This is a genomic window from Undibacterium sp. FW305-107 (genome assembly GCF_058788535.1).
In genome coordinates, this window is the sequence record NZ_JBYTAV010000002.1 from 562750 (window position 1) to 678092 (window position 115343).

Annotated in this window: 100 protein-coding genes (1 of these 100 running past the window's edge); 54 read left to right on the top strand and 46 right to left on the bottom strand. The window is 49.7% G+C overall.

Annotated features, from left to right (window positions below; translation table 11 throughout):
* Together AC3WQT_RS06630 and AC3WQT_RS06635 are read right to left on the bottom strand one after the other, a co-directional pair.
* A protein-coding gene (locus AC3WQT_RS06630) for an HpcH/HpaI aldolase/citrate lyase family protein (protein WP_492702989.1) crosses the window boundary here: on the bottom strand, positions 1-90 show its 5' end (the start). The gene continues 882 nt to the left of window position 1, outside the view; only the first 90 of its 972 coding nucleotides appear in the window; its start codon is at positions 88-90; its stop codon lies beyond the left edge, outside the window.
* A gap of 66 nt (positions 91-156) precedes the next feature.
* Positions 157-1146: a malate dehydrogenase gene (locus AC3WQT_RS06635; RefSeq protein WP_186951580.1), complete on the bottom strand. Its 990-nt coding sequence runs from the start codon at positions 1144-1146 to the stop codon at positions 157-159.
* 344 nt (positions 1147-1490) lie between these two features.
* On the opposite strand from AC3WQT_RS06635, the gene AC3WQT_RS06640 reads away from it, so the two are divergent.
* From AC3WQT_RS06640 to AC3WQT_RS06710, 15 genes are all read left to right on the top strand, one after another.
* Positions 1491-2303: a GntR family transcriptional regulator gene (locus AC3WQT_RS06640; protein ID WP_492702990.1), complete on the top strand. Its 813-nt coding sequence runs from the start codon at positions 1491-1493 to the stop codon at positions 2301-2303.
* 202 nt (positions 2304-2505) lie between these two features.
* Entirely contained in the window at positions 2506-2913 is a 408-nt protein-coding gene (gene sdhC, locus AC3WQT_RS06645) for a succinate dehydrogenase, cytochrome b556 subunit (protein WP_492702991.1), read from the top strand.
* Entirely contained in the window at positions 2914-3282 is a 369-nt protein-coding gene (gene sdhD / locus AC3WQT_RS06650; protein WP_492702992.1) for a succinate dehydrogenase, hydrophobic membrane anchor protein, read from the top strand.
* Between the two features lie 2 nt (positions 3283-3284).
* Positions 3285-5060 carry a succinate dehydrogenase flavoprotein subunit gene (gene sdhA / locus AC3WQT_RS06655; protein ID WP_492702993.1) on the top strand — a complete coding sequence of 592 codons (1776 nt, stop codon included), beginning with the start codon at positions 3285-3287 and terminating at the stop codon, positions 5058-5060.
* 12 nt (positions 5061-5072) lie between these two features.
* On the top strand, positions 5073-5783 hold the full coding sequence (locus tag AC3WQT_RS06660) for a succinate dehydrogenase iron-sulfur subunit (protein WP_162059130.1): 711 nt from the start codon (positions 5073-5075) through the stop codon (positions 5781-5783).
* A gap of 113 nt (positions 5784-5896) precedes the next feature.
* Positions 5897-6178, top strand: a complete 282-nt coding sequence (locus tag AC3WQT_RS06665) for an FAD assembly factor SdhE (RefSeq protein WP_186951575.1) — start codon at positions 5897-5899, stop codon at positions 6176-6178.
* A gap of 73 nt (positions 6179-6251) precedes the next feature.
* Positions 6252-7556 (top strand): citrate synthase, encoded by a 1305-nt coding sequence (gltA, locus tag AC3WQT_RS06670; RefSeq protein ID WP_423010347.1) that lies wholly within the window; start codon positions 6252-6254, stop codon positions 7554-7556.
* Between the two features lie 309 nt (positions 7557-7865).
* Positions 7866-10721 carry a 2-oxoglutarate dehydrogenase E1 component gene (locus AC3WQT_RS06675; RefSeq protein WP_492702994.1) on the top strand — a complete coding sequence of 952 codons (2856 nt, stop codon included), beginning with the start codon at positions 7866-7868 and terminating at the stop codon, positions 10719-10721.
* A 61-nt stretch (positions 10722-10782) separates the two neighbouring features.
* Positions 10783-12039 carry a 2-oxoglutarate dehydrogenase complex dihydrolipoyllysine-residue succinyltransferase gene (gene odhB / locus AC3WQT_RS06680; protein WP_492702995.1) on the top strand — a complete coding sequence of 419 codons (1257 nt, stop codon included), beginning with the start codon at positions 10783-10785 and terminating at the stop codon, positions 12037-12039.
* Between the two features lie 33 nt (positions 12040-12072).
* Positions 12073-12405: a PspC domain-containing protein gene (locus AC3WQT_RS06685; protein ID WP_492702996.1), complete on the top strand. Its 333-nt coding sequence runs from the start codon at positions 12073-12075 to the stop codon at positions 12403-12405.
* An 87-nt stretch (positions 12406-12492) separates the two neighbouring features.
* Positions 12493-13917: a dihydrolipoyl dehydrogenase gene (lpdA, locus tag AC3WQT_RS06690; protein WP_492702997.1), complete on the top strand. Its 1425-nt coding sequence runs from the start codon at positions 12493-12495 to the stop codon at positions 13915-13917.
* Between the two features lie 148 nt (positions 13918-14065).
* A complete protein-coding gene (gene zapE, locus AC3WQT_RS06695) occupies positions 14066-15163 on the top strand; it encodes a cell division protein ZapE (protein ID WP_492702998.1) in 1098 nt (365 codons plus the stop codon).
* A 41-nt stretch (positions 15164-15204) separates the two neighbouring features.
* Positions 15205-15567 carry a hypothetical protein gene (locus AC3WQT_RS06700; RefSeq protein ID WP_492702999.1) on the top strand — a complete coding sequence of 121 codons (363 nt, stop codon included), beginning with the start codon at positions 15205-15207 and terminating at the stop codon, positions 15565-15567.
* Positions 15568-15839: 272 nt separating this feature from the next.
* Positions 15840-19769 carry a DUF2339 domain-containing protein gene (locus AC3WQT_RS06705; protein ID WP_492703000.1) on the top strand — a complete coding sequence of 1310 codons (3930 nt, stop codon included), beginning with the start codon at positions 15840-15842 and terminating at the stop codon, positions 19767-19769.
* Positions 19766-21238: a DUF3999 family protein gene (locus AC3WQT_RS06710; protein WP_492703001.1), complete on the top strand. Its 1473-nt coding sequence runs from the start codon at positions 19766-19768 to the stop codon at positions 21236-21238. Before AC3WQT_RS06705 ends, AC3WQT_RS06710 begins: the two co-directional genes overlap by 4 nt.
* A 27-nt stretch (positions 21239-21265) precedes the next feature.
* Here AC3WQT_RS06710 and AC3WQT_RS06715 read toward each other — a convergent pair whose 3' ends face one another.
* Both AC3WQT_RS06715 and upp read right to left on the bottom strand, forming a co-directional pair.
* Complete coding sequence (locus AC3WQT_RS06715) at positions 21266-22432, bottom strand: pyridoxal phosphate-dependent aminotransferase (protein ID WP_492703002.1); 1167 nt, start codon at positions 22430-22432, stop codon at positions 21266-21268.
* Between the two features lie 43 nt (positions 22433-22475).
* The gene (gene upp / locus AC3WQT_RS06720) at positions 22476-23108 is read right to left on the bottom strand and encodes a uracil phosphoribosyltransferase (RefSeq protein ID WP_186951564.1); all 633 of its coding nucleotides are present in this window, start codon (positions 23106-23108) and stop codon (positions 22476-22478) included.
* 154 nt (positions 23109-23262) lie between these two features.
* Here upp and AC3WQT_RS06725 point away from each other — a divergent pair, with 154 nt between their 5' ends.
* Positions 23263-29034 carry a hypothetical protein gene (locus tag AC3WQT_RS06725; RefSeq protein ID WP_492703003.1) on the top strand — a complete coding sequence of 1924 codons (5772 nt, stop codon included), beginning with the start codon at positions 23263-23265 and terminating at the stop codon, positions 29032-29034.
* 93 nt (positions 29035-29127) lie between these two features.
* Here AC3WQT_RS06725 and AC3WQT_RS06730 read toward each other — a convergent pair whose 3' ends face one another.
* From AC3WQT_RS06730 to ompR, 3 genes are all read right to left on the bottom strand, one after another.
* Positions 29128-30069, bottom strand: coding sequence for a retroviral-like aspartic protease family protein (locus AC3WQT_RS06730; protein WP_492703004.1), 942 nt, complete (start codon positions 30067-30069; stop codon positions 29128-29130).
* A 158-nt stretch (positions 30070-30227) separates the two neighbouring features.
* Complete coding sequence (locus AC3WQT_RS06735) at positions 30228-31589, bottom strand: ATP-binding protein (RefSeq protein WP_492703005.1); 1362 nt, start codon at positions 31587-31589, stop codon at positions 30228-30230.
* 50 nt (positions 31590-31639) lie between these two features.
* The gene (ompR, locus tag AC3WQT_RS06740) at positions 31640-32407 is read right to left on the bottom strand and encodes an osmolarity response regulator transcription factor OmpR (RefSeq protein WP_492703006.1); all 768 of its coding nucleotides are present in this window, start codon (positions 32405-32407) and stop codon (positions 31640-31642) included.
* Between the two features lie 231 nt (positions 32408-32638).
* On the opposite strand from ompR, the gene AC3WQT_RS06745 reads away from it, so the two are divergent.
* Complete coding sequence (locus AC3WQT_RS06745) at positions 32639-32992, top strand: hypothetical protein (protein WP_492703007.1); 354 nt, start codon at positions 32639-32641, stop codon at positions 32990-32992.
* 20 nt (positions 32993-33012) lie between these two features.
* Here AC3WQT_RS06745 and smpB read toward each other — a convergent pair whose 3' ends face one another.
* Positions 33013-33462: an SsrA-binding protein SmpB gene (gene smpB, locus AC3WQT_RS06750; protein WP_110253677.1), complete on the bottom strand. Its 450-nt coding sequence runs from the start codon at positions 33460-33462 to the stop codon at positions 33013-33015.
* Between the two features lie 111 nt (positions 33463-33573).
* On the opposite strand from smpB, the gene AC3WQT_RS06755 reads away from it, so the two are divergent.
* Positions 33574-34005, top strand: a complete 432-nt coding sequence (locus AC3WQT_RS06755; protein WP_492703131.1) for a type II toxin-antitoxin system RatA family toxin — start codon at positions 33574-33576, stop codon at positions 34003-34005.
* 10 nt (positions 34006-34015) lie between these two features.
* Positions 34016-34294: an RnfH family protein gene (locus tag AC3WQT_RS06760; protein ID WP_492703008.1), complete on the top strand. Its 279-nt coding sequence runs from the start codon at positions 34016-34018 to the stop codon at positions 34292-34294.
* Positions 34295-34303: 9 nt separating this feature from the next.
* Here AC3WQT_RS06760 and AC3WQT_RS06765 read toward each other — a convergent pair whose 3' ends face one another.
* Positions 34304-34819, bottom strand: a complete 516-nt coding sequence (locus AC3WQT_RS06765) for a DUF4124 domain-containing protein (RefSeq protein WP_492703009.1) — start codon at positions 34817-34819, stop codon at positions 34304-34306.
* Positions 34820-34924: 105 nt separating this feature from the next.
* Here AC3WQT_RS06765 and guaB point away from each other — a divergent pair, with 105 nt between their 5' ends.
* The 8 genes from guaB (at position 34925) to AC3WQT_RS06805 (ending at position 43617) form a co-directional block, all read left to right on the top strand.
* Entirely contained in the window at positions 34925-36385 is a 1461-nt protein-coding gene (gene guaB / locus AC3WQT_RS06770) for an IMP dehydrogenase (RefSeq protein ID WP_492703010.1), read from the top strand.
* A 55-nt stretch (positions 36386-36440) separates the two neighbouring features.
* Positions 36441-37490, top strand: coding sequence for a GGDEF domain-containing protein (locus tag AC3WQT_RS06775; protein WP_492703011.1), 1050 nt, complete (start codon positions 36441-36443; stop codon positions 37488-37490).
* A gap of 3 nt (positions 37491-37493) precedes the next feature.
* Positions 37494-39086, top strand: coding sequence for a glutamine-hydrolyzing GMP synthase (gene guaA / locus AC3WQT_RS06780; protein WP_492703012.1), 1593 nt, complete (start codon positions 37494-37496; stop codon positions 39084-39086).
* A gap of 471 nt (positions 39087-39557) precedes the next feature.
* On the top strand, positions 39558-40520 hold the full coding sequence (locus AC3WQT_RS06785; protein ID WP_492703013.1) for a heme-binding protein: 963 nt from the start codon (positions 39558-39560) through the stop codon (positions 40518-40520).
* 544 nt (positions 40521-41064) lie between these two features.
* Positions 41065-41700, top strand: coding sequence for a 7-carboxy-7-deazaguanine synthase (gene queE, locus AC3WQT_RS06790; RefSeq protein ID WP_492703015.1), 636 nt, complete (start codon positions 41065-41067; stop codon positions 41698-41700).
* Positions 41701-41706: 6 nt separating this feature from the next.
* Positions 41707-42150, top strand: coding sequence for a 6-carboxytetrahydropterin synthase QueD (gene queD / locus AC3WQT_RS06795; protein ID WP_422941532.1), 444 nt, complete (start codon positions 41707-41709; stop codon positions 42148-42150).
* Positions 42150-42707, top strand: coding sequence for a tRNA adenosine(34) deaminase TadA (gene tadA / locus AC3WQT_RS06800; protein WP_492703017.1), 558 nt, complete (start codon positions 42150-42152; stop codon positions 42705-42707). Before queD ends, tadA begins: the two co-directional genes overlap by 1 nt.
* A 7-nt stretch (positions 42708-42714) precedes the next feature.
* Positions 42715-43617, top strand: a complete 903-nt coding sequence (locus tag AC3WQT_RS06805; protein WP_492703018.1) for an LD-carboxypeptidase — start codon at positions 42715-42717, stop codon at positions 43615-43617.
* Positions 43618-43689: 72 nt separating this feature from the next.
* Here the strand turns inward: AC3WQT_RS06805 and AC3WQT_RS06810 are convergent, their stop codons facing one another.
* Positions 43690-45354, bottom strand: coding sequence for an MFS transporter (locus AC3WQT_RS06810; RefSeq protein ID WP_492703019.1), 1665 nt, complete (start codon positions 45352-45354; stop codon positions 43690-43692).
* A gap of 405 nt (positions 45355-45759) precedes the next feature.
* Here AC3WQT_RS06810 and AC3WQT_RS06815 point away from each other — a divergent pair, with 405 nt between their 5' ends.
* From AC3WQT_RS06815 to AC3WQT_RS06865, 11 genes are all read left to right on the top strand, one after another.
* Positions 45760-46938 carry an acetyl-CoA C-acyltransferase gene (locus tag AC3WQT_RS06815; RefSeq protein ID WP_492703020.1) on the top strand — a complete coding sequence of 393 codons (1179 nt, stop codon included), beginning with the start codon at positions 45760-45762 and terminating at the stop codon, positions 46936-46938.
* Between the two features lie 90 nt (positions 46939-47028).
* A complete protein-coding gene (locus AC3WQT_RS06820) occupies positions 47029-48846 on the top strand; it encodes an acyl-CoA dehydrogenase (RefSeq protein ID WP_492703022.1) in 1818 nt (605 codons plus the stop codon).
* Positions 48847-48951: 105 nt separating this feature from the next.
* Positions 48952-49734, top strand: a complete 783-nt coding sequence (locus AC3WQT_RS06825; RefSeq protein ID WP_492703132.1) for an SDR family oxidoreductase — start codon at positions 48952-48954, stop codon at positions 49732-49734.
* The gene (locus tag AC3WQT_RS06830) at positions 49731-50198 is read left to right on the top strand and encodes a PaaI family thioesterase (protein ID WP_492703023.1); all 468 of its coding nucleotides are present in this window, start codon (positions 49731-49733) and stop codon (positions 50196-50198) included. Before AC3WQT_RS06825 ends, AC3WQT_RS06830 begins: the two co-directional genes overlap by 4 nt.
* 121 nt (positions 50199-50319) lie before the next feature.
* Positions 50320-51570 (top strand): serine hydrolase domain-containing protein, encoded by a 1251-nt coding sequence (locus AC3WQT_RS06835; RefSeq protein ID WP_492703024.1) that lies wholly within the window; start codon positions 50320-50322, stop codon positions 51568-51570.
* A 7-nt stretch (positions 51571-51577) separates the two neighbouring features.
* Positions 51578-52588, top strand: coding sequence for an NADP-dependent oxidoreductase (locus AC3WQT_RS06840; RefSeq protein WP_492703025.1), 1011 nt, complete (start codon positions 51578-51580; stop codon positions 52586-52588).
* Between the two features lie 33 nt (positions 52589-52621).
* The gene (locus AC3WQT_RS06845) at positions 52622-53554 is read left to right on the top strand and encodes a glutathione S-transferase family protein (RefSeq protein ID WP_492703027.1); all 933 of its coding nucleotides are present in this window, start codon (positions 52622-52624) and stop codon (positions 53552-53554) included.
* Positions 53555-53600: 46 nt separating this feature from the next.
* Positions 53601-54500, top strand: a complete 900-nt coding sequence (locus AC3WQT_RS06850) for an SDR family oxidoreductase (RefSeq protein WP_492703028.1) — start codon at positions 53601-53603, stop codon at positions 54498-54500.
* 32 nt (positions 54501-54532) lie between these two features.
* The gene (locus tag AC3WQT_RS06855) at positions 54533-55429 is read left to right on the top strand and encodes an alpha/beta fold hydrolase (RefSeq protein WP_492703029.1); all 897 of its coding nucleotides are present in this window, start codon (positions 54533-54535) and stop codon (positions 55427-55429) included.
* A 5-nt stretch (positions 55430-55434) separates the two neighbouring features.
* Positions 55435-55878, top strand: coding sequence for an acyl-CoA thioesterase (locus AC3WQT_RS06860; protein WP_492703030.1), 444 nt, complete (start codon positions 55435-55437; stop codon positions 55876-55878).
* The gene (locus tag AC3WQT_RS06865; protein ID WP_492703031.1) at positions 55875-56309 is read left to right on the top strand and encodes a GNAT family N-acetyltransferase; all 435 of its coding nucleotides are present in this window, start codon (positions 55875-55877) and stop codon (positions 56307-56309) included. Before AC3WQT_RS06860 ends, AC3WQT_RS06865 begins: the two co-directional genes overlap by 4 nt.
* A 110-nt stretch (positions 56310-56419) precedes the next feature.
* Here the strand turns inward: AC3WQT_RS06865 and AC3WQT_RS06870 are convergent, their stop codons facing one another.
* The gene (locus AC3WQT_RS06870) at positions 56420-56752 is read right to left on the bottom strand and encodes an Mpo1-like protein (protein ID WP_492703032.1); all 333 of its coding nucleotides are present in this window, start codon (positions 56750-56752) and stop codon (positions 56420-56422) included.
* Between the two features lie 426 nt (positions 56753-57178).
* Between AC3WQT_RS06870 and AC3WQT_RS06875 the strand changes: the two genes are divergently transcribed.
* From AC3WQT_RS06875 to AC3WQT_RS06890, 4 genes are all read left to right on the top strand, one after another.
* Positions 57179-58924 (top strand): methyl-accepting chemotaxis protein, encoded by a 1746-nt coding sequence (locus tag AC3WQT_RS06875; RefSeq protein ID WP_492703034.1) that lies wholly within the window; start codon positions 57179-57181, stop codon positions 58922-58924.
* Positions 58925-58987: 63 nt separating this feature from the next.
* On the top strand, positions 58988-59692 hold the full coding sequence (gene cysC, locus AC3WQT_RS06880; protein WP_492703035.1) for an adenylyl-sulfate kinase: 705 nt from the start codon (positions 58988-58990) through the stop codon (positions 59690-59692).
* A 20-nt stretch (positions 59693-59712) separates the two neighbouring features.
* On the top strand, positions 59713-60723 hold the full coding sequence (locus AC3WQT_RS06885) for a hypothetical protein (RefSeq protein WP_492703037.1): 1011 nt from the start codon (positions 59713-59715) through the stop codon (positions 60721-60723).
* Between the two features lie 60 nt (positions 60724-60783).
* Positions 60784-61854: a sulfotransferase family protein gene (locus tag AC3WQT_RS06890; RefSeq protein ID WP_492703038.1), complete on the top strand. Its 1071-nt coding sequence runs from the start codon at positions 60784-60786 to the stop codon at positions 61852-61854.
* Positions 61855-61979: 125 nt separating this feature from the next.
* Here AC3WQT_RS06890 and AC3WQT_RS06895 read toward each other — a convergent pair whose 3' ends face one another.
* The 3 genes from AC3WQT_RS06895 to AC3WQT_RS06905 are packed head-to-tail and all read right to left on the bottom strand — an operon-like array spanning position 61980 to position 64728.
* Positions 61980-62597, bottom strand: a complete 618-nt coding sequence (locus AC3WQT_RS06895) for a LysE family translocator (RefSeq protein WP_492703040.1) — start codon at positions 62595-62597, stop codon at positions 61980-61982.
* Between the two features lie 12 nt (positions 62598-62609).
* On the bottom strand, positions 62610-63416 hold the full coding sequence (locus AC3WQT_RS06900; RefSeq protein WP_492703041.1) for an alpha/beta fold hydrolase: 807 nt from the start codon (positions 63414-63416) through the stop codon (positions 62610-62612).
* Between the two features lies 1 nt (position 63417).
* Positions 63418-64728, bottom strand: coding sequence for an O-acetylhomoserine aminocarboxypropyltransferase (locus tag AC3WQT_RS06905; protein WP_492703043.1), 1311 nt, complete (start codon positions 64726-64728; stop codon positions 63418-63420).
* A 176-nt stretch (positions 64729-64904) separates the two neighbouring features.
* Between AC3WQT_RS06905 and AC3WQT_RS06910 the strand changes: the two genes are divergently transcribed.
* From AC3WQT_RS06910 to AC3WQT_RS06920, 3 genes are all read left to right on the top strand, one after another.
* Entirely contained in the window at positions 64905-65354 is a 450-nt protein-coding gene (locus AC3WQT_RS06910) for a CBS domain-containing protein (protein ID WP_110253649.1), read from the top strand.
* 82 nt (positions 65355-65436) lie between these two features.
* Positions 65437-65634 carry a hypothetical protein gene (locus tag AC3WQT_RS06915; RefSeq protein WP_492703045.1) on the top strand — a complete coding sequence of 66 codons (198 nt, stop codon included), beginning with the start codon at positions 65437-65439 and terminating at the stop codon, positions 65632-65634.
* A gap of 74 nt (positions 65635-65708) precedes the next feature.
* Entirely contained in the window at positions 65709-66701 is a 993-nt protein-coding gene (locus AC3WQT_RS06920) for an NAD(P)/FAD-dependent oxidoreductase (protein WP_492703046.1), read from the top strand.
* Between the two features lie 24 nt (positions 66702-66725).
* Here AC3WQT_RS06920 and AC3WQT_RS06925 read toward each other — a convergent pair whose 3' ends face one another.
* The 6 genes from AC3WQT_RS06925 to AC3WQT_RS06950 form a co-directional block, all read right to left on the bottom strand.
* Positions 66726-67199, bottom strand: coding sequence for a cupin domain-containing protein (locus tag AC3WQT_RS06925; RefSeq protein ID WP_492703047.1), 474 nt, complete (start codon positions 67197-67199; stop codon positions 66726-66728).
* Between the two features lie 113 nt (positions 67200-67312).
* Positions 67313-69100 carry an ABC transporter ATP-binding protein gene (locus tag AC3WQT_RS06930; protein ID WP_492703049.1) on the bottom strand — a complete coding sequence of 596 codons (1788 nt, stop codon included), beginning with the start codon at positions 69098-69100 and terminating at the stop codon, positions 67313-67315.
* 95 nt (positions 69101-69195) lie between these two features.
* On the bottom strand, positions 69196-70731 hold the full coding sequence (lysS, locus tag AC3WQT_RS06935; RefSeq protein WP_492703050.1) for a lysine--tRNA ligase: 1536 nt from the start codon (positions 70729-70731) through the stop codon (positions 69196-69198).
* 90 nt (positions 70732-70821) lie between these two features.
* Positions 70822-71926, bottom strand: a protein-coding gene (gene prfB / locus AC3WQT_RS06940) for a peptide chain release factor 2 (RefSeq protein ID WP_186951525.1) whose coding sequence is annotated in 2 segments (ribosomal slippage) — positions 70822-71844 and positions 71846-71926 — 1104 coding nt in all. Because the reading frame shifts where the segments join, the coding sequence is not laid out codon by codon here.
* Between the two features lie 193 nt (positions 71927-72119).
* Complete coding sequence (locus AC3WQT_RS06945) at positions 72120-72401, bottom strand: hypothetical protein (RefSeq protein WP_492703051.1); 282 nt, start codon at positions 72399-72401, stop codon at positions 72120-72122.
* A gap of 169 nt (positions 72402-72570) precedes the next feature.
* A complete protein-coding gene (locus AC3WQT_RS06950; RefSeq protein ID WP_492703052.1) occupies positions 72571-74826 on the bottom strand; it encodes a YgiQ family radical SAM protein in 2256 nt (751 codons plus the stop codon).
* Positions 74827-75222: 396 nt separating this feature from the next.
* On the opposite strand from AC3WQT_RS06950, the gene dcd reads away from it, so the two are divergent.
* Positions 75223-75789 carry a dCTP deaminase gene (gene dcd, locus AC3WQT_RS06955; RefSeq protein ID WP_186945400.1) on the top strand — a complete coding sequence of 189 codons (567 nt, stop codon included), beginning with the start codon at positions 75223-75225 and terminating at the stop codon, positions 75787-75789.
* 49 nt (positions 75790-75838) lie between these two features.
* Entirely contained in the window at positions 75839-76759 is a 921-nt protein-coding gene (locus AC3WQT_RS06960; RefSeq protein ID WP_492703053.1) for a glutaminase, read from the top strand.
* Between the two features lie 83 nt (positions 76760-76842).
* Here AC3WQT_RS06960 and AC3WQT_RS06965 read toward each other — a convergent pair whose 3' ends face one another.
* From AC3WQT_RS06965 to AC3WQT_RS07060, 20 genes are all read right to left on the bottom strand, one after another.
* Positions 76843-78294, bottom strand: a complete 1452-nt coding sequence (locus tag AC3WQT_RS06965) for a DUF1501 domain-containing protein (protein WP_492703054.1) — start codon at positions 78292-78294, stop codon at positions 76843-76845.
* A 12-nt stretch (positions 78295-78306) separates the two neighbouring features.
* Positions 78307-80793: a DUF1800 family protein gene (locus tag AC3WQT_RS06970; protein ID WP_492703055.1), complete on the bottom strand. Its 2487-nt coding sequence runs from the start codon at positions 80791-80793 to the stop codon at positions 78307-78309.
* A gap of 209 nt (positions 80794-81002) precedes the next feature.
* On the bottom strand, positions 81003-81923 hold the full coding sequence (locus tag AC3WQT_RS06975) for a flagellar brake protein (RefSeq protein WP_492703057.1): 921 nt from the start codon (positions 81921-81923) through the stop codon (positions 81003-81005).
* A gap of 193 nt (positions 81924-82116) precedes the next feature.
* Entirely contained in the window at positions 82117-84387 is a 2271-nt protein-coding gene (locus AC3WQT_RS06980; RefSeq protein WP_492703058.1) for an Orn/Lys/Arg family decarboxylase, read from the bottom strand.
* 323 nt (positions 84388-84710) lie between these two features.
* The gene (locus AC3WQT_RS06985; RefSeq protein WP_492703059.1) at positions 84711-85499 is read right to left on the bottom strand and encodes a MipA/OmpV family protein; all 789 of its coding nucleotides are present in this window, start codon (positions 85497-85499) and stop codon (positions 84711-84713) included.
* 16 nt (positions 85500-85515) lie between these two features.
* Positions 85516-86085 carry a DUF4337 domain-containing protein gene (locus AC3WQT_RS06990; RefSeq protein ID WP_492703061.1) on the bottom strand — a complete coding sequence of 190 codons (570 nt, stop codon included), beginning with the start codon at positions 86083-86085 and terminating at the stop codon, positions 85516-85518.
* A 7-nt stretch (positions 86086-86092) separates the two neighbouring features.
* Positions 86093-86575, bottom strand: coding sequence for a dihydrofolate reductase (locus AC3WQT_RS06995; RefSeq protein WP_492703063.1), 483 nt, complete (start codon positions 86573-86575; stop codon positions 86093-86095).
* A 17-nt stretch (positions 86576-86592) separates the two neighbouring features.
* Positions 86593-87387 carry a thymidylate synthase gene (locus AC3WQT_RS07000; RefSeq protein WP_492703064.1) on the bottom strand — a complete coding sequence of 265 codons (795 nt, stop codon included), beginning with the start codon at positions 87385-87387 and terminating at the stop codon, positions 86593-86595.
* Between the two features lie 166 nt (positions 87388-87553).
* Positions 87554-89167, bottom strand: a complete 1614-nt coding sequence (locus AC3WQT_RS07005) for a sensor histidine kinase (RefSeq protein WP_492703065.1) — start codon at positions 89165-89167, stop codon at positions 87554-87556.
* Between the two features lie 265 nt (positions 89168-89432).
* Positions 89433-89627, bottom strand: coding sequence for a Fe-S cluster assembly protein IscX (gene iscX, locus AC3WQT_RS07010; protein ID WP_492703067.1), 195 nt, complete (start codon positions 89625-89627; stop codon positions 89433-89435).
* A gap of 55 nt (positions 89628-89682) precedes the next feature.
* Positions 89683-90021, bottom strand: coding sequence for an ISC system 2Fe-2S type ferredoxin (fdx, locus tag AC3WQT_RS07015; RefSeq protein ID WP_422952628.1), 339 nt, complete (start codon positions 90019-90021; stop codon positions 89683-89685).
* Positions 90022-90088: 67 nt separating this feature from the next.
* Entirely contained in the window at positions 90089-91954 is a 1866-nt protein-coding gene (hscA, locus tag AC3WQT_RS07020; RefSeq protein ID WP_492703069.1) for a Fe-S protein assembly chaperone HscA, read from the bottom strand.
* A 74-nt stretch (positions 91955-92028) separates the two neighbouring features.
* Entirely contained in the window at positions 92029-92532 is a 504-nt protein-coding gene (gene hscB, locus AC3WQT_RS07025; RefSeq protein ID WP_492703070.1) for a Fe-S protein assembly co-chaperone HscB, read from the bottom strand.
* Between the two features lie 11 nt (positions 92533-92543).
* Positions 92544-92867 carry an iron-sulfur cluster assembly protein IscA gene (gene iscA / locus AC3WQT_RS07030; protein WP_110253627.1) on the bottom strand — a complete coding sequence of 108 codons (324 nt, stop codon included), beginning with the start codon at positions 92865-92867 and terminating at the stop codon, positions 92544-92546.
* Positions 92868-92935: 68 nt separating this feature from the next.
* Positions 92936-93331: a Fe-S cluster assembly scaffold IscU gene (iscU, locus tag AC3WQT_RS07035; RefSeq protein WP_186951509.1), complete on the bottom strand. Its 396-nt coding sequence runs from the start codon at positions 93329-93331 to the stop codon at positions 92936-92938.
* 56 nt (positions 93332-93387) lie between these two features.
* A complete protein-coding gene (locus AC3WQT_RS07040) occupies positions 93388-94641 on the bottom strand; it encodes an IscS subfamily cysteine desulfurase (RefSeq protein WP_492703071.1) in 1254 nt (417 codons plus the stop codon).
* Positions 94642-94657: 16 nt separating this feature from the next.
* Positions 94658-95140, bottom strand: coding sequence for a Fe-S cluster assembly transcriptional regulator IscR (iscR, locus tag AC3WQT_RS07045; protein ID WP_492703072.1), 483 nt, complete (start codon positions 95138-95140; stop codon positions 94658-94660).
* Between the two features lie 103 nt (positions 95141-95243).
* A complete protein-coding gene (locus AC3WQT_RS07050) occupies positions 95244-95540 on the bottom strand; it encodes a helix-hairpin-helix domain-containing protein (RefSeq protein WP_492703074.1) in 297 nt (98 codons plus the stop codon).
* Between the two features lie 123 nt (positions 95541-95663).
* The gene (gene amaB / locus AC3WQT_RS07055) at positions 95664-97175 is read right to left on the bottom strand and encodes an L-piperidine-6-carboxylate dehydrogenase (protein WP_492703075.1); all 1512 of its coding nucleotides are present in this window, start codon (positions 97173-97175) and stop codon (positions 95664-95666) included.
* A gap of 153 nt (positions 97176-97328) precedes the next feature.
* On the bottom strand, positions 97329-98420 hold the full coding sequence (locus tag AC3WQT_RS07060; protein WP_492703077.1) for a saccharopine dehydrogenase family protein: 1092 nt from the start codon (positions 98418-98420) through the stop codon (positions 97329-97331).
* Between the two features lie 174 nt (positions 98421-98594).
* Between AC3WQT_RS07060 and AC3WQT_RS07065 the strand changes: the two genes are divergently transcribed.
* Positions 98595-99041: an Lrp/AsnC family transcriptional regulator gene (locus AC3WQT_RS07065; RefSeq protein WP_492703079.1), complete on the top strand. Its 447-nt coding sequence runs from the start codon at positions 98595-98597 to the stop codon at positions 99039-99041.
* A 50-nt stretch (positions 99042-99091) separates the two neighbouring features.
* On the opposite strand, the gene AC3WQT_RS07070 is transcribed toward AC3WQT_RS07065, so the two are convergent.
* Positions 99092-99430: a hypothetical protein gene (locus AC3WQT_RS07070; protein WP_492703080.1), complete on the bottom strand. Its 339-nt coding sequence runs from the start codon at positions 99428-99430 to the stop codon at positions 99092-99094.
* Positions 99431-99554: 124 nt separating this feature from the next.
* The gene (locus AC3WQT_RS07075) at positions 99555-99869 is read right to left on the bottom strand and encodes a hypothetical protein (protein WP_492703082.1); all 315 of its coding nucleotides are present in this window, start codon (positions 99867-99869) and stop codon (positions 99555-99557) included.
* A gap of 225 nt (positions 99870-100094) precedes the next feature.
* Here AC3WQT_RS07075 and AC3WQT_RS07080 point away from each other — a divergent pair, with 225 nt between their 5' ends.
* The gene (locus AC3WQT_RS07080; protein ID WP_492703083.1) at positions 100095-102164 is read left to right on the top strand and encodes a prolyl oligopeptidase family protein; all 2070 of its coding nucleotides are present in this window, start codon (positions 100095-100097) and stop codon (positions 102162-102164) included.
* Between the two features lie 271 nt (positions 102165-102435).
* Complete coding sequence (locus tag AC3WQT_RS07085) at positions 102436-104817, top strand: TonB-dependent receptor (protein ID WP_492703085.1); 2382 nt, start codon at positions 102436-102438, stop codon at positions 104815-104817.
* 35 nt (positions 104818-104852) lie between these two features.
* Here AC3WQT_RS07085 and AC3WQT_RS07090 read toward each other — a convergent pair whose 3' ends face one another.
* Genes AC3WQT_RS07090 through kbl form a run of 3 tightly spaced genes read right to left on the bottom strand, consistent with a single transcriptional unit; the run spans position 104853 to position 108467 of the window.
* Positions 104853-106235: an L-serine ammonia-lyase gene (locus AC3WQT_RS07090; RefSeq protein ID WP_492703086.1), complete on the bottom strand. Its 1383-nt coding sequence runs from the start codon at positions 106233-106235 to the stop codon at positions 104853-104855.
* 36 nt (positions 106236-106271) lie between these two features.
* Entirely contained in the window at positions 106272-107252 is a 981-nt protein-coding gene (locus AC3WQT_RS07095) for an NAD-dependent epimerase/dehydratase family protein (protein WP_492703088.1), read from the bottom strand.
* Positions 107253-107261: 9 nt separating this feature from the next.
* Entirely contained in the window at positions 107262-108467 is a 1206-nt protein-coding gene (gene kbl / locus AC3WQT_RS07100; protein WP_492703090.1) for a glycine C-acetyltransferase, read from the bottom strand.
* A gap of 209 nt (positions 108468-108676) precedes the next feature.
* On the opposite strand from kbl, the gene AC3WQT_RS07105 reads away from it, so the two are divergent.
* The 4 genes from AC3WQT_RS07105 (at position 108677) to thrC (ending at position 114398) form a co-directional block, all read left to right on the top strand.
* Positions 108677-109249 (top strand): helix-turn-helix domain-containing protein, encoded by a 573-nt coding sequence (locus AC3WQT_RS07105; protein ID WP_423022116.1) that lies wholly within the window; start codon positions 108677-108679, stop codon positions 109247-109249.
* Positions 109250-109382: 133 nt separating this feature from the next.
* Positions 109383-111689 carry an FdhF/YdeP family oxidoreductase gene (locus tag AC3WQT_RS07110; RefSeq protein ID WP_492703092.1) on the top strand — a complete coding sequence of 769 codons (2307 nt, stop codon included), beginning with the start codon at positions 109383-109385 and terminating at the stop codon, positions 111687-111689.
* 11 nt (positions 111690-111700) lie between these two features.
* Positions 111701-112816, top strand: coding sequence for a formate dehydrogenase accessory sulfurtransferase FdhD (gene fdhD, locus AC3WQT_RS07115; protein ID WP_492703094.1), 1116 nt, complete (start codon positions 111701-111703; stop codon positions 112814-112816).
* A 121-nt stretch (positions 112817-112937) separates the two neighbouring features.
* Positions 112938-114398 (top strand): threonine synthase, encoded by a 1461-nt coding sequence (gene thrC, locus AC3WQT_RS07120; protein ID WP_492703096.1) that lies wholly within the window; start codon positions 112938-112940, stop codon positions 114396-114398.
* Between the two features lie 99 nt (positions 114399-114497).
* On the opposite strand, the gene AC3WQT_RS07125 is transcribed toward thrC, so the two are convergent.
* Complete coding sequence (locus AC3WQT_RS07125; protein WP_492703097.1) at positions 114498-114971, bottom strand: DUF6265 family protein; 474 nt, start codon at positions 114969-114971, stop codon at positions 114498-114500.
* Between the last annotated feature and the right edge of the window lie 372 nt (positions 114972-115343).

Sequence of the window (115343 nt, forward strand, 5' to 3'; positions counted from 1 at the left end):
CATCAATTTTTCAGATCCTGCGTAATGGTCGCAGACCGGCAATATAACCGGTTCAATTTGATCCTGAAAAAGTACTGTAGATGGGTGCATTACTTAAAATATCATCGTAAACCAAGACAGATTCCAGCGAGTGCCAGAATCTGCCCCTTGACCTGATTAGCCTACCAGATGTTTGACGCCATCACGCTCTTCTTGCAATTCTTTGAGAGTGATGTTGATGCGCTCGCGGGAGAATTCGTCGATTTCCAGGCCTTCAACGATTTTGTATTCGCCGTTTTCTGTTGTTACAGGGAAGCCGAACATGGTGCCTTCAGGGATGCCATAAGAGCCATCGGAAGGAATACCCATGGTAGTCCATTTGCCGTTTGTGCCCAGCAGCCAGTCACGTACGTGGTCAATTGCTGCATTTGCTGCGGAGGCAGCAGAAGACAGACCGCGTGCTTCGATAATCGCTGCGCCGCGTTTGCCAACCGTAGGCAGGAACACGTCCTTGTTCCAGACCTGGTCATTGATCAGGTCTTTGACGGATGCGCCGTCAACTGTCGCGAAGCGATAGTCAGCGTACATGGTTGGGGAATGATTGCCCCAGACGCACAGTTTTTCAACTGCAGCAACTGGCTTGCCAACTTTGGCAGCTACTTGAGACAGGGCGCGGTTGTGATCCAGACGCAGCATTGCCGTGAAGTTTTTCGCTGGCAAGGAAGGTGCCGATTTCATGGCGATGTAAGCATTGGTATTGGCTGGATTGCCAACTACCAGAACTTTAACATTGCGGGATGCTACTGCATCCAGTGCCTTGCCTTGGACGGTAAAGATTTGTGCATTGGCTTCCAGCAGATCTTTGCGTTCCATGCCTGGGCCGCGTGGACGGGCGCCAACCAGCAGGGCTACGTCGATATCTTTAAACGCTGTCATTGGATCGCTGTGAGCTGACATGCCAGCCAACAGTGGGAATGCGCAGTCGTCAATTTCCATCATTACGCCTTTCAGCGCTTTCTGGGCTTTTTCGTCAGGAATTTCCAATAATTGCAGAATCACTGGCTGGTCTTTGCCCAGCATGTCGCCATTGGCGATACGGAACAGAAGGGAATAGCCAATTTGGCCTGCGGCGCCGGTTACAGCTACGCGCATAGGGGATTTCGCCATGATGCATCTCCGAAGTGGTGTGAAAACGATGTTCAAACAATTGCAGCGACTGATATGCCGACGCTATGTAAAACACTTAATGATACCGTTGAAAGCCCTGTCAGTCAGCCAAAATCCGCTGCAAACATGTTTTCGTCCTTTACATTGAAAGCGTTCGAACTATATTGCTTGGTGTGGCAGCTGTGCGTGACAGATTGATAGCTGGTGCTGACGCCAACTATTTGTACGGAAGTTTAGGTCGTGCGGGGCTAAGTGTCAATCAATATCTTATGTCTTATATAAGACATATCACTTAGTAGTTTGTTCTGGACGTGGCGGGTAGTTTTGTGGTGAAATTGCAGCCTATGAACTCTATCATACCAACCGCAAATAATCCGACTGTTGCCCCGACTACTCCAGGTGCCGGGGTTGGTGCTTCGCCTGCTTCATCCTTGAACGCGTCGCCCACCTTCAGTCCATTATATCAACAGATCAAAGCCCTGATTACCCAGAGTCTGCAGTCTGGAGAGTGGAAGCCGGGGGAATTGATTCCCAGTGAGATGGAGTTGGCCAGCCGTTTCAAGGTTAGCCAGGGTACGGTGCGCAAGGCGATTGATGAGTTGTCGGCAGAAAACCTGGTCGTGCGCAGACAGGGGAAGGGGACTTTCGTTGCAACGCACCATGAGGCGCGTTCGCAATTTCGCTTTTTGCGATTGGCACCTGATGAAGGCGTGCCACATTATCCCGAGAATCGCATCATTGAAGTCAAGCGCATGCGGGCACCGGCTGAAGTAGCGCGTTTGCTGGATATCAAATCTGGTGATTCGGTTGTTTTTATTCGTCGTGTCCAGTCTTTTTCTGGCGTACCCACCATTCTTGATGATCTGTGGTTGCCAGGTTCCATCTTCAAAGGTCTGACGGCTGAGCGCCTGAATGAATACAAAGGGCCTATGTACGGTCTGTTTGAAACTGAATTTGGTACGCACATGATCAGGGCGTCTGAGCAAATCCGCGCCGTTTGCGCTGACGAGGCCGTGGCGGGCTTGCTTAATGTTGATGTTGGTATGCCTCTGCTCAACGTCGAACGTGTTTCGTTTACGTATGGTGATAAGCCGGTTGAGTTGCGTCGCGGTCTGTATCTGACGATGAATCATCATTACAGAAATGAATTGAGTTAAATCAATCAGATAATTGATTTGCTGTGGTTTTTTAGGTGTACCTCGTGCCTCTGCTTGTGTATTTGCAGGCTCTGCGTCTGTTGGGCTTTAGGTTTAAGATAGCGATATTTTGTTAATCGTGATGATTTTTGTTGGTGCAACGCACCAAAATGAGCGAAAATTGCAAGGTTTATGTACAGACTAGTTAATGGGGAGATTATTTATGTCTGAAGTAGTAAAAACCAAGCCACGCTTTGGTGTAATGCGCTTGATAGATGCGACCGGGTACCGGCTGCCGCTAGCAGGCTTCGTTTCCATCTTGCACCGGGCAAGTGGAATGCTGATGTTCCTGTTGTTGCCATTCATCTTGTATTTGCTTGATAAGAGTTTGACATCGGAAGCGACATTTGCCGAACTGCAGGCTTTGACATCTGGTGTTTTCGTTAAGTTGATCATCCTGGCTTTGTCTTGGGCTTATCTGCACCATTTTTGCGCTGGTGTGCGTCACTTGCTCATGGATTTGCACTATGGCCTCGACAAGGATAGCGCACGTCAATCAGCAGTGAGTGTGTTAGCGATCAGTCTTGTGCTGGCAGCATTGATAGCCTTGAAACTGTTCGGAGTATTCTAAATGGCAAATAATAATATTGGCGCCAAGCGCCTGGTCGTGGGAGCTAGTTATGGTTTGCGTGACTGGCTGGCACAACGTGTAACTGCCATCGTGATGGCACTGTACACCGTCATTCTGCTTGGTCTGTTTTTGACGGGTAAAAATTTCAATCAGGCGGGCTGGATAGGCATCTTCGCCATGCAATGGTTCAAGCTGGCGACATTCTCTGTTGTCGTTTGCCTGTTGTATCACGCCTGGGTTGGTATGCGTGATATCTGGATGGATTATGTGACCCACAATGTATTTGTGCGTCTGGTATTTCAAGTTGCCACTATCTTGTGGCTGATTGCTTGTGCTGGCTATGCTGCACAGATTTTGTGGAGAGTATAAAAGTGGCCGCAATTAAATCCACAATCCCTAGCCGCCGTTTTGACGCGGTCATCATTGGTGCCGGTGGTTCTGGCATGCGTGCTTCGCTGCAACTGGCAGAAGCTGGCCTGAATGTCGCCGTATTGTCTAAAGTATTTCCTACCCGTTCCCATACTGTCGCTGCGCAGGGCGGTATTGGTGCTTCCCTCGGTAATATGTCAGAAGACAATTGGTACTGGCATATGTTTGACACGGTCAAGGGTTCTGATTACCTGGGCGACCAGGATGCGATCGAATTCATGTGTCGCGAAGCACCAAAAGTTGTTTATGAACTCGAGCACTTCGGCATGCCATTTGACCGCAATGCGGATGGCACGATTTACCAGCGTCCATTTGGTGGTCATACTGCCAACTTTGGTGAGAAAGCTGTACAGCGCGCTTGTGCTGCGGCTGACCGTACCGGTCATGCCTTGTTGCATACGCTGTATCAACGCAATGTGCGCGCCCGCACCCATTTCTTTGTTGAGTGGATGGCGATTGACCTGATCCGCGATGCGGATGGTGATGTACTGGGTGTCGTTGCGCTGGAAATGGAAACTGGTGAAGTCATGATGCTGGAAGCTAAAACCACGATATTTGCCACTGGCGGTGCCGGTCGTATCTGGGCAGCTTCTACCAACGCATTTATTAATACCGGTGATGGCATGGGTATGGCAGCGCGTGCCGGCCTGCCGCTGGAAGATATGGAATTCTGGCAATTTCATCCAACCGGTGTGGCTGGCGCGGGTGTTTTGATTACTGAAGGCGTACGCGGTGAGGGGGGTATTCTGATCAATAGTCAGGGTGAGCGCTTCATGGAGCGCTATGCTCCTACCTACAAAGATTTGGCCCCGCGTGACTTTGTTTCCCGCTCCATGGATCAGGAAATCAAGGAAGGCCGTGGCTGTGGTCCGAATAAAGATCACGTCATGCTGGATTTGCGCCATATCGGTGCTGACACGATTCAAAAACGTTTGCCGTCCATTCTCGAAATTGCTCACAAGTTTGCCAACGTGGATGCGACCAAGGAACCGATTCCTGTCGTTCCTACGATCCATTATCAAATGGGTGGTATCCCGACCAATATTCATGGTCAGGTTGTTGCGCCGAAAAATGGTGGTAGTGAAATCGTCAACGGTCTGTATGCAATCGGTGAGTGTGCCTGTGTATCCGTGCATGGTGCCAATCGTCTGGGCACTAACTCTCTGCTCGATTTGCTGGTGTTTGGCCGCGCAGCCGGCAACCACGTTGTTGCCAGCAAGCTTAAAGAGCGCAGCAACAAAGATTTGCCTGCTGATGCAGCTGATCTGGCGCTGTCACGCTTGTCCAAGCTGGAAAGCAGCACTGGTTCCGAGCGTGTGCAGGATGTTGCGAATGATATCCGTGCCAGCATGCAGCAATACTGTGGCGTGTTCCGTACTGATGAATTGCTGCAAACCGGCTACAAGAAAATTATGGAGCTTGATGAGCGTCGCAAGCATGTTTCTTTCAAGGATAAATCCAAGGTCTTCAATACAGCACGCGTAGAAGCGCTGGAACTGGATAACTTGATCGAGACTGCCAAAGCAACGATTACATCTGCCGCCGCACGCAAAGAGTCCCGTGGTGCTCACGCACACCGTGATTATGAAGAGCGCGACGACGTTAACTGGATGAAGCATACCTTGTGGTATTCCGAAGGCAATCGCCTCGACTACAAGCCGGTCGTGACTAAGCCACTGACCGTAGAACCCTTCAAACCAAAACCACGTACATTCTAAAGAGATACCGATATGGCACGTACATTAAAATTTAAAATCTATCGCTACGATCCGGACAAGGATGCCAAGCCTTACATGCAAGACTTGACCGTTGAGTTGCAAGACACTGACAAGATGTTGCTGGATGCTCTTCAGCGTATCAAGTCTGACGTTGATGATTCTCTGGCACTGCGCCGCTCATGCCGTGAAGGTGTGTGTGGTTCTGATGCGATGAACATCAATGGCAAAAACGGTTTGGCTTGTACCACCAACCTGAACGAACTGACTGAGCCTATCGTCTTGCGTCCTTTGCCTGGTTTGCCAGTGATCCGTGATCTGATCGTGGATATGACGCAATTCTTCAAGCAATACAATTCTATTAAGCCTTACCTGATGAATGATTCCATTCCTCCGGAAAAAGAACGTCTGCAGTCTCCTGCAGAGCGTGAAGAGCTTGACGGTTTGTATGAGTGCATCCTGTGCGCATGCTGCTCTACTTCATGTCCATCGTTCTGGTGGAATCCGGATAAATTCGTTGGTCCGGCAGGTTTGTTGCAGGCCTATCGCTTCATTGCTGATTCCCGTGATCAGGCAACTGGCGAGCGCCTTGATAACCTCGAAGATCCGTACCGTTTGTTCCGTTGCCACACTATCATGAATTGTGTGGACGTCTGTCCTAAGGGTCTGAATCCTACCCGTGCTATCGGTAAGATTAAAGAACTGATGGTCCGTCGTGCAGTCTAAGTTCGTAGTTTAAGTTGATATCAGCGATGTCTCCGGACATCGCTGCTATTTCATGCGGTTTTCCAGGCAAGCTGAGAACCGCATGAAATAGTCAGTATGGAAGAGAATTAATTATGTCTGAGTCACAAGCTATATCCCATCAAAACGACCCGGTAAAGCGGGCGCGTTTGCGGTGGCGGGCAAGGCGCGGTTTGCTGGAGAACGATCTGATCTTGACGCGTTTTCTGGATGCCAATGAAGAATCCCTGACAGATGAGGAAGTGGATGCCTTCAGCCGCCTGATGGAATTGCCGGACAATACTTTAATGGATCTGATCATGGCCAAGAAACAAGCCGAAGCCGAAGTCGATCTGCCTCATGTCCACGCTTTATTGCTGCGCCTGCAAACGGCGTAAAGAAAGCTGATTTTAAGCTGATTTTTTTGTGTTTTTTTGATTAACGACTCACCTCTTATCTGAAGGAAGAGCCATGACAAATTCTGAAACAAAAGCCACCCTATCATTCTCCGATGGCTCACCAGCCTTGGAAATGCCGATTTACAAGGGCTCAATTGGTCCCGATGTCATCGACATCCGTAAATTGTATGGTTCTACCGGCATGTTCACCTATGATCCAGGTTTCATGTCCACGGCAGCCTGTAATTCTTCCATTACTTATATTGATGGCGACAAGGGTGAATTGCTGTACCGCGGTTATCCTATCGAGCAATTGGCAGTTAATGGTGGCGATTTCCTGGAAACCTGCTATCTGTTGCTGAACGGAGAATTGCCAAATGCAGCGCAAAAAACTGAATTTGTTGCGACCGTCACCAATCACACCATGGTGCACGAGCAGATGCAATTCTTCTTCCGCGGCTTCCGTCGTGATGCGCATCCTATGTCGGTATTGGTAGGTACAGTCGGTGCGCTGGCATCCTTCTACCATGACTCCCTGGACATCAATGACCCACATCATCGTGAAGTGTCAGCTATCCGTCTGATCGCCAAGATGCCTACATTGGTTGCGATGGCATACAAATATTCTATCGGCCAGCCATTTGTGTATCCACGCAATGATCTGTCATATAGCGCGAACTTCATGCACATGATGTTCTCTACACCATGTGCGCCCTACAAAACCAATGAAGTGCTGGTGCGCGCTCTTGACCGTATCCTGATCTTGCACGCAGATCACGAGCAAAATGCTTCTACATCGACGGTACGTCTGGCTGGTTCTTCTGGCGCAAATCCATTCGCCTGTATTGCTGCTGGTATTGCTTGCCTGTGGGGCCCTGCTCACGGTGGTGCAAATGAGGCCGCATTGAGCATGCTGGAAGAAATCGGCAGTGTCGATAATATTCCTACTTTTATCGCTCAGGTCAAAGACAAAAACTCTGGCGTCAAGTTGATGGGCTTTGGTCACCGTGTTTACAAAAATTATGATCCACGCGCCAAACTGATGCGTGAAACCTGCTATGAAGTGCTGCAAGAACTGGGTCTGCAAGATGATCCATTGTTCAAACTGGCCATGGCCCTGGAAAAAATCGCGCTGGAAGACGAATACTTCGTCAGCCGCAAGCTGTATCCTAACGTCGATTTCTACTCTGGTATCGTGCAGCGCGCACTGGGTATCCCAACTGCATTGTTTACTGGTATCTTCGCCCTGGCACGTACAGTAGGCTGGATCGCTCAATGGAAGGAAATGATTTCTGATCCGGAGCAAAAAATTGGTCGCCCACGTCAGTTGTTTGTTGGTGCACCTAAGCGTGATGTGCCAGCGATCGATAAGCGTTAATAAAGTGTTGATTTAGGTATTGATGTTTTAGCTATATATGTTGTTGTAAAAAGCGAGTCTTTGCGACTCGCTTTTTTTTTTCTTCAGTAATTATGCTATGCTTCGCCACGAAAGTGATTTTTAGGAATAACTTTCGCGATTCAATCAAAAAACATATTTAAATGACATGCTTTTTGATTTGATCACGAGGATAGTTTGAATTAAGCCCTTCCCCACAACTTGATGTGCAATCCGCTAACCGGTCAGGCCGTGTCGCGGAAGGTTAGATTAACCCGCTAATCTCGCGAAACGCGAAGAAAGGTGAGCAAGATGATGCAACAATATAACGCTAACTCGTACTTGTTCGGCGGCAATGCGCCGTATGTAGAAGAACTGTATGAAGCGTACCTGAATAATCCCGGTTCTGTTCCTGATAATTGGCGCGCGTATTTTGACGCCATGCAAAACGTGCCTGCCGTCGATGGCTCTGCCAAACCCGACGTCGCCCACGCACCTGTTATTGCTTCCTTTGCTGAACGTGCCAAACAAGGCCCGATACGCACAGTCAATGCGACTGCGGATGCTGAAATGGGACGCAAACGCGTCGCTGCCCAGCAACTGATTGCCGCTTATCGTTTCCTTGGTAGTCACTGGGCCAATCTGGACCCGCTGCAACGCCAGGAACGCCCAAGTATCCCTGAACTGGAACCAAGTTTCTATGGCTTTACCGATGCCGATATGGACATACAGTTCAATATCAGCAATACCTATTTCGGGCCAGAAACTGCATCATTGCGCGACCTTTTGAATGCCTTGCGTGACACTTATTGCCGTTCCATCGGTGCTGAGTTCATGTACATCAGTGACCCGACAGAAAAACGCTGGTTGCAACAAAAGCTGGAAGCGATACGCTCCACGCCATCTTTCTCTCCTGAAAAGAAAAAACATATCCTTGACCGCCTGACTGCGGCTGAAGGCCTGGAACGCTATCTGCACACCAAATATGTTGGTCAGAAACGTTTCTCCCTGGAAGGTGGCGAAAGCTTTATCGCCTCCATGGATGAGACTATCCAGCGCGCGGGTGAGCGCGGTGTGGAAGAAATCGTTATCGGTATGGCCCACCGCGGCCGTCTGAACGTACTGGTCAATACCCTTGGCAAAATGCCTCAGGATCTGTTTGCTGAATTTGAAGGCAAACATGGTGATGACTTGCCGGCCGGTGACGTTAAATACCACCAAGGCTTCTCGTCTGATATTTCTACCCCGGGCGGCCCGGTTCACTTGTCTCTGGCGTTCAATCCTTCCCATCTGGAAATCGTTAATCCAGTGGTTGAAGGTTCTGTCAAAGCGCGTATGGAGCGTCGCGGCGATAAGGATGGCTCACAAGTATTGCCTATCCTGGTACACGGTGACGCTGCGTTTGCAGGGCAGGGCGTAGTCATGGAAACCCTGAACCTGGCGCAAACACGCGGCTATGGTACAGGTGGTACTGTACATATCGTCATCAATAACCAGATCGGTTTCACGACTTCTGATCCACGCGATTCACGTTCCACCCTGTATTGCTCCGACGTCGTCAAAATGATCGAAGCACCGGTATTGCACGTCAATGCAGATGATCCAGAAGCCGTTGTCCTGGCTACCCAGATCGCTCTGGATTACCGTATGGAATTCAAGAAAGACGTCGTCGTCGACATCATCTGCTACCGTAAACTTGGCCATAACGAGCAAGATACACCTGCACTGACCCAGCCTTTGATGTACAAGAAGATTGCTCAGCATCCAGGCACACGCAAGATGTATGCAGACAAGCTGGCAGCGCAAGGCACTATCCCTGCGGATGGTGGCGATCAAATGATCAAGGCTTACCGTGATGCCATGGATGCTGGCAAGCATACCCATGATCCGGTGATCTCCAACTTCAAGAATAAATACGCTGTTGACTGGATTCCTTTCCTCAACCGTAAATGGACAGATGCCGCTGACACAGCAGTGCCGGCAACTGAATTGAAGCGTCTGGCTGAGCGTATTACTACCGTACCAGAAGGCTTCAAGCCACATAGCCTGGTAGAAAAAGTATTGGGTGACCGCGCCGCCATGGGGCGTGGCGACATGAACCTGGACTGGGGCATGGGCGAGCATCTGGCATACGCATCCTTGGTTTCTTCTGGTTATGCAATTCGTCTGACAGGTCAGGATGCAGGTCGCGGTACTTTCGTTCACCGTCATGCAGTTTTGCATGATCAAAACCGCGAACGTTGGGATGCAGGTACGTATATTCCTCTGCAAAACATTTCTGACAAACAGGCACCATTCACTGTTATCGATTCCGTCTTGTCTGAAGAAGCGGTACTGGGCTTTGAATATGGTTACTCCACAGCAGAACCAAATACGCTGACTATCTGGGAAGCGCAATTCGGCGATTTCGCCAACGGTGCCCAGGTCGTTATCGATCAGTTCATCAGTTCTGGTGAAGTGAAATGGGGTCGCGCATCCGGTCTGGTCATGATGCTGCCGCACGGTTATGAAGGTCAGGGGCCTGAGCATTCATCTGCACGTCCTGAGCGTTTCCTGCAACTGTGTGCTGACAATAATATGCAAGTGGTTCAGCCTACTTCTGCGTCCCAGATTTTCCATCTGTTACGTCGTCAGATGATACGCATGTTCCGCAAGCCTCTGGTCATCATGACACCGAAGTCCTTGTTGCGTAACAAGGATGCAGGTTCGCCATTGTCTGATCTGGCCAAAGGCAGCTTCCATACCGTTATCGGTGAAGTGGATGAGAAGATAGACGCGAAGAAAGTCAAACGCGTTATCGCATGTTCAGGCAAGGTGTATTACGATTTGGTAAATGCCCGTAAAGAGCGTGGTCAGGCTGATACAGCGATTATCCGCGTTGAACAGTTGTATCCGTTCCCGCATAAGAGCTTTGTCGCTGAGTTGAAAAAATTCCCGAATATGGCGGAATTGGTTTGGGCACAAGATGAGCCGCAAAATCAGGGGCCATGGTTCCAGATTCAGCACAATATTTTTGAAAGTCTGGAAGACGGTCAAAAACTTGCTTATGCAGGTCGTCCAGCCAGTGCATCGCCAGCTGTCGGTTATTACGACAAGCACTATGCACAGCAAAAAGCATTGCTGGAAACGGCATTTTCCAAACTCAAAGGCTTTGTCCTGACCAAATAATGACGCGATGCGACATCAGAAGCTGATGTCGCATTTGGCTACCCGAATCGGAGAGTAAAAAATGGCAATTATCGAAGTAAAAGTTCCTCAGTTATCTGAGTCCGTCGCAGAAGCAACCCTGTTGTCCTGGCATAAAAAAGTTGGCCAGTCAGTCGCTCGCGACGAAAACCTGATCGACGTTGAAACAGACAAAGTCGTACTGGAACTGCCCGCACCTGATGCTGGCGTGATCACACAAATCATCAAGGGCGATGGCAGCACTGTCGTTGCTGGCGAAATCATCGCGATCCTGGATACTGATGCATCCGCAAAAGTAAGCCCGATGGAAGTGTCTGCTGCTCCAGTAGCAGTGGCCGCTGCCACATCTGCACCTGCTGATGCAAAATCTTCTGCTGGTGTAGCGATGCCTGCAGCAGCAAAAATCCTGTCAGAAAATAATCTGACTGCAGCACAAGTTGATGGTTCCGGCAAAGATGGCCGTGTTACCAAAGGTGATGCACTGGCAGCGGTTGCCGCCAAGCCTGCCGCTGCACCAGTAGTTGCACCTCTGGCCGCACCTGCAACTGGCAAACCAGCCCTGCAACAAGTTGCTGCTCCAACGATCGCCAGCCTGGGTGACCGTCCTGAAGAGCGCGTACCGATGAGCCGTTTGCGTGCCCGTATCGCTGAACGCCTGGTGCAATCGCAATCGACCAACGCGATTCTGACGACTTTTAATGAAGTCAACATGGCACCTGTCATGGACTTGCGTAACAAGTACAAAGACAAATTTGAAAAAGAACACGGTGTGAAACTGGGTTTCATGTCCTTCTTCGTCAAAGCTGCCGTTGCTGCATTAAAAAAATACCCTATCATCAACGCCTCTGTTGATGGCAATGACATCGTCTATCACGGTTACTTCGATATCGGTATCGCAGTTGGTTCTCCACGCGGCCTGGTAGTACCTATCCTGCGCAATGCGGATCAAATGACGATTGCTGAAATCGAGAAGAAAATCGGCGAATTCGGTGCCAAGGCAAAAGACGGCAAATTGACACTGGACGATTTGTCTGGCGGTACATTCTCCATCTCGAATGGTGGCACTTTCGGTTCCATGTTGTCTACACCTATTATCAACCCACCACAATCCGCAATTTTGGGCGTGCATGCGACCAAGGACCGTGCTGTAGTTGAAAATGGTCAGATCGTTATCCGTCCTATGAATTACCTGGCAATGTCTTATGACCATCGCATCATTGACGGTCGTGAAGCTGTTCTGGGTCTGGTGGCAATGAAGGACGCGCTGGAAGATCCAGCCCGCCTGTTGCTTGATCTGTAATTCGGGTTCAACACGCAAAGCGAGAATCATTCCGTGAATATCGCTGACGAAATCAAACGTCTGCATGAACTGCATCAGGCAGGAGCCCTGTCTGATGCAGAATTTGCACAAGCCAAAGCCAGATTGCTGGCAACTGGCGACACATCCGCATCCGGCAATCAACAGAGCCAGGGTTTCAACCATTTGAACCAGTTCCGGCGGTCAAAAAATGATCAGTGGCTGGGTGGTATCTGTGGTGGTTTGGGCCAATTTACTGGTCTGGATTCCTGGATATGGCGTTTGATGTTTGTCTTCTTCAGTCTTTACTTTGGTGCCGGCGTCGTGGCTTATCTGCTGGCCTGGATATTCATCCCCGAAGAGAGCTGAAAAGCACAAAGCGAAGCGTGAACTTTACGTCTAAAGTCATGGCCAGATTCAACGCTAAATTCATATACATAAAATCAGGATATTTTCATGAGCAAACAATTTGACGTCGTCGTTATCGGTGGTGGACCTGGCGGCTACATCGCCGCAATCCGGGCTGCCCAACTGGGATTCTCTACTGCCTGTATCGACGCATGGACCAATGAAAAAGGTGGCCCCGCTCCAGGTGGTACTTGTACTAACGTAGGTTGCATTCCATCCAAGGCGCTGTTGCAGTCTTCCGAGCATTATGAACATGCTGGTCATGCTTTCGCTGATCACGGTATCAATGTACAGGGTCTGGGCCTGGATGTAGCCAAGATGCTGGGTCGCAAGAACACCATCGTCAAGCAAAACAACGACGGTATCCTATTTCTGTTCAAAAAGAATAAAGTCACTTTCTTCCACGGCCACGGTTCTTTTGTAAAAGCTGCTGCTGGGTATGAAATCAAGGTAGCTGGCAAGACAGAAGAAACAATCACTGGCAAACACATCATCGTGGCTACTGGCTCGAATGCACGCGCATTGCCTGGTGCTGCATTTGATGAAACTACCATCCTGTCGAACGATGGCGCCTTGAAGATAGCAGAAGTGCCGAAAAAACTCGGTGTTATCGGCGCTGGCGTGATTGGTCTGGAAATGGGTAGTGTCTGGCGTCGTCTGGGTGCTGAAGTGACAGTGCTGGAAGCATTGCCAACTTTCCTCGGCGCTGTGGATGAGCAAATCGCTAAAGAAGCACACAAACTGTTTGTCAAACAAGGACTGTCCATCAATCTGGGCGTCAAGATCGGCGAAATCGTCAATGGCGGCAAAGACGTGACTGTCAACTACACCGACGATAAAGGCGCTGAACATAAAGCTGTGTTCGACAAGCTGATCATCTCTATCGGCCGTACACCTAACACCAATGGTCTCAATGCAGAAGCAGTTGGCCTGCAACTTGATGAGCGTGGTTTTATCGCCGTGGATGGCGATTGCAAAACCAATCTGGCGAATGTCTGGGCAGTGGGCGACGTCGTACGCGGCCCTATGCTGGCACACAAGGCAGAAGAAGAGGGCGTTGCTGTTGCAGAACGCATCGCTGGTCAGCATGGTCATGTGAACTTCAATACCATTCCTTGGGTGATCTACACTTCGCCTGAGATCGCTTGGGTAGGCCGTACTGAGCAGCAATTGAAGGCAGACGGCGTGGCTTACAAATCAGGTACTTTCCCGTTCATGGCGAATGGCCGTGCCCGTGCCCTGGGTGATACCTCCGGTATGGTCAAGTTCCTGGCGGATGCAACGACAGATGAAATTCTGGGCGTGCACATCGTTGGCCCTATGGCATCTGAATTGATTTCCGAAGCCGTAGTGGCGATGGAATTCAAGGCGTCGGCAGAAGACATCGCCCGTATTTGCCATGCACATCCATCCTTGTCTGAAGCGACGAAAGAAGCAGCGTTGGCAGTTGACAAGCGTTCCCTGAATTTCTGATTCAGGTTGAGCGTTTTTTGAAAGAGCGGCGCAATATCGCGTCCACACCGGCAGCGCACTTTGTCCTCAGTTTGATTGAGGCAAAGTGCGTCGCTTTTTACCCGCTTGCCATACACAGGCAAGCCAGCAAAGATAGTATCCCTCGCCCATGAATGTCATAGAGTATTATCAGGACGCTTTAAGTCAACGTGGTTTTCAGGCCGATGAAGCACAAAAGCGTGCGGTTGACCGCTTGCAGACGGCCTATGAAGAATGGGTGGAGTACAAGGGTAAGCGGGCAAATAAATTTACTCGTCTGATAACCCGCCCTGAAGTGCCACGTGGTGTTTACATGTGGGGTGGTGTAGGGCGCGGCAAGTCATTTTTGATGGACAGTTTTTTTTCCGTCGTGCCGGTTGTCAGGAAAGCCCGCCTGCATTTCCATGAATTCATGCGCGCTGTGCACAGGCAGTTGGATGAACTCAAAGGGATGGCAGATCCACTGGATGAAGTGGCACGCAGGATAGCCAAGAAATATCGCCTGATTTGTTTCGATGAATTTCACGTTTCAGACGTGGCAGATGCAATGTTGCTGTATAACTTGCTCAATGCCCTGTTTGAGAACGGCGTGTCCTTCGTCATGACATCCAATTACCAGCCTGATACCTTGTATCCTGATGGTTTGCACCGTGACCGCATGTTGCCAACCATCGCCTTGCTGAAAGAAAAGCTTGATATCCTGAATGTTGATTCCGGCAACGACTACCGCAAACGCGCCATGGAGCAGGTTCAGGCTTATCTGACACCACTGAATGCAACGACTGACAAGAACTTGCGCGATATTTTTGCACGAGTGGCGGAAACCAGCGATGAGGACCCGCATGTTGATATCGAAGGCCGTAAGCTCAAGTCTTTGCGCCGTGCCGGTAGCGTTATCTGGTTTGACTTTGTCACGCTTTGTGGCGGCCCGCGTTCACAAAATGATTACCTGGAGATCGCCAGTCGTTTTCATACCGTTGTCTTGTCGTCGATACCGCGCATGTCTGCCGCCATGTCATCTGAGGCAAGGCGTTTTACCTGGCTGATAGACGTGTTTTACGACAACAAAGTCAAATTGATTATGTCGGCAGAAGTCCCGCCTGAGGAACTTTATACCAACGGTACCTTGTCTAATGAATTTCACCGTACAGTATCCCGCATTATAGAAATGCAATCAAAAGAATACATGGATGCTGATCAACGCCAAATTGCGGAGAATATTGCTTAATGAACCGTTTATTTTTCATATGCATAGCTGTGGTCGTGCAAATGACTGTTGCTGCATATGCACTGGCTTTACCTGGTAGTAGTGAGCTTGCTCAAATTGCAAATTTGACTACCGGCCTGGATCAAAAATATGCCGCTGGCAGCATTAATAGCGCAGAGCAGGCTGAAACTGCTTTGAAAGAAAGTAATGCAGCACAACTGCGTTTGCAAAGCTGGTATGAGCAGTCAGAACGCGCTTGTCACCAGACTTTTTTTGTCAACGACTGTCTAAATGATGTCAAACAGCATCGTCGCCAGTACATTGTTTCCCTGCAGAGAATTGCATTGGAAGCCAAGGCCTTGCAGCGCAAACTGCGCATAGATCAGCTCGACAAAGAGTTGGAGCAACGCCAGGCCAAGCCATAACCTCCATTGATTTGTAACTGGCTGTAAGCCATTTTAGTATCCGGTACTGGTATTTGAAGGGGCGTTTCCAACTGCAGACAGTTGCTCATGATATGGCAGCTGCTACATTTTCGTGCTGACGCTTTAAAAAGCAACATTGATCTGTCACTACTGGCAAGGTATGAGTGGTGATTCTCCCCTGGCGCTGCGATATAAGTATTGCAAGTCTCTAAAAATTTCCTTACAGTCTGGCGTTAGCCGCATTGGCATACTGTAATCCAAGGAAATGATATATGTGGTTTGTGGGCGCAATCATAGGCTTTATTCTGGGCGTGGCGACCGATTCGGGTGCTGCCATGTTCTTTTTTGCTTTGACAGGTGGTTTTGTTGGTCATCTGATAGGTAGTTCACGCAATAAGGCCAATACCAAGCCGTCCGCGAATAAGCCAGTGACCCAGGCGGCACCGGGCAAGCCAGTTGATGCAATGGCTGAAATGCGTCAGAAAATCTTCACGCTTGAACATCGCCTGCAAACGCTGGAACGCGAAATGGCTGAGCTGAAAGCTGGTGGCGTGTTCGTTAAGAGTGCAGACGCACCAGTGCAATCGGCAAGCCAGCCTGTTGCAGAAGAAAAATCACCGGTAGAGCCACAAGTATCCCTTGCTGTTGCAAAAGCCAATGATGCCAGCCTGAGTGTGGCGGTTCCGCTGACAACAGAGTCTGGTGCACAAACAGAAGCAGTGCCAGTAGTTACGCAGCAGAAAGCGGAACTGGAAGAACTGGATCTGAACATCAATCCTCTGCGAGATGCTGCACCTCTCCAAAAGACTCCGGAAGTCTTCGCCGAACAAGTCGCGCCATTACCAGCAGCCATCGTTGTAGAGCCCGTTGTGGAACCTGCTGTGCCTGCAGTAATAAATCCGCCAGTAGCAGATACTGCTGCAGTAAAACCACCAGTAACAAAACGTCCGCCACCGCCGCCACCAAAAACCTTGAGAGAAAGTTTGCCAGCACCTCTGGCAAAACTGATTTTTGGTGGTAATGCCCTGGTCAAGGTTGGGGTTTTGATTTTATTCCTTGGACTGGCTTTCTTGCTGCGCTATACCGCAGAACGAGTCACTGTACCAGTAGAGTTGCGTTATGCAGGCGTGGCCTTGTCAGGCGTGGTATTGCTGGCACTGGGATGGTTCTTGCGCAGCAAGCGCCGGGACTATGCATTGATACTGCAGGGCATGGCGATAGGTGTGTTTTATCTGACCACGCTATCGGCGATGAAATTGCATGCCTTGATCACTCCTGAGGTCGGTTTTGCTTTCTTGTTCATGGTGTCGGTCCTGAGCGCCATCCTGGCTGTTTTGCAAAATGCGCCGGTCCTGGCCATCGTCGCAGCCATCGAAGGTTTTGCTACCCCGGTTTTGATTTCTACAGGTGAGAACCGGCCTTTGGGCTTGTTTACCTATATGGCCGTACTCGACATAGGTATCTTCGTGGTCGCCTGGTTCAATGCCTGGCGTGTGCTGAACCTGATAGGTTTCGTTGGTACCTTCACCCTGGCACTAGGCTGGGCAGAGCGAAGCTATACCGATAGTCAGTACGGTATTGTGCAGCCTTTCCTGATTTTCTTCTTTGTCCTGTTTGCCCTGATAGGCCTGTTGTTTGCGCGCCGCACCCTGAAAGAAGCAGAAGTTGAAGAAGGCCCACTGGCTACCCTGAAACGGGTAGGGCGGGTTGATAGTGCCCTGGTATTTGGTAATCCCATCACCGCCTTTGGCATGCAGTACATGCTGGTCAGGCATACAGAGTTTGGCGCAGCCTTTTCTGCACTGGCGGTAGGTTTCTTTTATTTGCTGCTGGCCAGGTTTGTGTTTTCGAAAGCCAGACAAGGTTTGGCATTACTGGCAGAGGCGTATGTCATCGTGGCTGCCATCTTTGCGACGCTGGCGATACCGCTGGGACTCGAGGGAGCCTGGACAGGTGCTGCCTGGGCAATCGAGGGTGCAGGCATGTACTGGCTGGGCATACGCCAGCAACGGCCTTATGCACGAGGTTTTGCTTATGTTGTCATGGTCGGTGCGGCTTACAAGCTCTTGCACGGTATCTACATCAATCCTGAGGCCAGCGGTCCACTGTTGCAGGGTGGTTTGCTGGGGCCAATCTTGCTGGCGATAAGCTGCTTTGTCGTCTGGAATTTGCACAGAAAAGCAAAACCAGAGAATATTTCAAGCTGGGAAGCCACACCAAATGCTGCTTTGCCGTGGCTGGGTGTTGCTTCACTGGCCTTGTTGCCATGGATGTTGCTGATCCCACAATTTGCAGCAGCGGCAATGGCTGTCATGGCTTTGCTGGTATCGGCCATTGCCCGTCGCTATGCACTCAAGGCTTTTGAATATATCTCTGCCACTTTGCAGGCAGCCGCGCTGGCATCCTTCATGCTGACCCTGCACGTCGCTGCCAATGGCAATGCTGCGCTAGAAGATGGCTGGAAAGGTGGTCTGGCTGCCCTTATTATCGCTGGTAGTATATTGTTCAGTGCCGGGCGTTCCATGGTGGCGACCAAGCGGGCGGCGCAAGCGCAATCTTTACCACCTGCCTGGTCAATCTGGAATCAACTGGCCATCATCAGCGGTAGTGCATTGTTGCATCTGGCCATGCTGTTTGCCATCAACCTGACACAGGCATCATTGATCTGGCCGTTAACTTCCTGCCTTTTGCTGTGGGTGGGCTTGCGCATGTCGCATGGCGCTTTGGCGGGCTTTGCTGCCGTCTTGCAAATCATTGCTGCCGGTTTGTGCCTGGTGGAGCCGGGCAAATATCAGGGCACGGCCTTCACACATCTGGGCTTTTTCGTACCTTTGTCGCTGGCTGTGTCAGCCTGGTTCAGCGCAGACTTTATCCGTGCCGAAGCAGCCAGGATGCGGGCCGTGTTGCTGGACTTGAGTGGCTTTGGCAATGCTGCAAATACAGGTACGCCTGAACAAAAGCTATCATCGGTCTGGCTTAACCCCTGGTGCAATAGTAAGCTTGCTTTGGGCTTGCCTATTGTATGGGGACTGGCATGGTGGTTAGATGCCTGGTTCCCTGAGAGCCTGGAAACTCTGATACGCACAGATCACCGCAATTATTCTTCAATTGTCGCCATTGTGATAGGTCTGGGCAGCTCAGTCCTGATGGCGGCACTGGCAGCATGGCGCAAGTGGCCGCAAATGGGTTTTGCCACTATCGTCACTTTGCCGTTATTGGTTTTTGCTGGTTTGATTGGTGCTGTGAGTGCGGATGGCCTTTACTTGCCATCGGCAAATCTAGGTTGGCTGGCCTGGCCGCTGGCACTGGCCTGGCATTTGCAGATACTGAAAAAGCAGCAAAACTGGATGGCAGCATGGTCACGACTCTTGAGCCTGACACATATCGCCGGTTTCTGGTTCTTCTTGTTATTGGCTGCGCGCGAAGGGCAGGCACGCCTTGCACCATTGGCTGATACCTGGTCGAGCTGGCCATTACTGGGCTGGGTGCTGGTTCCTGCACTTGTTTTCTGGTTCATTGGTGCCAAACCACTCGCAGGCAGGTGGCCGCTTAATTCTTATCGCAAAGCCTACATAGAACAGGCCTGTGCACCCGTTGCCCTGTATTTGCTGGTGTGGTGCTGGTTGACCAATGCCTTCAGTGCAGGCGATGCCAGCCCCTTGCCTTATCTGCCTTTGCTGAACCCTCTGGAATTAGGGCAGTGTCTGGTGTTGGCATCCTTACTGCACTGGTGGCGTGCTTTGCCTGCGCCAGCACTCAAAACAGACACAACATATGCAGCGACAGCAATGGCAGCTGCTACCGCCCTGGCTTTATTGACTGGCATGGTCTTGCGTAGTTGTCATCATTTCGCTGACGTGCCTTGGGATGCAGATGCCTTGTTTGCTTCACGCCTGAGTCAGGCTGCGGTTTCCATTACCTGGGCAATTTGTGGCGTGGCTGTCATGCTGTTTGGTAATCGCCGTATGTCGCGTGGTATCTGGACTGCAGGCGCAGCCTTGCTGGGCGTCGTGGTTTTGAAACTGTTCTTGATAGAACTGGCTGACCGTGGCGGTCTATACCGTATTGTTTCTTTCATCGGTGTTGGTATCTTGTTGCTGGTGGTTGGCTACTTTGCACCTGTACCTGTCAAGCCCAAAGAGCCACAAGCTACATTGGCAGAGGATAGTAAGGCACCAGAAGATCAAGGGAAGGCATCATGAGTATCAACAAGCTGAGAACGAAATTGCAATTGAAGCTGTTATTGCTGGCTGCTTGTGCGATTACCTCCACTGTGGTCATGGCCCAGGCTATTACACCGCAGCTAAAGCACGCGGTCATCACCAGCACAGGAACGGGCCCGTATTTTCAACTGGATATACCAATCAATATATATCCAGGTAGCTTGCATTCTGATCTGCATGATGTGCGCGTGCGTAATGCGGAGGGTGACCTCTTGTCTTTTGCCTGGGCTGATATGGAAACGCCCAGTGCCAAACTGGAGAGTAAAACCGTCAGTGCGTTTCCTGTAAAAGACATACAAAGCAGCAGTTTTAGCAGCTTCCGGCAAAATGCAGATGGCTCACTGACTGCTTTGTCGCAAGTAAAAATCACCAGGCAAAATCCTGTGCCTGCCTGGATTATTGATGTCAGCAAGATCAAGGGTAAATTATTGCAAGCCAGGTTCAGCATAGCCGAGCAGGTAGACGGCATGTTTGGCTTCACGCTGGAAAGCAGTAATGACCTGAAAAACTGGCAATCATTAGGTAGCGAACAACTGGTGCAATTACGTCATCAGGGCTCTGTGCTACAGAATCTCGGCATCAGGCTTCATCATGTGAGTGCGCAGTATTTGCGTCTGCGATGGAATAATCCTGCAGATGCGCCCTGGCTGGATAATGTCAGCATAGACAGCCAGCAAGAAGTCTATACACCACCGGTTTTGCAATGGAGTAAGCCTATTCCTGTGAAGACTTGCGCTGCAAATTACTGTGAGTACAGCATTCCCGATAACACGCCTATAGACAGCCTGCGTTTACTGGTGAGCGAACCCAATACCCTGTTGCATATTACGGTACTGGCGCAGGTGACACCAACAACTACGCCAGTATCCTCCTACCACCACAGACATAGCCCGCTTTACCCTTTGCATGTGCTAAGGCATCAAAAGCGCAATGCTGAAGTGCCGGTGGATCAGCAGGTCTGGCTGAATGAAAGCCTGGTTTATAAAATCAATCTACCCAACGGTGAAGTCAAATCACGTGATTTGCTCATGGACGGTGCCAGTTATAAAACCTTGCGCTTGCAAACAGATAATCCATATAGCAAACTGGGTAAAACTTTACCGGAGATACAGATCGCCAGTCTGCCACGCAGACTGGTATTTCTGGCGCGTGGAAAACCGCCTTACCAGCTAGAATGGGGAGCGGAGAGCAAAGAGGGAGCTGCAATACCTTTGACAAGGCTGATCCCAAAAATGGATTTGACCAAGCCAGTGCAGGCTGATATCGCCAGTGTAGAAATTGCCGACTATGTAGCGCCTCAGGCTGCTATCAAGCCTGCCGCTGAGAAAACACCCGCCAAAGAGCACAAACCTTGGCTATGGGCTGCATTAGGTGTCGGTTTATTATTATTGGGCGGGATGGTGTGGTCCCTGTTGAAAAATATATCGGAAGATAAGGCAAAGACCTGAGTATTTTCTCAGGTCTTTTGATGGGAATTAAATACTTTGCAGGCGCTGCAAAGCGTCTTGCAGGGTAGCATCCTGTTTGGCAAAGCAAAAACGCACGATGCCAGATTCCTTGCCTTGCTGGTAAAACGCGGATACGGGAATAGCTGCCACACCAATCTCAGTCGTCAGCCAGCGGGCAAAGTCCAGCTCGGTCATGTCGGAAATCGCTGAATAATCTACCGATTGGAAATAAGTGCCAGCGCAGGGTAACAGGCGCAAGCGAGAATTGGTCAGGCCAGCCCTGAATAGATCGCGTTTCTTTTGATAAAAGTCCGGCAATTCCAGATAAGGTGCCGGGTTGCCCATATACTGCGCCAGCCCCACTTGCATAGGTGTATTGACGGTAAAGACGTTGTATTGATGAACCTTGCGAAACTCTACCATCAGTGCTGACGGTGCCGCAACATAGCCGACCTTCCAGCCAGTCACATGATAAGTTTTGCCAAAACTGGAAATGATGAAGCTGCGCTCTGCCAGTTCGGGGTAACGCGACAGCGATTCATGGCGCTGGCCATCAAACACCATGTGCTCATATACTTCATCAGAGGCGATCAAGACCTTGGTGTCACGCACGATATCGGTCAATGCGGCAATGTCATCCACGCTCAGTACTGATCCGGTAGGGTTGTGCGGTGAGTTCAGCATCAGCAAACGGGTCTTGTCCGTAATGCTGGTTTTTACTTTATCCCAAGGGATGGTATAGCCATTTTCACCCAGTTCCATGCTGACAAATATCGGCACGCCACCTGCCAGCTTGATACTGGACACATAGCTGTCATACGCTGGCTCTATGACAATGACTTCATCGCCAGCATGTACGCAGGCCAGCAAGATGGTCAAAATGCCCTGGGTTGCACCAGCTGTGACGGTGATTTCAGTATTCACGTCATAAGCATGACCATAGATATTTTTGATTTTGGCGGCTATCTGCTCGCGCAACTGCGGCATGCCTGGCATGGGCGGATATTGATTGTAATTATCCGTCATGGCTTGCGCCACCAGGGCAGGCAGGGCAGGGTCGCAGCTAAAGTCAGGGAAGCCCTGACCAAGATTGACCGCTTTTTTCTCTGCCGCCAGGGCAGACATCACTGAGAAGATGGTGGTGCCCACTTCGGGTAATTTGGAAACAGGAACGAAGCGGGCAGTGGTCGTCATCAGTGAAACTCTTCAAAAACTATAAATCTATTATATAAAGTGATTATTTAGTGCCAAACAAACGGTCACCGGCATCGCCCAGGCCAGGCACGATATAACCGTGTTCATTCAGATGGTCATCGATAGATGCAGTGACGATAGGTACATCAGGATGGGCAGCGTTCATGACCTTGATGCCTTCAGGGGCAGCCAGCAGGCACACGAATTTGATCGTTGTAGCGCCGCGCAGCTTCAGGCGAGTGATGGCCGCAGCGGCTGAATTGCCAGTTGCCAGCATAGGGTCAACCACGATCACCAGTCGGTCAGCGATATCTTCCGGCACCTTGAAGTAATACTCAACTGGCTCCAGTGTTTCCGGGTCACGGTACAGGCCGATATGGCCTACGCGGGCATTTGGCAGCAAATCCAGCATGCCATCCAAAATACCATTGCCAGCGCGCAGGACCGAGATCACGCACAGCTTCTTGCCGCTGATGGTTGGTGCATCAATGGTGGTGATCGGTGTTTCGATCTTGACCAGTTCAATCGGCAGGTCACGGGTGACTTCATAGGCCAGCATCTGGCTGATTTCACGCAACAGACGGCGGAAATTATCCGTCGGCGTGTCTTTGCTACGCATCAGTGTCAGCTTGTGTTGCACCAGCGGGTGTCTGATTTCGGTAACGAGTTCGTTCAAGATAATTCTCCGGCAATGTTGAGTTGACCGCTATTTTACGTCCCAGCCAGCATTAAGGGAAACGGATAAATCAGGAATTGAGGTGTTTTTCCACTTCTGCTCCAGCCATCGTCAAATTTTTCTTGATTGATAATTCAATATAAGAAGTTCCGGCATGGCAGGGCCCGCAATGACGGTGAACGACTATCAGATCAGGAGTGCAGAAATGGACAGCAATCAGGCGTTGTTAAATAAATTATCTCTGGGAGACTACTCCCTCGATCGCCATGGCGATCGCAAGGACAATTATTTGCCACCAGAAGAGGCAATTGAGTCCAATACCCGCATCGACGTGAAAGGTATTCGTGAAGCCATCGCCAGGGTAGAGGCAGAGGCCAGAGCCACCGTAGCTGCCGAAACCAGGCTGAAGGCTGAATCCCAAGCCAGGGCACTGGCAGAAACCAGGGCACAGGCTGAGGCCGAAGCCGCCGAACTGGCTCAGCGCAAACTGGCACTGGAACAAGAAGCCATTGCCGGCGCACAGGCAAAACTGATGGCAGAACGCCAGTCGCACGCTGCCAGTGAAGCCAGAATCGCCGCTACCGCCGAAGAAACGCGGAATCTGCAAGAACGCACGCTGATAGAGTCACGGGCCCGTGAACAATCAGAGCAACGTGCCAAACTCGAACAACAAGCCATAGAAAAAGCCGAGCACCAGTTCAAGGCAGAGTCAGAGCTGGCTTCTCAAGCCCATGCCGAAGCAGAAAAACTGGCAACGCAAACTGCCAATGCCCGTAACTGGGCAGCAGAACGCTTTGCCGCATCACAATCTGCACGCCAACAGGCAGAAGAGCGCGCCCGTGCTGATGCACGTATCACTGAACTGGCACGCGAACGTGAAAAACGCGACCGCGAAGCCCGTGAAACTGCAGAAATGCTGGCCAAAGTCCGCTGCGAATCCCTGCAAATTAGTAAAGAGCGCGACCAGGCAGAAGCCATGGCGCTGGAATATGCGATCAATCGCGCACCGGTAGAGTTGCGTGCCCGTGAAGATGCATTGGCACGCGTTGCCTTGGAGCAAGGTCAAGAGGCAATTGCCCAGGCCAGAATGGAGTCTGAAAGAAAGGCAGCAGAAGCCATACAGTTGCGTATGCAGTCAGAAGAAGACTTGCGTATTGCTGCCAATAAACGCGAACAGGCAGAAAAAATAGCTGCTGCCACAGCTCAGGCCCGTCGTGAAGCAGAAGACAAAATCCGCATGGTGACTGAGTCACGCATACGCGCAGAGCGCGAACTGCAATCAACTGCCATGACGCGCATAGAAAACGAACAGCAAGCCGACCTGCAGGCACGCGCAAGACAAGCTGCTGAAGCCGCATTGGCAGAAGAAGCCCGCCAACGCCGTCTGGCTGAGCAGCAAGCTGCCGATAATGCCCGTCAGCGTGTCGCTGAAGAACAACGCGCTGCCAAGCTGGCTAAAGAGCGCCTGGAAATCGAAAAACAGGCTGTACAAGACGCCCGTGAAAAAGCTGATTCTGAACAACAAGCCCTGAGTGCTAGTGCCTTCCAGGCTGAATTGCTGAAACGCGCCAACCTTGCAGCCGCAGATAAAGCCAAAAAAGCCCAGGAACTGATGATGGCTGAAAAAATGCGCGCTGCAGCAGAACAAAAAGCCGCTGCCGCCTTGCAGGAAAAATTGACTGCTGAACGCAAGATGACAGAAGAAGCAGAAGCCCTGGCCAAGGCAGAGCAATCTCACGCCGAACTCTTGCGCATGCAAGAGCAGGCAGAACATGCACGCCGCATAGCCCAGGAGTCTGAATGTGTAGCAGAAAAACTGAGCCTGGAAAAAACCATGGAGCAAGTGGAATTGCAGCAAAAAATGGCCGCAGCCGCTGCCAGGAAAAATCAAGATGCCAGCGAACTTCTGCGCGTCCAACAGCAACGCACTAATGATGAGGTGAAAGCGATGGAACTTCAGGAAGAAAAACTACAGGCAGAACGTCGCCGTGCCAATGCAGTGCAACAAGTGCTGAAGGCAACCCAGGAAAAACTGCAACTCGAACAAGCGGCACAGCAAGAAGCTGAAGCCAGGCTGCGCGCAGAAGAGGAGTCCAAGGCAATTGCCGCTGCCAGGGAACAAGCTGAACGCGAAGAAAGACTGGCGCTGGAAGCTACACTTGATGCAGAAAAAACTACTCTTGAGCAAACCGAACTGCAAAAAGATGCCCAATGTAAGGCAGCCAAGGTTGCTTTGCTGATTAGCCATCAAGCCACAGAAATGGCACGCGCAGAGCAAATGCATCTGGAAGCAGAAAAGCAGGCGGCAAGAGCAGCCCAGGAAAAACTGGAAGCTGAAAAAACAGCCGCCGAGCAAGTCATCGCCCGTGCCCATGCTGACCGTGAGCATACCAGTGTATTGAATGCACGCCAGCAACAAGAAGCAGAAGCTCGTGCAGCCCGTCAAGCCATGATCGCCGCTGAACAAGTACGCCTGCAAAAAATGCAGGAACATGCAGATCTGCAAAAACAATCTGCGGTCTTGGCACAAACCAAGGCTGTTGAAGCTGAAGAACTCGGCAAGACTTTGCGTTTGCGTGCAGAGTCCGAGCAAAAAGCCCTGAACCTGGTCCAGCAAAAACTGGAAGCAGAAAAGCGTCTGACGGCAGAATTACAAGCCAAGGCAGCGGTAGAGCAAGAACAACGTGATCAGCACCTGGCTCGTCTGCAATCTGAGCAAGCTTTACGCGTTGCAATGGAAAGCAAAGTAGCGGAAGAGAAAAAACTGCTGGAACAAAACAACCAGCAAGCCAAGGCTGAACAGCAAGCAGCAACTGCCGCAGCAGCTCGGGTAAAAGCTGCAACCCAGTTGGCACAGCTTGAACAAGGCAAAGCAAAGTCTCAACAGCAGGCTGCCCTGGCGCTGGAAGAACAAGCCAGACTGGAAAAACAAAAGGCGGATGCTGCTGAACTGGAAGCAAAAGCAGCGACAGAGAAACTGGCAGCAGAAAAAATTGCCACAGAAGCCGCCACTGCCAGAGCAAGAGCAGAACAGCAACATGCGCAAGCCGCGGCAGTCAGGGCCAGGGCAGAACAAGAAGCCAATGAATTGACAGCTGCCAAATTGCAAGCTGAGCAGGCATTGCAAATCCAGGCGCAAGCCTATGCTGCCAGCCAGCATAAGGCGCATGAACTGGTGGTTGAAAAGAACAAAAAAGTTGCTGAACTTGACGCTGTCTTGCAACAACGTCTGGCGGATGATCAGGCCTTGCTGGACACCACAGCTGCCAGATTGCAGGCAGAACAAGAAGCACATGAAGACGTACAGAGCCGCCTGTCCAGTGAAACCGAGGCGCAGCAGTTTGCCGAAGCCCGTGCCCGTGCAGAAAAAATCATACGTGCCGCAACTGAAGCAACGCTGGCATCAGAAAAAGCCCTGTTCCAGGAACTGGCCGCTCATGCTGATGCACAAAGTCTCATGGCTGAGTTGCTGGCACAACGACTGCAACAAGAGCAAGAATTACTGGTTGCGCAACAACAGCGTATCGCTGCCGAGCAAGCGGTACTTGACAGCCTGACAGCCAAGCAGCAGGCAGAACTGGCAGCCACAGCTGAGGCTGAAGCTCGCCTGGTGGCAGAACAAGCGCAACACAAATTGATCGCAGAGCGCCAGGCTGCCGAGGCACAGGCACGTGAGCTGGCAGAAAAATTCAATGAAACCGAAAAACAATGGCTGGCACAAGCTGCACAGGAAGCACTGATCAAGCGCCAGGCAGCTGTCGCACTCGAAGAAAAAACAGCCTTGCTGCTGGAGCTGAGCCGTGCCAGCCAGGAAAAAATCGCAGTTGAACAGCAAATCAGCGCTGAACTGAAAACCAAGCTGGAACAGGAAGAATCAGCAGAAATTACTCTGCAAGCCAAACTGGCCATAGAACGTGAATTTGCAGAAGCAGCAAGTGAGCGCGCCTATAAAGAACAAGAAGCACTGGAAGCCACATTACGCCTGGCAAATGCTGAACAGGCATTGCTGGCCCGTTCGGCGGAGCATGCAGAGGCACAGCGTCTGGCAGCAGAAGCGACAGAAACCAGATTGCGCGAAGCAGAAGCGCTGACCATGACTGAAAACCAGCGCGCTTCCAGTGAGCTTGAAGCATTGAGCCTGGTACAGCAAAAACTGGCTGCAGAACAAAAAGCAGCGCAAGAAGCAGAGCAACGCAAACTGGCTGAGCAAGAATATCTGAGTCTGTGCGAAATTCGCGCCAATGCTGAGCAAGATGCTAATGTTGCCATCCAGGCCAGACTGCAAAGTGAAAAAGAAGCAACTGAATTGGCCTATGCATTGGCTGTATCCGAGCAGCAAGCCACTGAGGCAGCGCAAGCTCGTGCTGAAGAACTGTTCATTCTGCAACAAGCAGAACAACAACGTGCAGAACTGGCTCAGCGCGAAATCATCACCATCCAGCAACAAAAACAGATGGAGATGGATAGCCTGCAAATGACTCAGGATGCCTTGCGCCTCATTGAAGAGAAAATGGAAGCCGAGCGTCTGGTCATTACTGCGACAGAAGAACGCGTACGTCTTGAATCAGAATTGGCAGAACAAAGCAAGCAACGCGCAGAACAACTGCTGATCGCCAATGTACTGGAACAAGAAAAACTGGCACTGGAGCGCGAAATTGCAGAAGCAACAGCCTTGCAAATCGCTGCCGATGAACAAGCACTGCCAGAATTGCGGGCCAAATTATTGGAAGAAAGCCAGCTTGAAACCCTGGAAGCGCAAAGACTTGAAAAAGAGCAAGCCCTGGCCGCCGCGATAGTTGCACGTGTTGAAGAAGAAAATACATTGCTGGCCCACGCCGAGCAAGCCTTGGCAGCAGAGGCAGAATTGAAAGCCGAATTTGCATCAAAACTTCAAGTCGCTGAAATACAGCGACTGGAAAAAGAGCAAGCTTTGGCCGCAAGCTTTGCAGCACGTGCAGAAAAAGAGAGTAACTTGCTTGCACAAGCTGAACAAGCCTTGGCAGTAGAGACAGTATTACAAGCTGAGCTGACATCCAAACTGGAAGCTGCTGAAGCACAAAGGTTGGAGAAAGAGCAGGCGCTCAATGCAGCTATCGCCAAACGCATGGAAGAGCAAAGTGCTCTGCAAGCAAAACTTGAAGAACAATTGTCTCTCGAAGCTGCATTGAAAGAAGAATTGCAACAACAACTGACCGCGGTTGAAACGCAAACTCAGCAAAAACAACAAGCACTGGCAAATGCAGCAGCAAAACGTATTTCTGACGAAAAAGCCTTGCAAGCACAACTGGAAAAACAAGCTGCTGACGAAGCAGAACTGCAAGCCATGTTGCAACAACGTGCTGAGCAACAAGCTGCTGCCCAAGCCTTCATTGAGCAAGCGCTGGCATCAGCCAGGGAATGGCAAGAACAAAACAGACTGCAAATACAGCAACAGCAAGAAGAATTGCAAGCTGAGGCAGAAATGGCAAAACAGACTCTGGAAGCTGAGCACCAGGAAGCCGAACAACTGGCCCAGGCACTGATCAGCAAACTGCTTAGCAATAGACAAACATCAGAAGAATGGCGTCAACAGGTTGAGCAAATGCTGGCAGCAGCACCAATCACCGTGGCTTACGATGCAACAGTTCAGCAAGATGAAGTACAAAAACGCTTCCGCCTGCGCCCATCTGTCATTGCTGGTTTGTTGTTGTGTGCTGGTATAGCAGGTTTTGCTGGCTTCAATAGCTTTGCCTTGAATGGAACTGCGGCTTCCCGCGCAGTTCCGCAAAAGACAGCTACGCTGGAACAAGTAGCACCAGCGCAAAAAGTGGATACGGGCTTGCATATGACTTATGAATTGGCAACTCCCGCTGACGCTGTTCCGGTTCAGGCTGAAGAGGGTAGCAAGGTTGCAGCGACACAACTGGCTTTTGCAGGTAATCGCTAAGCTAAAGAGCTGTCCAGACATAAAACAAAACGCCGCGCAATTTTGCGCGGCGTTTTGTTTTATGTCGAAAAATCAGTGAATTTGCGTTAATAATTATCGTAATTCCAAAGTCAAAAATTCTACCCCCTGTGCCTTGGATGACACCATATTGAATTGCGATAGCGATCCCTGGCCCAATAGTGGCTTGCAGGATTTGCAGACTACGGCCGTCACCTTACGTAATTCAAACGGGCCTACCTTCATATTATCGATAGTGACGATGCGGGCTTGTACATTTCTGCCGTCAGCGGTCTGCATGTTGACGAGCGGCTTCACCACCTTGTAGGTCGCTTTGGAATTGCTGAGCATGTCGTCATTGAGGGTGGTTTTGGTGGCCCCTGTGTCGACCATGAATGCTTCTATCTTGTTGTCGCCGAGTTTTACGGGAGCATAAAAATGCTCTTTTGTTTTGGGCAGACGCATGCTCTTTGCTGCTGCAGTACTGGCTTGCCCCGGGCGTTCCAGTGATGATTCTATGGCGATGCGTTGACCGTCAAAATAGTGATTGTGTCCCTGTGCTTCCAGTGATGAATCAAAAGAGGCGAGCAGGGTCAATGCTTCAAATTCACGTTTGCGCATGACCAGGTATTTGGCGACGTCGCCGCGCACATTGACCAAGTTGGGCAGTATGGCCAGGGTTTTATAACCCCAGTCTATGGCTTCATCGACGCGTCCGGTTTTTGCCAGGCTTTCTGAGTAAGCGGCGAACAGATCATAGGTGCCTTCACCCATGCTGATGGCTTTTTCGGCCTGAACTATGCTGGCTTCTGGCTTGTCTGCCCAATGATAAGTGATCGCCAGACTGGCGATGGCTTTTGCATCAGTGGGACGCATTTTGATGTACTGGTTCCAGTTTTTTTCTGCGCAATCATAGCTGCGTACTTGCATGCACTTTACGGCACCATCTTTATAGGCTGAGGGTGGATAGGTTTCGGCAAAAGCGGGCAGGCTGATTACAGCGCAGGCCGCGAGCAGGGCTGGGAAATTGTTACGCATGAGTTTATTTGTCTTTAAGAGCCCTGAAAATGGCGGCAATTGTAACATTTAAACTTTTTTGTAACAGCTTACGTTTGTGAATGAAAGCGAAACATGTCGACTACATTGAGTCTGTTGTTGCTGCATGAGTCTGACACAGGATGCGTGGGATCAGGGATTTAAGTTTCTTTCGCTTCCTGTAGCGCAATCACAATAACAAACCCACCTTCAGCGTGATTGTAGATGCGTAATTTGCCACCATGGCTTTTGATGATGCGGTCAACGATGGCAAGGCCCAGGCCAGAACCATTGGCCTGACTGCGCGAGGCGTCGCCACGGGTGAACGGGCGCAGCAGGCGTACCAGATCCTGCTCTGCCACGCCTAGTCCGTGATCGCGGAAGCTGATTTGTATGGACAGCTTTCTATCCTTGTTCTTGCGGGAGCATTGCACATCAAGCGTGATGACGGGTGAGCCTGGGGTCTTACCATAACGGCAGGCATTTTCTACTATATTGTTGAACAGGCGCCTTAGTTCAGTCAGGTTGCCATTGACATAGATGTCAGGCGTGATAGCGGTGCGCAGACGCAGATTTTGAAAGCGGAAGGCTTCATCCATGACTTGTTGCATGACTTCGCTGATGTTGATACGCTCGAATTCTACTTTATCCAGCGGTTTGGCATAGTCAAGGAATTGGCTGATGATGTCATCCATTTGCTGCAGATCGGATTGCATGCCGGTCCTGGCATCATCATTAAGGCTGGCCATTTCGACTTCCAGTTGCATGCGTGCCAGCGGGGTGCGCAAGTCATGTGAAATACCTGCCAGAATGATGGAGCGGTCAGTTTCTATCCTGACCAGATCTTCCATCATGGTATTGAAACTGACGTTGGTTTCGCGGATTTCTTTCGGGCCCTTCTGTGGCAAGGGCGGCGGTTGCTTACCCTTGGCGACGGCACGGGCAGCATTGCTGAGGCGTGACAGCGGATCATTAATGAGCTTGGAAATGATGGCTGCACCCAGCAGCGTTAAAAACAGGGTAAGGATAGCCCAACTGAATAACTGCTGACCTATGGGCGGATCCAGCCTGTCCTGTTCCAGTCTTAGCCAGTAATGATCGTCTTCAATATCAAAGCTGATCCAGAAGCCGCTTATATCATTCAGTTTGCTGGCAAAGCGGGTGTTATTACCCAGGCCTCGCAACATCAAAGGCCGGGATTCGAGAAAGAAGGGGGTGGCTTCTGGTTCTTCTATGCGGTCAGTATCTTCCAGCAGGTAGATCTGCACCCCTTCTTTATTGGCCAGGTCGCGCAATAGTTCCTGCCGTTTTTCAGGGGCGGAGTGGGTGAGGGCAGCACGGGTGATGGTGACGATGGAGACGATTTGCGCCGCCATCTGCTGGGCTCTTGGTGCTGTCTCAAGCGTACGGAAATTGGACATCCATGCAAGCATGCTGGCGGTGACGAGTACAGCCAGCATGAGGAAGGTGCGCCAGAACAGTCCGCTTTTTAGCCATTCCAGACTGTTGAGGTAGTCACGCATTCAAATTTTGCAAAGAATTCAATGAGGAAAGTGCAAAAGTATTTCAACTCTTAATGCGACTGACCATCAGGGATGAACACATAGCCTAGTCCCCATACTGTTTGTATATAGAGAGGGTTGCTGGGGTCGGGTTCTATCAGCTTGCGCAGGCGGGAAATTTGCACGTCCAGGCTACGGTCAAATACTTCATATTCGCGACCACGTGCGAGTTCCATGAGTTTTTCTCTGGAGAGTGGCTGGCGGGCATGGCGTGCGAAGACTTTTAATACTGAAAACTCACCTGTTGTTAATGAAATATTGTCATTGTGCTTTTTCAGGGTACGGGTGCCCAGATCAAGGACAAAATCACCAAAAGCAAAGGTTTGCGGGCCGTCAGACGGTGCGCCTGGCAGCTCGTCCGGGGCTTTCCGCCTGAGCACGGCATTGATACGTGCCACCAGTTCGCGTGGGCTGAATGGTTTGGGCAGGTAATCATCCGCACCCATTTCGAGGCCGATGATGCGATCAACTTCTTCGCCTTTGGCGGTCAGCATGATGATGGGAGTTTTGTCACCGGCGCCACGCAGGCGGCGGCAGATGGCCAGACCATCTTCGCCAGGAAGCATCAGGTCAAGTACCAGCATGTCATAGCGTTCACGTATCCAGAGTTTATTCATGGCCTGAGCGTTTTCTGCACTGACGACTTGAAAGCCTTGTTCAGTCAGATAGCGGCGCAGTAGATCGCGCAAACGCAGGTCATCATCAACCACCAGGATTTTGGCCTTGGGGTTGCTGGTATTAGTGTTGGTAGAGTCTGGGGTAGGGGGCGTAGTGTTCATGGGCTTAATAGTACTGTCATAGAGTGAGCTTGCAAACAAAATTAATATTCTGGATTACAAACTGTTACACACTTTACGGAATTGGACTGCGCATTTGAGGAGGCTATCGTAAACTAAATTCATACAATTTGATGCTAGCTTGCCACGGGTATTTACGCATAGAATTGCAATCCATTTATATGTTTTTACTTGCCTCATCGTTTTTGCTCGTAAGCCATCCGTTTTAAGTCGATGAATATACCGTACAAAAAAATTTCTGTCCTGATGTTGTCGCTGGTCGTGGCTGGCAGCGCTATGGCAGATAATAAAGGTAGTGGTGGTTCGGCTATGTGGGGTCGACTTAATGGACAACAAAAGAATGATGCAGTGCGCAAAGAAGAAAAGCAGCGCGAACGACAACTCAACAAGCAGGTTCAAAAAAATAGTTTGCTTGAGCGCTGCAATGACGCGCGCCACATAGGTGAACGCGCTTGCGGCACTGCTGAAGACAGCAAAAAACCTGGCCGTCTCACGCCAGAAGAAAAGCGTGCTTTGCGTCGTCAAATTCAAGATGTCGGACATGAACTGTATCGTCCGGCCCGCTAGTTCTTACCGGCTTCAAAAGATCAGCGTCTGTTCTGTTTCATGATCTTTTGCTGCTCGCGCTGCCAGTCTTTTTCTTTCTCGGTATCGCGCTTGTCATGCTGCTTTTTACCTTTGGCCAGGCCGATCTGACATTTGATGCGCCCCTTGGTGAAATGCAGGTTCAACGGCACCATGGTGTAGCCAGAACGCTCCACTTTGCCTATCAGTTTGCTGATTTCCGCCGCATTTAACAATAATTTACGTGTTCGGACAGAGTCAGGATGAATGTGTGTGGACGCCGTCGGCAAAGCGCCAATATGGGCACCAAACAAGAAGATCTCGCCATTCTTGACAATGACATAGGCTTCTTTCAGCTGCGCTCGACCTGCGCGTATGGCTTTGACTTCCCAGCCTTGCAGGACGATGCCGGCTTCGTATTGCTCCTCGATGAAATAATCGTGGAATGCTTTTTTATTATCAGCGATGCTCATGTAGGATGAAAATTGGTCAAATTAGAGTGTGGAAATGCATGAATGCATTTTGGTACTGCTTATGACTCGGTTAAAATGCGAACCTGTGATTCTACCAAATGGTTCTTCTTGATGGCAGTTGTACATAAAACAGTTTTTGTAGCTTACAGCACAGAGCAAATGTTTGCTCTGGTTGATCAGGTAGAAAATTACCCTCAATTTCTGCCATGGTGCGGCGAGGTAAGAGTGGCTGAGCGTACTGATCATGAATTGGTTGCTACGCTTTCTATTAACTATCATGGCTTAAAGCAACACTTTACGACCAGGAATAGTAATCAGCGCCCGCATTCTATTGAAATGAGTCTGGTCGAAGGGCCTTTCAAGCAATTGTCAGGTTGCTGGAAATTTACCGAACTGCGTGCAGACGCATGCAAAATTGAATTCGAGCTGAACTATGAATTTTCCAACAAATTGCTTGAACATCTGATTGGGCCGGTTTTTTCCAAAATCGCCAATAGTTTTGTTGATTCTTTCTGTGCCCGTGCCGAGGCATTGTATGGTTGAGCAGACTAACATGCATGTCCAGGTTTGTTATGCCGGGCTGGATAAAACAAGCTTGCTGGATTTGCGTGTGGCCGTTGATGCCACAATACTGCAAGTGATACAGCAAAGCGGCATTATACAAATTCATCCCGAGATTGATGTCAGCGTTCTCAAGGTTGGTGTTTTTGGCAAGCTGAAGACACTAGATAGTAATCTGCATGCAGGGGACAGGATAGAAATTTACCGCCCTTTGATTGCCGACCCTATGGAGGCACGCAGACGCAGGGCCAAAAAACAGGCGCAAACCTGACCTTTTCTGCTATTTGCAATCAGCCAGGGCTTTTTTCACTTCACTTGCTTCCTGCTGGCGTTCGGCATCGGTGAGTATGGATCGCTCGCCGTTTTTGTCAGTGCGGCTGAGGCGTGCGCCAGAATTCAGTGATTGCTGATAACTGCGGGCTCTTTCGCAATTCTTTGCCTTATCTGCTGCAGCCGTTTTTTCTTCTTCAGCCTTCTTATCTTTTTCAGCTTGTTCGGCGCGGCGCTTATTGAAGTCTTCGTTCTTGGTAGCTGTCGTTACCGGTTTTTCCAGTTTGGGTGCAGGCTGACTGGCAGAAGCGGCCTTATCATCTGCTGTTGGTGCTGGCACAGCCTTGGGGACGCCGCCGGGCGCTTTGAGGATTTTATCCTTGGGTACGGATTTAGGTGGCGGCATGTCTGAAAACTGCTTGTTGCCTTTTTCATCGAGCCAGACATATTGTGCATGGGCCATAGCACAGAACGCAAAAGACAGCAGAAGTGCAGAGCTTAGACGTGATATTCGTAAGATGGACATAATTTGCTTTCAAGAAAAACATGGGATTATGCAAGAGTTTTACACGGAGCAAGACGACTTCGCAAGTTTTCTGTATAATTCGGTTTTGCGCCTATAGGAAATACTATGCGTTTACTCCAAAAAGCACTCACGTTCGATGACGTGCTACTCGTCCCTGCATACTCGAACATACTCCCTAAAGATACCTCTCTTGCGACTAAACTGACTCGCAACATCAATCTGAATATCCCTTTGGTATCAGCTGCGATGGATACGGTCACTGAAGCGCGTCTGGCAATTGCCATGGCTCAAGAAGGTGGTATCGGTATTATCCACAAAAACTTGACGGCAAAAGAGCAAGCCCGCGAAGTTGCCAAGGTCAAGCGTTTTGAATCCGGTGTATTGCGTGATCCTATCACCATCCCGCCTAACATGAAAATCCGCGAGGTCATTGCGCTGTCGCAGCAACACGGCATCAGCGGTTTCCCAGTAGTTGAAGGCAAAACAGTGGTTGGCATTATCACTAACCGCGATTTGCGTTTTGAAGAAGAGCTGGACGCAGAGGCACGCGCCAAAATGACGCCACGTGAAAAACTCGTCTACGTCAATGAAACAGCAGATCTGGCAGAAGCCAAGCGACTGATGAACAAGCACCGCCTGGAGCGTGTGCTGGTTGTCAACGAGGCATTTGAGCTGCGTGGCCTGATTACTGTAAAAGATATCCAAAAATCAACAGAACATCCTTTTGCATCCAAAGATGATCAGGGTAAATTGCGCGTAGGCGCAGCTGTTGGCGTGGGTGTTGATAATGAAGAGCGTATCGACTTGCTGGCAAAGGCCGGTGTTGATGTCATCGTTGTTGATACTGCCCATGGGCATTCCAAAGGCGTGCTGGATCGTGTACGCTGGGTGAAGACCAATTATCCGCATATTGAAGTCATCGGCGGCAATATTGCTACTGCTGCTGCTGCGCTGGCGCTGGTTGAGCATGGTGCAGATGCAGTCAAGGTTGGTATCGGCCCTGGTTCTATTTGTACTACGCGTATTGTTGCCGGTGTGGGTGTGCCGCAAATTACCGCGATTGCGAATGTGGCCAATGCGCTCAAAGGCACTGGCGTACCTTGTATCGCTGATGGTGGCGTACGCTTCTCTGGTGATGTCTCCAAAGCGCTGGCTGCTGGCGCATCCACGGTCATGATGGGCAGTATGTTTGCCGGTACTGAAGAAGCGCCTGGTGAAGTAATCCTGTTTCAGGGCCGTAGCTATAAATCTTATCGTGGCATGGGTAGTCTGGGTGCGATGGCAGATGGTTCCGCTGACCGCTATTTCCAGGATGCTGCCAATAATGCCGACAAATTGGTTCCTGAAGGCATAGAAGGTCGCGTGCCCTACAAAGGTAGCGTTCTCGCTATCCTGTATCAATTAGTTGGTGGCGTTCGTTCTTCCATGGGGTATTGTGGTTGTGCTTCAATAGACGACTTGCATACCAAGTCTGAATTCGTAGAAATTACTTCTGCTGGTATGCGTGAATCACATGTTCATGACGTGCAAATCACAAAAGAAGCACCAAATTACCGTGCTGACTAATGTCTGAGAAGCGCTTGAGAAGCATGACCCGAATTGAGGATGCCTGGAGAGTGGAATGTCAACGAACTTAGATCGTTCCGGCCCAACGACAACGACACCTATCAGTTCGGGTTTTGAGCGCATGGTTTCGGAAAGGATGGAATTGCGCATAGGCCGCTTTGAACGACTTGGTATCAAGTTGTTCAAAGTTGCCAATTGCCTGGTCAGTTTTGGCAAGCTGGTGCCAAGGTTTGATCATCTGGTGCATTCCATTACCAACATGGAAGCCGAATTCTGTGATGCAATTCCACCAGTAGACGAAATCCTGGTCATACCTGACTTGCGCCTGCATGAGCATCTGGGTAAGCACCCCATGGTCGCAGGCCCGGCATCCATACGTTTCTTTGCTTCTCACCCCATCTTTGATCATGGCAGCCAATTGATTGGCAGCGTCATCCTGATCGATTATCAGCCACGTGATCTCGATGATGAAGAAAGGCAATCTCTCGCTGATCTTGCCTCCATGGTTGAACGCGAAATGGCTTTCAGTGCCTTGTACCAATCGCAACTCGAAGTCATCAAACAAAACCGTAATCTGAAGCGTGACTCGCTGATCGACCCTTTGCTGGGGACGTGGAACAAGTCTGCCATCATCCGTTCTTTGAAGCTGGAAATGGAGCGCTGTTCCAAGGCGATGAAGCCACTTGCTTTGCTGATTGCCAGTGTGGATCAGATGGAGCATTTGCGTGATTTGCATGGCATCGCCATTACCGACATGATACTGGTGAAGACCGTCAGCCGGATTCGTTCTTGTGTGCGCCCATTTGATGCACTGGGACGCTTTGGTACTGACTTATTGCTGGTAGTCTTGCCAGGTGCCTCACACCTGGTAGTGACAGCAGTAGGGGAGCGCATACGTGCTTCCGTACTTATGCACCCCGAAAAAATGAATGACGTGGATACGCCATTAACGATCAGCGCCGGTACCGCTTCAACTGATCTTTTCCCGGATGCCGAACCAGAAACTTTAATTAGCCTCGCAGAAAAAGCCCTGCTTTCCGCCAGAAATGCAGGAAACAATTGTGTTGTCCAGGCCACGCCTGCACAACCTGACATGATAATTTGATTTATGCACTCAAAAATTCTTATCCTTGATTTTGGTTCCCAAGTCACGCAATTGATCGCTCGCCGCGTTCGTGATGCAGGTGTTTTTTCTGAAGTTCATCCGTATGACGTCAGCGATGAGTTCATCAAAAATTATGGTGCTGCCGGTATTATTTTGTCCGGTGGCCCCAGCAGCGTAACCGAAGGCGATACTCCCCGCGCACCTATGGCCGTATTTGAGGCTGGTGTGCCAGTGCTGGGTATTTGCTACGGCATGCAAACCATGGCAGAACAACTCGGCGGCAAAGTCGAAAACGGTCATGTACGCGAATTTGGCTATGCCGAAGTGCGCGCACGCGGCCATACAGCCCTGTTCAAAGAAATCAATGACTTTGTTACTTCAGAAGGTCATGGCATGCTCAAGGTATGGATGAGCCATGGCGACAAGGTCAATGAAATGCCGCCAGGCTTTAAACTGATGGCCTCCACAGATAACTGCCCGATTGCTGCGATGGCAGATGAAGAGCGCCGTTTTTACGCCGTGCAATTCCATCCGGAAGTCACGCATACACTGCAGGGCGAGGCTATCCTCAGCCGCTTCGTGCATGAGATCTGTGGCTGTAAATCTGACTGGAACATGCCTGACTACATCTCCGAGGCCGTTGCTTCCATTCGCGCCCAGGTCGGTGATGATGAAGTCATTCTTGGTTTGTCTGGCGGTGTGGACAGCAGTGTTGCTGCCGCCCTGATACACCGTGCCATAGGCGATAAATTGACCTGCGTATTCGTTGATCATGGCCTGTTGCGTCTGGATGAGGGCAAGATGGTCATGGAAATGTTTGCCAATAATCTGGGTGTCAAAGTCATCCACGTTGATGCAACAGCACAGTTCATGGGTCACCTTGCCGGTGTTACTGATCCGGAAGCCAAACGCAAGATCATAGGCCGCGAATTTGTCGAAGTCTTCCAGGTTGAATCTGGCAAACTCAGCAATGCCAAATGGCTGGCGCAAGGCACGATTTACCCTGACGTTATCGAGAGTGCTGGCAAAGGCAAAAAAGGCTCGCACACCATCAAGAGCCATCACAACGTCGGCGGCTTGCCCGACACCCTGAATCTGAAATTGCTGGAACCCCTGCGTGAACTGTTCAAGGATGAAGTGCGCAAGCTTGGTGTAGCCCTGGGGCTGCCGCACAGCATGGTCTACCGCCATCCTTTCCCTGGCCCTGGCCTGGGTGTGCGTATCCTTGGTGAAGTGAAGAAGGAGTTTGCCGACCTGTTGCGTCGTGCTGACGCTATCTTCATCGAAGAACTGCGTAACACCATGGTTGATCCAAATGCAGAAAAACTGCAAAGCTGGTACGACGCCACCAGCCAGGCATTCGCGGTGTTCTTGCCAGTCAAATCCGTAGGCGTCATGGGTGACGGTCGCACTTATGAATACGTAGTTGCTTTACGCGCAGTACAGACCCAGGACTTCATGACAGCCCACTGGGCACATTTGCCACATGAGCTGTTGGGCAAGGTATCCAACCGCATCATCAACGAAGTACGCGGCATCAACCGCGTGGTGTATGACATCTCAGGCAAGCCGCCTGCGACGATAGAATGGGAATGATTTCAGGTCTGGCAGCATCAGGTAGCTAAAAGCACAAAACACAAAAAGCCCGCATTATTGCGGGCTTTTTGTGTTTTTAACTGGGTGCGTCCCAGTGCTGACTAGATAGTCAATTGAGACATGTATGTGTAACTCTGAAGATATTTAGCGACATATGTCACTTCTATGCTTATTTGTTATTCATGGGTAACATTTATTTGAGCTTCATTTTGAAATTAATAGATTTCAAAAAATCTATTAATTTTGATAATTTAATTATTAAATTTATTATTAAAAAAGATAATACTCTGTGCGTGGATTGATAAAATGATTTGCTCGTAAAAGTTGAGGTGCCAAATTCGAATTTGACGTTGATTTGTACGACATTTGCTGTACAACAAAGCGTCCCATTTGTTGGTTTTTCTATTGAAATGAGGCGCATCAGTTACAGAAGCGGGCAATTCTATAACCAAATCCGGAAAGGGTTTCACCATGCTCAGCAGCCAGCAACTTACGGCCATGAAAGTACAGGGCCGTACAATCAGTAAAGCCAGCATTACAGATGATGAACTTGGTCCACTTAAGTTATTGGCAGGCAAGTGGCGCAATGTGAATGGTCTGGAAGGACATGGCTGGAACATGATCGCCTTGCCATTTATAGCACCTGCGCCAGCTAAAACGGACTTCCGGCTTTTATTGAATCAGTATAACGAAGAGCTTGACTTTACTTTGGTGGATAAGGGTGTGCCCAACCGCGGTATCAGCCAGACTGCGAATGGTCCTGTGAATTCAGATCAGTTTCTGGCTGCTTTGCGCTATCAGCAATCCATCACACAGATCGCTGCTGAGGATTTTCCTGTCAGTGGTCTGGCTGGCAAGCCTGGAGCTGCTATCCATTTTGAACCTGGCTTATGGCTGCATATGGCCAATCATGTCTCGACTGGACATGATATCGCTCGTATATCCAGTATCCCTCACGGGGATTCGGTACTGGCACTGGGGCAACATACCGAAATTGCCGGAGCACCCGTGATTCGTGAAGTGAATAGCTTGCCTATAGGCGTCCCGCATAGTCTGACATCTCCTTATCTGGCGCCTTACAATCATTTTCATACACATTTGTTTCAGGGCCTGTTTGATCCCACCTTGCCAAATGCCTTGCTCAATGCAGCAAATCAAGGAGTGAATATCAAAAAAACCACAATTTTGACTGTGGATGCCGCCATTGAGACTGGCGGCATTCACAATACGCCTTTCGTGGTGAAGCAGGCTAATGCGGCCACCATGAAGTCCATGTTCTGGATACAGGAAATTCTGGATAGTAATAATCAACCTAAGATGCGGCTGCAGTATTCGCAGATTGTGATGCTGGAATTCTTCCCTCGCGCTGATGGCAAGCCAGGCAAGATTGAGTGGCCGCATATTAGTATCAATACCTTGGAAAAAATCAGCTAGTACTGCACCAGTCTATTTGGAAGATTGCGCAAAGCAAGTGACTTGCTTTGCGTTTTCGGAAGAGTGGGGCCGCTCGGCATCTACGCAGCAATAAGCTTGCCGGAGAACTTCATCGTGAACAGCGCTAAAGATTTTGGAAGAAATCAAACTGCTTCTCCAGGCTTCAACATTCAATGATGTATGGTCAATTCGACCATTCTAAAGCATGTCAAGATAGATGATGCAATGCAAGTGCATACTCTAATTGCTCCGATCATCCCAACGCACGCCTAACAGTTTGCAGAGGCAATGAAGCGCATTGTTTGATAAATGCAATGTCTTTTTTGTAAAAATACAAAAAAGCTTAACTGATTGTGCCGGGACTTCATTGAAGTCAGAAGGCCAACAAGCTGCTCCGTGGTATCATGTGCCCCTTTTGCGTTCCAAAAACGCGTTAAAATTTCATGCAGTGTATTTTTCATGCGCTGTAAAAGAGAATGGCTTTGTCAAAAGCCTTGCCTATGCAGCCTTTAAGTCGCTGCTGACAATCATGCGGGAATAAGACGTGACTTATAGCGTCAAAGAAATTTTTTATACTCTACAAGGTGAGGGCAATCATGCCGGACGCCCGGCGGTGTTTTGTCGTTTTTCTGGCTGCAATTTGTGGTCGGGACGGGAGGAGGACAGGTCAACTGCGGTTTGCCAGTTTTGTGATACCGATTTTGTCGGTACGGACGGCGAGGGTGGTGGCAAGTTCAAGCAGGCTGAAGCGCTGGCTGCGACGATCAACGCTTTGTGGCCAGTGTCCTATACTGCAAGTAAGTATGTGGTATTTACAGGGGGGGAACCTCTGTTGCAACTTGATGCCGTCCTGATTGATGCCATGCACGCAGTTGGCTTTGAGATTGCCATAGAAACCAATGGCACTTTGCCTGTTCCTGCAGGCGTGGACTGGATTTGTGTCAGCCCTAAAATGGGCTCAGAACTGGTTGTACGCAAGGGCAGTGAGTTGAAAGTGGTGATCCCGCAGTTTGGTCAGGATATGGCGGCATATGCAAATCTTGATTTTGAACATTACTTTGTACAAGCCATGGACGGCCCTTTAAGAGACGATAATTTGCGTCTCGCAGTTGAATTCTGCAAACAGCATCCGCAATGGAAGCTCAGTTTGCAAACCCATAAACTATTACAGATTCCTTGAGTTTTCATGTTAACGATTACCAGAAAGTTGGAATTCGATGCAGGTCATCGTATTCCCGATCACGGCAGCCAGTGTCGAAATTTGCACGGTCACCGCTATACCTTGCAAATTACCTTGACTGGCGATGTCGTCCAGAAGGATGGCGAGTCGGATAACGGCATGATCATGGATTTTGGTGATATCAAGGCGCTGGCCAATGAGCATCTGGTGAACTTGTGGGACCATTCCTTCATCGTCTACGAGAAGGACTACATCATCAAGAATTTCCTGGAAAAGCTGCCAGGCCACAAGACTGTGGTGATAGATCGCGTACCGACAGTAGAAAATCTGGCCAAGATCGCCTTCGATATTTTGAAAGTGGTTTATCACGGCAGATTTGGGCGTACCCTGGAACTGACCAAGGTTACCCTCTACGAAACACCTAATTGCTGGGCAGAGATAGACGGATAATGGCCGACGAGCAAAATCTGCCACCGTACGGTGAGCAGAACCAGCAGAGCCTGCGTGACGTCCAGTTCATGCAGGCGGCCTACCAGCAAGCCCTGTTGGCCTGGAAAGAGGGTGAGGTGCCAGTCGGTGCCGTAGTCGTCAAGGATGGCGTGATCATCGCCAGTGGTTATAACCGCCCCATCGGCAAACATGACCCAACTGCCCACGCCGAAATCATGGCCCTGCGCGCAGCGGCTGAGTTAATCGGTAATTACCGTCTGCCTGGATGTGAACTCTACGTTACTCTTGAGCCTTGCATGATGTGTGCAGGAGCGATGATGCACGCCAGACTGGCGCGCGTCATTTATGCAGCCAGTGACCCCAAGACAGGTGTGGCAGGTTCATTGTTGAATGTGTTTGAACATGGGCAATTGAATCATCACACGCAAGTGACTGGCGGTGTATTTGCAGACGAATGCGGCAGCTTGTTGAGGGATTTTTTTGCTCACAGGCGTGCAACAGCGGCACAAAAGAAACTGCTTGCCAACAATAGCAACACCTTCCCCACACAAGATTGAACACACCATGCCTGAACAAAGCGTGCAAACCATCGCCATTATTGCCCCCAGTGGAGCGCCTCTGGATGACAGCCTGATTGAACGTGGCTTGCAGCGTCTGGCCGGGCAGGGGTTTAGGGTGCATAGTTATTATCAGGCTGATGCCAAGTTCCAGCGCTTTGGTGCGACTGACGCAGAGCGTGCCAGGCAGATTCATGAAGCTGCGCAGAATCCTGATGTGCAGATAGTGATGGCCTTGCGTGGTAGTTATGGCATGTCAAGGCTGATGCCCTTGCTTGATTTCGATTTACTGGCAAACAGCGGCAAGTGTTTTGTCGGTTACAGTGACTTCACTCTGGTTCATCTGGCAATGCTGGCACGTGGCCGTACCAGTATTGCCGGCCCTATGTTATGCGATGATTACATACGCGAACAGCCAGTTGAATATACGCTGCAGCAATTCAAGGCATGTGTCGGCAATACTACGCACACAGTTGAATTTGAAACTGAAGCGGGCCAAGTATTGCATGTGCAGGGCAAACTATGGGGGGGAAACCTGGCCATGCTGACGCATGCGGTTGGCACACCCTATTGGACAGAGCTTGAAGATGGCATTTTGTTCCTGGAAGATATCGGTGAACACCCATACCGCATAGAGCGCATGTTGCTGCAACTGCATTTTGCCGGTGTGCTGAGCAAGCAAAAAGCCATTGTACTCGGCGACTTTTCTGCTTACAAACTGGCTGCGCATGATAACGGCTACGACTTCAATGCCATGCTTGCTTACATCCGTAGTTTGATCGATGTGCCGGTCATCACTGGTTTGCCATTTGGTCATACTTCGACCCGTGCCAGCCTGGTGGTTGGTAGTGATGCGCAACTGAATGTGAACCAGGGGCAGGCAAGTTTGAATATGCACTACTCTTTGTGAATTTCCATATTTAAAAAGCCCGCTCGTCAAACTGACGAGCGGGCTTTCTTATTCGTACTTCTTGGTTACTAATTAATCAGCTGCATAGATATCGTTGTCTTTGGTTTCTTTGATGAACAAGAGACCAATGACAAATGTCGCTGAGGCGATGATGATTGGGTACCACAGGCCGTAGTAAATATCACCTTTGAAGGCAACCAGCGCAAATGCCGTGGTTGGCAGCAAGCCACCGAACCAGCCATTGCCAATGTGGTATGGCAGGGACATCGATGTATAGCGTATGCGGGTCGGGAACATTTCTACCAGCATGGCTGCGATAGGGCCGTAAACCATAGTGACATACAGAACCAGGATGACCAGCAAGAGCAAAACCATAGGCTTGTTAATTTGAGCAGGGTCAGCTTTGGCAGGGTAGCCTGCAGCTTTAATTGCTTCAGCCAGATCTTTGGAGAAAGCCTTGTCTTTTGCAGCGGCTTCGTCTTTTGGCAAACCTTTGGCGTTGTAGGAGGTAATGACTTTTTCACCGACTTTAACGGAGGCAATTGTTCCTGATGCAGCAATTTCGTTCGAGTAGTTGACTGAAGCAGCTGCCAGTTTGGCCTTCACGATATCGCAGGAAGAAGTAAATTTCTTCGTGCCGGTAGGATTGAACTGGAACTGGCAATCATCCGGATCTGCAGTTACCACGACTGGCGCATTTTTCAATGCAGTTTCCAGTGCAGGGTTGGCATAGTGAGTCAATGCATTGAAGATAGGGAAGTAAGTCACTGCTGCAATCAGACAACCTGCCAGAATGATAGGTTTGCGGCCGATCTTATCGGACAAAGAACCAAATACGATAAAGAACGGTGTGCCAATGACCAGCGATGCTGCAATCAGAATGTTGGCAGTCGGACCGTCCACTTTCAGGGTTTGCTGCAGGAAGAACAAGGCATAGAACTGACCCGTATACCAGACTACTGCCTGGCCAGCTGTCAGACCCAGCAATGCAAGTATAACGATCTTCAGGTTTTTCCATTGGCCGAAGGATTCTGTCAAAGGCGCCTTGGAAGTTTTGCCTTCAGCTTTCATTTTTGCAAAAGCCGGAGATTCATTCATGGACAAGCGGATCCAGACTGAAATTGCCAGCAGGAAAACCGAGACCAGGAAAGGAACGCGCCAACCCCAGCTGGCAAATTCTTCTTCACCAATTGCAGTACGTGTACCCAGAATCACCATCAGGGACAAGAACAGGCCCAGCGTAGCTGTAGTCTGTATCCATGCAGTGAAGGCACCACGCTTGCCGTGTGGCGCATGTTCCGCCACATAAGTTGCAGCACCACCATATTCACCACCGAGCGCCAGACCTTGCAAAATACGCAAAGTGATCAGGATAACCGGTGCGGCGATACCTATCGTTGCGTAGTTGGGTAGCAGGCCCACGCAGAAGGTGGAGGCACCCATGATCAGGATGGTGACCAGGAAGGTGTACTTGCGGCCTATCATATCGCCAAGGCGGCCGAATACCAGTGCGCCGAAGGGACGTACGATAAAGCCTGCCGCAAATGCCAGCAAAGCAAAGATGAAGGCAGTATTGGGGTCAGTGCCGGCGAAGAACTGTTTGGCAATGATGGATGCGAGTGAGCCGTATAGATAAAAGTCGTACCATTCAAAGACGGTGCCCAGAGAAGACGCAAAAATAACCTTGCGTTCTTCGGATGTCATGCCGCCTGACGTTGCGATAGGTGCTGTCGCCATGCTTGTCTCCTGTATTTTAAGTATATTAAGTTTGCTAAAAAAATGGTCAAAAACACACAATCACATTTCCGACATAATTTTTATTGCAAGCAAAGTGTGCAAGCTGAAACTTACGGCATGCTTGCTCCAAACTTACAGAAACTTACGAAAGAGATACGTTCAATATGTAAAGGAGAGCAATATTGAAGAGTAGAATTGGATGAAATAAATTTACGAACGGTCGTACTAAAATGTGATATTCTAGTTTTTGAGCTTGATCCATGTGTTCTTAAAGCAATTCGATTCAAGCAAAAAGGGCTATGGAAGTTTGTTCCTGTATCTTGATTTGCAAAGGACAAATTACTACTTATGATGGTATCAGCAGTTCCAGCCTGTACACATACTTATATTAACTAGGAGATCTACATGTCTGACGCAGTTATCGTATCCACCGCTCGTACCGGCCTGGCAAAATCCTGGAAAGGTGCCTTCAACATGACGCATGGTGCCACCATGGGCGGCCATGTGCTGAATGCAGCCATTACCCGCGCAAAAATTGAGGCAGGTGAAGTGGAAGATGTCATCATGGGTTGCGCCACGCCAGAAGGCGCGACTGGCAGCAATATTGCCCGTCAGATCGCTTTGCGCGCAGGTTGCCCTGTGACCACAGCTGGCATGACAGTCAATCGTTTTTGTTCTTCCGGCTTGCAGACGATTGCTCTGGCTGCACAGAGAATCATCGCAGGTGAAGGCGATGTCTATGCGGCAGGCGGTGTTGAATCTATTTCTTGCGTACAAAACGAAGCCAATAGCCACATGATCGTTGAAACCTGGTTGAAGCAACACAAGCCAGAAGTCTATTGGCCCATGTTGCAAACAGCAGAAACCGTCGCCAAGCGTTATGGTATCCCACGCGAACGTCAGGATGAATACGGTGTGCAAAGCCAGTTGCGCGCTGCGGCTGCCCAGGCTGCAGGCCTGTTTGATGCTGAGATCGTACCTATGACGACTGTCATGGGCGTTGCAGATAAAGCGACCGGCATGCTGGTTACCAAGGAAGTCACTATTTCCGCCGATGAAGGCATACGTGCTGATACCACGCTCGAAGGCGTCTCTAAAATCCGTACTGCAGTGCCAGGTGGTGTTATTACCGCTGGCAATGCCAGTCAGTTCTCTGACGGTGCATCTGTTGCCATCCTGATGAACAGCAAACTGGCAGAATCCAGGGGCCTGCAACCATTGGGTATTTTCCGTGGTTTTGCGATTGCAGGATGCGAGCCAGATGAAATGGGTATAGGTCCGGTCTTTGCCATTCCAAAATTATTGAAAAAAGCTGGCCTCAAAGTTGAAGACATAGGCTTGTGGGAATTGAATGAGGCATTTGCCGTACAAGTCTTGTATTGTGCAGACAAACTCGGCATCCCTATGGATAAATTGAATGTCAATGGCGGCGCGATTGCTGTGGGCCATCCATACGGCGTATCTGGCGCGCGTCTGACTGGTCATGCGCTGATAGAAGGCAAGCGCCGTGGTGCAAAATATGTGGTTGTCACCATGTGTATTGGCGGCGGCCAGGGCGCTGCAGGCTTGTTTGAAGTAGTCTAAGCTGGATGCATGTCAGGTGCCCGGACTGCATGATGCTGTCATGCAGTCCGGGCAAAATGGGTATTTCATCTCTTTTGTCCAGATAAAGCCATGCAATCTAAAATTCTTTCCCGCCGTGACCTCGAATTCATGCTGTATGAATGGCTGAACGTAGAATCACTGAATCAGAGGCCACGTTTCGCCGACCATAGCCGCGAAACTTTCAATGCCGCCCTTGATACCTGCGAACAAATAGCGACTGATCTGTTCGCTACCCACAATAAAAAAAATGACCAGCAGGAGCCGCACTTCGATGGCGAAGAAGTGCACATGATTCCTGAAGTGAAGACGGCCCTGAAAGCATTTTGCGAAGCGGGCCTGATGGCGGCAGGGCAGGACTTTGATGTCGGTGGCATGCAGTTGCCCTGCGTCGTTGAAAAAGCTGGCTTTGCTTACTTCAAAGGAGCGAATGTCGGGACGGCATCTTATCCCTTCCTGACCATAGGCAATGCCAATACCTTGCTTAAATGCGGTACGCCTGAGCAAATAGAAACCTTCGTCAAACCCATGTTGGAAGGCCGTTTCTTTGGCACCATGTGTTTGTCTGAACCGCAAGCTGGTTCCAGCCTGTCTGATATCGTTACCAGAGCAGAGCCACAAGAAGATGGCACTTATAGACTGACCGGTAACAAGATGTGGATATCGGCCGGCGAGCATGAGCTGGCCGAGAATATCGTGCATCTGGTGCTTGCCAAAGTGCCGGATGCAAATGGCAAGCTGATACCTGGTGTCAAAGGCATTTCACTTTTCATCGTACCCAAAAAACTGGTGAATGCCGATGGCAGCCTGGGGGAGCGCAATGACGTGGTGCTGGCTGGCCTGAATCACAAAATGGGCTATCGCGGCACCACCAATTGCCTGTTGAATTTTGGTGAAGGAAAATTCAAGCCAGGAGGCAAAGCAGGTGCGATAGGTTATCTGGTGGGTACCTTGCACCGTGGCATGGCAAACATGTTTCACATGATGAACGAGGCACGCATAGGTGTCGGCCTGGGTGCAGTCATGCTGGGTTATACCGGTTATCTGCATGCGCTGGACTATGCCCGTAACCGCCCGCAGGGACGGGCGCCGCTGAACAAAGACCCGGCAGCACCGCAGGTTCCTATCATTGAACATACCGATGTCAAACGCATGTTGCTGGCACAAAAAGCTTATGTCGAAGGTGGCCTCGCATTGAATTTGTTCTGCGCCCGTTTGGTTGATGAAGAGCGTACCGCGCCATCGCCGGAAGCACGTACCCATGCTGCGCAGATGCTGGAAATATTGACGCCTATCGCCAAATCCTGGCCTTCGCAATGGTGTCTGGAAGCGAATAATCTCGCGATACAGGTGCATGGTGGTTATGGTTATACCCGTGAATACAATGTAGAACAGTTTTACCGCGATAATCGCCTTAATCCCATCCACGAAGGTACGCACGGCATACAGGGCCTGGATTTATTGGGTCGCAAAGTCGTTATGCAAGATGGCGCGGCGCTGGAAGCGCTGGGCGAAATCATGCACAAGACCCTGGCAAGGGCTGCTGCGCACCCTGAATTGCTGGCTTATACCAAATCACTGGCACGCGTATTGCAAAGATTGGCCAGCGTAACCCAGCAATTGCATGGAGTTGGTGATACCAACAAGACTCTGGCAAATGCCTCAGCTTATCTGGAAGTATTTGGCCATGCCGTGATTGCCTGGATGTGGCTGGAGCAAGCTACCTTGTGCCTGAATAAAGAAAATCATCATGATGCTGATTTCTATGCAGGCAAACTGCAGGCTTGTAAATACTTCTTCCACTGGGAATTACCACGCGTCCATCCACAACTGGATTTGTTGTCAAATATCGATATGACGACTTTCGAGATGCAGGATGCCTGGTTCTGAACCATAGTCTTGAAATAATCAAAAACACATAATAAGCGATGTCCTTCCTGTCTGCGCAGACAGGTGGTGGCCGCACATACTGGAGACAAAAAAATGAGCAAAGCAATTCGCACCGTACAACAATTATTTGATTTGCATGGCAAGACGGCACTGATCACTGGCGGCTCGCGTGGTCTGGGCCTGCAAATGGCAGAAGCGCTCGGTGAGCAGGGCGCTAAAGTTGTTTTGTCTTCACGCAAGCAATCTGACCTGGATGAAGCCGTCGCGCACCTGAAAAGCCGCGGCATTGATGCCAGCGCAATTGCTGCTGATCTATCGAAAGAAGCTGCAGTGCAACCGCTGGTAGACGAGGCACTGGACCGTCTGGGACATATCGATATCCTCATCAATAATGCAGGCGCTACCTGGGGTGCACCGGCGGAAGATTATCCAGTTGATGCCTGGGACAAGGTCATGAACCTGAACATCCGCAGTATCTTCATGATCTCGCAGGCAGTTGGCAAGCGCTCCATGATACCGCGCAAGTATGGTCGCATCATCAATATCGCTTCTATCGCTGGCCTGGCTGGCAATGCACCAGGCACCATGCAGACGATTGCCTATAACACTTCCAAGGCTGCGGTCATCAACTTCACCCGTACCCTGGCTGGTGAATGGGGTGTGCATGGCATTACGGTCAATGCGATTGCACCGGGATTTTTCCCCTCCAAAATGACCAAGGGAATACTGGAAAACCTGGGCGAAGAAAAACTTGCCAAAGAAGCGCCTTTGCAACGCATAGGTGATGATGAAGATTTAAAGGGCGTGGCCATGCTGTTTGCCAGCGATGCCGGCAAACATATAACAGGCCAAACCCTGGCAGTAGATGGTGGGGTATCTGCTGTATGACAGAGGCCACGTCTCCTGCGATGCTTCCCATTGCGCAACCAACGCCGGTATTGAATCCTTTTTTGCATGACCTGGGCGTCGAATTCCTGGAAATGGAAAACGGTCAGGCACGCCTGGCGCTGGATTTGACCGGGCGCCATATGAACAGCTGGCAAATTGCCCACGGCGGCGTGATCATGACCATGCTGGATGTGGTCATGGCCATGGCTGGCCGCTCAATGAGTAGTGACCTCAAGGGTGTCGTCACGGTAGAAATGAAAACCACTTTCCTGCAACCTGGCGGTGTACCGGGTGGCCGCATGGAAGCGCGGGGCAAGGCGTTCCATCAATCTACCACTATGTGTTTTTGCGAAGGTGAGGTCTGGAATGGTGATAAGTTGATTGCCAAAGCCATGGGCACATTCAAATATCTGCGACGTTTGAAGTCTGGCGAGAATATGAAAAAGCTCTACGGTAGTGACTGATTAAAAAATTGACGTCGTTTCTGCAAGTCCTATAAAAAAATAAATGGAGACCAATATGCAGCAGAGCCGCTTCGCCTTTCATTTTGCAGTACTTTTTTCAGCTTTAATTTGTGGACCATTTATGAGCACGTCTTTGGCACAAACTGCCTTGCCTGACGCAGAGGCAAGTGATCCACAAAAAATGGGTTGGATGCAAGGTTTCCCGCCTGCGCCTGACAAGCTCATCAAGTTTGGCAACGGCAGCAATTATCAGTTCCCTCGCACCCGCTGGTCGTTTTCGCATGGGCGTGAACTGGGGCCGACCAGCAATATCTGGCATGGCGCTGGTCCTGTTTCAGTTTTGCCTATAGCTTTGCGTGATCTCGATAAACTGCGGTTTGCAGATGAAAAGGGCAGCGAGATTGGCTGGACCGATATGCAGGCCCGCACTTATACCGACAGCATATTGGTGCTGCACAAGGGTAAGATCGTTTACGAGCGCTACCTTGGTATTACGAAAACTTACTTGCCGCATATCGCCATGTCGGTTACCAAATCCTTTGTCGGTACGCTGGCAGCGACCTTGGCTGCGGAAGGTAAGCTCGATCCCAGTGCGCCTGTTACGCAATACATTCCCGAACTTAAAGACACCGCTTATGGTGATGCCACTGTGCGCCAAGTCATGGATATGACCATAGGTGTCCAGTATTCTGAAAATTACGCTGATCCTAAAGCTGAAGTCTGGGACTACGCCAGGTCAGGAGGCCTGCTGCCGACAGTACCAACTTATGACGGGCCTAAAACTTTTTATGATTTCCTGGTGAAATTGAAAAAAGAAGGCAAGCATGATGAAGCCTTTGCCTACAAGACCGTGAATGCGGAAGTGCTGGCCTGGATAGTCAAGCGCGCTACCGGGCAAAATCTGTCCGATCTCTTGTCTGAACGTATCTGGCAAAAACTGGGTACCGAAAATGATGCCTATTTTTCTGTGGATAGTGTAGGCACAGAGCAAGGCGGAGGTGGCCTGAACCTGACACTGCGCGACATGGCACGCTTTGGCGAAATGATGCGCCTGAATGGCAAATTTAATGGCCAGCAAATCATTCCTGCCGCTGCAGTAGAAGATATACGCAAGGGCGCTGACCCGGCCAAATTTTCCAAGGCAGGTTATGCCACCTTGCCCGGTTATTCCTACCGCAATATGTGGTGGGTAGGGCATAACAGCCACCAGACATTTGAAGCCCGTGGCATACACGGACAACGTATTTACATCGACCCGGTGGCTGAAATGGTCATCGTTAAATTTTCTTCCCATCCCATTGCTGCCAATGGTGCGACTGACCCTGTCACTTACCGCGCCTTCCAGGCTTTGGCAAATCACTTGATGAAATGAGCAAATCATGACTACTAATTCTCAACTTTCTTATCAGCGTATCGTACTGGCTTCCCGCCCCAAAGGGCAGGTTGTGCCAGAAAATTTCCGCCTTGAATCCCTGGCTGTGCCAGAACTCAAGGATGGCGAACTACTGGTGCGCAATCACTATATGTCGCTTGACCCTTACATGCGTGGCCGCATGGAAGACGCCAAGAGCTATGCCGCGCCGCAAGTCATAGGTGAAACCATGATAGGCGGTACCGTGGGTGAGGTGGTCGCCAGCAAGAATGCCAAATTCAATGTGGGTGACAAAGTCATAGGTATGCTGGGCTGGTCAGAAATGGGCGTGTCTGATGGCTTGTTGTTGCGTAAAGTCGATACGACGCATATTCCTTTATCTGCCTACCTGGGCTCAGTTGGTATGCCCGGCCTGACAGCCTGGTATGGCCTGACCCAGATCATGCAACCCAAGGCAGGCGAAACTATCGTGGTATCTGCCGCCAGTGGTGCAGTGGGCAGCGTAGTTGGTCAACTGGGTAAGCAACTGGGTTGCCGCGTGGTCGGTATTGCTGGCGGCGCAGATAAATGTGCTTACGTGGTCAATGAGCTGGGCTTTGACGCCTGTATCGATTACAAGGCAGGTAATCTGGAAGCTGATCTGGCTGCAGCGACACCGGATGGTATTGATGCTGTGTTTGAAAACGTTGGTGGTGAAATATTTGACGCCAGCCTGGCACGCATGAATGCCTTTGGCCGTATCGCCCTGTGCGGTTTGATTGCCGGTTATAACGGTGAGCAGTTGAGTATCAAGAATGCCCGCGTATTTCTGACCATGCGTTTGACCATGCGTGGCTTCATCGTCTCTGAGCACATGGATTTGTGGCCGCAAGGTTTGAAAGAACTGGGTGGCCTGGTTGCGACCAGCAAACTGAAGTTCCGCGAATCTGTTGCTGAAGGCATTGCTGCTGCACCAGAAGCATTCATTGGCCTGCTGAAAGGCAAGAACTTCGGCAAGCAGTTGGTGAAGCTGATCTAGTCATTGTCTAAACCAAAGGAGCACAGAGCAATCATGTCCGATCTTATCTTCCATAATTTTGCGATTTCTCCATTTTCAGAAAAAATCCGCTTGATTTTCGGTTTCAAACAATTGAAGTGGAAGTCTGTAACGGTGCCCATCATCATGCCCAAGCCGGATGTGACGGCATTGACAGGTGGCTACCGACGTACGCCGATACTGCAAATCGGCGCAGATATTTATTGTGATACATCCCTGATTGCCGAGGTGCTTGAAAAAAGATCGCCTGCACCTGCTCTATACCCGGCTGCCATCAACGGCCTTGCACGCAACCTGGCGCAATGGGCGGATACTACGCTGTTCTGGACAGCAATCCCCTATGCATTTCAGCCAGCAGCCATTCCTTCCATATTCGGTAATATCAGTGCTGAAGAATTGCAGGCCTTCAGCGCAGACCGTGCCACCATGCGTGGCAATATGCCACGCACCAGTATGGGCGAAGCCAAAGGGCAACTTTTAGAATACTTAAGTCGCCTGGAAAATATGCTCATTGGCGATGCGCCGTTTCTGCTGGGTACGCACGCCAGCATTGCTGATTTCTCTGTGTATCAGGCTTTGTGGCTGATACGACTGGCGCCAGCGATCAATCCTGTTTTCGACGCGTATCCAAAACTCTTGAAATGGATGGAGCAGGTAGCCGCTTTCGGGCATCACCAGTCTGAAGCGCTGAGCAGTGCAGAAGCATTGGACATCGCCAAAAATGCCCAGGGTTTTGATACGAATGGTCGTAACTTCGTTGACAGTCATGGCATAGCGCTGGGCGAACAGGTTGCCATCATGCCGACTGACTATGCGCTGGACCCTGTCGTGGGGGAACTGGTGATTGCCAGCGAAAATGAATTGGCCGTGCGTCGTGCAGATGAACGGGCTGGAACTGTGGTTGTGCATTTCCCACGTGTAGGGTTCCAGATGAAACGCGCAAAATAACTGAATCAGAATAAACAAGTTTAATAAATTACATACAGGAGACAACATGAAAGTATTCAAAGACAGAGTAGCCGTAATCACCGGTGGTGCCAGCGGTTTTGGCCGTGAATTTGCGATTATTGGTGCACGCCTGGGCATGAAGCTGGTGCTGGCTGATGTGCAGCAAGACGCCCTGGATAAAACCAGGGCCGAGCTGGAAGCACAAGGAGCACAAGTGCTGGCCATGCGTTGCGATGTACGCCATGCAGAAGAGGTGCAGGCCCTGGCTGACGCCACCATGGAAAAATTTGGTGCTGTCCATCTGGTATTCAATAATGCTGGTGTCGGTTCCGGTGGTTTGATCTGGGAAAACACCCAGGCTGACTGGGATTGGGTCATAGGCGTCAATCTCTGGGGTGTCATTCATGGTGTGCGCATCTTCACCAACCTGATGCTGGAATGCGCAAAGAAAGACCCACAATTTGAAGGGCATATCGTCAACACGGCATCCATGGCGGGTTTGCTCAATGCGCCGACCATGGGTGTGTATAACGTCTCCAAGCATGCAGTTGTATCTCTGTCAGAATCTTTGTATCAGGATTTAAAACTGGTTGAGGCACCGATAGGCGCCTCTGTACTGTGCCCTTATTTCGTACCTACCGGTATTTCACAGTCCCATAGAAATCGTCCTGAAGATGTGCCAGGTTCTGCGCCAACCGCCAGCCAAAGAGCAGCTCAGGCCATGTCAGACAAGGCTGTTAATTCTGGCAAGGTGACCGCTGAAGAAGTGGCTGAAAACACTTTCAAGGCAATTGCTGATGAGCAGTTCTACATCTTTTCTCATCCTGGCGCTTTGGGTAATGTGCAGGAACGCATGGAAGACATCGTCCTGCAACGCAATCCTGGTGATCCTTACAAGGCAGCGCCGCATATCCGTGACATGCTCAGAGCCAAGCTCAAGGCCTGATTACCACTTTCAAGCATCAAGGAGAAGCATTGATGACAGCAGAGATACTAAGCAATCAGTTTGCCACGTTGGACAATGGAACCCGCCTGCATTTTGCCAGTGCGGGCGAGCGGGGCAGGCCATTGATCTTGTTCGTGCATGGCTTTCCAGAATTCTGGTACGAATGGTCGGCTCAACTAGCTGAGTTTGGACAGGATTATTTTGCCGTGGCACCGGATTTGCGGGGTTTCAATCTGTCAGACATGCCGACTGATGTTGCTGCCTATAAGGCCAGGCATATCGTCGATGACTTACGTTTGCTGATTGCCCATCTCGATTATCAGCAAGCCACAGTCGTCGCGCATGATTGGGGTGGTGCGGTATGCTGGAATATGGCGATTGCCCTGCCTGCCTTGTTTGAAAAGCTGATCATCATCAACTCACCGCATCCCTATCTATTCATGCAGGCATTGGCGACCGATCCTGCGCAAAGAACTTCCAGTGAATATATGAACTGGCTGCGCAATCCTGGTTCTGAAGAGGCACTCGCCAAAGATGATTTTGCCCTCATGGATGGCTTCTTCAATGGCATGGGGCAGGGTGAGGCAAGCTGGTTTGATGCAGAGACTCAGGCTGCTTATCATGCGTGTTGGGCGCGTGGTTTGGCTGGTGGTGTCAATTATTACCGCGCTTCGCCACTGCATCCGCCGACGGACAAAAATCCGGGGCCTTTGCAGTTGAATCTGAACCCGGCTGACTTCCAGGTGAAAGTACCTACCCGCGTCATCTGGGGTGAAAACGACAAGGCCTTGCCCAAGACCTTGCTGGATGGTATTGAGAATTTTGTTGATGACATTCAGATACAGCGCATTACAGAGGGTTCACATTGGGTTATCCATGAACAGCCCGAACGTGTTAACCGTCTTATCCGTCAATTTTTGCAGAGTTAGGGATTATGGCCAAAGCAGATTTTGCTTTCTTTCACCGCTTGCGGGTGCGCTGGTCAGAAGTTGATATGCAGGCCATCGTCTTCAATGGCAATTACCTCAATTATTTTGATGTAGCCTTTACCGAATACTGGCGTGCTACTGGCTTGCCGAATGTAATTGCCCAGGCAGCCGAGGGCAAGGAGTTGTTTGCCCGCAAATCCACCATTGAATACATGGCACCTGCCAGGTTTGATGATGAACTGGATATAGGCGTGCGTTGCGCCAGTATCGGTAGATCTTCCTTGCAGTTCATCCTCGAAATTTATCTTGGTGAAAACCATTTGATATCCGGTGAGCTGGTGTATGTCTATGCCGATACGGAAAAACGCAAGGCAGTTGCCGTCACAGATGCATGGCGTGCGATAATTTCATCCTTTGAAACGCAAGCGCCTGCCGATACCCGAACATGAATACTGAAAACTTCCGCCTGGTTATTGCTGACTGGGCTACTCTGCAAAAAGATGCCCAGGCGATACGCTATGAAGTCTTCGTCATTGAACAAAAAATCCCTGCTGAATTAGAGTGGGATGCTGCTGATGCGCAATGTGTGCATGCAGTTGCTTACGATGAAAATGACAAGGCAGTGGGAACGGGCCGCCTTTTACCTGATGCACATATTGGTCGCATGGCTGTGCTGGCAACGGCACGTGGCTTGGGTGTAGGTGCAAAGATTCTGCGGGCTTTGATGGTGGAAGCGCAGGCAAGAGGGGAGCCAGCGGTGCGTTTGAACGCGCAACAGTCCGCAGAAAATTTTTATCTCAAGGAAGGTTTTGCCCGTGATGGTGAAATTTTTGAAGAGGCTGGCATTCCCCATGTCAGCATGGCCTATCATTTCACCTGATTGAATGAGCTACGGCAAAGCAGCCTCAATTGCGTTAAGGGATAATTTTGCTGAGTTCCTGTCAATATTAAATGCCGTTCTGCATATGTGACAGGGCGGCATTTTTTACTTCAAGCTTTACGCGCCTCGTCTTGCTGGGAGAAACTGATTTTTCCACTCAGTAATTGCCAGTACATGACCCAGTCCCCCATGAAAGAGAATAACGGTTGTTTGAACGAGGCCGGGCGGTTCTTTTCGAAAACAAAATGACCTATCCAGGCAAAGCCATAGCCGCAGATGGGGGCTGCCAGTAAATATCCAGCATGGCCGGTAACGATAAAGGTGGCGATACTCAAAATCACCAGGCTGCTTCCAAGAAAGTGCAATTGCCTGCAAGTTTTATTACTGTGTTCAGTCAGGTAAAAAGCATAAAACGTTGAAAAATCAGTATATTTTTCCGCCATTTTTGTCTCCCTCTCGCTTCCGTATCTCTCAATAGCTTTGTACAGATATGTTAGGACAAGTATCAACTTGATGTGAGTATTTTTCTAAATCTTCAAATGATTTATCAAATTGTCCATTGCGGCGGCGTAAATAATGGTAAATTGCAATATTGACATTGTAAAAATATCTACTATTATGCAAGTTGATATATCTTTAAGAAATAACTATATATGATTTTTGCTACTAAGCATGGTCTTGTGATAGTTATATTTAATGGCATAAGTGTTTGAAGTTAAAAGCTTTATTTAAAGACACAATTTTTAATAATTTCCTTGTGGCATTAAAATTCGTGTGGCAATATGAGTTTGTCGAACAAACTTATGCAAGCCCTGAGCATTCAAACCAAGTCAAACATTTTTGCCGCTGACAACGTTTTTGGGGGAATCATGAACATCGAGAATTCGAAAGTCTCCACCCGCCTTATTACTGGCTTTGGCTTGGTTTTGAGTTTGTTGCTGGTTGTCCTGTTGCTGGGAACAACTTACATGGCGAAGATGCATCAGCGTCTCGAAGAAATCGCCAACGTCAATAATGTACAGTCCAAACTGGCATCAACCATGTATCTCACCGTGACCGAACGGGCGCTGGCTTTGCGCAATCTCATTTTATTGTCAGACGAAGCAGAAATTCAGATAGAAGTGAAAAGGATAGCCGCACAAAATAAGAAATATGCTGAGGCTGAAGATAAACTCACGCAGATGCTGAGAGCGGACCCAAATGCCACGCCAGAGCAAATTGCCTTGCTGGGTAAGATCAGGGATCAGGCAAAATTATCAGAACCTTTTATCACTAAAGGCGCGGAGCTGGGCGTCAATAAGCAAGGTGATGAAGCCTATAAATTGTTGCGCTTCGAATTTCGTCCCATACAAAAGAAATGGTGGGACTTGCTGAATGAATTTATTTCTGATGAAGAAAAACAAAATTCTGAGGCCATCGCTCAGGCACAGCAAGATTATACCGACGCGAAAAAACTCATGTACATGTTTGGTGTTGCGGCCTTGCTGGTTGGCATGCTGGCAGCATGGCTCATCGTCAGGAGTTTGCTGAAACAATTGGGTGGCGAGCCACGCCATGCAGTGCAAATAGCCGAAAGAATTGCTGCGGGCGATTTGTCTGTACCCATCAACCTTGCTGATAAGGACACACATAGTCTCATGCATGCCATGCATGAAATGCAAAAAGGATTGGCAGACATTGTTGGTATGGTGCGTTCAGGTACTGATACGATCGCTACCGCGTCCAGGCAAATTGCTTCAGGCAATATGGATTTATCTTCCCGTACCGAGGCACAGGCTGGGTCTCTGGAGGAAACGGCATCCTCAATGGAAGAGCTGACCTCGACCGTCAAACAAAATGCCGACAGTGCCAGGCAGGCCAATCTCCTGGCGCAATCTGCCTCTGACGTTGCTGTCAAGGGCGGTACTGTGGTTTCTGAAGTTGTTCAGACCATGGGTTCCATCAATACTTCTTCCCGCAAGATTGTTGACATTATCGGTGTTATCGATGGCATTGCTTTTCAAACCAATATTCTTGCCTTGAACGCCGCTGTAGAGGCTGCCCGTGCTGGTGAGCAAGGTCGCGGTTTTGCTGTGGTTGCCACCGAGGTCAGGAATCTGGCTCAGCGCTCTGCCGAGGCTGCGCGTGAAATCAAGCATCTGATTGATGACTCGGTCACAAAAGTTGATATCGGGGCCAAATTGGTCGATCAGGCTGGGCTGACCATGGATGAAATTGTGGTCAGCATCAAGCGTGTTACCGGCATCATGAGTGAGATCATGCTGGCAAGCCAGGAGCAAACTGTAGGGATCGAACAAATCAATGAAGCCATCGTGCAGATGGATGACGTTACCCAGCAAAATGCTGCCTTGGTGGAAGAAGCTGCTGCTGCCGCTACGGCTTTGCAAAATCAGGCGGATGACTTGTCTGAACTGGTCAGCACCTTCCAACTGGCGACTGAGAAAAATGCTCAGCCTGCTTGGCGCGAGCCTGTCATGGCTGATAAGAAAATTGTCCCACTGATAAAGAAAGCCGCACCGCAGGATAAAAATAAAAGTGCTGTGAAACAGATTAAGCGTGTGGCGAATGCGAACAGTAATTCTCAACCAGGCAATGCTGATTGGGAAGAGTTTTAATGAACTGAATCAAGTTGGACACCGTAGTAAAACCAGAGGCAGTAACAGTGCCAGGAGCAACATATGCAAGCGAATACGAGCATATTGGAAAGCAAGCCTGAAGTTGAGCAGACGACGGTCAGGGTAGAGCGCAGAACGCAATTTGGCCGTTTTGTGCAAAGCCCCCACACTAGTGGAGTGGATATCAAATGGCATTACGGTGTTGTCAATTCCAATGCACGTGAACGCTTGATGCGCCAAAGCCCGGCTACTTTGTGGCTGACCGGCTTGAGTGGAGCAGGAAAATCTACCTTGGCCTATGCTTTGGAAAAAATATTGCTGGAACGTGGTCATTGTTGCTTTGTTGTCGATGGCGATAACCTGAGACATCATTTGAATAGCGACCTGGGGTTTTCTGCCCATGACAGACGCGAAAACATACGCAGGGCCGCTGAGGTCGCGCATCTCATGAATGAGGCAGGGATTATTGCCATCACTGCGTTTATTTCACCGTTTCGCGATGACAGGGCAATGGCGAAAGAAATCATAGGGCAAGAGCGTTTTGTCGAAGTACATGTCAGCACCCCAGGAGTTGTCTGCGAAAGGCGCGATCCCAAAGGCCTGTATGCCAAAGCCCGCAGAGGCGAAATCCCTGAATTTACCGGCGTTTCAGCTCCATACGAAGCACCGCTGGATCCTGACCTTGAAATCAATTCTGAGCAACACACCATAGAGGAAGCGGCAGAGAAACTCTACAAACACCTGATAGGATTATGCTATATCAAATAGCGATAAATAGTGGAAAATTCATGTCAGCCGAGATCAATTATTCAGTGCAAGCCTATGATGTGTTTAATGGTGACGCCGATGGCATTTGCGCCTTGCACCAACTCAGACTGGCTGAGCCCCGTGCTGCAGAACTGATCACTGGTGCCAAGCGGGATATTGATTTGCTGAGTCGCTTCGCTACCAAATCAGGTGACAGAGTGACAGTTCTGGATGTTTCACTTGACAGCAATATTGCAGCATTGCGCAAGCATCTTAATGCCGGTGCAGAAATTACTTACTTCGATCATCACAATGCAGCACAGGCCTTTGAGCATGAACATCTGCATTTGCATTGCGACATGGCTGCCGATGTATGCAGCAGTATTCTGGTCAATCGCCATCTGAACCATCAGCATTGGAAGTGGGCCGTAGTGGCGGCTTATGGTGATAACTTGCCGGCAGTCGCAACTGCGATGGCAAGCGACGCTGGCCTGAATGAATCGCAACGCGACCAGTTGCAAGAGCTTGGTACTTTGCTCAACTACAACGCTTATGGCGAATCAGTGGATGATTTGCATTTTCACCCTGCTGCTTTGTACCTGGCTGTACATGAGTATGTTGACCCCTTTGATTTTTTGAATGGGGCTGCGCAATTTGTAGTGCTGCGTAGTGCCTATGCCAGTGATATGGCATTCATGCAAGGTTTGCGGGCTTACAGGCAAAGTGAATTAACGTCCATCTATATCTTGCCTGCACAGGCATGGGCCAGAAGAGTCTCAGGCATTCTGGCAAATCAATTGACGCAAGAGCAGCGCGGAAAATCTTTCGCGGTGCTGACCGCAAAATCAGATGGCAGTTATGTTGTCAGCATACGCTCGGGTGATGCAGATAATTGCCCGGCCAGTCAATTTTGCGCAACGTTCGCTACAGGTGGTGGGCGACGTGGTGCAGGGGGCATCAACAATTTACCCGCATCAGATGTAGATGGTTTTATTCAAGCTTTTATAGCTTATTTCGACAAAATGGAAAAACCTCAGCTCAGTCTGTCCTGATCTGACAGGATAGCAAGCTGGATCTTCCAGATTCGTACCTTCAAGCACGGGGAGAGCATCATGGCAGAATCAGATAGTGTGACAAGTGTAAAAAAAGTGGCTACTGACAGTAAGCGACCGACCCCCGTCCTGATGATACCCTTGCGCCGCTGCGGCAGCCATGCCTTGCGTCTGCGCCTGAATAACAGCAAGGAATTTTATTCGCCTTATCCCTTGCATATTGTCGATTTCATGCCTCTGGTACCGCGCTATGGCGATTTGAACGATGATGAATCTTACTTCAGGCTCGTCGTTGATGTCATCGGTTTGCAGGCCGCCAGCATGGTGAAATGGAAAGGCATGGTATTTGATCCGGTGGATGTGTTTGAGTCTATCAAGAATGATCAACGCAGTGTCCACAGGATATTGTGGGAATTGTTATTACGCACTGGTGAGCACCATCATGCCAGTATCGTCATGGATAAATCACTCGATAGCGTGCATTATGCTGAGGAGCTTTTGCAGCTTTTCCCAAATATGCTGTTCCTGAATGTGGTCAGGGACCCAAGGGCGCAGGTTGCTTCGATGAACAAGGCAATTATTCATGATTATGATTCGACTTTGAATGCCATGGCCTGGCTGGAAGCTCATCAACTGTCGCGCGATATTGTCAAACTCCACCCAGATAGAGTGCTGACCATACGTTATGAAGATTTTTTAAGTAACCAGGAAACAGTACTAAGGGCGATTTGCGATTTCTTTGGCATACAGTTTTTACCAGAGATGCTGGATGTCACCCATTCCAGCGAGGCACAACAAATTTCTCAAATGTCAGCCTTATGGGCAACCAACCGTTTCCCGCCTGTCATGGCAAACAAGGATAAATTCAAGCAGCAATTGAGCATGCAGGAAATCGAAGTCATAGAAAGCCTGACCAAAGAATTCATGCAACTGTATGGTTATGAAATGATGACGGATGCCAGTCTGGAGTTAAGTCCAGAAGTGCTTGCAGCAGCTAAGGACAAATCCAGCAAAGGCAGGGTAGAAGCCTGGGATAGCCTGAAGCATGACAATTACAAGGACTATGTCTTGCGCCGCTTCAGGGCAGATTACCTGGCAAGTCTGAACCAGCGCCTGCCTGTGCATGCATAGAAATTAAAAATGAAGAGGTTGTTTCGAAATTAAGATGGCTAGGCGTTGCTGACGCTGACAGTACTTTAGTACCGGGTTTTACATTTTGGAGACGCAACAACGCCAGGTTAATTTCGCAACAACCTCTAAACCAGTGCAACCATGATGCCAGCACCTGTCACAAGGGTGCCGGCTATTCTTTCTGTGATCACCGCATACCTTTCCTGGGTTGCCCAGTGACTGGCTTTGCTGGCCAGCATGCCATATCCCAACAGAATAAAAAATTCAGGGATGATGGAGCAGGCTGCCAGTATCAGCATCTGCACACCTACCGGTTCCCTGGGGTCTATGAATTGCGGCAATATCGCCACAAACATCAACAGGGTTTTGGGATTCATCAATTGCAGCATGAGTGCGCTGCTGAATATTTTCCTGCCACTAAGTGCTACGCCATCCAGTTTGGATATGGTCAATGGCGATGGTTTGCCAAAGATGGCAGACAAACCAAGATAGACCAGATAAGCCGCACCCAGGTATTTAATCGCCATAAATACTTGTGGCGAAGCCAGTATCAGCGAACCTATGCCTGTTGCCGATACTGCAAAGTAAATAGCATTACCCGTCAATATACCTAACGTAACAAACAGGGAGGTGCGCCAACCCCTGGCTATGCCATAGGCAACCACCATCATGACTGCCGGGCCGGGTGATAGCGACAAGGCAGCTTCTGTCGCGGTAAACAAGGCCCAGCTTTCCAGATTCATTGCCATCGCTGCTTATGCCTTCACAAAATCGTGAATTGCCGTCAGAACCTGATCGGCCTGTTCTGACATCAGAGAATGACCACAATTGTCTATGATCTTTTGCTGGCTGTTTGCGATGGCTTTGCTCAAGGTCAGGCTGGCCTTTGCTGGTGTCATCATGTCTTTTTTACCGAGTATGAACAGGCTGGGGCAGGTTACTGATTGTGCGGCTGCTTCGCCATTGGCATATGCATTGCACGCAGCAAAATCAGTATAAAAAACCTTGTCAGGATTGATGGCAGAAATACGCTGCATCAGGCGCTGGCTGACACCCATGACATAAAAGCCCGGCCCAGGACAGGATGGTTTGTGCGCGATGGAGGTATGCGACCAGATATTTACCATATCAATTGCGGCCTGCTCTTCATCGCGGGCGGCATTGAGCAAGGTGTCTGATACTTTCATGGGGTAGGCTGTACCAACCATGATGAGTTTGCTGACACGTGAGTTCGCTTTGAAGCAGCTCTCCAGCGCGATCAGGGAACCCATACTATGCCCGATCAGCGTGGCTTGCGCTATGCCTGCTACATCCAGCAAAGTAAGCAGCCAGTTTGCCATTTGTTCTACGCTGGTCAGCGCCTGGCCTTTGCTGCGGCCATGACCGGGCAAGTCGACTGCCAGTACATTAAAACCGTGATGTGCCAGATAGCGAGTCTGCAAACCCCAGACCGAGTGATCGTTTTGTGCGCCATGGATGAACACCAGCGTCGGCAGGGCAGGGTTGTAAGCCTTGCCACCGGTATAGCAATAGGCTGCATGGCCATTGACTTCGAATAACATCTCAGGCTCCTTTCTGTGCAGCTTTGAGACCACGGGACAGGTCTTCGATCAGGTCTTCGACATTTTCAAGCCCTATCGACAGACGCATGGTTCCCTCGGTAATGCCGGATGCCAGCAATTGTTCTGCTGGTACGCGGAAATGCGTGGTTGAGGCTGGATGGATGGCCAGCGACTTGGCATCACCGACATTGGCCAGGTGAGAGAAGATATTCAGTGACTCAATAAAGCGTTGTCCGGCAGCGCGGTTACCCTTGATATTGAATGAAAATACTGCACCGCAACCTTTGGGTAACAAGGTTTTTGCGAGTTCATAGTCAGGGTGATTTGCCAGTTCAGGGTAAGAGACAGAATCGACTGCAGGATGCGCAACCAAAAATTCGACGACTTTGCGGGTATTAGCCACATGTCTGTCCATGCGCATGCCCAGGGTTTCTATGCCTTGCAAGATGGTGAAGGCATTGTGCGGGCTCATGCAGGCACCGAAGTCGCGCAGGCCTTCACGTCTGGCCCTGAGTGAAAATGCGGCGACTGTCGATTCTTCGCTGAATACCATGCCGTGGAAGCCGTCATAAGGCTCACAGAGCTCGGCAAAATGCCCGGTCTTTTCATAGGCTGCCTGCCAGTCAAACGTGCCGCCATCGACCAGCAAGCCGCCTATGGCCGTACCGTGGCCACACAAGAACTTGGTCGCGGAGTGGAACACCAGGTCAGCGCCATGATCAAATGGCTTCAGCAGGTAAGGCGTGGTGAAGGTCGAATCCAGCATCAGTGGCAAATGATGTTCATGCGCAATCTCTGCAACTGCCGGGATGTTCAGTACGTCCAGACCCGGGTTACCCAGGGTTTCGGCAAACAAAACTTTGGTATTAGGGCGTATCGCGGCACGCCAGGCATCCAGGTCACGCGGGTCCACAAAAGTCGTTTCTATGCCAAAACGCTTCATCGTATAGGCAAGCAAATTTTGCGAGCCACCGTATAAGGCGCGCGACGCAACCACATGAGAACCTGCACCAGCTATCGTTGTCAGGCCCAGGTGCATGGCAGCTTGCCCGCTGGCAACTGCGATGCCAGCGACACCACCTTCCAGTGCTGCAATTCTTTCTTCCAGTACTGCATTGGTGGGGTTGGAGATGCGTGAATATACATGGCCCGCTCTTTCCATATTGAAGAGCGAGGCAGCATGATCTGAATCCTTGAACACAAAAGAGGATGTCAGGTAAATGGGGGTCGCTCGTGCGCCTGTGGCTGGATCAGGCGCAGCGCCCGCATGCAGGGACAAGGTGTCAAAGCCGTGGTATTTAGGGCCGCTCATTGGTCAGAGTCTCCATATTGTGAGGCAGCAATGCTACCATCGCTGACACCGAAGGTGCAAAAGACAGGCAAAATGCACGTGAATTCAAGAATAAAATATTTTACATGCTGGATTTTTTGCAAGGCTTGCGATACATTGCAATGAAGGTTCACATAAATGCATAGAGGAGGGGCATCATGAAAGTTTCAGAGATACTTCAAGTGAAGGGTAATATCCTTTTCACGATCACACCTGATATCCCTATTACCGAAGCTGTCAGCGTCATGGAAGAGAAAGACATCGGTTCTCTGGTCGTGATGGAATATGGCGATCTGGTTGGCATACTGACTTTCCGCGAAGTCATACGTGCAATTCATAAAAACCAGGGCTCACTGGGTACTGGCACCGTACGCAAATACATGGACGACCACCCTCTGACTGTGACACCAGAGACAGAAGTCAATGAAGTGCGCCGCATGATGCTGGAAAAGCATTCACGTTACCTGCCTGTCATGGATGCAAAAACCTTGCTGGGCGTGATCTCATTCTATGACGTAGCCAGGGCCGTGCTCGAAGCGCAAAGCTTTGAAAACAAGATGTTGAAAGCCTATATCCGTGACTGGCCTGTTGAAGAAAATGAGCAATGATCGCCAGTGACATCACTTGTGACTGAGGTGATTGAAGTAATGGATTAAATACAGTACGTTGATCTCTATTTCAGGATAGCGAATGAAGCCAGACAGTTGCACAGCAGAGCCAGACTTGTACGGCACCCGTTGCATGGAGGTCATGTCACGTGAGCTGGATTCCAGGGTTTGCAGTGTGTTGCGTCTGGCCAGAGGCAGTATTCCTGACTGCACAGCACGCCGCGCCAGCCTGCATGGCCGTGAGAACGCTGTCCCTAAAGTAGATATCAATATGCACTAAACCAATTGACGCCCGCAAGCTTGTATAGCGGGCGTTTTTTATTGTCTGTTTGGACGCTAGATAAGGAAAATAATATGCATATCGCTGTTGTTGGTGCCGGATTAGCAGGTTTGACAGTTGCGCGTCAGTTGCAGGCGCAAGGTCATCATGTCACTGTGTATGAAAAGAGCATGGGCGTCAGTGGCCGCATGAGTACCAGACACACAGAGTTAGGTGGTTTTGATCATGGGGCGCAATACTTCACCGCCAGCTCGGACCGCTTTAAAAAAGAAATTGCAGACTGGAAAAAATTTGGTTGGGTTGTTCCCTGGACGGCCAAGCTGGCAACGCTGGAAGCTGGTAACAGTAAACCGGCAGGGCGCAGCGGCACGCGTTATATTGCCGTACCCGGTATGAGTTCTCTGGGCAAGCAACTGGCGCATGGTCTGGATGTGCGTGCAGAGCAACAGGTCAGTGCTCTCGAAGCGCATGGCAAGCAATGGTTGCTGTCCATTAGATCAGCAACCGTACCTATCGCGGCAACTGCCGGGCCGTTTGATGCAGTGATACTGGCTATTCCAGCCGATCAGGCAGAACCCCTGCTGAGTGTGGCTCCAGCCCTTGCCAAGCAGGCAAAGCAGGCGCACCTGGCGCCATGCTGGACCTTGATGCTGGGCTTCCAGACTTCACTGGACCTGCCATATGACGGTGCCTGGATCAATAATTCCCGCCTTGGCTGGATAGCGCATGATGATGCCAAACCTTTGCATAGAGCTGGTGAACGCTGGGTTTGCCACGCAACCCAGGCATGGAGTGTTGAGCATCTGGGAGATGACGATGAGAGGGTAAAAGAAAAATTGACCAAGGCCTTCCACGAAGCTACGGGTTCATGGATACAGCCCATCCATGCTGTCGTGCATCGCTGGCGTTACGCTGAGGCGGTAAGGCCAGTTGACTCTGATTTCTTATGGAATGGCAAGCAGGGAATAGGTGTCTGCGGTGACTGGTTTGCTGCTGGTCTTGAAGGTGCAGGGAAGGTGGAAAATGCCTTCCTTAGTGCGTTGGCACTGGCGAAGGCAATTTCCTGACCGATTGCCAGCTTATTGCTGGCTTTATTTGAGTAAACTGGCGAGCCCGCGTGCGGGTTTGCCAGCATCATGCAGGGTCCAGCTCTTGCGTATGCCTTTGGGTACATGCCAGAGTGCTTTAGTGCCAGCACGGAAGAGCACGGTATCACCTGGCTTCAGGGAAAACTTTTTCCCTTCATATTCAATGTCCACGCCGCCTTCCAGAACGTAGATACTTTCATCAAGCTGGTAATGCCATTCAAAAGTAGATGGGCCATCGCACTCAAAAATGCCTGAGCTGGTGTCGCCATCATGGGATTTGAAAAATTCAGCGGCACGAAAATTCGGCTTTCCTTCCTTGATCCAGGAGGGATCAACCTCAAAGGGTTTGACGGGCAAGTTGACAGCAGTTGCACTTGCGGGCTGTGCCTGCGTGACATAGGCGATAGCCTGGTAGGACGTGACCCCCAGCAAGGTAAGCAAAACTGCTGCTGCGCCTATCGTCAGTGATTTTTTCATGCTCTATACTCTCCTTGCCATAAGAGTAACACTGAGTTTTAATCCAGGATGAAAAACAAGGTTAAATTGCAGTGGATTGCTTAGTATTTTTGCAATTTTTGAATTAACTCAAGTTATACATGAGCACGTTCACCGGTTTGCAAACGCCATAATGCCGCATACCCTGCATCCAATGCCAGCAATTCGTCATGCGTGCCACTCTCCATGATCTTGCCAGCTTCCAGCAAATGTATGCAATCTGCCTGACGTACCGTGGATAAGCGATGGGCGATGACGATGGTGGTGCGGTTGCGGCTGACGACATCCAGACTGCGTTGTATCGCTGCTTCAGTCTCGTTATCGACGGCACTGGTGGCTTCGTCCAATATCAGTATAGGTGGATTTTTCAAAATGGCCCTTGCCAATGCCAGGCGCTGGCGCTGGCCACCAGACAGTTTTTGCCCGCGCTCACCTATGCGTGTGGCAAAACCCAGCGGTAGTTTTGAAATGAATTCCATAGCTTCTGCTGCCTGCGCTGCATCCCGGATGGCTGCGTCATCAGCATCCTGCATGCCATAGGCGATATTGTCGGCTATCGTGCCATCGGTCAGGAAACTGTCTTGTGCGACATAGCCTATGCAGCGGCGCAGATCTTGCAGGTTGATATCATTGATTTCTGTGCCGTCCAACGTGATTTTTCCTGCTTGTGCAGAGTAGAAGCGCAATAGTAGTTTCACCAGGGTCGATTTACCTGAACCGGTGGAACCGACAAAAGCAACAGTCTTGCCGGCTGGTATATGCAAGCTGATTTGCTGCAAGGTTTTCTGGTCACCGTAAGCAAAATCCACTTGATTTAACTGCAGCTCACCTTTGATCTGGGAAGGTGCAACATGTTTGCCTTCGTAAGGAATATTGATCTTGGTATCCAGCAAGCCCATGGCACGGTCTATGGCGGACATCGAACGCTGGTACATGTCTGCGACTTCAGCCAGGCCTGTCATAGGCCACAACAAACGCTGCGTCAGGTACACCAGTACAGAATAAGCACCGACAGCCAAGTCACCCTGCAAAGTCAGCCAGCCACCGTAGACCATGGTTGCTGTAAAGCCAGCCAGAATCGCCATGCGTATGACCGGCGTGATGGCGGCACTGATGGCAATGGCATTGCTGTTGGCCTCGCGATAAGTGTTGCTGGCTTCGGCGATGTGATTCTTTTCAAAACTCTCAGTCGCAAAGGCTTTAATGGTTGCCAGGCCCAGCAGATTATTATTCAGACGGGCGCTGACATCGCCAGCCGCTTCGCGCACTTCAGAATAGCGTGGTGCCAGGCGTTTTTGAAACCAGAATGCACCTATCAATATCAATGGTACTGGCAACAAAGAGATAACTGCCAGAGATGGTTGTAAGGCGAAAAATACTGCACTGACCATGATGGAGGAGCAGATAACCTGGACGATCTGGTTTGCCCCGCCATTGAGGAAGCGCTCCATCTGGTTGATGTCTTCATTGAGGATGGACATCAGATTACCAGTGCGCTGGTTTTCAAAATAAGCCATCTCCAGTTTTTGCACATGGTCGTAAGTATCGAGGCGCAGATCATGCTGCAGGTTTTGTGCCAGTTTGCGCCACTTGATCGACAGCAGATATTCAAACCAGGATTCACCAGCCCAGATCAGGGCATTCACCGCACCAAGGAACATCAGTTGGTGCCAGGTGTCGGTAATGCCAAAACCACCCAGTACCCGCTTGGCCAAAAAGCTCTTGTCGCCATTGATGACGATGTCGACTGCGACACCAATCAAGACCTCTGGCAGGACATCAAAGAATTTGTTCAATATCGAATAAATGGTCGCCAGGCGAAAATCTGTTTTATAGGCCCTGGCATAATTCAGGAGTTTTTTAAGCGGGTGGACTGATGGCATGGCAGAATTTACTTAATGGCAGAAGATGGCAAAAAAACAAAAGAGACTGCAAATTCTACAGTCCCTTCGTTATTTATGCTTGACTATGTCAATTATTAATCTTCCCGGCGCAGATGCGGGAACAGGATCACGTCACGGATATTAGGTGAGTCAGTAATCAACATCATCAAACGATCTATACCTATGCCGCAACCGCCAGTCGGTGGCAGGCCATATTCAAGGGCGCGGATGTAATCAGCATCGTAGTACATGGCTTCTTCATCGCCTGCATCTTTTGCCGCAACCTGTGCCTGGAAGCGCGCTGCCTGGTCTTCTGCATCATTCAATTCCGAGAAACCATTGGCGATTTCACGGCCTGTCATGAACAGCTCGAAACGCTCGGTGATGCCTGCAACTGTGTCAGAGGCACGCGCCAGTGGCGAGACTTCGACCGGATAATCGATGATATAGGTCGGGTCCCACAATTGTGCTTCTGCGGTTTCCTCAAACAAGGCCAGTTGCAATGCACCCAGACCGGCTGTGGCGAAAGGTTTGACGCCAAACTTCAACAGTTCTTTTTTGATGAATTCAGCATCATGCAGTTGTTCGTCGGTGTAACCCGGTGCATATTTATTGATGGCACCAACGATAGTCAGGCGCTGGAAAGGCTTGCTCAAATCCAGTTCGCGACCCTGGTAAGTCAGTACGGCTGTGCCGTGCGCATCTTCAGCGGCTTTGCGGATGACTTGTTCAGTAAAGTCCATGAGCCATTTGTAATCGACATAGGCTGCATAGAATTCCATCATCGTGAATTCTGGATTGTGGCGTGGTGACACACCTTCATTGCGGAAGTTGCGGTTAACTTCAAACACACGGTCAAAACCACCGACGACCAGACGCTTCAGATACAGCTCAGGCGCGATACGCAGATACATTTGCATGTCCAGCGCATTGTGGTGGGTGATGAAAGGCTTGGCTGCCGCACCGCCAGGTATGACATGCAACATTGGCGTTTCCACTTCCATGAAATCATTACTGTTCATGAATGTGCGGATAGAGTTCATGGCGGCTGTACGCGCCTTGAACGTACGGCGCGTGTCTTCACTCATGATGAGGTCGACATAGCGCTGGCGGTATTTGGTTTCCTGATTGGCGAGGCCGTGGAATTTGTCAGGCAAGGGGCGCAGCGATTTTGTCAGCATGCGCAAGGTCATGACCTTGACTGTCAATTCATCGGTTTTTGTTTTGAACAGGACGCCTTCTATGCCAAGGATATCGCCCAGGTCATAGTGACGGAAGGCTTCCATTTCGGCTTCGCCGGTTTTGTCTGTGGTGACATATAACTGTATGCGGCCATCGGCTTTGATGCCGGACGCATCTTGCAGTGTCGCGAAGGCTGCTTTTTTGCCAGCTTCACGTTTCAGCATCATGCGGCCAGCGACACTGACTTCAACATTCAGTGCTTCCAGTTCTTCGCGGCTCATTGCGCCGTATTTTTCTGCCAGTTCCGCTGCCTTGTGTTGTGGGCGGAAATCATTGGGGAACGCTACGCCTTTGGAGCGGATAGCATCGAGTTTGGCGCGACGTTCGGCGATGATGGAATTTTCATCAACAGGCAATTCACCTGCTGTCGTGTTATTGATATCAGACATAATTTTCCCTAAGGGAGGGCAGGCATCTGGCCTGCGGGTTTTGATTCTTTAAGGCTGCGCAGGCGGTCGCCTGCGCACTGCACAAAATAATTACACGCCTTGCTTTAAGGATGCCGCGATGAATTCATCCAGGTCACCATCCAGAATTGCCTTGGTGTTGCCTGATTCAAAATTCGTGCGTAAATCCTTAATGCGGGATTGATCCAGTACATAAGAACGGATCTGGTGACCCCAGCCTACGTCGGTCTTGGAATCTTCCAGATTTTGTTTTTCACTCATACGCTTGCGCAGCTCGAGTTCAAACAACTTGGCCTTCAACATTTCCCATGCTTCTGCGCGGTTCCTGTGCTGGCTGCGGTCATTCTGGCATTGGACAACGATGCCGGAAGGGCCATGCGTCAAACGAACAGCGGAATCGGTTTTATTAATATGCTGACCACCCGCACCAGAGGCGCGGTAAGTATCGGTACGCACATCCGCCGGGTTGATATCGATCTCAAAAGAGTCGTCTACTTCAGGATAGACAAACAGGCTGGAGAAAGAAGTATGGCGGCCATTGTTGGAATCGAATGGAGACTTGCGTACCAGACGGTGTACGCCGGTTTCCGTGCGCAAGAAGCCGTAGGCATATTCGCCTTCGACTTTCAAAGTGGCAGTCTTGATGCCTGCGATATCACCATCAGACTGTTCCATGATTTCGACTTTGAAGCCCTTGCGCTCGCAATAGCGTAGATATTGACGCAACAGCATGGATGCCCAATCCTGTGCTTCCGTACCACCGGCACCAGCCTGGATATCGATAAAGCAGTTATTCGGGTCCATGGGGTTGTTGAACATGCGGCGGAATTCCATGCCTTCAACCAGCTCACGCAGGCTCTGTGCATCAACTTCTATGGCTTCCAGGGTGTCGTCGTCGTTTTCTTCGCGCGCCATGGCGAACAGGTCATTGGCATCGCGCAGGCCGCTATCCGCTTTGACGAGCGTGTTGACGACATTTTCCAGGGATTTTTTTTCTTTGCCTAATTCCTGGGCGCGTTTTGGATCATTCCAGACGGCGGGGTCTTCCAGCTCGGCGTTGACTTGTTCGAGTTTCTCTGACTTGATATCGAAGTCAAAGATACCTCCGGAGTTCGGCTTCGCGGACTGTCAGGTCGGCGAGCAGGGCGGACAGGCTATTGAGGCGTTCAGCTTCCATGATAGGTATACTTTTCTAATGCAATCAAACCTTGCATTATACCTTGCTGCAGCGCGCTTAATGTAAATTGGGCACCAGGATATGCTCAAATCGGATAAAACCCCGACAAATTTGCCAGGGTTTAATTGATCATTTGCTAAAACAGTGTTTAGTTCGGTACTCAACTCATAAGGCACCAAGGTCAAGCATGGTATTACCAGACCGAATTGGTGATGGTTGGCTTGGATTCCCTGTGGCTTTCCATCCACTTCGCCAGGTGGGTTTTGAAGCAGGATGGACAGATATGGTATTGCGTCTGGGTAGACTGACCACCATGGGGGAAAGATTCTTCCTCTTCAAGTTGAAGGGTGGTGATGGATTTTTCATGCTCTTTGGCTGCCCAGTTCTCATCCCACTTGGATTCCGCACCACAGACATCACAGGTGAGCTTGTCAAAAACCTCTTCAGTATGCTCAAGTATTAATACTGTTTTCATGTGTTTCATACTTCCTCCCTGTAGTGTTGATGACCTGAGTTTGGTGGCAAGTGATGATTTGATTCTACATCAGTGGCAGAGCATGAAAAGAGTCAGATCAAAAAAAAGCTGTGTTGACCGGTGCGGGCCAGCACAGCTTTTATTCTTTTGTCAGATTCCCCTTACTTTATCAGCGTCTGCCGGTCTTGCTGGCGGCAGCTTTAGGCTTTGCTGACTTGTATGCCAGGGCAGGTCGTGCTGGTGTGGTGGCCGATGTTTTGCCTGGTGTCGTTTTGGCATTTGCTGCAGCGCGCGCATATGATTTTTTGCCAAAAGTATCAATTTTGGGCGCAGCTACGCGCTTGCCATTGGCAACACCACTTTCATCTATGGTGATAGGGATATGCGGCTGGCGCAGCGGGATCAGATGTCGTGGTCCGCTACCTATCAAGTCACGCCTGCCCATGCGTACCAGGGCTTCATGAATGATTTCCCAGTTTTCTGGAGCGTGATAGCGCAACAGCGCCTTGTGCAACTTGCGTATCTTGCCTGAACGTGCTGTCTCCACTACTTCAGAATCCGCAGTGACTTTCTTGAGTGGATTCTTGCGTGTGTGGTACATGGTGGTTGCCAGCGCCATAGGAGTAGGCATGAAGGTTTGTACCTGATCCAGCTTGAAATCATTTTTCTTGAGCCACACAGCCAGGTTCACCATGTCTTCATCGGTAGAGCCAGGATGGGCCGCGATAAAGTAAGGGATCAGGTATTGTTCCTTGCCAGCTTCTTTCGAATACTTCTGAAACATGGCTTTGAACTCATCATAGCTGCCTATGCCGGGCTTCATCATCTTGGACAAAGTATCAGCTTCGGTATGTTCAGGTGCGATCTTCAACAAGCCGCCGACGTGATGGGTGACCAGTTCTTTTACATATTCAGGGGAGCGTACTGCCAGATCGTAGCGCAGGCCGGAACTGACCAACACTTTCTTTATGCCGGGAAGGGCGCGCGCCTTGCGGTAAATTGATATCAGCTTGCTGTGGTCGGTGCCCAGATTGGAACAGATGCTTGGGTACACGCAGGACAGGCGACGGCAGGATTCTTCTATCTTTTTATCCTTGCAGGCCAGGCGATACATATTCGCCGTTGGGCCGCCAAGGTCGGAAATGGTACCGGTAAAGCCTTTGACCTTGTCGCGGATTTCTTCTATCTCGCGCAAAATCGATGGCTCAGAGCGGCTTTGTATGATGCGGCCTTCATGTTCTGTAATCGAGCAGAAAGTGCAGCCTCCAAAGCAGCCGCGCATGATATTCACCGAGAAACGTATCATTTCCCAGGCCGGTATGCGCGCCTTGCCATAAGCTGGATGTGGCGCACGCGCATAGGCACGGTCATACACGCCATCCATTTCATCCATGGCCAGTGGCAGTGGTGGCGGGTTCAGCCAGACATCGCGGTCGCCGTGGCCTTGCACCAGTGCCTTGGCATTGCCTGGATTTGCCTCCAGATGGAATACGCGAGAGGCATGCGCATACAACACGGCATCTTCCCTGACTTCATCAAAGGAGGGCAGGCGTATCACGGATTTGTGTTGTTTGTTACGCAACATAAGCTGGCGCTCTTCGCGGCTCATGATGCGTATGGCTTGCAGTTGCACGACGTCAGCCTTGGTTTCAGCTTTGACTTCAGGCTTGGCTTCCGCAGACACGGCAGTAGTCGCAGGTGCATCGCCCGTGGCGCATTTTGCTTCTTTCTCCGGCACCATCGCATACGGGTCGGTATGCGCTTCTATCTTGCCCGGCGTATCAATTTTGACAGAATTGATTTCTGTCCATTCTTCATCTGGCAGCCAGCCTTTTGGCGTCATGAAAGCAGTGCCGCGCAAATCGCGGATATCTTTGATGGCTTCACCATTTGCCAGGCGGTGCGTCAGATCAATGAGGGCGCGTTCGGCATTACCGAACAGGAGAATGTCGGCTTTCGAATCAGGCAGAACAGAACGTCTTACCTTGTCAGACCAGTAATCATAATGGGCAATACGACGCAAGCTGGCTTCTATACTGCCAGCGACAATATTGGCATCCGGGTAAGCTTCACGGGCGCGCTGGGCGTAAACCACCAGAGCGCGGTCTGGGCGCTTGGTGCGGTCACCATCGGGCGTGTAGGCATCTTCAGAGCGTATCTTGCGGTCGGCAGTGTAGCGGTTCACCATGGAATCCATATTGCCGGCAGTAACGCCAAAATACAGATTCGGCTTGCCCAGTGCACGGAAAGCATCGGCAGATTGCCAGTCTGGCTGACTGATGATGCCGACGCGGAAACCATGATGCTCCAGCAAGCGGCCTATCAGGGCCATGCCAAAGCTGGGGTGATCGATATAGGCATCGCCAGTGACGAGGATAACGTCGCAACTATCCCAGCCCAGCGCATCCATTTCGGCGCGTGACATGGGGAGGAAAGGTGCAGTATTTTTCCCGCCAACTTCTGGTCGGAAACGAGGAAAAGAGAAAAGATTTTTAGGCTGAGCGTTCATTGGCGGAATTGTACCGGAAAGCTGCTGGTTTTGCGCGATGATAAGGAAATTCTTCTGAAAAATCAAAAGCTTGCATGCACATGCGATGACATATTTGTTAATAATTTATTTTGGTGATTCAAAGCACTGGCAAGCCTTGGCCGATTTTGGATAATTGCCAGAGTTGCTTTAAAACTGTGCTGCAACCAGTCTGCATAGATGGATTGATGCGTTTTTTTTCGAATTTGTTTATCTTTTTAAGAGCTAATTCCATATTAGATATAGCTGTTTTCGCGTAAAATCGCGCCAATATCAATTTGGCAGGAGAAGTATATGAGCATCAAGTCAGACAAGTGGATACGCCGTATGGCAGAACAAACCGGCATGATAGAGCCGTTTGAACCTGGCCAGGTGCGTGAACGTGATGGCAATCGCATTGTCAGCTATGGTACATCCTCTTATGGTTACGATATACGCTGCGCCGATGAATTTAAGATTTTCACGAACATCAACAGCACTATTGTCGACCCCAAAAATTTCGATGAAAAATCTTTTGTCGATTTCAAGGGCGATGTTTGCATCATTCCTCCAAATTCATTTGCGTTGGCACGCACGATGGAGTATTTCCGTATTCCGCGCAGTGTATTGACAATTTGCCTGGGTAAATCCACTTATGCGCGTTGTGGCATCATCGTCAATGTCACGCCGTTTGAGCCTGAATGGGAAGGTTATGTGACTTTAGAGTTTTCTAATACCACGCCATTGCCAGCCAAGATTTATGCAGGTGAAGGTTGTGCCCAGGTGTTGTTCTTTGAAAGTGATGAAGTTTGCGAAACATCCTATAAAGACCGTGGCGGTAAATATCAGGGACAAGTTGGCGTAACTTTGCCGAAAACCTGAATTCAAGACTGAATACAAGACTCAATACAAGACTCAATACAAGAAATTCATGCAGCCGGATTACGCAGCCATACTTCAGACCATTTTTTCTGAAGTCCAGCCTTTATTGTCTCAGGGGGAAGTGGCTTCTTATATTCCTGAGTTATCCAAAGTGTCGGCCCAGCATTTTGGTATGGCCGTGTATTGCCTGGATGGTAGCACGTACAACATAGGCGACAGCCAGCAAAAGTTTTCTTTGCAAAGCGTCACCAAACTGTTCGCGCTGGCGCTGGCATTTTCCCGTGAAGGTGATGCGATTTGGGAGCGCGTGGGGCGTGAGCCTTCCGGCAATCCCTTCAACTCCCTGGTGCAGCTGGAATATGAACGTGGCAAGCCGCGTAACCCATTTATCAATGCGGGCGCGCTGGTCATTGCTGACATCTTGTCGGCCCGCTTTGTGCAGTCGGATATTGCCGTCCAGCAGTTTGCCAGGACCATATCGGGCGAGCCCACCATTGATTTTGATATAGCAGTCGCGCAGTCTGAGCGCCAGACCGCGCACCGTAATTATGCGATCGCGCATTTGATGAAAGATTTTGGCAATCTGCACAACCCCGTCAAAACCGTTATCGACAGCTATTGCCGTCAATGCTCGCTGACCATGACTTGTGCTGAATTGGCCAAGGCAGGCAGCTTCCTCGCCAATCATGGCAGCGTACCCTGGAGTGGGCAGCAGATTCTGGATGCCAGCTCATCCAAGCGCCTGAATGCACTGATGCTGACTTGCGGCACCTATGACGCAGCAGGTGATTTTGCTTATCGTGTGGGTTTGCCAGCCAAGAGTGGCGTTGGTGGTGGTATTTTGGCGCTGGTGCCAGGAGAGCTTGCTGTAGCTGTCTGGTCACCAGGGCTGGACGCAACAGGCAACTCGCTGGCAGGCACTTATGCGCTGGAACGTTTCACTACCCTGACAGCCAGATCCATCTTTTGATTTGCAGCATTTCATGCTCTTCAGCATGAAGTGCTGCATTGTGGACCAGGCCACATATCAAGCAATAGTATCAGGCCACAGTACTAGGCCATAAACCCCAGATTGCGATTTGAAAAATTCACGATATTCGGGAAAATATCATTGATTTGAGTTGTGCTCAGTCCAAACCAGTTCGCCAGGGTAGCACCATACTGATCGACAGAAATCTGCGGCAGCAAACTTCCTGAACCTACGTCCAGACTATGCTTGAGCCCTGTGACTGGGAATTCACCATAAATACCATTGCCTTTGACTGCGCCACCCACGATAAAATGGTGTGAGCCCCAGCCATGATCCGTGCCATCGCCATTGCTGGTAAAGGTCCTGCCAAAATCCGAAGCCGTGAACAAGGTCACCTGCTTGCGCATATCAGTACCCTGCAAGTTACCCATGACACCGTCAAAATAACTGATGGCATGCGCAAGCCTGGCCATCAGGTCTGCATGGGCAGTGCGCTGGACATCGTGAGTATCAAATCCGCCCAGACTGACAAAAAATACTTGCCGTTGTGCGCCCAGAGCGCTGCGTCCGGCGATGATCCTGGCGATTGTTTGCAATTGAGATGCCAGGCCATTATTGGCCAGATTGCCATTGTTCGGATTGGTGTATTGTGTGGGGTTGGGGACGCCAGTAGCACCTGCGGGTGCCATCGCAGGACTGAGCAGGCTTTGCGCATTGATGGAGCGATTGGTGACTGCTGCATGTTCTTTCTGGAACAGATTGGCAGTGTCCGATGCAATGATATTTTTTAAGGGATTGCCAGCTGCGCTGGAACCAAACAAGCTGCCGGTCAGGCCCCCGATAGGCACTGCACCTGACGCGCTGACCTGATATTGATTGACAGTACGGCCAGCGAGGAAAACGGCATTGCCAGAAGTCGATATCGCCGTAAACACCGGATAGGCATTGCTGGAAGCCAGCATGTCACCCATACGCCCACCCCAGCCATAGGCTGCACCTTCTGGTGCATAGGCTTGCCACAGTGATTGCTGGTCATTGTGGGAAAACAATTTTGGTGGCAAGGGTACACTGCCAGCCTTGTATTGCGCCAGAGTAGTTGGCACGATCAAAGGACCGACATTGCTGAGTATGGCGGCACGGCCACTGTCAAACAGGCTCTTTAGCGGCCCCAGTTGCGGGTGTAGCCCAAAGCTGCGACCAGCCTGGGAAGTCGTCGGGCTGAGAGGCAAGACACCACCGCTACTGCCGACAGCGGGCAGGGCAATGGAGCCTGCCTCATTGGTCGTGCGTACAGTCAGGTACTGATTCCACGACGTGCTGTCAGTTGCTAATACGGTGTTCGCATGATCGTTGGCACCATACAGGAACAGGCACACCAGAGCCTTGTAGCCACCGGATGAAGTTTGTGCAGCGGCAGAGCCCATGGTCGCCAGGTTAATGGCGAAGGGCAGGCTTGCGCTACCTGCGGCGCCAGCAGCACCCAGGGCAGTAGAGACGCGTAAAAATTCGCGGCGCGAAGCATTCACTTTAGTCATGATGGATCCCGTTCATTTTTGGACCAGATATTCAGGTGAAGCCATAGTCAGGAAAATTGACAGGTAGACGCGATTCTTTTTCGCTGTATCTGCATTGGCTGTGTTGTTGGTCGGTATGGTGACCGAATTTGCCGCTGTCAAAATCTGGCTGCGTAAATTGCTGCTCATCTGATTCGACATCAGTGTCAAATTCAATTGATCAACTAATTGATCTGGAGTTGCGGCCAAAGCGATCAGACTGCTGTAATCCGCTTTCACGTCACGTGATGAGCCTGTGCCATTCGGAATCACATCGCGCATGAAGTTCAGATAGCCGACGACCGAAGTCTCACCAGTGATTTGCATTTCAGGCGATACCAGGCCTGCATTGGCGATACCAGAATTTGGCGGTACATAACCTGGGCGATAGAAATTGAATACCGTAGGCGAACGCATAGGTGTTTCTGATAAGCCGCTTAATGGATCGTCTGTGCTGGTCAACAGGAAGCGACCAGAAGTCGAGTTCACATTAAATGCCCGCATCCAGTTCGCCAGTCGCAATACCGGCTCCCTGAGTTTGCCAGTATTGGCGAATGTCAGGGTTGTGTCATTGCGGGCTTCATTGTCCAGCAAGATCGCTTTGATGACCGCACGCATGTCACCCCGGACACCTGAACCATTGTTGTTGAAGGCTGCAGCAACCCTGGAAATATATTGTGGACTTGGGTTGCTGGTCACCAGGCGCTGTATCAGTTGCTTGCCTATGAAGGGGCCGACATTTGGATGATTGAAGAGGGTATCCAAAGCGATTTTTAAACTGGCGCCCGGATTGGCTGGAGATTGCGCAGGGATGGTCACGCCCAGGAAGGTCTTGGCAGAAACAGAGTGATACTTGGGGTAGCCTTGCATGGGCAACCAATCGCGGTTGGCATCAGGATTGCCACCAAAAAAGCGGTTGTCATTCTTGTCGGGGCCAGCCCAGCTCCAGCCTGTAAACACTTTGGCCAGGCCCGCAATATCTGCACTGGAATATGTCTCTACTGGTTTGCCACCGTTCAGGACGTAAGTGCCATCCTGATTCAACTGGTACAGGCCAATAGTGAAGAGCTGCATGACTTCACGGGCATAATTTTCGTCGGGAACCTGGGTTCCGGATTCTTTTTGATTGCGCAAAGACGTCAGGTAAGTGCCCATCATTGGATGCAGACTGACAGATTCCAGCAAATTGCGGAAGTTGCCAAAGGCATTGGCACCCAGCGTATCGTAATAACCAGCGACACCACGCGGGTAGTTGGCAACATTACTATCCTGGAAGGAAACGACAAATATTTGCGAAAGCGCAAAGGTGACACGTTGCCTTAACTGGTCATCTCCTTTGATGGCCTGCTGCCAGAATGATTCGAAGAAATTATTCTGACTCAAATCACTCAGGCCATTGATGAAGCCGGCGGCTTGCGCATCCATATAACTGCGATGCAACTTCTGTGGCATCGCCAGTTGTTTGTCTATCCAGGCACTATAGCTGCTGCCGGTCAGACTATTGATTTCTGTTGTGTTAGCGCCAAAGCTGGCTTGCGCCAAAAAGCGTGATGCCTGTGCCGGAGTAGGGGCATTGCTATTGGTGGCCTGAAAGCCGACCAAGGCCTGTATCATGCCATTGGCAATGCTGGAATCTGTAGGCGTGACAGTTGAGGCCAGCGCCATTCCTTTGGTGATGGAATCTTCTTTGCGAAGATAGGTGAAGCCCTGCTGTATCGCAAAATTCTTTGCAACATTGGTTTTATTGTCGAGCAGGCTGCTTACCCAGCCATTGACTGCGTCACCCGCGTAGCCATGGGCGGCAATCAGCATGGAGCGTACTACAATACCACGCGTTACCGTGCCATTGGCCAGGCTATTTACCCAGTAATCCAAGCCAGCCTTGTCGGGTGGTGTGCGGCTCAGTACATTGCGATAAACATTGGTAACAAAATCAACATTGGTGGCGTTTGGTGAATAGCCTGTCAAGGCCGCATCCTGTATGGCTGCGACATAAAAAGAATCACCTATCTGTTCTATGGTCGCGCCATTTTTGAATTGAGTAATCCAGTAAGCCAGTCCATTCGCATCGGGGACGCGGTTGAAATAGGCAATATACAGCTCAATGATGTTATTCAAATCGTTGGCAGCAATGCTGGTTGACAGGCTGGCGATCTGCAGATTGACTGAGACATCTTTAAAGATCAGTTGCTGAATACTGGTGTCAACACTGGTAGTGCCATCCGTGCCAATATTGTCTTTGACTGAGTAGCCAAAACTGGTTGGCGTAATAGTGTAATTTGAACGATTGCCGCCAAAGCTGATGGTCGTACTGGTTACTACGGGTGCTGGCGCAAACAGTCGTTCTAATACCGTTGGAGGGGCAGCAGCAGGTTCGCCGGTTGTTGAGCTGGTTTTTTGATCGCCACCACAGGAACTCAGTAAGAAAACAGATAAAACAAGCAAGCATTGCCTGATTGCGGGTAGCTTGATGATTGGCATGGTGACTCCTAATTGTCCACACTCAGATAATACATTCTGGAAGGCAATTCTAATCCAAGCCCTTACCACCATTGACCATAAAGTGTAACAAACAGTTAGGCATCACATAAACGACTATTAATGGTAAGCAAATGTAAAGCTACTGCCATTTTTAGTGTCAGTTCTGCAAGCACCAAGATATTTAAAACAAGTTTATTTGGCGTGCTGGATTAATCCATCTCGGCCAGAGTCTGGTGAACAAAGGCGGACAGTATCAATTTGGATTGTGCCGAGACATCAACGAATTCAAACCCGTGCCGGTATTCCAAGCCATTTTCTGTAGGGGCCTGTGAACGTAAGATGACATTCAAAGTCAGGTATTCATCATTTCCTGCTGCACTGACTTTGAATTTTATGACACCCACATCGCCTTTTTTCCCAACTGCTTTTTTCATCACACCAGAAGCGCCGCCCATACTCAAGTCACCCAGTGTGGCTGCAGCGGTTTGTTCCGGGTCACCAATGGTAACGGATGCGATGATCTTCACGCTTGCGCGTGAACCCTGGCGTATGGTTGTACAGCGAACTTGCTTGGGGTAAGAAATATGCAGGTAAGAGTGGGGCGAGTAAACGGATTTGATGGCAGATGCGGTAAACGCATAAGCCTTCTTGCCTGGAAATGCACGTACGATGAAGGTTTGTCCGTCACGAATAATGACTGCCTTGCCATCTATGGTGGGTGCAGTCACCATGATGGACATATTTTTGACGAAGCCGATCAACTTGACCGTGTAGCGTACTGCAGTATGATCGTGGACCTGCAGATACAGGATTTCGCCCACGTTCCAGCGTACGCTGTCTAATTCCATTAATACATCTTTGTGTGCGTCTTGTGCAGCAGGGCCTGAGCTTGTTGCAGTAGATTGCGATGCCTTGGAAATGGGTGTGAGTTTTGATGGTATGGTGTCCCACATGGCATCTGGGTTGCAATAGCCATGTTCAAGCAAGCCTTCGAGCTGATGCTGGCTTTCAATTTTGACGCCGGATGCCATCAGCAAGTGGCCCTGCTCATCATAGATAGGCCAGGGCGCAGTTTGACCTACGCTGATTTCAGCATGCTTGATCGGCATTAGTCCTGTTGCACCACCCATTTCCCGTATCCATAATCTTAATTATCGATCTGATTGTATATCGAAAATTGGAGCAAATTAAGCGACTTGTTGTGCGTTTGTATAATAAAAAGCACTTATTGCCAGCGAATGGCAATAAGTGCTCTGTCAGACTGAAAAAGCCAGGCTTGGTGTGACTTGCCAAGGCCAGTTAAAGCTTTATTGATTGACAGCCTTACTTACCGCTTTCTGCTGTGGATTTGACACAGTCAACAAAATAGCCGCGTTTGCCTTCAACTTCTGCCTTGACCAGACCATGGCAATCAGTTTCAAAGCCAGGGAACTTCTCATTGAAGTCGCGTACGAAGCGCAGGTAATCAACAATAGTCTGGTTGAAGCGTTCACCAGGAATCAACAAGGGAATACCTGGTGGGTAAGGTGTCAACAAAATCGCCGTGACGCGACCTTCCAGCTCATCAATCGATACACGCTCGGTTTCACGGTGAGCCATCATGGCGAATGCATCTGATGGCTTCATCGCTGGCTGCATGTCTGACAAATACATTTCTGTCGTCAGACGTGCCACATCATGGCCTTTGTAGGCTTCATGTATGCCCTGGCACAGATCTTTCAGGCCCACGCCCTCATAGCGAGGGTTGGCCGCAGCAAATTCCGGCAAGATGCGCCACATAGGCTGGTTCTTGTCGTAGTCATCTTTAAACTGTTGCAAGGCAGTCAGCAGGGTATTCCAGCGGCCTTTGGTGATGCCGATGGTGAACATGATGAAGAAGGAATACAGGCCGCACTTTTCAACAATAACACCATGCTCAGCCAGATATTTGGTGACGATAGAGGCTGGAATGCCTGTCTCGCCAAATTTACCCTCCAGCGACAGACCTGGTGTGACGATAGTGGCCTTGATAGGGTCCAGCATATTGAAGCCTGGTGCCAGTTTGCCAAAACCATGCCAGTCATCTTCGGCACGTATCATCCAGTCTTCGCGTGAACCAATTCCATCCGCTGCAAATTCTTCTGGCCCCCAAACCTGGAACCACCAATCCTTGCCCCATTCCTGATCTACCTTGCGCATGGCGCGGCGGAAATCCAGGGCTTCGAGGATGGATTCTTCTACCAGTGCCGTGCCGCCAGGCGCTTCCATCATGGCTGCTGCGATATCACAAGAGGCAATGATCGAATATTGTGGCGAAGTCGAAGTATGCATTAGATAAGCTTCATTGAAGCTGTCACGGTCCAGCTTGCGTGTCTCGGACTCGCGTACCAGAATTTGCGATGCCTGTGAGATACCAGCCAGCAGTTTATGCGTGGACTGGGTCGAGAAGATCATCGATTTTTTAGCACGTGGCCTGTCTTTGCCGATGGCATGCATGTCTTTATAAAAGTCATGGAAAGTCGCGTGTGGCAACCAGGCTTCGTCAAAGTGCAGGGTGTCAATTTCGCCATCCAGCAAATCTTTCAAGACTTCGACGTTGTACAGCACGCCGTCGTAGGTTGATTGTGTGATGGTCAGGATACGTGGCTTCTTGTTCTTGGCTTCGCGCGCAAAAGGATTGGCTTCTATCTTCTTCTGTATGCTTTCCATGCTGAATTCTTCCAGCGGGATAGGGCCGATAATGCCAAGGTGATTGCGGGTAGGCATCAGGAAAACCGGTATCGCACCACACATGATGATGGAATGCAGAATAGATTTATGGCAGTTACGGTCTACGACAACGATATCGCCAGGTGCAACAGTGGAATGCCAGACCATCTTGTTGGAGGTCGAGGTGCCATTGGTTACGAAGTAGCAGTGATCTGCATTGAAAATGCGTGCGGCATTGCGTTCAGAAGCGGCAACCGGGCCAGTATGGTCAAGCAGTTGCCCCAGCTCTTCTACAGCATTGCATACGTCGGCGCGCAACATGTTTTCACCAAAGAACTGGTGGAACATCTGGCCTATAGGTGACTTCAGGAAAGCCACGCCACCTGAGTGGCCTGGGCAATGCCAGGAGTAGGAACCATCATTGGCATAATGCACCAGCGCGCGAAAAAACGGCGGTGCCAGGCCATCCAGATACGAGCGTGCTTCACGGATGATATGGCGCGCCACGAATTCAGGCGTGTCTTCAAACATGTGAATGAAGCCATGCAATTCGCGCAGGATATCATTTGGAATATGGCGTGATGTGCGGGTTTCACCGTACAGGTAAATCGGGATGTCCGCATTCTTGTAACGAATTTCTTCGACGAAGGCGCGCAGAGACTTCAGTGCGTAATCTGTCTCTTCATCAGTGCCGTCGCCAAACTCTTCATCATCAATCGACAGGATAAAGGCAGAGGCGCGTGATTGTTGTTGGGCAAACTGGGATAAGTCACCATAGCTGGTCACACCCAATACTTCCATACCTTCGGTTTCTATGGCGTCTGCGAGTGCGCGTATGCCAAGGCCAGAAGTGTTTTCAGAACGGAAGTCTTCGTCGATGATGACGATGGGGAAGCGGAATTTCATGGAGGTCTCCAAAAAAGCTTGTTACAAGGGAGACGCCTGGGCAAGTTAAATCAACCGCTTGCGCGCCGAAAATTCAAAGAAGCGAATTCTCTCAGATATGTGGGGGCTGATGTGAAAAAATCGCAGGATTCTGACATGAAATGCAAAATTTCATCTGATTGTCATCAAATTAGTAATAGCACCATATCTTGCATCGCCAAATGTGGCTCAAGATGAATTTTATTTAATTAATCAGCTTCGCTGCGCAATCTGACTATGCAACATAAACAAAAAGAGTACTTTTGCAAGTACTCTTTTTGTGATGAATATTGCAATAATAGTCGTCAGAAGCGATAACTTGCTGCAGAAAAGATGGTGACAGGATTTTTCTGGAACACAAATGGGCTTCTGCCAGCATCGCCGTTCAGGCGGCTCACCGATGCGCCAGTAGTCAGTGACCAGTTATTGTCGATATTCCAATGCCAGCTGGCACCAAGTTTGATGTCAGAGATACCTGAGGATGGGGTGTACTGCGCATAACCGCTAGCTAGAGATTGTGCCGCCGTCACGCCGAAGTAAGACTGCATATAGGCAGAATTAACCCAGTTGGCACCGATGCTGGCAGATAGCCTGTGTTGTGGGCTCAGCAAGGTAGTTGCACGCGCGCCAAAGCTGACTTGTACGCCATTGTGATCCACCCCGGAACCATAACGTACAGACGATGCCAGAGAAAAGTTCTGGTCTATGTTGTAATTGAGGAAGGCACCGGGTTCAACTGCCATGTTGACATCACCCAAGCCACGCAATTTGCTGGAGCGGGACTCATCACGTGCGGCTTCCAGCGACATACGCAGGCCGTACTGCAGACTGGCGTTCTTTGAGAAATTATAGCCAAGACCATTAACGGCGCTGAAGAACGCACCATTTTTCCATTGCGCATCAAACATGGGATAAGCAGCCAGGCGACGCTCATCGGAACCAGTATATTTAGGCAGACTGAGCGCAGCGGCACCCAGAGAAAAATTTACATCCTTGGGCAGGTAGCTAGTGGGAACCAGTTGCACAAATTGTGAGGTCTGCGCCCCTGCGGAGCAGGCCATCGCCAACAATGTGATACCGAGTATTTTTTTCATTATGTTCTCGTCTTTGTTATATATGGCGTGCAGCAAGTCCCGCCAGTACTACACCAACTCCAGCCACGCCGTATGAGGCATATTGCAACCACTTTTTCTTGGTCAGCAAAGTGATTGCTGCCAGGGATATGGCAATTTGCACAGCTGTCATCGCCTGGGCCCAGCGATGGTGCTGATGTAAGGCTTCTTCGGATTTTTTTTCCCAGGCCAGGCTTTCTTTTTCCAATGCCTCAGCTTTTTTCTTGATATCTTCTTTTTCTAGCTTATAACGCTCAACTTCTGCTTTGTATTTTGCAGCATCAGAGCCAGGGATAACCATTGCCAGCTCAGCCAGATTTTGCTTGCTGGATTTGGACTGATAATAATTCCATTGGTTCGATGCTTCTGTTTTTTTAATGGCAGAATCATTCTTGAACATGGCGGCATCATTTTGTGTCGCACCACCTTCGTACCCAAACAAGGCACCTACAGTTGCCATAATGGCAGTCATCACTGCGATTTTGCTGGCGAAATCATCATTGCCGTGGGCTGCATGCTCCAGCTCATGATCATGCGGCCCGTGTACGTGAAACCCGTGTCCTGACATAGTAATCCTAAATCTTTTTATAAGTGACAAATGCAAAGTGTAAATTTTTTGCTTCAGAGTAATGTTTTTCTCTCTTTGTCTCTTTCCATAGTAGCGGATTGATCGCAGGGAAAAAAGCATCACATGCAAATTCCTGTTGTATCTCAGTCACGACCAGTTCATTGGCCAAGTCCATGCTTTGCTGATAAATCTCTGCCCCACCAATAATGTAGGCCAAGTCATCATTCAGCAAAGCGCGGGCAGCATCAAGTGAAGTCACGGTTTCTACGTCAGCATGCTGCCATTCATTATTACGCGTAACTACAATATTGCGCCTGTCAGGCAATGCCCGGCCTATGGATTCAAACGTTTTTCTGCCCATGATGATGGCGTGGCCGCTGGTGGTGCGTTTGAAATGGGCAAGATCCTCCGGCAAATGCCAGGGCAATTTATTATCCACGCCTATACCCAGCTTGGAATCGGTTGCAACAATAATACTTAAAGATGACATGTTCATGAATCCAGGACTTAAACTGCAACAGGCGCTTTGATCGCGGGATGGAACTGGTAATTGGCAAACTCAAAATCATCAAATTGATAATCAAAGATGGATTCAGGTTTGCGCTTGATGACCAATTGACCCAGTGGCAAAGTGCTACGTGATAACTGTTCGTTAACTTGGTCCATGTGATTGGAATACAAGTGGCAATCACCACCAGTCCATATAAAATCACCAACTTCCAGACCAGTCTGTTGCGCTACCATATGAGTCAGCAAGGCATAGGATGCGATATTGAAAGGCACACCCAAAAAGATATCGGCACTGCGCTGATATAACTGACAGGACAGCTTGCCGTCGGCGACATAGAACTGGAACATCATGTGGCAGGGCGGCAGTTTCATCTGCGGGATGTCGGCGACATTCCACGCAGAGACAATGAGGCGGCGAGAATCAGGATTATTGCGTATCTGATCAATGACCTGTTTGATCTGGTCTATGTGCTCGCCTGTTGGCGTAGGCCAGTTGCGCCATTGTGAACCGTAGACCGGGCCAAGGTCACCATTGGCATCTGCCCACTCATTCCAGATCGAGACGCCATTGTCGGTCAGGTATTTAATATTGGTGGAGCCCGCCAAAAACCAGATGAGTTCATGGACAATGGACTTGAGATGTAGCTTCTTGGTTGTCACCAGAGGGAAACCCTTGCTCAAGTCAAAGCGCATCTGATAACCAAAGACAGACACTGTGCCAGTGCCGGTTCTGTCGGTTTTTTGAGTGCCGTGTTCTTTCACATGGCGCATGAAGTCAAGGTATTGGTGCATGGTACTTAATAAATTGCTATGTAGAAGTGCTATCTTGAGTTGCTATCTTTGCTAAGGCAATAGTATACCTTAGGGCAAGAGAAAACACTTGATTGCATTGTAAGTAATCTGAGTAGTCTGGCCTGAAGTATGCGTAGGCCAGACTTTTGCGGAGCAGTTTTTTGGTTTAGCGCTTGCTCAGTAGAGGATTGCTGGATTCAGGCTCGCCTGGCGCTACCAGTGGTAATTTGATTTCAAATCTGGTTCCCTGGCCAACTACACTGCTTGCATGAATGCTGCCGCCGAGCACATTGGTAATGATATTGAAAGTAATGCTCAGACCCAGGCCACTACCGCCCTGGCCAAATTTGGTGGTAAAGAAGGGTTCGAATATCCTGTTGATAATCTCTGCCGAAATACCTTTGCCGTTGTCTTCAAAAATGATGATGACGTACTCACCTAATTGTGTGGCAGTGCAGCGCATATGACCTTCTTCACGTCCTTCCAGTCCATGAGCCACTGCATTATTAACCAGATTGGTAAAAACTTGGCCTAATAGACCCGGGTAGCTGTCCAGCTGTATTTCGCCAGGGATATCAAGTTCCAGTGTAAAGGGGGTTTTGCGTAAGCTTGAATGCAGCAGGGCAGTGAGTTCCTGCAACATGACCAGCAAGGCAAATTGCCGACGCTGGGCACTGGACTGATCAACTGCCACTTGCTTGAAGTCGCCAACCAGATGGGCAGATTGCTGCAGGCCGCGCAACAACAACTTAGTGGAGTCTACCGCCGTGGTTGCATAACGTGTCAGGTCAGAGCGTTTCATCTTGCCTTCTTCTACCATCCTGACCAGATTACGGGTTTCTTCTTCCAGGGTGCTGGCAACCAGCAGACAATTACCTAGCGGAGTATTCAATTCATGCGCCACACCTGCCACCATGGAACCCAGTGCTGCCATGCGCTCGACCCGAGCCAGTTCTGCCTGTGCTGAATTCACGTTATTCAGGGCAGCTTCCAGATTTTGATTGACAGTTTCCAGCTCTTGCGTGCGCTGACGCACCTTGGATTCCAGCGTGCCTGAGTATTCAAGCAATTGCTGATTCTTGATTTCCAGCTCGCCAAAAGACCTTTGCAAGGCCTGACGAGTGGCTTCCAGACTGGTTGCCAGATGGCCCAGTTCATCTTCACGGTTCAAGGCAATAGGGTCATTCAGTTCACCATTTGCCAACCGGTCAGATTCACCCATGAGTATCCTGACTGGCTGAACCAGGCGCCATTGCAATACCACCAGAATAAACAGGATAGCCAATATCAGTGAAAGCACAGCTGTGGTGACATAACGCCGGAAATCAGATGCCAGGCTTTCTTGCAGCAAGTCTTCAGCAAGGGTAAGTCTTACTTGACCTATTACCTGTCCACCATGCTTGATCTCTCTGACCATACTGGTGAAAGGACCTTTCTGGGTCTTTTTCCTGGTGTCGTTCTTGATGAATTCCTTGCGGTCGGGCAGGGTGATGACTTCTATGGTTGCTACCCTGGGGTCGGAATACACCACTTCGCTGGAGATATTGGCAATCTCGGGCGTGATTTGCCACAGAGGTTCACTCAAGATGACGGAAAGGATTTCGACCAGGCGATTATGGTCTTCTGCGTTCCTGAGCTGGGCCGCAGTTTCTATCGTATGCAGGTGATAAGGAATGAGTATGGCAGCGGGGACGGTCAATCCGAATACAACAGCCAGAATAATCGCCAACCTTAGCGTGATTCGGCTGCGTAGTGCAGATAAAAGATGTCGAAACTGCATTGCGAGGTCCTTGTGCAACACTTCCCGGAGGGTATAGTCAGGCGGTGCAGAATGCATTTTCTCACCAGACATTCATTTACAGATCAGACATGGATAATTACGCTCGATGATCGCACAAACAATTCTAAAATACTAAAAGGTTTTTTGCGTTTCAGCAAGTTATGATTCTTGAGTGTTCACTCTGTGTGTCCAAATGTCCAAAAATGGGCAAATTGTTATTTGAAGCGGTGGTTGGAGTGCGCCTGCAGGAAGGGTGTATCCGGAGTTATTTGGTTTCGTCTATCCAGGCCATTTGTATGGCTTCAAGTATCTTCTCGCCACCGCGTGCATGGTCGTCATCAAATTCTTCCAGATCGACGACCCAGTTGTGCAGGTCAGTGAAGCGTACCGTCAGTGGGTCAACGCCAGGGAATTTATCGCAAAGTGCTTCGGCGATTCTGAAGGTATCAGTCCATTTCATGTTGAGCTCCACTTTTACAAATGCTAAGGGCAGGTGCGTAAGAAATGCTTAATGATCAGTGATTTTCACGCGCGTGGTTGATGGTGTATTTGGGGATTTCGATGGTGATATCTTGCTTGCCCAGTTTGACCTGGCAGGACAGGCGTGAAGTTGCTTCCAGTCCCCAGGCAGCATCGAGCAAGTCTTCTTCATCATCAGTAGATTCATTCAATGAATTAAAACCTTCGCGCACGACCACATGGCAAGTGGTGCAGGCACAAGACATTTCGCAGGCATGCTCGATTTCCACATCGCTTTCAACCAAGGCTTCGCACAGTGATTTGCCTTCCGGCGCATCAATAACGGTTCCTTCTGGGCAAAGCTGGGGGTGTGGCAAGACAATAATTTGTGGCATGTTGTTCTCGTAATCTGGCTATTTCAATATGTTTAATGTTGTCTGGATCGGTATGAGGTAATATCGCTCAGGTAATCTCATCCAGTTTTTTTCCGGCCAATGCACTGCGCACGCTTTGATCCATGCGACGTGCAGCAAATTCTTCCGTGCCGTCGGCGAGTGCAGTGATGGCAGCGTGGAGTAACTGATGATCTTTGCCATCCTTCAGTTTGATGACCTGATCCATCAATGCTTTGATCTGTTCTTGCTCTGCATCATTCAGCAATTGGGCGTCGCCGTTCAAGGCAGATTGGGTGGCCAGCAAAATACGTTCGGCTTCCACCCCTTCTTCACGCAATGCACGTTCTTGCATGTCTGCATCTGCCGAGGTGAAAGAATCCTGGAGCATGCGTGTGATTTCGTCATCGGCCAGGCCATAGGATGGCTTGACGGTAATCGCTGCTTCTACGCCTGAGCGCAGTTCACGTGCTGAAACTGAAAGCAGTCCATCGGCATCGACCTGATAAGTGATGCGTATGCGTGCAGCGCCGGCAGCCATGGCAGGAATGCCGCGCAATTCAAAGCGCGCCAGCGAGCGGCATTCGCTGACCAGCTCACGTTCGCCTTGCACGACATGGATAGCCATGGCGGTTTGTCCATCTTTGAAGGTAGTAAATTCTTGTGCGCGAGCGCAGGGGATGGTGGAATTGCGCGGAATGACCTTCTCAGCGAGGCCCCCCATGGTTTCCACACCCAGCGACAGTGGGATCACATCCAGCAGCAACCAGTCATCACCAGGGGCGCGATTGCCTGCCAGCAGATTGGCCTGTATCGCGGCGCCAAGTGCCACTACCTTGTCGGGATCAATATTGGCCAAGGGTGTAGTCTGGAAGAACTCACCGACAGCCTTGCGTACATGTGGCATGCGGGTTGCACCGCCAACCAATACCACGCCGTCGATATCATCCACTGTCAGGCTGGCATCGCGCAGGGCTTTGCGGCAAGGCGTAGTCGTTTTCGTTACCAGGTTTTGCGTCATTTCGGCAAATGCTGCTGCGCTGATTTGCAAATGCACGGATTCGCCAGAATTGAGCTTTGCATCAATAAAAGTACTGGGCTTGCTGGACAAAATTTCCTTGGCTTCGCGCGCTTTCACCATCAGTGCACTGGTATCTTCGTCAGACAAAGGCGCAAGTTTTGATTCTTGCAATATCCAGCAAAAAAGGCGGTGATCAAAATCATCGCCACCCAGTGCAGAGTCGCCACCGGTGGACAAGACTTCAAATACACCCTTGCTCATTTTTAAAATGGAAATGTCGAAGGTGCCGCCACCCAGATCATAGACGGCGTAGATGCCTTCTGATGAATTGTCGAGGCCGTAGGCAATTGCTGCTGCAGTAGGTTCATTTAGCAGGCGCAAGACATTCAGGCCAGCCAGTTTGGCTGCATCTTTGGTTGCCTGTCTTTGCGCATCATCAAAATAAGCGGGAACGGTAATGACTGCACCAACCAGGTCATCGCCCAGTGCGTCTTCTGCCTGCTGGCGTAAAGTGGCCAGAATTTGCGCTGATACTTCTACAGGGCTCTTGATGCCAGCCACGGTTTTGATTTGCACCATGCCAGGTTCATCATGAAAATCGTAAGGCAGGTTTTCAGCATAGGCGATGTCTTTCAAGCCACGGCCCATGAAGCGCTTCACTGAAGCTATCGTATTCCGTGGATCATTGCTTTGCTCGGCCTGGGCCTTGAAGCCAATATGCGCGTGACCATTCGGCAGATAACGTACAACCGAAGGCAGCAGCGGGCGACCTTCTTCATCATTCAATACTTCAGGGATGCTATTGCGTACGGTTGCAACCAGGGAATTGGTGGTGCCCAGATCTATGCCTACTGCCAACCTGTGCTGGTGTGGAGCTGTGGACATGCCAGGTTCAGAAATTTGCAGTAATGCCATGATGAAATGGGGGGATGGCTAAGCATCTAAAAAATGGCAAACCGGCATAGCCGCATTTACCGGGTTATTTGAAATTACTCTTCGAGAGCAGCGATATCGGCAATAAATTTTTCCAGAAACATGCAGGTGCGGATTTGCAGCGCAGCTTCTTCAAAGTTTCCCAGGTCTATCGAGTTGCCAACCGTATGCAATTGCGTTCTTAAGGCGCTATTCAGTTCGCGCTCCAGGCGTAGCAAGGCAGCTTCATTATTATCCTGGCGTGCGTCATCAAAGGATTCGCGCCATTCCATCTGTTGCATCAAAAACGCACCAGGCATGGAGGTGTTGGATTCTGTCTGTAGGTCCACACCCTGCAATTCACATAGATAGCGTGCGCGTTTCAGCGGTTTTTTCAATGTTTGATACGCCTCGTTGGCCCTGGTTGCCCATTGCATGGCGACGCGTTTTTCAGCTTCACTGGCTTGCACGAACTTGTCCGGATGCACCTGATTCTGCACCTCACGATAAGCTGCATCCAGTTGTCCCTGATCAAGTGCAAACTGCTGCGGTAACTGAAACAGCTCAAAATGATTCTGCATCTGCGCCAGCCTTAAATCCTGAAACTTTCGCCACAACCACATTCGTCCTTGACGTTGGGGTTGTAGAATTTAAAGCCTTCGTTCAAGCCTTCGCGGGCAAAGTCCAGCTCTGTACCATCAATATAAGGCAGGCTTTTAGGGTCAACAAATACCTTGACGCCGTGCGATTCAAAAATCTGGTCGTCGTTGCCGACTTCATCCACATACTCAAGCTTGTAAGCCATGCCTGAGCAGCCGGTTGTACGTACCCCAAAGCGCAGGCCTATGCCTTTGCCGCGACGTTCCATATAACGGGTCACATGTTTTGCCGCTTTTTCTGTGAGTGTGATAGCCATATTTATTCCAGTTTTTTGCTACTAAACTTTTGTTGCCGGTTTTCTTGAAACGAATCTTGAAACTAGTTTCAGGCGCTTTGTTCGGCGCTGTGCTTGTTTTTGTAATCGAGCACAGCAGCCTTGATCGCATCTTCCGCCAGGATGGAGCAGTGAATCTTGACCGGTGGCAGTGCCAGTTCTTCAGCAATTGCCGTGTTCTTGATTTCCAGGGCTTGATCCAGCGTCTTGCCCTTGACCCATTCAGTCACCAGGGAAGAGGAGGCAATTGCAGAGCCGCAACCATAAGTTTTGAATTTCGCATCCTGGATAACGCCATCAGCGCCTACCTTGATTTGCAATTTCATGACGTCGCCGCAAGCTGGTGCGCCGACCATACCGGTACCTACGGTGTCATCACCTTTTTCAAAGGCGCCGACATTACGTGGATTTTCATAGTGATCCAACACTTTTTCAGAATAAGCCATTTTGATACTCCTTGATATTTCTTAATTACGTTTTTCAAATGCGCAATGAATATAAATTAATGCGCGGCCCACTGGATAGTGGAGATATCGATACCGTCCTTGTACATATCCCAGAGTGGCGACAATTCGCGCAACTTGGCAACTTTGGTTTTCAGCAGGTCTATCGTAAAGTCGATGTCTTCTTCTGTTGTGAAGCGGCCGATGGTAAAGCGTATTGAGCTGTGCGCCAGTTCATCGCTGCGACCCAGTGCGCGCAGTACATATGATGGTTCCAGGCTGGCAGAGGTACATGCAGAGCCGGACGACACTGCAATATCTTTGATTGCCATGATCAGGGATTCGCCTTCAACATAATTGAAGCTGACATTGAGGTTGTGCGGTACACGGTGTTCCATGTCGCCATTGACATAGGTTTCTTCAATTTCTTGCAGACCTTTTGCCAGGCGGTCACGCATAGTGCGGACGTGTGCCAGCTCGCTTTCCATTTCTTCTTTGGCAATGCGGAAAGCTTCACCCATGCCAGCGATTTGATGCGTAGCCAGTGTGCCAGAGCGGAAACCGCGTTCGTGGCCGCCACCGTGCATTTGCGCTTCCAGACGTACGCGCGGTTTGCGGCGGATATACAGCGCGCCTATGCCTTTTGGGCCATAAGTTTTATGGGCCGAGAAAGACACCAGGTCAACCTTGATATTTTCCAGGTCAATATGCACCTTGCCAGTGGCCTGAGCTGCATCTGAATGGAATACGATACCTTTTTCACGGCACAATTCACCAATTTCAGCGATAGGCTGGATGACGCCAATTTCATTATTAACCCACATGACGGACACGAGAATGGTGTCTGGTCGGATAGCTGCTTTCAACTGTTCTACCGTGATCAAGCCATCATCACCTGGTTGTAGATAAGTGGCTTCAAAACCCTGGCGCTCCAGTTCACGTACGGTATCCAATACAGCTTTATGCTCGGTTTTTACCGTGATGATGTGCTTGCCCTTGGCCTTGTAGAAGTTTGCAGCACCCTTGAGTGCCAGGTTATTGCTTTCCGTCGCGCCGGAAGTCCAGATGATTTCACGCGGATCAGCATTGACCAGGTCAGCCACTTGGGCGCGCGCATCTTCTACAGCTTTTTCGGCATCCCAGCCATACATATGGCTACGCGAAGCCGGATTACCATACTGCGCACGCAGGAATGGAATCATCTTGTCAGCAACACGTGGGTCAACCGGCGTCGTCGCCGAATAATCCATGTAGATAGGGAAGTGCGGTGACTTCAAGGTGTCGAGCAGGCTTTTTTCCAAGGGGGCGTTCATTCAAAACTCCAAATATTCAAGAGGCAATGTGGCTGACATGCGTATGGTGCATGACGACTACATGGTTTTCTGATGCTTTCTGTCTTTGCTGATTGACCAGGTCCTGGAGGGAAACAGAGTCCAGGTAATCGACCATTTTGGCGTTCAGCGTCGCCCACAGGTCGTGTGTCATGCAGTGCAGGCCATTTTCATGGTCGCTGCCATGACAATTGCCTTTGCCACCGCACTGCGTTGCATCAAGGGGCTCATCAACTGCAATGATGATGTCGGCAACGGTAACATTTTGCGCCTTGCGGGCAAGATTGTAGCCGCCGCCAGGTCCACGCACGGATTCAACGATTTCATGGCGACGCAGTTTCCCAAACAATTGCTCAAGATAGGAAAGGGAAATGTCCTGACGTTGGCTGATACCGGCCAAAGTCACTGGTCCCTTATCCTGGCGCAGAGCCAGGTCTATCATTGCCGTTACGGCAAAACGTCCTTTGGTGGTCAGTCGCATATATTACTCCGGGGTACTCCACGCAAGAAAAAGCTGAATGCCCTGAGTTGTTGAGCATTTTAGTCAAGTATAACAAACTTGAGTAATCTTGTCAGGAATAGGCTTATAGTAAGGAGGGGGATGCAAGATGAGCTTTGCGCTCTGCAGTGTAGTGCCACCAGGCCAGAGGTGGCTCACCATCCATGAATTTTACTATGGAAATGAAAACGTCGTAGACACAGGGGTCATGCCTGACTTTGGTTGCGGCACAAAGTTCGTCGTACATCTGGTAGGGGTTGCGTCCTTTTAACTGCTGTGGCTCAGTAATGCCCAGTAGCTGTAAGTCGGCAACCGTTGCCTTGCCGACATTTGGTAACTGTTCCAAGTGTTTGATGTCTGTGCAAGTAAGTGTTTTTTTCATAAATCTTTTTGCTGTTCCTGCCAAACGCGTTCCTGAATGGGAAATTGTAAAACGAATTCTCAACGCTATAAAGTTAAAGACCGCCATTCGGCGGTCTTTTGAAGCTAATACATTTGATCTGGATCAAATATCAAAGCTGATGCCTTGTGCTAACGGCAATGAATTGCTGTAATTGAAGGTATTGGTTGTGCGGCGCATATAGGCTTTCCATGCGTCAGAGCCAGATTCACGACCACCGCCAGTTTCTTTCTCTCCACCAAACGCGCCACCAATTTCTGCGCCGGAAGGCCCGATGTTGACATTGGCGATACCGCAGTCGCTGCCAGCAGCAGAAACAAAGGTCTCAGCTTCGCGCATATCTGTAGTGAAGATCGAAGACGACAAACCTTGTGGTACTTCGTTATTCAAGCTGATGGCTTGCTGCAAATCCTTGTAACGCACGATGTACATGATGGGCGCAAATGTTTCGTGGTGCATGGACGCCGTTTGACCTGGCATTTCTACCAGAGCCGGGCTGACATAGTAGCCATTTTCATTGCCAGCAACGACTGTGCGCTCGCCACCAAATACCTGGCCTTGTTCTGATTTGGCAATTGCCAAAGCGCTTTGCATGGCATCAAAAGAGCCTGCATCAATCAATGGGCCGACCAGCGTGGTCTTTTCCAGAGGATTGCCGACTGGCAGACCAGCATAGATTTTTTTCAGACGTGGTACCAGTGTGTCATAAATACTGTCATGTACGAACAAGCGGCGCAGGGTAGTGCAGCGTTGTCCGGCAGTGCCAACAGCAGAGAAGGTGATGGCACGGACAGCCATTTCCAGATCTGCACTAGGAGCAACTATCATCGCGTTATTGCCACCCAGTTCAAGGATGGTGCGAGTCAAACGCTTGGCGCAGACTTCAGCAACCTGACGACCCATGCGGGTGCTGCCAGTGGCGCTGACCAGAGCGATGCGCTTGTCCTCTACCATTTGTGCGCCAGTATCGCGTCCACCGATAATCAATTCTGCCAGGCCAGTCGGGGCATCGCTGCCAAAGCGGGCAACTGCCTTCATGAAGAGGGCGTGAGTAGCGATGGCTGTCAGCGGGGTTTTTTCAGATGGCTTCCATGTAACACTATTGCCGCAGACAAAGGCCAGTGCTGCATTCCAGGCCCAGACGGCGACAGGGAAATTGAAAGCGGAAATCACGCCAACTACGCCTATAGGATGCCATTGTTCCATCATGCGATGGCCAGGACGTTCAGAGGCAATAGTCAGGCCATACAGTTGGCGTGACAAACCAACTGCGAAATCACAAATATCGATCATTTCCTGTACTTCGCCCAGGCCTTCTTGCAGGATTTTGCCTGCTTCCAGCGTCACCAGTTGACCCAGGGCCAGCTTGTGCGTGCGCAGTTCTTCACCAAACAGGCGCACCAGCTCGCCACGACGCGGTGCTGGCACATTGCGCCATTGCAAAAATGCTGCATGGGCGCGATCTACACGCTGTTTTACTTCCGCTGCAGTGTCAGCGCGCAGGCTGGCCAGGTTTTTGCCATCTATAGGAGAAATGCTGTGTATGTCGCTGCCCTGATAATCGCTTAAATTGATATCAAGCTCTTTCAGGATTGCTTGCAAAGTGGTGTTTTCCATCTTGTTTGCCTCGGTACGTTTTTATAAAGGCAGACTTTCTTTTGGAAAGCCTGCCTTTATTGGGTTATTGGATGGGCTTAATGCCAGTGGCCGTATTGTACGTAATTGTAGCGCTGGCAGCGATCTTGTGCCCAGTTCAGCAATACCAGCTGATTACGCGGCGTAGTATTGACCAAAACGATTTGCAAGGAAGTCAGCAAGAACAGCTTGCTCCTGACGCACTAGACCATGTTGCGGCAATTTGCCTGTAACCACCAGATCAACCATGGCGCAAATGCCAGAGGCAGTTGTCAATTGTATGGCGGACAGCAATTGGCCATTGACTTTTTGGGCATAGATTTTCTTGGCGTAGGATTCTTGCTCCAGGCGACCATCGCGCATGCCGACGACACTGACAAACACAAGTACCACGTCCTGCTTGGTCATGGGGATAGCGGTTTCCATGACTTCTTTCAAGATAGGGCGGCGTTCCAGCTTGCCCAGTTGCAGGTCGCGTATCAGTACTTTGACGATATCGCGGTGACCTGGATAGCGCACTGTCTTGTAATTCAGGTTTTGTACTTTGCCTTCCAGGCTTTCGCACAAAGTGCCAAGGCCGCCGGAGGTATTGAAGGCTTCGTAATCTATGCCATCGAGGGAGAAATGCTCGATTTCTTCCAAGGCTGCGGTTTCACGCAATTCGCCATCAACAATCGCTTCGCAAGGATTGCAATATTCATTGATCAGACCGTCCGTGCTCCAGGTCAGGTTGTATTTCAGTGCATTGTTAGGGAAGGTAGGCAGGGCACCAACGCGCATGCTGACATCGCGCAGGCTTTCAAAACGCTTGGCAACATCATTTGCCACAATGGAGATAAATCCTGGTGCCAGGCCGCATTGTGGTACGAAGGCGCAATCGGCACCTTCAGCCAGCTGCTTGACGATGCGTGTGCTTTCCACGTCTTCAGTCAAATCAAAATAATGGGAATTGGCTTCACGTGCTGCGCCAGCGATGATAGGTGTCAAAAAATAAGGGCAGGCGGACATGGTGACTTTATGACCGCGTATCAACTCGGTGACTGCCGCTTTATCACCCAGGTCAGCCTGGACGATGCGGGTATTGGGAAAGCCGGCTTGTTCTACATATTTCAGGCGTTCCGGGTCACGGTCTGCTACTGTGATTTCGTAATCGCCAGTGTGAGACAGCAAATTGAGAATCGCATCGCCAATTTTGCCTGCACCCAGAAGTATTAGTTTGGTTGTCATGTTTGTCTCCAGTATCTATTTGTGTTGTAAATGAGTTGCAAATGAGTTGCAAATGAAAATATAAGATTGATACTGAAGTCTAGGCCCTAGTTTTGTCAGTTAATAGCAGCAAAGTTATCGTCATATTGTGTATTTACGAGATAATATGTCTAAATAATTAGACAAAATGACGATATGAAACCTGATCTTGATGAGATAGATGACAAAATCCTGGCTTTGTTGATGGATAACGCCCGCCTGCCAGTCACCAGTATCGCGAAATCAGTGGGTATAGCGAGAACTACCGTGATCGCCCGTATTGCTGCGCTGGAGAAGCGTGGCGTCATTGCCGGCTATGGTCTGAAGTTGAACCAGAAAATGGTGCAGCCGGCTGTCAGGGCCTATGTGGGCCTGTCGGTAGAGGCGCGTTATGCGGCTGGTTTGATTAAATATTTGCAGCAATTGCCTGAAACTGAGACGCTATGCGCAGTCAGTGGTGCAATCGACTATATGCTGACCTTGCGCTGTAGTAATACAGAAACCTTGGACAAGTTGCTCGATCAGATCGGGGCACTCGATGGCGTCAGACAGACTTCCACCTCGGTCATATTAAGTAAAAGGATAGATCGAGGAGCGCTGTAGGAATGGAGATGTACCCGAATAAGGCAATATCCGGGATGACCGGGGAAGGATTAAGTACTGCTGGCCGACTTTGCTTGTGATTTCTTATCTTCTGATGCTGTCTTTTTAGCCGCAGCAGGTACTGGTTGCGGATTGTCAGTAAAGCGCTGATTCGATTGCTGCAGTATTTGTAAATGCACGGATGCGCGGTCAACTCCGCTTCTGTCCAATTGCAATGGGGCGGGGCTTGCCGGTGTTTGCGCTGGCGCTTCTTGCATCACTTCTGTTGTCTTGTCCTGATCTTCATTCTGGGTAGGAATAGAAGGTGCAAACATAAAATCTTGTGAAAAAGCGATGCCAGCCAACAAGGTGGAGGATAGCACGCACAAGAAAATAGATTTTTTTAACATGATTGCCTGCAAATTAATAAGTGCTGCGGGTGTCAAAACCATTATTACTACAAACACTCAATAAGCTGTGAGTGAGCTTTATGCCAATTCTTGCAAAAGTAAATCTTTTGGATGATAGGAGATGTTAAACAAGCAATTGCGGTTTTTTATGTACACGCACTTTTGCCTGTTGAGTTTGTCTGTCTTGCTGGTCAAGTGCGAATTTTTCTTCAGTGCTGAGGCGTTTCGCTGCAATGAAGACAGTTTGCATCGTGTTACCAACTTGTTCGACATCAAAAGCTATCTTCTGTTGTTCTGTCAGTCTTTGCGCTGTTATTGTGACTGTGGCGATACTTGTTTTTGCAGCAAGTTTATTAATATATGTAGCCACTGGCACTATGGTAGCAGCAAATACGCAAATGGTTAAGAGTGTTAAATTGGTTTTCTTGACGATATTCATTTTTTTCTCCCAGGTTCTTCATGTGGTCTTGCGATGTAAGCACTTTAAGCAAGTTGCCCTGTGCTTGCCATGCGTTTGCGATGAAATGCAGAAAGCAGGGGACGAAATTCAAGAATTGAAACATGAGCAGTGAAGCCTGTCCTAAAAAAGCAGGTGATTTTTGCAATTTTATGCAGGTGTGAGGGATACTGTAGTCCTGTCAGGAAATAGAGGCTTGGAGCCGGCATGCTAGCAAAACAGAATATAAAACAGTTTTTATTGATACTCGGCATTTGGCCTGTATTTGCCTATGCTCAGTTGCAAGCCTGGGGTGATTACCCGGCCTTACCCAAGCAGGTGGCTACCGGGCAAGCAGAAGCAGCGGTTGATACGTACCGGTTTCTGGAGTCCTTAAGTGACGCGCAAGTCCGCGCCTGGATGAAGAGACAGACAGATTTTAGCAATGCGGTACTGGCACGTATCAGCGGGCGCGATACCTTGCTGAAGCGTCTCAAGGTTTTGCAAAGTACAGAATTCGGTGCGGGCAGGTTGATCGAAGTGCGTGGCATGCAGTTTTTTACCCGCACTACGGCCGATAATCGGCAGCAGTTATTCATGCGTAACGCTGCCACCAGTGCCGAGCGCCTGCTGCTGTTGACAGAGCCAGGGCAGGGCATAGGGTTTTTTACGCCTGCTCTGGATGGTAGCATGGTTGCTGTCGATTTGTTGAGTAGCGGACGCCAGCGGCATAGTTTGCGTATTATCAAGACGAATGATGCAAGCATGCTCAAGGATAATCTGGATACGATCGCGCCTGACAGTAAGGAAATTGCCTGGAAACCTGATTCGACTGTTATTTACTATCGTAAGTCTCCAGTCAAACCTGGTGCCGATCGTGGCGCGATCTGGCAACATGTATTGGGAAGCAAGCTGGAAACTGATACGCCTTTGATAGGCCCAGGCGTCAGCAAGAACCGGAGGTTTGCAGCCAGCGATGTGGTGACAATCAAAAGCAGCATGAATTCTTCTTATCTGTTGGCCGAGGTTCAGCATGGGCAAAGCCAGGATCGTAGCTTGTATCTGGTCAAGCAAGACCAGCTAAAGGGGGCGGCAACTGCCTGGCAAAGATTGGCTGCGCCAACAGACAAACTCAGGAATGCTTGGCTGACAGGTGAACAGCTTTATCTGCTATCAAGCAAAAAGAAGAGCACAGGAGCGATCCTGAAGCTGGATTTAAAAACCCTACAATTGAACATGGCAAAGGAAATACTGTCTGCCAGTAGCGATGAATTGCTGGATATTGCAGTAGCAAAAAATGCTTTGTATGTCCATGTTGCTGAGGCGGGCTATAGCAAGCTCATCAAGATGGAGCTGGATGGTGGGAAAAAAGAAGAGCTGGCTTTGCCTTACTCTGGCCGTGTCAGTGAGCTGAATGCCGATGCAGAAACAGATGGTGCCTTGTTTGTATTGGAAGCTGCAAATGCAGCACCGCTATCTTATCGCGCTTTAGCCGGTGGGCAAATCAGGAATGTAGAAGTTTTCCGTTCGCCGCAAGTTGGCTTTCATCGCGTCGCCAGCAAAAACCTGAACATCACGAAACCGGGCAGCAATAAACAAATTGCGTTGACGCTGTTATACCCGCAAGGTATGGAGCTTGATGGTAAGCATCCATTATTGCTGACCATGGAAACTGGTACTGGTTTGTCGAAGTTGGCGAAGTTCGATGCCTTGCGCCTGGCCTGGCTGGAGCAGGATGCTGTGATGGCGATTGTCTATGTCCCTGCAAATGAGAATCTTAAGCAAAAAAACACTAATGATGGCCTTGATGAGTTTCTTGCAGCAGCTGATTATCTGGTGAGTGAAGGCTATACAAGTTCCGGGAAGCTGGTCACGCAAGAGCCAAGTCCGGGTAAACGCTGGTTGGCGCAAGTTATCAGTCAGCGCCCGGATTTATTTGCGGCTGCACAAAGTGCGGCCATACAGTCTGAATCGCTCAATGTTGGTAAATCCAAAAAAATGACTGCTGCAGATAAAACCAGGCTTGCAAGTGCCAATCCCTACATGAACTTGCGTGATGGTCAGTCTTATCCTGCAACCCTTATCTCTGCCCGTTTTGGTATTGCTGATACGCCGATCTGGATGAGTAGTAAATTTATTACCCGCTTGCAGGTAGCTAACGCCAAGAAATCCAGGCCAGCACTATTCCGTACCGACTTTGCCAATGCCTGGAAGTACGATGCACTCGCGGAACAAGCTGACAATTGGGCATTCTTGCTATGGCAGACCGGGCAAAAGGGCTTTTCTCTGATGCCCTGAATTAGCACTGCGATCATCAACTTCGTCTTCGGTAGCTTGTCCGCAAGCTGCCAATGTTACTAATATCACCCCAAGGCTACACTTGGGGTGATATTTTTTTGTCTATATCACATTTATTGTATTATCTACATTGAAATTATGAGAATGATAAATTTGTGGAGCCATGGATTCCTTGCCTATTCCCAGTCCCCTTTTCTGTGTTTTTGCCTTATTTTTTTTCAGTCTTGCTAATCAGGCAAGGGCTGCAACTGAAATAATCATTAGCCCCCCAGTGGAAATCATAGGCATCACCGCCTTGCCTGGTACAGGTTTAAGCAAGCAACAAATCCCGGCCTCCGTACAGACTGCCAATAGCAAGGACATGGAGAAGAGCGGGGCACTAAATATCGCTGATTTCTTCAATCGCTATCTGGGTAGCGTGCATGTCAATGATGTGCAGGGCAATCCTTTTATGAATGACGTAAACTACCGTGGCTACACGGCATCGCCATTATTAGGAACCCCGCAAGGATTATCTGTTTATCAGGATGGTGTGCGTTTGAATCAGCCATTTGGCGATGTAGTGATGTGGGATTTGATTCCAAAATCTGCTATTTCTTCCGTGACGCTGATGTCGGGATCGAACCCTTTATTCGGCCTCAATACACTTGGCGGTACTTTATCGCTGCAAACCAAAGATGGCCGACATGATGCTGCAACTTCGCTGGAGCTAGGTGCAGGCTCATACGCACGTCGCAATGTTAGCATTGAGCATGGTGGGGCAAATCAGCAAGGCCTGGACTGGTACTTTACCGCCAATAATTATCAGGAAGATGGCTGGCGGGATGTTTCACCATCAAAACTCAGGCAATTCTTTGGTAAGCTGGGCTGGCATGACAACAAAAGCGAACTCAAGCTTGGCTATGCATGGGCTAGCAGCGAGATGACCGGTAATGGATCGCAGGAGCAACAGTTACTGGACAATCGCTATGCCAGCGTGTTCACCCTGCCAGATGTGACAAAAAACCGGGCCAGTTTTGTCAACGTGGAAGCCAGAACTAATCTTGTTGGCACTTTGCAATTATCGGGAAATGCCTACTACCGCAGCACCCATACTGCCACCACGAACGGTGACCTGAACGAGGAGGCTCTAGGTGAATCCCTGTATTACACTGGTCAAACGGCGGACAAGAACTGGTTGCTGGCGCATGCTTATAATCCGGTGATTGAAAGCAGCAACAGCAGGACAAGTTCTACTTTTTCCTTCCCCAGTTTGCGCTGTATTGCCCAGGCAGGGACGAATACTGAGCCCAACGAAAAATGCACGGGCATTATTACCAATGCCAGCACCCGCCAGCAAAATTATGGCCTCAGCGCGCAATTGAGTTCACTAAGCAAAGCGCCTGGATATAGTAACCATGTGGTCTTCGGTGCTGCTTATGATGCCAGTCGCACCAGCTTTAATCAGGCCAGCCAGTTTGGCTACCTGAACCCTGATCACAGCATCACTGCCGTCAATGCTTATGCAGACGGCACACAAAATTCTGAAAATGCTTTCGACCAGCGCGTCAATCTGGATGGGCAAACAAGAACCTGGAGCATGTTTGGTAGTGACACCCTGACGTTGGCAGACGCCTGGCATTTGACGGTGTCCGCTCGTTACAATAACACCAGGCTAAAAAATACTGACCGACTCTATCCCTATAACAACGCCACTACCAAGGGCGCTCAGCGCGGTTCTCTGGATGGGGATCATGTTTTCAGGCGTTTTAATCCAGCTGTTGGTGTTAGTTATGTGGCAAATCCCGCCTTGAATATCTATGCAGGTTACAGCGAGGGCAGCAGGGCGCCAACTTCCATAGAACTGGGCTGTGCTGACCCTGACTTTGGCTGTCGCTTGCCAAATTCAATGGCGGGTGACCCGGCATTAAAGCAGGTCATTTCGAAAACATGGGAAGCTGGCCTGCGTGGCAAGTTGCCAGGAAAGATTGTATGGAACGCAGGTGTTTTCAGAGGAACAAACGAAGATGACATCCTGTTCGTGGCCAATTCTACTGCAACTGGTTATTTCAAGAACTTTGGGCAAACCAGGCGGCAAGGATTTGAGGCAGGCATTGCAAGCAATCAGGATAATTTCAGTTATGGACTGAACTATACCTGGATGAAAGCAAGTTACCAGAGTGCAGATATCCTGGGTTCGCAAAATAACAACCTGGCAAATGCCAGTGCCAATATCAGCGTCAAGCCCGGAGACCAGATGCCGCTGATCCCTCAGCAAATTTTTAAAGCCAATGTAAATTATGAATTCAATGCACAAATCTCGGCAGGCATTGAAGTATTGGCTGTTGGCAAGAGTTTTGTGCGGGGTAATGAAAACAATGCTCATGTACCTGATGGACTGACAAATTTGGGGTCGGGTAATATGTCAGGGTATGCAGTAGTCGGCCTGTCTGCGGGCTACAGACCAAACCCGCAATGGAAATTCTCTGTCAATGTCAGCAATCTGTTTGATCGGCGTTATTACACGGCTGGACAGCTTGGTCCATATGCAATCGCCGCCAATGGTGGTTACAGCAATTCTGACAGCAAAGGAACGACTTTTTACACTCCAGGCGCGCCACGAATGATATGGCTGGGCGTGCGTTATAGTTTTGGAGTCAAGGCCAAGGAATGAAGCACTGTTGCAGTGCTTCATTTGACTTCGAGATATTAGCAGGCTGCGTAGTTAACGGTAACCACATGCACGGCCAAGCCACCTAATGAGGTTTCCTTGTATTTAGCCTGCATGTCAAAGCCGGTTGCGCGCATGGTTTCTATCACGTCATCCAGGCTGACATGATGTGTGCCATCACTGCGCAAAGACAGCGAAGCGGCAGTAATCGCCTTGACCGCGCCCATGCCATTGCGTTCTATACAGGGGATTTGCACCAGCCCACCAATAGGGTCACAAGTCATGCCCAGGTGATGCTCAATACCAATTTCAGCGGCTGATTCGATTTGCTCATTGGTGCCGCCCAAAGCAGCAGTCAGGCCCGCTGCAGCCATGGCGCATGCCACGCCAACTTCGCCCTGGCAACCAATTTCAGCCCCAGAAATGGAAGCATTGGTTTTGCATAGCATACCTATGGCAGACGCTGCCAGCATGAAATTGCGTATACCTTGTTCCGGGTGGCTGGGTTTGCAGTCTTCTGCGTAATAGCGCAACACTGCCGGGATAATGCCAGCTGCACCATTGGTTGGTGCAGTAACGACGCGGCCACCAGCAGCATTTTCTTCATTGACTGCCATGGCATACAGACTGACACGGTGCAGGCCATCATGCGGCAATACGTCGGCAGTTTCATTGGCGGCGCGCCATAATTTGGCGGCGCGGCGCTTGACGTGCAAACCGCCAGGCAATTCGCCGGATGTTTGCAGACCACGTGAAATACAGCCCTTCATGACTGCCCAGATTTTATCCAAGCCTGCATCCAGTTCTTCATCGGTGCAATAGACATTTTCATTGGCGCGCAACATGTCCGTAATGGATAAGCCCGTACGCTTGCCATGGGCCAGCAGTTCTGCCATGGTTGCAAAAGGATAGGGCAGGGGTTTCTTGTCTGTATTTTCAGCGCTATCGGTATTCTCCAGTTCTTCTGCCGAATAAATGAAGCCACCACCGGTAGAGTAATAAATTTTTTCAAAACTGCTGCCGTCATTGCGCGTCAGTATGAATTTCATGCCATTGGGGTGACCCGGCAAGACTTCTTGCTTAAACCACAGAATATCGGTGGCGGTATCGAACTTGACGGGGTACTCACCCAATAAATTCAATTTTCCTGAGGTTGCCAGGTTGGTGAGTTTTTCGTCGACACTTTCGGGAGCGACATCCTGTGGGGTCTCGCCCATCAAGCCTAGCAAAACTGCTTTGTCAGTCGCATGGCCATGGCCAGTTAATGCGAGTGAGCCATACAGGGCGACTTGTATTTTCGATGCTTTATACAGATCGGCAGATTCAAGTAAAAAACGGCGGGCCGCGAGCATGGGGCCAACCGTATGGGAACTGGACGGACCCACGCCTATTTTAAATAACTCGAATACTCGCATGTCCATCAATTCACCTCTTTTTTACTAGTCTCTGATAATTATTTATGCGGCCTGACTTAATCCCTTTAACTCCTTTTGATCGACACGAATATTTTTCAGCATGTCTTCCACCAGTTGTTGCAGGCCTACTTGTGCTTGCCAGCCCCAGTCGGCTCGCGCCACGGCGTCATCCAGGCTCTGTGGCCAGGATGCGGCGATTGCCTGACGGCTGTCAGGCGCGTAGTGTATGTCAAATGCAGGCAAATTTTGTTTGATTGCAAACGCTAATTCCCGTGGATTAAAGCTTAAACCTGCAACATTATAGGAAGAACGTATAGAAAGTTTGGCCGTTGGCGCATCCATCAATGAAATGGTGGCACGTATGGCATCTGGCATGTAAATCATTGGCAAACTGGTTTCTGACCCCAGGAAACATTCATAGGTTTCGCCACGCAGAGCTGAGTGGAAAATAGCTATCGCATAGTCTGTGGTGCCGCCGCCTGGAGGGGACTTATAACTGATAATACCTGGGTAACGTATGCTGCGTACATCAACACCATACTTCTGGAAGTAATATTCGCACAGTCGTTCGCCTGCCAGTTTGCTGATGCCGTAAATGGTGCTGGGGTCCATTACCGTATATTGTGGCGTATTGACTGGTGGCGTGTTCGGACCGAATGCAGCAATCGATGATGGCCAGAATACTTTCAGGGGTTTACCAGCTTCATTGCGGACACGTGCAAGTTCCAGGATATTGAGCAGGCCATCCATGTTCAGGGTCCAGGCTTTCAATGGTGCTTGTTCACCCGTAGCTGACAGCATGGCTGCCAGTTGGTAGACCTGGGTAATATCGTATTGAGCGACGACTTGCGCCAGTCTTTCTGTATTTAATACATCAATGACTTCATAGATTTTTGCGCCATACAGGCTCTCTGACCTGATGTCAGCGGCGATGACATTATTGACGCCATGCTGGTTTGCCAGTGCTTCTACCAACTCGCTGCCGATCTGGCCATTGGCACCGATCACTAATATACGTTCCATGGATATCCCTTACTTAATGATGTTTAATTCGCGGCCAGCCTGAGCAAATGCAGCCAGGGCAGTATTTAATTGTTCAGTCGTATGTGCGGCAGACAGTTGTACGCGTACCCGGGCTTGGCCCATCGGTACCACTGGGTAAAAGAAGCCTGTCACTAATACACCAAGCTCATACAGGCGTGCAGCAAATTTCTGCGCAACTGGAGCATCAAACAGCATGACGGGGACGACAGGATGGGTGCCTGGCTTGATGGTAAAGCCTAAAGTCTCAATTTCACGGCGGAAATGCGCAGTATTCGCATGCAGGCGGTCACGCAGCTCGGTGGAATTGGACAGACGTTCCAAAACAGATAGCGAGGCACCCGCTATGGAAGGCGCGAGAGTATTCGAAAATAGGTAAGGCCGGGACTTTTGACGCAAGGTATCTATCACTTCCTTGCGTGCTGCTGTGAAACCACCCATGGCGCCACCCAGTGCTTTCCCTAATGTGCCTGTGATGATATCAATGCGACCCAATACATTGTGGTGTTCATGAGTGCCGCGACCAGTTGCGCCCATGAAGCCGGATGCGTGGCATTCATCTATCATGACCAGTGCATCATATTTGTCAGCCAGGTCGCAAATTTTGTCGAGCTGGGCTATCGTGCCGTCCATGGAGAACACGCCGTCAGTCACGATGATGCGGTGACGCTTGTCAGCAGCGGAGATCAATTGTTTTTCCAGGTCAGCCATGTCGTTATGGGTATAACGGAAACGTGCTGCCTTGCACAGGCGTATGCCGTCAATGATGGAGGCATGATTCAGCGCATCAGAGATGATGGCATCATTTTCATCAAACAAAGGCTCAAATACGCCACCATTGGCATCAAATGCGGCTGCATACAGAATACAGTCTTCTGTGCCGAGAAAGCTCGACAGTGCTTTTTCGAGTTGCTTGTGGACTGTTTGTGTACCGCAGATAAAGCGTACAGAGGATAGACCGTACCCGTATTGCTCAGTCGCCGCGATGGATGCCTGAACCATGGATTCATCACCAGACAAGCCCAGGTAATTGTTGGCGCACAAATTGATGAGCTTGCGGCCATCATCGCAAGTGACTTCAGAACCCTGGCGGGATGCGATCACGCGTTCTGGCTTGTACAGACCTTGTTCGCGTAAATTGTCCAGATTGCCAGCCAAATTGCTGATGAAGTTTGTCCTGGAAGTGTTCTGGCTCATGATGTCCCCTGATTGCTGTTGTGTTGCTGTGCGGATTGAATGTTTTCAGCCAATTATTACTTAATCACTGGCAATTTCATGCTTGCGTTTCAATGGCACTGTTACACTATTGTTGGAAATTTCTAAAATAGTTGAATAATTCAATATCTAGAACTAAAGTTCGATATATCGAATATTAAGCTAGCTTTTTTACTGATGCAAGAGTCTCTATGAAAAAAGTTTTACCCAATACCCCGCCAGAAGTGGGCGCGACTTTGCAAAAAATGCGTCTGGAGCGTGGCCTGACGCTGGAGGATTTGTCGCGCACCGCTGGCGTGTCAAAGTCCATGCTGTCCCAAATAGAAAGAGAAAAGGCTAATCCCACTATAGCCGTTGCATGGAGATTGGCAAATGCCCTGGGTGTCAGTATCGCGGAGCTGTTGTCATCAGAATCACCCAAGCTGGACACGATACGGGTACTGGAATCGCATGAAACACCTACATTGCCGGGTGAACATGCGGGTTATATCCTGCGTATACTTGGCCCTATGGAACTGGCGGGTAAATATGAGTGGTATGAGTTGACGCTGGCACCGGGTGGTGCGCTGGTGTCGAATTCTCATGACCCTGGAGCATCCGAGCATCTCACTTTACTGCATGGCAGTGTTGAGGTTGAAGTCGATGGCGTATGCAAAAAGCTGAAACTGGGGGCAACCGCACGTTATAACGCTGACAAGAATCATGCCATACGTAATCTGGGTAAAACTGAGGCCAAAGCTTTGCTGGTGGTTATTCATCGATAGCGCTCAACGGCGATGCTGAAGCATGGATTCTGGTAACATTTGGATTGAAAACTTGTTCGCCACATAATATTTTGCCACCTGGCTGCAATAATGTTGGTCGTATCAAGCCTTGGTAGTGTGGAGATTAAGCAGCATGAGTAAGAACGAAACAATTAAAGTATATGATCGGCCAGCGGGTGGCTGGGGCGCATTGAAAAGTGTTGCCCAGCAAATCATAGAACAAGGTATACCTGGCAAAGGGGCGTTGACCCTGTTGTCCGCCAATCAGCCTGATGGCTTTGATTGCCCGGGTTGTGCCTGGCCAGATGCCGATCACACATCGACCTTTGAATTTTGTGAAAATGGTGCCAAGGCAGTGGCGGCTGAATCGACTGCACGTCGCGCTACCCCAGAACTGATCGCCAGTTTGACAGTGAGTGAATTGGCAGAGAAGTCTGATCACTGGCTGGAAGCGCAGGGGCGTTTGACCCAGCCCATGCAATATGACCGCGCCAGTGACAGATATAAAGTCATTAGCTGGGATCAGGCTTTTGAGTTGATTGCGGCTCGTCTGAATGCCTTGCCAACACCTGACGATGCGATTTTCTATACCTCAGGTCGTACCAGTAACGAGGCTGCTTTCCTGTATCAGTTATTTGTACGTGAATTTGGTACCAATAATTTTCCTGATTGCTCAAACATGTGTCATGAGCCTTCTGGCTTTGCCATGCGTGAAGCTATAGGTGTAGGCAAGGGAACAGTATTGCTGTCTGACTTCCAGATTGCCGATGCGATTTTGATTTTTGGTCAAAACCCTGGCACCAATCATCCACGCATGTTGGGTGAGTTGCGTTCTGCGGCCAAGCGTGGCGCTGCCATTGTGTCTTTCAATCCCTTGCGTGAGCGCGGCCTGGAGAAATTTCAGAACCCGCAAAATGCGCTGGATATGCTGACAGATCAGTCGTCGACCATTTCATCTGATTATTTCCAGTTGAAAATTGGCGGGGATTTGGCAACCGTCAAGGGCATGATCAAATGTGTGCTGGAAGCAGATCAACTGGCGCAAGCTGAAGGGCGACACAGAGTTGTCGATGTAGAGTTTATCTCTGAACATACCGCCAATTTTGAGCAATTTGCCGCTGAAGCATTGGCAGAACCTTGGGATGTTATTGTCAGAGAATCTGGCCTGGACCGTGCGCAGATACAACGTGCGGCCGATACCTATATGGGTGCTGGCAAAGTCATTGCCTGCTGGGGTATGGGCATCACCCAGCACAAACATTCTGTGGCAACCATACAGATGATTGTTAACTTACTGCTCTTGCGCGGCAATATAGGCCGCCCTGGTGCGGGCCCATGTCCGGTGCGTGGGCACAGTAATGTGCAGGGTGACCGTACCATGGGCATCATAGAAAAACCGAAGCAGGCATTTCTTGAGCGTCTGGGGCAGGTATTTGATTTTACGCCACCGCAAAAACATGGTCATGATACCGTGGGCGCTATTGAGGCGATGCTGAAGGAAGGCGGTAAAGTTTTTTTTGGCATGGGCGGGAATTTTGCCACGGCAACGCCAGATACAGAAGTCACTCACAAAGCACTGAAAAATTGCGCGTTGACCGTGCATGTGACTACCAAGCTCAACCGTAGTCATTTGATTTGCGGTCATGAAGCCATCATCTTGCCTTGCCTGGGACGTACTGAAATAGATATTCAGGAAACTGGACCACAGGCAGTGACAGTGGAGGATTCCATGAGTATGGTACATCTGTCATCTGGTATCAATCCACCAGCCTCTACAGATTTACTGTCTGAAGTAGCCATTGTTGCGCGTCTGGCGCAAGCTACCCTGAAAGACCGTAGCAAAACACCGTGGGCCTGGTTGCTGGCTGACTATAGCCGCATACGTGACAAGATCGCTGCTGTATTTGATGACTTTGCTGACTTTAATGCACGCGTCAAAGTGCCGGGTGGCTTCCATTTGCGTAATACCGCGGCCGAAAGACTATGGCTAACAGCAACCAGCAAAGCTAATTTCAATACTCATGCTGTTCCGGTTGACTTGCCGATACATCAGGCTAGAAGGAGCAGGCAGTCACCCGTTTTCAATCTGGCTACCATGCGTTCGCATGATCAATATAATACGACTATCTATGGCATGAATGACCGTTACCGTGGCGTATTCGGTGAGCGTCGCGTACTGTTCATAGCTCAGGAAGATATCAGTGTTTTGGGCATGCAGGCAGGTGACTGGGTAGATATGGAAAGTCTGTGTGACGACGGTGTAAGGCGTCAGGCAAAGCGTTTCATGCTGGTGGCCTACAACATTCCCCGGGGGTGCCTGGCTGCCTACTTCCCAGAGACGAATGGCCTGGTACCTTTATCAAGTTTTGCTGATCATGCACGTACGCCCACATCCAAATCGATACCCGTGATCATCCGCGCGCATCAAGTACAGGTTTAATGCGGGTTTCAATGGAATCGCTAAATTATTCGCAGGATCAACTTAGCCATGCCTTGATGGCAGAACTGGCCCAGCATACAGAAGCTTTGTCATTGCCACGTCTGTGCAAAAAGCTAGGTGTGCGACAAAGTACTTTGCTGCGCTGTATAGCCTATCTGGGTGAAGAATCTATTGGCCAGCACACGGGGGCGGGATGGGTCCATCTGCAGCAAGATGGTGAACGCAGCTTGCTCAGCCTGACTAAAGAAGGACGAAGGGTTTGCGAAGCGGCGATGGGCCAGTCTGATGGTGAGCCTGCGACGCTGGCGGGCGTTGTAAGTCGCAAGGTGCAAAGGCATGCATTCTCCAACCATATCGCCGAGGACTTGATGGACCAAATTGCACAGGAGGTGCCGGTTGCTCTGGTCTATAACGGTATTTCTCATGCAGTCATGCTGGCTACCCCCTTGGATCTGGAAGACTTTGCGCTTGGTTTCAGTTTGTCTGAAACCATAGTCGACGATGCTAGTGAAATCTATGACATGGAGTGCCAGTCAAATCCAGAAGTGCCGGGCATAGAGGTGCAAATGCAGATATCGGCAGCGAGGTTTGCTGCGTTAAAAGAGCGTCGTCGCCATCTTGCAGGCAATACTGGTTGTGGCTTGTGTGGCAAAGATAGTTTGCAGGCTTTGCAAATGGATCTGACAATGATCAAGATTGAGTCTCCTCAGCAATTGTCGCGAGCCAGTTTGCTAAAAGCACTGGAGGGCTTGAGTTCTTTGCAGTCTATTAATTTACAAACGGGTGCTGTGCATGCTGCTGCCTGGGTCAATATGCAGGGTGAAATTCTGGTATTGCGTGAAGATGTCGGCCGACATAATGCCCTGGATAAATTACTGGGTGCTTTGGCAATTGCAAAAGTAAAAACCAAGTTGCAAGTTGAAGGTTTTGTCCTGATGAGTAGCCGGCTTAGTTATGAGTTGGTACAAAAAGCAGCACGTGCCAATATTGCCATATTAGCCGCATTATCTGCGCCAACTGCGCTTGCGATTGATCTTGCAGAGCAGGCGGGCATTTGCCTGATAGGCTTTGTGAGACAGCATGGTTATGTGGTTTACTCGCATCCCGAAAGGCTGCTGGCCGAATGAAGCAGGGATGAAATTGGATTTTCGCCAAATTTACAGAGGTTTTAAGCCTGCAAGAAAGTTATAATAGAAAGAATATTCGTTCTATCCTTCCAATCAATTTTCCAATTCATCCTGTCGACTTATGCAATACGCTTCAACACGCGGGCATACCGCAGCACAAAATTTCTCGGAAATACTCTTAGGTGGTTTGGCTCCCGATGGTGGCCTTTATCTGCCAACAACTTACCCTCAGGTAACTGACGTCGAGCTGGATGCCTGGCGCAAGCTGTCTTATGCCGGGCTGGCATTTGAAGTCTTGAAGAAATTTGCCACAGATATTCCCGAAGCTGATTTAAGGATGCTGGCAGACAAGACTTATACGTCAGATATCTACAAAAATGCACGTAATGATGAGTCTGCGGCGCAAATTACCCCCTTGCGTGTATTGCAAGACAAGGATGGCCGCAAGCTGGTATTGCAGGCATTGTCGAATGGCCCAACTCTGGCATTCAAAGACATGGCTATGCAATTACTGGGCAATTTGTTTGAATACACACTGGCAAAGAATGGCGCAGAGCTGAATATCTTTGGCGCCACTTCTGGTGACACTGGCAGTGCTGCTGAATATGCGATGCGCGGCAAGAAGGGGATACGTGTTTTCATGTTGTCTCCGCACAAGAAAATGAGTGCTTTCCAGACTGCCCAGATGTTCAGTCTGCAAGACCCGAATATTTTCAATATCGCCGTTGAAGGCGTGTTTGATGATTGCCAGGATATGGTCAAGGCAGTGTCAAATGATCTGGAATTCAAGAACCGCCAAAAAATAGGTACAGTCAATTCGATTAACTGGGCACGTGTGGTAGCGCAGGTAGTGTATTACTTCCGTGGTTACCTGAGTGCGACTACCAGCAATGAGCAAAAAGTTTCATTTACTGTGCCGTCTGGTAATTTCGGTAATATCTGCGCTGGCCATATTGCCCGCATGATGGGTTTGCCTATTGATAAGTTGGTTGTGGCGACCAATGAAAACGATGTGCTGGATGAATTTTTCCGCACCGGCATTTATCGCGTGCGCAAATCGGCAGAAACCTGGCATACGACCAGCCCATCCATGGATATCTCCAAGGCGTCGAATTTTGAACGTTTTATCTATGATTTACTGGATAGGGACGCTACCCGCGTTACGGCCCTGTTCAGGAAAGTTGAAACCGAAGGTGGCTTTGATTTGTCAGGTAAGCCAGGCAGCGATGGCGATGAATTCAACAAGATTGCCAGGTTTGGTTTTGTATCAGGTAAATCTGTGCATGCAGACCGCTTGCAAACCATACGTCAGGTAGAGAAAGAATTTAACATCACCATCGATACGCATACTGCGGATGGCATTAAAGTCGCATTTGAGCATCTGCAAGAGGGTGTGCCCATGGTAGTGCTGGAAACAGCCTTGCCAGCCAAATTCAACGAAACGATCAAGGAGGCATTGGGTCGTGATGCTGAGCGCCCGGCTGGCTTTGAAAATATAGAAGCACTGCCGCAACGATTTGAAGTCATGGCTGCCGATGTGGATGCAATGAAAGCTTACATCGCAAAAAATACCGGTCTGTAATGAAAGTGTTTTGATCGTAACACCCAATATACCTAATAGATATTCAATAAAAAAACCGCTTGATGCGGTTTTTTTATTGGGTGTTGGAAAAGCAATTCATTATTGTTTATTGCAATTAATCTTCTGCATAGGGAAATCGATTCCCTTTTCCTGATCTTTCATCTTGCCTTCTATGCGCCCGAGCAAGCTGCCGTCTGCATTCAATTGATAGATGACACGCTGAGGGAATTCAGGCCTGGGATTTTCAAAAACCACCCTTTGCTTTTCCAGTGACAGTAATTGAAAACTGGCCTCTTGTTTACCTGAGGGGAGGGCTGTAAAAACCAGGCTATCTCCATTTTCTTGTATGCGCATGAATTCCCATGCGACGGTTTTGGATTTGCGCACCGTACGGCCCATGCCCAGCATGGAACCACCTGCGGGTACCAGCCAATGTTCTTCCGATCCCGTCTCGGCACCTGCTGCCTGCCAGCAACCTTGTAACCATTGCATATCTTGTATGTTATTGGCAGCCCAACTGCAATTGGTAAGCAATATTGCGGTACTAATAGCTAATTCGATTTTTAATTGCATACTGATCTCCAATATAAGCCTGGCTTTGCATGGCATGGTTTTCGAGTTCTAGTATAGATGCAAGGTAGACTTTTTATGTTGATTAATACGTGATCAATGCTTGGCGCAACACATTGAAGCAATGTATAAAAGTCATAAGGTGATTGTAGAAAAAGAAATAATTTAAACAATCCATATAAAAGTCTCGTAAATATTTTTCACATTTTCAGTTAATGTGATTTGTGTCACATAGAAAAACAATCTCACATGCTAATCTGCGGTCGCTAAAAAGAATCAGCTCTAAAGAAATTTAGAATTTTTATGTTTCATACCAACAATTAATAAACAGGAAACTTCACAATGGCCAACACAGCAGCAGACATCCAAAAGCTT

Coding starts and splice junctions, on each gene's coding strand:
- AC3WQT_RS06970 (WP_492703055.1), bottom strand. CDS start 80,793: ATGCCAATCATCAAGCTACCCGCAATCAGGCAATGCTTGCTTGTTTTA.
- AC3WQT_RS07095 (WP_492703088.1), bottom strand. CDS start 107,252: ATGGAACGTATATTAGTGATCGGTGCCAATGGCCAGATCGGCAGCGAG.
- AC3WQT_RS06830 (WP_492703023.1), top strand. CDS start 49,731: ATGACAGAGGCCACGTCTCCTGCGATGCTTCCCATTGCGCAACCAACG.
- AC3WQT_RS06855 (WP_492703029.1), top strand. CDS start 54,533: ATGACAGCAGAGATACTAAGCAATCAGTTTGCCACGTTGGACAATGGA.
- guaB (WP_492703010.1), top strand. CDS start 34,925: ATGCGTTTACTCCAAAAAGCACTCACGTTCGATGACGTGCTACTCGTC.
- sdhC (WP_492702991.1), top strand. CDS start 2,506: ATGTCTGAAGTAGTAAAAACCAAGCCACGCTTTGGTGTAATGCGCTTG.
- iscA (WP_110253627.1), bottom strand. CDS start 92,867: ATGGCTATCACACTCACAGAAAAAGCGGCAAAACATGTGACCCGTTAT.
- AC3WQT_RS07050 (WP_492703074.1), bottom strand. CDS start 95,540: ATGAAAAAAACACTTACTTGCACAGACATCAAACACTTGGAACAGTTA.
- AC3WQT_RS06835 (WP_492703024.1), top strand. CDS start 50,320: ATGAGCACGTCTTTGGCACAAACTGCCTTGCCTGACGCAGAGGCAAGT.
- AC3WQT_RS06925 (WP_492703047.1), bottom strand. CDS start 67,199: ATGAAAAAATCACTGACGATAGGCGCAGCAGCAGTTTTGCTTACCTTG.
- fdhD (WP_492703094.1), top strand. CDS start 111,701: ATGGAATCGCTAAATTATTCGCAGGATCAACTTAGCCATGCCTTGATG.
- AC3WQT_RS06660 (WP_162059130.1), top strand. CDS start 5,073: ATGGCACGTACATTAAAATTTAAAATCTATCGCTACGATCCGGACAAG.
- AC3WQT_RS06765 (WP_492703009.1), bottom strand. CDS start 34,819: ATGTCCATCTTACGAATATCACGTCTAAGCTCTGCACTTCTGCTGTCT.
- AC3WQT_RS06950 (WP_492703052.1), bottom strand. CDS start 74,826: ATGTCACGCGCCGAAATGGATGCGCTGGGCTGGGATAGTTGCGACGTT.
- AC3WQT_RS07105 (WP_423022116.1), top strand. CDS start 108,677: ATGAAAAAAGTTTTACCCAATACCCCGCCAGAAGTGGGCGCGACTTTG.
- AC3WQT_RS07070 (WP_492703080.1), bottom strand. CDS start 99,430: ATGTTAAAAAAATCTATTTTCTTGTGCGTGCTATCCTCCACCTTGTTG.
- lpdA (WP_492702997.1), top strand. CDS start 12,493: ATGAGCAAACAATTTGACGTCGTCGTTATCGGTGGTGGACCTGGCGGC.
- AC3WQT_RS06975 (WP_492703057.1), bottom strand. CDS start 81,923: ATGGGTGGTGCAACAGGACTAATGCCGATCAAGCATGCTGAAATCAGC.
- AC3WQT_RS06810 (WP_492703019.1), bottom strand. CDS start 45,354: ATGGCGACAGCACCTATCGCAACGTCAGGCGGCATGACATCCGAAGAA.
- AC3WQT_RS07125 (WP_492703097.1), bottom strand. CDS start 114,971: ATGCAATTAAAAATCGAATTAGCTATTAGTACCGCAATATTGCTTACC.
- iscU (WP_186951509.1), bottom strand. CDS start 93,331: ATGGCTTATTCTGAAAAAGTGTTGGATCACTATGAAAATCCACGTAAT.
- cysC (WP_492703035.1), top strand. CDS start 58,988: ATGCAAGCGAATACGAGCATATTGGAAAGCAAGCCTGAAGTTGAGCAG.
- AC3WQT_RS06910 (WP_110253649.1), top strand. CDS start 64,905: ATGAAAGTTTCAGAGATACTTCAAGTGAAGGGTAATATCCTTTTCACG.
- gltA (WP_423010347.1), top strand. CDS start 6,252: ATGACAAATTCTGAAACAAAAGCCACCCTATCATTCTCCGATGGCTCA.
- AC3WQT_RS06885 (WP_492703037.1), top strand. CDS start 59,713: ATGTCAGCCGAGATCAATTATTCAGTGCAAGCCTATGATGTGTTTAAT.
- sdhD (WP_492702992.1), top strand. CDS start 2,914: ATGGCAAATAATAATATTGGCGCCAAGCGCCTGGTCGTGGGAGCTAGT.
- AC3WQT_RS06890 (WP_492703038.1), top strand. CDS start 60,784: ATGGCAGAATCAGATAGTGTGACAAGTGTAAAAAAAGTGGCTACTGAC.
- ompR (WP_492703006.1), bottom strand. CDS start 32,407: ATGAACACTACGCCCCCTACCCCAGACTCTACCAACACTAATACCAGC.
- AC3WQT_RS06905 (WP_492703043.1), bottom strand. CDS start 64,728: ATGAGCGGCCCTAAATACCACGGCTTTGACACCTTGTCCCTGCATGCG.
- AC3WQT_RS06745 (WP_492703007.1), top strand. CDS start 32,639: ATGAATATACCGTACAAAAAAATTTCTGTCCTGATGTTGTCGCTGGTC.
- AC3WQT_RS06990 (WP_492703061.1), bottom strand. CDS start 86,085: ATGTCAGGACACGGGTTTCACGTACACGGGCCGCATGATCATGAGCTG.
- AC3WQT_RS07000 (WP_492703064.1), bottom strand. CDS start 87,387: ATGCACCAATACCTTGACTTCATGCGCCATGTGAAAGAACACGGCACT.
- AC3WQT_RS06725 (WP_492703003.1), top strand. CDS start 23,263: ATGGCAGGGCCCGCAATGACGGTGAACGACTATCAGATCAGGAGTGCA.
- iscX (WP_492703067.1), bottom strand. CDS start 89,627: ATGAAATGGACTGATACCTTCAGAATCGCCGAAGCACTTTGCGATAAA.
- kbl (WP_492703090.1), bottom strand. CDS start 108,467: ATGAGCCAGAACACTTCCAGGACAAACTTCATCAGCAATTTGGCTGGC.
- queD (WP_422941532.1), top strand. CDS start 41,707: ATGTTAACGATTACCAGAAAGTTGGAATTCGATGCAGGTCATCGTATT.
- thrC (WP_492703096.1), top strand. CDS start 112,938: ATGCAATACGCTTCAACACGCGGGCATACCGCAGCACAAAATTTCTCG.
- AC3WQT_RS07060 (WP_492703077.1), bottom strand. CDS start 98,420: ATGACAACCAAACTAATACTTCTGGGTGCAGGCAAAATTGGCGATGCG.
- AC3WQT_RS06710 (WP_492703001.1), top strand. CDS start 19,766: ATGAGTATCAACAAGCTGAGAACGAAATTGCAATTGAAGCTGTTATTG.
- AC3WQT_RS06965 (WP_492703054.1), bottom strand. CDS start 78,294: ATGACTAAAGTGAATGCTTCGCGCCGCGAATTTTTACGCGTCTCTACT.
- AC3WQT_RS06700 (WP_492702999.1), top strand. CDS start 15,205: ATGACTGTTGCTGCATATGCACTGGCTTTACCTGGTAGTAGTGAGCTT.
- AC3WQT_RS06730 (WP_492703004.1), bottom strand. CDS start 30,069: ATGCGTAACAATTTCCCAGCCCTGCTCGCGGCCTGCGCTGTAATCAGC.
- AC3WQT_RS06775 (WP_492703011.1), top strand. CDS start 36,441: ATGTCAACGAACTTAGATCGTTCCGGCCCAACGACAACGACACCTATC.
- AC3WQT_RS06900 (WP_492703041.1), bottom strand. CDS start 63,416: ATGTTATTCGAAGTCAATGGCCATGCAGCCTATTGCTATACCGGTGGC.
- AC3WQT_RS06705 (WP_492703000.1), top strand. CDS start 15,840: ATGTGGTTTGTGGGCGCAATCATAGGCTTTATTCTGGGCGTGGCGACC.
- smpB (WP_110253677.1), bottom strand. CDS start 33,462: ATGAGCATCGCTGATAATAAAAAAGCATTCCACGATTATTTCATCGAG.
- AC3WQT_RS07065 (WP_492703079.1), top strand. CDS start 98,595: ATGAAACCTGATCTTGATGAGATAGATGACAAAATCCTGGCTTTGTTG.
- AC3WQT_RS07090 (WP_492703086.1), bottom strand. CDS start 106,235: ATGGACATGCGAGTATTCGAGTTATTTAAAATAGGCGTGGGTCCGTCC.
- AC3WQT_RS06820 (WP_492703022.1), top strand. CDS start 47,029: ATGCAATCTAAAATTCTTTCCCGCCGTGACCTCGAATTCATGCTGTAT.
- AC3WQT_RS06945 (WP_492703051.1), bottom strand. CDS start 72,401: ATGAAAACAGTATTAATACTTGAGCATACTGAAGAGGTTTTTGACAAG.
- AC3WQT_RS06930 (WP_492703049.1), bottom strand. CDS start 69,100: ATGCCATCAGTCCACCCGCTTAAAAAACTCCTGAATTATGCCAGGGCC.
- AC3WQT_RS06735 (WP_492703005.1), bottom strand. CDS start 31,589: ATGCGTGACTACCTCAACAGTCTGGAATGGCTAAAAAGCGGACTGTTC.
- hscB (WP_492703070.1), bottom strand. CDS start 92,532: ATGCAGAATCATTTTGAGCTGTTTCAGTTACCGCAGCAGTTTGCACTT.
- AC3WQT_RS06980 (WP_492703058.1), bottom strand. CDS start 84,387: ATGAAATTCCGCTTCCCCATCGTCATCATCGACGAAGACTTCCGTTCT.
- zapE (WP_492702998.1), top strand. CDS start 14,066: ATGAATGTCATAGAGTATTATCAGGACGCTTTAAGTCAACGTGGTTTT.
- AC3WQT_RS06915 (WP_492703045.1), top strand. CDS start 65,437: ATGAAGCCAGACAGTTGCACAGCAGAGCCAGACTTGTACGGCACCCGT.
- AC3WQT_RS06785 (WP_492703013.1), top strand. CDS start 39,558: ATGCTCAGCAGCCAGCAACTTACGGCCATGAAAGTACAGGGCCGTACA.
- AC3WQT_RS06850 (WP_492703028.1), top strand. CDS start 53,601: ATGAAAGTATTCAAAGACAGAGTAGCCGTAATCACCGGTGGTGCCAGC.
- AC3WQT_RS06895 (WP_492703040.1), bottom strand. CDS start 62,597: ATGAATCTGGAAAGCTGGGCCTTGTTTACCGCGACAGAAGCTGCCTTG.
- AC3WQT_RS07005 (WP_492703065.1), bottom strand. CDS start 89,167: ATGCAGTTTCGACATCTTTTATCTGCACTACGCAGCCGAATCACGCTA.
- AC3WQT_RS07040 (WP_492703071.1), bottom strand. CDS start 94,641: ATGAACGCCCCCTTGGAAAAAAGCCTGCTCGACACCTTGAAGTCACCG.
- AC3WQT_RS07075 (WP_492703082.1), bottom strand. CDS start 99,869: ATGAATATCGTCAAGAAAACCAATTTAACACTCTTAACCATTTGCGTA.
- AC3WQT_RS07110 (WP_492703092.1), top strand. CDS start 109,383: ATGAGTAAGAACGAAACAATTAAAGTATATGATCGGCCAGCGGGTGGC.
- iscR (WP_492703072.1), bottom strand. CDS start 95,140: ATGCGACTGACCACCAAAGGACGTTTTGCCGTAACGGCAATGATAGAC.
- AC3WQT_RS06865 (WP_492703031.1), top strand. CDS start 55,875: ATGAATACTGAAAACTTCCGCCTGGTTATTGCTGACTGGGCTACTCTG.
- fdx (WP_422952628.1), bottom strand. CDS start 90,021: ATGCCACAAATTATTGTCTTGCCACACCCCCAGCTTTGCCCAGAAGGA.
- AC3WQT_RS06875 (WP_492703034.1), top strand. CDS start 57,179: ATGAACATCGAGAATTCGAAAGTCTCCACCCGCCTTATTACTGGCTTT.
- tadA (WP_492703017.1), top strand. CDS start 42,150: ATGGCCGACGAGCAAAATCTGCCACCGTACGGTGAGCAGAACCAGCAG.
- AC3WQT_RS06635 (WP_186951580.1), bottom strand. CDS start 1,146: ATGGCGAAATCCCCTATGCGCGTAGCTGTAACCGGCGCCGCAGGCCAA.
- AC3WQT_RS06755 (WP_492703131.1), top strand. CDS start 33,574: ATGGCAGTTGTACATAAAACAGTTTTTGTAGCTTACAGCACAGAGCAA.
- AC3WQT_RS06995 (WP_492703063.1), bottom strand. CDS start 86,575: ATGTCATCTTTAAGTATTATTGTTGCAACCGATTCCAAGCTGGGTATA.
- AC3WQT_RS07080 (WP_492703083.1), top strand. CDS start 100,095: ATGCTAGCAAAACAGAATATAAAACAGTTTTTATTGATACTCGGCATT.
- AC3WQT_RS06640 (WP_492702990.1), top strand. CDS start 1,491: ATGAACTCTATCATACCAACCGCAAATAATCCGACTGTTGCCCCGACT.
- AC3WQT_RS06870 (WP_492703032.1), bottom strand. CDS start 56,752: ATGGCGGAAAAATATACTGATTTTTCAACGTTTTATGCTTTTTACCTG.
- AC3WQT_RS06985 (WP_492703059.1), bottom strand. CDS start 85,499: ATGAAAAAAATACTCGGTATCACATTGTTGGCGATGGCCTGCTCCGCA.
- hscA (WP_492703069.1), bottom strand. CDS start 91,954: ATGGCATTACTGCAAATTTCTGAACCTGGCATGTCCACAGCTCCACAC.
- AC3WQT_RS06715 (WP_492703002.1), bottom strand. CDS start 22,432: ATGACGACCACTGCCCGCTTCGTTCCTGTTTCCAAATTACCCGAAGTG.
- AC3WQT_RS06675 (WP_492702994.1), top strand. CDS start 7,866: ATGATGCAACAATATAACGCTAACTCGTACTTGTTCGGCGGCAATGCG.
- odhB (WP_492702995.1), top strand. CDS start 10,783: ATGGCAATTATCGAAGTAAAAGTTCCTCAGTTATCTGAGTCCGTCGCA.
- AC3WQT_RS06805 (WP_492703018.1), top strand. CDS start 42,715: ATGCCTGAACAAAGCGTGCAAACCATCGCCATTATTGCCCCCAGTGGA.
- AC3WQT_RS06845 (WP_492703027.1), top strand. CDS start 52,622: ATGTCCGATCTTATCTTCCATAATTTTGCGATTTCTCCATTTTCAGAA.
- lysS (WP_492703050.1), bottom strand. CDS start 70,731: ATGTCTGATATCAATAACACGACAGCAGGTGAATTGCCTGTTGATGAA.
- AC3WQT_RS06665 (WP_186951575.1), top strand. CDS start 5,897: ATGTCTGAGTCACAAGCTATATCCCATCAAAACGACCCGGTAAAGCGG.
- AC3WQT_RS06840 (WP_492703025.1), top strand. CDS start 51,578: ATGACTACTAATTCTCAACTTTCTTATCAGCGTATCGTACTGGCTTCC.
- amaB (WP_492703075.1), bottom strand. CDS start 97,175: ATGGAAAACACCACTTTGCAAGCAATCCTGAAAGAGCTTGATATCAAT.
- guaA (WP_492703012.1), top strand. CDS start 37,494: ATGCACTCAAAAATTCTTATCCTTGATTTTGGTTCCCAAGTCACGCAA.
- AC3WQT_RS06815 (WP_492703020.1), top strand. CDS start 45,760: ATGTCTGACGCAGTTATCGTATCCACCGCTCGTACCGGCCTGGCAAAA.
- dcd (WP_186945400.1), top strand. CDS start 75,223: ATGAGCATCAAGTCAGACAAGTGGATACGCCGTATGGCAGAACAAACC.
- AC3WQT_RS06960 (WP_492703053.1), top strand. CDS start 75,839: ATGCAGCCGGATTACGCAGCCATACTTCAGACCATTTTTTCTGAAGTC.
- AC3WQT_RS06760 (WP_492703008.1), top strand. CDS start 34,016: ATGCATGTCCAGGTTTGTTATGCCGGGCTGGATAAAACAAGCTTGCTG.
- AC3WQT_RS06860 (WP_492703030.1), top strand. CDS start 55,435: ATGGCCAAAGCAGATTTTGCTTTCTTTCACCGCTTGCGGGTGCGCTGG.
- AC3WQT_RS06920 (WP_492703046.1), top strand. CDS start 65,709: ATGCATATCGCTGTTGTTGGTGCCGGATTAGCAGGTTTGACAGTTGCG.